At 31.9% G+C, this 82,317-nt stretch carries 74 protein-coding genes, 1 tRNA gene and 1 rRNA gene; 32 read left to right on the plus strand and 44 right to left on the minus strand.

Annotated features, from left to right (window positions below):
* Positions 1-175 precede the first annotated feature (175 nt).
* Genes ACYEKI_RS17615 through ACYEKI_RS17640 form a run of 6 tightly spaced genes read right to left on the minus strand, consistent with a single transcriptional unit; the run spans position 176 to position 6,420 of the window.
* The gene (locus tag ACYEKI_RS17615; RefSeq protein WP_459212527.1) at positions 176-694 is read right to left on the minus strand and encodes a hypothetical protein; all 519 of its coding nucleotides are present in this window, start codon (positions 692-694) and stop codon (positions 176-178) included.
* Complete coding sequence (locus ACYEKI_RS17620; RefSeq protein WP_459212528.1) at positions 678-1,859, minus strand: hypothetical protein; 1,182 nt, start codon at positions 1,857-1,859, stop codon at positions 678-680. The genes ACYEKI_RS17615 and ACYEKI_RS17620 overlap by 17 nt, the downstream gene beginning before the upstream one ends.
* Positions 1,860-1,876: 17 nt before the next feature.
* A complete protein-coding gene (locus ACYEKI_RS17625; RefSeq protein ID WP_459212529.1) occupies positions 1,877-4,084 on the minus strand; it encodes a type II secretion system protein GspD in 2,208 nt (735 codons plus the stop codon).
* A gap of 21 nt (positions 4,085-4,105) precedes the next feature.
* On the minus strand, positions 4,106-5,521 hold the full coding sequence (locus ACYEKI_RS17630) for a GspE/PulE family protein (RefSeq protein WP_459212530.1): 1,416 nt from the start codon (positions 5,519-5,521) through the stop codon (positions 4,106-4,108).
* Positions 5,522-6,013 (minus strand): hypothetical protein, encoded by a 492-nt coding sequence (locus ACYEKI_RS17635; RefSeq protein WP_459212531.1) that lies wholly within the window; start codon positions 6,011-6,013, stop codon positions 5,522-5,524. It lies immediately after the preceding gene.
* Positions 6,013-6,420: a prepilin-type N-terminal cleavage/methylation domain-containing protein gene (locus ACYEKI_RS17640; protein ID WP_459212532.1), complete on the minus strand. Its 408-nt coding sequence runs from the start codon at positions 6,418-6,420 to the stop codon at positions 6,013-6,015. The genes ACYEKI_RS17635 and ACYEKI_RS17640 overlap by 1 nt, the downstream gene beginning before the upstream one ends.
* A gap of 199 nt (positions 6,421-6,619) precedes the next feature.
* Here ACYEKI_RS17640 and ACYEKI_RS17645 point away from each other — a divergent pair, with 199 nt between their 5' ends.
* A complete protein-coding gene (locus ACYEKI_RS17645; RefSeq protein WP_459212533.1) occupies positions 6,620-7,459 on the plus strand; it encodes a phosphatase PAP2 family protein in 840 nt (279 codons plus the stop codon).
* Positions 7,460-7,527: 68 nt separating this feature from the next.
* Here the strand turns inward: ACYEKI_RS17645 and ACYEKI_RS17650 are convergent, their stop codons facing one another.
* Complete coding sequence (locus ACYEKI_RS17650) at positions 7,528-8,544, minus strand: LacI family DNA-binding transcriptional regulator (RefSeq protein WP_459212534.1); 1,017 nt, start codon at positions 8,542-8,544, stop codon at positions 7,528-7,530.
* 264 nt (positions 8,545-8,808) lie between these two features.
* On the opposite strand from ACYEKI_RS17650, the gene ACYEKI_RS17655 reads away from it, so the two are divergent.
* The 11 genes from ACYEKI_RS17655 to ACYEKI_RS17705 all read left to right on the plus strand — a co-directional run bounded on the left by ACYEKI_RS17655 (position 8,809) and on the right by ACYEKI_RS17705 (position 17,432).
* Positions 8,809-9,144 carry an arsenosugar biosynthesis-associated peroxidase-like protein gene (locus tag ACYEKI_RS17655; protein ID WP_459212535.1) on the plus strand — a complete coding sequence of 112 codons (336 nt, stop codon included), beginning with the start codon at positions 8,809-8,811 and terminating at the stop codon, positions 9,142-9,144.
* 20 nt (positions 9,145-9,164) lie between these two features.
* The gene (arsS, locus tag ACYEKI_RS17660) at positions 9,165-10,220 is read left to right on the plus strand and encodes an arsenosugar biosynthesis radical SAM (seleno)protein ArsS (RefSeq protein ID WP_459212536.1); all 1,056 of its coding nucleotides are present in this window, start codon (positions 9,165-9,167) and stop codon (positions 10,218-10,220) included.
* 69 nt (positions 10,221-10,289) lie between these two features.
* A complete protein-coding gene (locus ACYEKI_RS17665; protein WP_459212537.1) occupies positions 10,290-10,967 on the plus strand; it encodes a TIGR04282 family arsenosugar biosynthesis glycosyltransferase in 678 nt (225 codons plus the stop codon).
* A 73-nt stretch (positions 10,968-11,040) separates the two neighbouring features.
* On the plus strand, positions 11,041-11,532 hold the full coding sequence (locus tag ACYEKI_RS17670) for a rhodanese-like domain-containing protein (RefSeq protein ID WP_459212538.1): 492 nt from the start codon (positions 11,041-11,043) through the stop codon (positions 11,530-11,532).
* 8 nt (positions 11,533-11,540) lie between these two features.
* Positions 11,541-12,164, plus strand: a complete 624-nt coding sequence (locus tag ACYEKI_RS17675; RefSeq protein WP_459212539.1) for a TIGR04282 family arsenosugar biosynthesis glycosyltransferase — start codon at positions 11,541-11,543, stop codon at positions 12,162-12,164.
* Between the two features lie 10 nt (positions 12,165-12,174).
* A complete protein-coding gene (locus ACYEKI_RS17680) occupies positions 12,175-12,987 on the plus strand; it encodes a purine-nucleoside phosphorylase (RefSeq protein WP_459212540.1) in 813 nt (270 codons plus the stop codon).
* A 46-nt stretch (positions 12,988-13,033) separates the two neighbouring features.
* Positions 13,034-14,002, plus strand: a complete 969-nt coding sequence (gene arsM, locus ACYEKI_RS17685; protein WP_459212541.1) for an arsenosugar biosynthesis arsenite methyltransferase ArsM — start codon at positions 13,034-13,036, stop codon at positions 14,000-14,002.
* 86 nt (positions 14,003-14,088) lie between these two features.
* The gene (locus ACYEKI_RS17690; protein ID WP_459212542.1) at positions 14,089-15,093 is read left to right on the plus strand and encodes an inorganic phosphate transporter; all 1,005 of its coding nucleotides are present in this window, start codon (positions 14,089-14,091) and stop codon (positions 15,091-15,093) included.
* 12 nt (positions 15,094-15,105) lie between these two features.
* A complete protein-coding gene (locus tag ACYEKI_RS17695) occupies positions 15,106-15,987 on the plus strand; it encodes a sterol desaturase family protein (RefSeq protein ID WP_459212543.1) in 882 nt (293 codons plus the stop codon).
* Positions 15,984-16,694, plus strand: coding sequence for a DUF547 domain-containing protein (locus ACYEKI_RS17700; protein WP_459212544.1), 711 nt, complete (start codon positions 15,984-15,986; stop codon positions 16,692-16,694). The genes ACYEKI_RS17695 and ACYEKI_RS17700 overlap by 4 nt, the downstream gene beginning before the upstream one ends.
* 45 nt (positions 16,695-16,739) lie before the next feature.
* Positions 16,740-17,432, plus strand: a complete 693-nt coding sequence (locus ACYEKI_RS17705) for a TIGR04283 family arsenosugar biosynthesis glycosyltransferase (protein WP_459212545.1) — start codon at positions 16,740-16,742, stop codon at positions 17,430-17,432.
* 10 nt (positions 17,433-17,442) lie between these two features.
* Here ACYEKI_RS17705 and ACYEKI_RS17710 read toward each other — a convergent pair whose 3' ends face one another.
* From ACYEKI_RS17710 to ACYEKI_RS17725, 4 genes are all read right to left on the minus strand, one after another.
* Positions 17,443-18,702, minus strand: coding sequence for a POTRA domain-containing protein (locus ACYEKI_RS17710; RefSeq protein ID WP_459212546.1), 1,260 nt, complete (start codon positions 18,700-18,702; stop codon positions 17,443-17,445).
* A 266-nt stretch (positions 18,703-18,968) separates the two neighbouring features.
* Complete coding sequence (locus ACYEKI_RS17715) at positions 18,969-19,973, minus strand: glycoside hydrolase family 113 (protein ID WP_459212547.1); 1,005 nt, start codon at positions 19,971-19,973, stop codon at positions 18,969-18,971.
* A gap of 102 nt (positions 19,974-20,075) precedes the next feature.
* Positions 20,076-20,990: a hypothetical protein gene (locus ACYEKI_RS17720; RefSeq protein ID WP_459212548.1), complete on the minus strand. Its 915-nt coding sequence runs from the start codon at positions 20,988-20,990 to the stop codon at positions 20,076-20,078.
* A 33-nt stretch (positions 20,991-21,023) separates the two neighbouring features.
* The gene (locus ACYEKI_RS17725; protein ID WP_459212549.1) at positions 21,024-21,734 is read right to left on the minus strand and encodes a DUF547 domain-containing protein; all 711 of its coding nucleotides are present in this window, start codon (positions 21,732-21,734) and stop codon (positions 21,024-21,026) included.
* A 940-nt stretch (positions 21,735-22,674) separates the two neighbouring features.
* Between ACYEKI_RS17725 and ACYEKI_RS17730 the strand changes: the two genes are divergently transcribed.
* The 7 genes from ACYEKI_RS17730 (at position 22,675) to ACYEKI_RS17760 (ending at position 30,633) form a co-directional block, all read left to right on the plus strand.
* The gene (locus tag ACYEKI_RS17730; protein WP_459212550.1) at positions 22,675-24,018 is read left to right on the plus strand and encodes an NAD(P)/FAD-dependent oxidoreductase; all 1,344 of its coding nucleotides are present in this window, start codon (positions 22,675-22,677) and stop codon (positions 24,016-24,018) included.
* Between the two features lie 71 nt (positions 24,019-24,089).
* Complete coding sequence (locus tag ACYEKI_RS17735) at positions 24,090-25,670, plus strand: 4Fe-4S binding protein (RefSeq protein WP_459212551.1); 1,581 nt, start codon at positions 24,090-24,092, stop codon at positions 25,668-25,670.
* Positions 25,671-25,793: 123 nt separating this feature from the next.
* Positions 25,794-26,282: a toxin-antitoxin system YwqK family antitoxin gene (locus ACYEKI_RS17740; RefSeq protein WP_459212552.1), complete on the plus strand. Its 489-nt coding sequence runs from the start codon at positions 25,794-25,796 to the stop codon at positions 26,280-26,282.
* Positions 26,282-26,971: a glycosyltransferase family 2 protein gene (locus ACYEKI_RS17745; protein ID WP_459212553.1), complete on the plus strand. Its 690-nt coding sequence runs from the start codon at positions 26,282-26,284 to the stop codon at positions 26,969-26,971. The genes ACYEKI_RS17740 and ACYEKI_RS17745 overlap by 1 nt, the downstream gene beginning before the upstream one ends.
* Positions 26,971-28,443: a cellulose synthase family protein gene (locus ACYEKI_RS17750; protein ID WP_459212554.1), complete on the plus strand. Its 1,473-nt coding sequence runs from the start codon at positions 26,971-26,973 to the stop codon at positions 28,441-28,443. Before ACYEKI_RS17745 ends, ACYEKI_RS17750 begins: the two co-directional genes overlap by 1 nt.
* Positions 28,440-29,828, plus strand: a complete 1,389-nt coding sequence (locus ACYEKI_RS17755) for a mannosyltransferase (protein WP_459212555.1) — start codon at positions 28,440-28,442, stop codon at positions 29,826-29,828. Before ACYEKI_RS17750 ends, ACYEKI_RS17755 begins: the two co-directional genes overlap by 4 nt.
* On the plus strand, positions 29,812-30,633 hold the full coding sequence (locus ACYEKI_RS17760) for an alpha/beta hydrolase (RefSeq protein ID WP_459212556.1): 822 nt from the start codon (positions 29,812-29,814) through the stop codon (positions 30,631-30,633). Before ACYEKI_RS17755 ends, ACYEKI_RS17760 begins: the two co-directional genes overlap by 17 nt.
* A gap of 51 nt (positions 30,634-30,684) precedes the next feature.
* Here ACYEKI_RS17760 and ACYEKI_RS17765 read toward each other — a convergent pair whose 3' ends face one another.
* The 4 genes from ACYEKI_RS17765 to ACYEKI_RS17780 all read right to left on the minus strand — a co-directional run bounded on the left by ACYEKI_RS17765 (position 30,685) and on the right by ACYEKI_RS17780 (position 35,206).
* Positions 30,685-32,049: a vanadium-dependent haloperoxidase gene (locus tag ACYEKI_RS17765; RefSeq protein ID WP_459212557.1), complete on the minus strand. Its 1,365-nt coding sequence runs from the start codon at positions 32,047-32,049 to the stop codon at positions 30,685-30,687.
* Positions 32,050-32,430: 381 nt separating this feature from the next.
* Positions 32,431-33,255 (minus strand): pseudouridine synthase, encoded by an 825-nt coding sequence (locus ACYEKI_RS17770; protein WP_459212558.1) that lies wholly within the window; start codon positions 33,253-33,255, stop codon positions 32,431-32,433.
* A gap of 69 nt (positions 33,256-33,324) precedes the next feature.
* Positions 33,325-34,251, minus strand: coding sequence for a threonine ammonia-lyase (locus tag ACYEKI_RS17775; RefSeq protein WP_459212559.1), 927 nt, complete (start codon positions 34,249-34,251; stop codon positions 33,325-33,327).
* A gap of 7 nt (positions 34,252-34,258) precedes the next feature.
* Entirely contained in the window at positions 34,259-35,206 is a 948-nt protein-coding gene (locus ACYEKI_RS17780) for a carbon-nitrogen hydrolase family protein (protein WP_459212560.1), read from the minus strand.
* A 360-nt stretch (positions 35,207-35,566) separates the two neighbouring features.
* Here ACYEKI_RS17780 and ACYEKI_RS17785 point away from each other — a divergent pair, with 360 nt between their 5' ends.
* The gene (locus ACYEKI_RS17785) at positions 35,567-35,905 is read left to right on the plus strand and encodes a hypothetical protein (protein ID WP_459212561.1); all 339 of its coding nucleotides are present in this window, start codon (positions 35,567-35,569) and stop codon (positions 35,903-35,905) included.
* A 118-nt stretch (positions 35,906-36,023) separates the two neighbouring features.
* On the opposite strand, the gene ACYEKI_RS17790 is transcribed toward ACYEKI_RS17785, so the two are convergent.
* From ACYEKI_RS17790 to ACYEKI_RS17800, 3 genes are read right to left on the minus strand one after another with little or no spacing between them, the layout of a single operon-like run.
* Positions 36,024-36,938, minus strand: a complete 915-nt coding sequence (locus ACYEKI_RS17790) for a geranylgeranylglycerol-phosphate geranylgeranyltransferase (protein WP_459212562.1) — start codon at positions 36,936-36,938, stop codon at positions 36,024-36,026.
* 18 nt (positions 36,939-36,956) lie between these two features.
* The gene (locus tag ACYEKI_RS17795; protein ID WP_459212563.1) at positions 36,957-37,892 is read right to left on the minus strand and encodes a mevalonate kinase family protein; all 936 of its coding nucleotides are present in this window, start codon (positions 37,890-37,892) and stop codon (positions 36,957-36,959) included.
* A gap of 30 nt (positions 37,893-37,922) precedes the next feature.
* The gene (locus ACYEKI_RS17800; RefSeq protein WP_459212564.1) at positions 37,923-39,008 is read right to left on the minus strand and encodes a diphosphomevalonate decarboxylase; all 1,086 of its coding nucleotides are present in this window, start codon (positions 39,006-39,008) and stop codon (positions 37,923-37,925) included.
* A gap of 92 nt (positions 39,009-39,100) precedes the next feature.
* Between ACYEKI_RS17800 and ACYEKI_RS17805 the strand changes: the two genes are divergently transcribed.
* Together ACYEKI_RS17805 and ACYEKI_RS17810 are read left to right on the plus strand one after the other, a co-directional pair.
* Positions 39,101-39,574, plus strand: a complete 474-nt coding sequence (locus tag ACYEKI_RS17805; RefSeq protein ID WP_459212565.1) for a TspO/MBR family protein — start codon at positions 39,101-39,103, stop codon at positions 39,572-39,574.
* Positions 39,575-39,623: 49 nt separating this feature from the next.
* Positions 39,624-40,178 (plus strand): TetR/AcrR family transcriptional regulator, encoded by a 555-nt coding sequence (locus ACYEKI_RS17810; protein ID WP_459212566.1) that lies wholly within the window; start codon positions 39,624-39,626, stop codon positions 40,176-40,178.
* Positions 40,179-40,246: 68 nt separating this feature from the next.
* Here ACYEKI_RS17810 and ACYEKI_RS17815 read toward each other — a convergent pair whose 3' ends face one another.
* From ACYEKI_RS17815 to ACYEKI_RS17845, 7 genes are all read right to left on the minus strand, one after another.
* The gene (locus tag ACYEKI_RS17815; RefSeq protein ID WP_459212567.1) at positions 40,247-41,029 is read right to left on the minus strand and encodes a hypothetical protein; all 783 of its coding nucleotides are present in this window, start codon (positions 41,027-41,029) and stop codon (positions 40,247-40,249) included.
* 96 nt (positions 41,030-41,125) lie between these two features.
* Positions 41,126-41,665 (minus strand): DUF1697 domain-containing protein, encoded by a 540-nt coding sequence (locus ACYEKI_RS17820; protein ID WP_459212568.1) that lies wholly within the window; start codon positions 41,663-41,665, stop codon positions 41,126-41,128.
* A gap of 9 nt (positions 41,666-41,674) precedes the next feature.
* Entirely contained in the window at positions 41,675-42,883 is a 1,209-nt protein-coding gene (locus tag ACYEKI_RS17825; RefSeq protein WP_459212569.1) for a BaiN/RdsA family NAD(P)/FAD-dependent oxidoreductase, read from the minus strand.
* A 128-nt stretch (positions 42,884-43,011) separates the two neighbouring features.
* Positions 43,012-44,190 carry an acyl-CoA dehydrogenase family protein gene (locus ACYEKI_RS17830; protein WP_459212570.1) on the minus strand — a complete coding sequence of 393 codons (1,179 nt, stop codon included), beginning with the start codon at positions 44,188-44,190 and terminating at the stop codon, positions 43,012-43,014.
* Positions 44,191-44,403: 213 nt separating this feature from the next.
* On the minus strand, positions 44,404-45,129 hold the full coding sequence (locus ACYEKI_RS17835; protein WP_459212571.1) for a tRNA1(Val) (adenine(37)-N6)-methyltransferase: 726 nt from the start codon (positions 45,127-45,129) through the stop codon (positions 44,404-44,406).
* Positions 45,130-45,139: 10 nt separating this feature from the next.
* Positions 45,140-45,667 carry a ribosome maturation factor RimM gene (rimM, locus tag ACYEKI_RS17840; protein WP_459212572.1) on the minus strand — a complete coding sequence of 176 codons (528 nt, stop codon included), beginning with the start codon at positions 45,665-45,667 and terminating at the stop codon, positions 45,140-45,142.
* Between the two features lie 21 nt (positions 45,668-45,688).
* Positions 45,689-46,210 (minus strand): 30S ribosomal protein S16, encoded by a 522-nt coding sequence (locus ACYEKI_RS17845; protein WP_459212573.1) that lies wholly within the window; start codon positions 46,208-46,210, stop codon positions 45,689-45,691.
* A gap of 362 nt (positions 46,211-46,572) precedes the next feature.
* On the opposite strand from ACYEKI_RS17845, the gene ACYEKI_RS17850 reads away from it, so the two are divergent.
* Both ACYEKI_RS17850 and dnaE read left to right on the plus strand, forming a co-directional pair.
* Positions 46,573-47,352 carry a DUF6252 domain-containing protein gene (locus ACYEKI_RS17850; protein ID WP_459212574.1) on the plus strand — a complete coding sequence of 260 codons (780 nt, stop codon included), beginning with the start codon at positions 46,573-46,575 and terminating at the stop codon, positions 47,350-47,352.
* A 180-nt stretch (positions 47,353-47,532) separates the two neighbouring features.
* A complete protein-coding gene (dnaE, locus tag ACYEKI_RS17855; RefSeq protein ID WP_459212575.1) occupies positions 47,533-51,960 on the plus strand; it encodes a DNA polymerase III subunit alpha in 4,428 nt (1,475 codons plus the stop codon).
* A gap of 29 nt (positions 51,961-51,989) precedes the next feature.
* On the opposite strand, the gene ACYEKI_RS17860 is transcribed toward dnaE, so the two are convergent.
* Positions 51,990-52,349, minus strand: coding sequence for a hypothetical protein (locus ACYEKI_RS17860; protein WP_459212576.1), 360 nt, complete (start codon positions 52,347-52,349; stop codon positions 51,990-51,992).
* Between the two features lie 185 nt (positions 52,350-52,534).
* Between ACYEKI_RS17860 and trxA the strand changes: the two genes are divergently transcribed.
* From trxA to ACYEKI_RS17875, 3 genes are all read left to right on the plus strand, one after another.
* Complete coding sequence (trxA, locus tag ACYEKI_RS17865; protein WP_459212577.1) at positions 52,535-52,852, plus strand: thioredoxin; 318 nt, start codon at positions 52,535-52,537, stop codon at positions 52,850-52,852.
* Between the two features lie 83 nt (positions 52,853-52,935).
* Positions 52,936-53,865: a DUF58 domain-containing protein gene (locus tag ACYEKI_RS17870; protein ID WP_459212578.1), complete on the plus strand. Its 930-nt coding sequence runs from the start codon at positions 52,936-52,938 to the stop codon at positions 53,863-53,865.
* A gap of 75 nt (positions 53,866-53,940) precedes the next feature.
* Positions 53,941-54,014, plus strand: a tRNA-Asp gene (locus ACYEKI_RS17875).
* A gap of 492 nt (positions 54,015-54,506) precedes the next feature.
* Here ACYEKI_RS17875 and ACYEKI_RS17880 read toward each other — a convergent pair.
* From ACYEKI_RS17880 to ACYEKI_RS17900, 5 genes are all read right to left on the minus strand, one after another.
* A complete protein-coding gene (locus ACYEKI_RS17880) occupies positions 54,507-55,751 on the minus strand; it encodes an NAD(P)/FAD-dependent oxidoreductase (RefSeq protein ID WP_459212579.1) in 1,245 nt (414 codons plus the stop codon).
* A gap of 44 nt (positions 55,752-55,795) precedes the next feature.
* A complete protein-coding gene (locus tag ACYEKI_RS17885) occupies positions 55,796-56,806 on the minus strand; it encodes a 4-hydroxyproline epimerase (protein ID WP_459212580.1) in 1,011 nt (336 codons plus the stop codon).
* Positions 56,799-58,541 (minus strand): DUF885 domain-containing protein, encoded by a 1,743-nt coding sequence (locus ACYEKI_RS17890; protein ID WP_459212581.1) that lies wholly within the window; start codon positions 58,539-58,541, stop codon positions 56,799-56,801. The genes ACYEKI_RS17885 and ACYEKI_RS17890 overlap by 8 nt, the downstream gene beginning before the upstream one ends.
* Positions 58,542-58,608: 67 nt before the next feature.
* The gene (locus tag ACYEKI_RS17895; protein ID WP_459212582.1) at positions 58,609-60,216 is read right to left on the minus strand and encodes an aldehyde dehydrogenase (NADP(+)); all 1,608 of its coding nucleotides are present in this window, start codon (positions 60,214-60,216) and stop codon (positions 58,609-58,611) included.
* Positions 60,217-60,324: 108 nt separating this feature from the next.
* Positions 60,325-61,254 carry a dihydrodipicolinate synthase family protein gene (locus tag ACYEKI_RS17900; RefSeq protein ID WP_459212583.1) on the minus strand — a complete coding sequence of 310 codons (930 nt, stop codon included), beginning with the start codon at positions 61,252-61,254 and terminating at the stop codon, positions 60,325-60,327.
* 246 nt (positions 61,255-61,500) lie between these two features.
* Here ACYEKI_RS17900 and ACYEKI_RS17905 point away from each other — a divergent pair, with 246 nt between their 5' ends.
* Positions 61,501-62,349, plus strand: a complete 849-nt coding sequence (locus tag ACYEKI_RS17905; protein WP_459212584.1) for an AraC family transcriptional regulator — start codon at positions 61,501-61,503, stop codon at positions 62,347-62,349.
* On the opposite strand, the gene ACYEKI_RS17910 is transcribed toward ACYEKI_RS17905, so the two are convergent.
* The 9 genes from ACYEKI_RS17910 to ACYEKI_RS17950 all read right to left on the minus strand — a co-directional run bounded on the left by ACYEKI_RS17910 (position 62,342) and on the right by ACYEKI_RS17950 (position 70,023).
* Complete coding sequence (locus ACYEKI_RS17910) at positions 62,342-64,111, minus strand: MutS-related protein (protein WP_459212585.1); 1,770 nt, start codon at positions 64,109-64,111, stop codon at positions 62,342-62,344. The two genes, ACYEKI_RS17905 and ACYEKI_RS17910, sit on opposite strands and share 8 nt — an antisense overlap.
* A gap of 26 nt (positions 64,112-64,137) precedes the next feature.
* Entirely contained in the window at positions 64,138-64,494 is a 357-nt protein-coding gene (locus ACYEKI_RS17915; RefSeq protein WP_459212586.1) for an MmcQ/YjbR family DNA-binding protein, read from the minus strand.
* Between the two features lie 4 nt (positions 64,495-64,498).
* Positions 64,499-65,113, minus strand: a complete 615-nt coding sequence (locus ACYEKI_RS17920; RefSeq protein ID WP_459212587.1) for a DUF4230 domain-containing protein — start codon at positions 65,111-65,113, stop codon at positions 64,499-64,501.
* A 17-nt stretch (positions 65,114-65,130) separates the two neighbouring features.
* Positions 65,131-65,877 carry a cyclase family protein gene (locus ACYEKI_RS17925; protein WP_459212588.1) on the minus strand — a complete coding sequence of 249 codons (747 nt, stop codon included), beginning with the start codon at positions 65,875-65,877 and terminating at the stop codon, positions 65,131-65,133.
* A gap of 10 nt (positions 65,878-65,887) precedes the next feature.
* Positions 65,888-67,015, minus strand: a complete 1,128-nt coding sequence (gene hemW / locus ACYEKI_RS17930; protein WP_459212589.1) for a radical SAM family heme chaperone HemW — start codon at positions 67,013-67,015, stop codon at positions 65,888-65,890.
* Positions 67,016-67,023: 8 nt separating this feature from the next.
* Positions 67,024-67,581, minus strand: a complete 558-nt coding sequence (gene ruvC / locus ACYEKI_RS17935; protein ID WP_459212590.1) for a crossover junction endodeoxyribonuclease RuvC — start codon at positions 67,579-67,581, stop codon at positions 67,024-67,026.
* Positions 67,582-67,637: 56 nt separating this feature from the next.
* Complete coding sequence (locus ACYEKI_RS17940; RefSeq protein WP_459212591.1) at positions 67,638-68,105, minus strand: hypothetical protein; 468 nt, start codon at positions 68,103-68,105, stop codon at positions 67,638-67,640.
* Positions 68,106-68,380: 275 nt separating this feature from the next.
* Entirely contained in the window at positions 68,381-69,655 is a 1,275-nt protein-coding gene (locus tag ACYEKI_RS17945) for a M56 family metallopeptidase (RefSeq protein WP_459212592.1), read from the minus strand.
* A gap of 2 nt (positions 69,656-69,657) precedes the next feature.
* Entirely contained in the window at positions 69,658-70,023 is a 366-nt protein-coding gene (locus ACYEKI_RS17950) for a BlaI/MecI/CopY family transcriptional regulator (RefSeq protein ID WP_459212593.1), read from the minus strand.
* 123 nt (positions 70,024-70,146) lie between these two features.
* Here ACYEKI_RS17950 and ACYEKI_RS17955 point away from each other — a divergent pair, with 123 nt between their 5' ends.
* Complete coding sequence (locus tag ACYEKI_RS17955; RefSeq protein ID WP_459212594.1) at positions 70,147-70,644, plus strand: DUF456 domain-containing protein; 498 nt, start codon at positions 70,147-70,149, stop codon at positions 70,642-70,644.
* 56 nt (positions 70,645-70,700) lie between these two features.
* Here ACYEKI_RS17955 and ACYEKI_RS17960 read toward each other — a convergent pair whose 3' ends face one another.
* The gene (locus ACYEKI_RS17960) at positions 70,701-75,029 is read right to left on the minus strand and encodes a M43 family zinc metalloprotease (protein ID WP_459212595.1); all 4,329 of its coding nucleotides are present in this window, start codon (positions 75,027-75,029) and stop codon (positions 70,701-70,703) included.
* A 361-nt stretch (positions 75,030-75,390) separates the two neighbouring features.
* Complete coding sequence (locus tag ACYEKI_RS17965) at positions 75,391-77,466, minus strand: zinc-dependent metalloprotease (RefSeq protein ID WP_459212596.1); 2,076 nt, start codon at positions 77,464-77,466, stop codon at positions 75,391-75,393.
* Between the two features lie 158 nt (positions 77,467-77,624).
* Between ACYEKI_RS17965 and ACYEKI_RS17970 the strand changes: the two genes are divergently transcribed.
* The 3 genes from ACYEKI_RS17970 to ACYEKI_RS17980 all read left to right on the plus strand — a co-directional run bounded on the left by ACYEKI_RS17970 (position 77,625) and on the right by ACYEKI_RS17980 (position 81,239).
* Positions 77,625-78,917 (plus strand): aminopeptidase P N-terminal domain-containing protein, encoded by a 1,293-nt coding sequence (locus ACYEKI_RS17970; protein WP_459212597.1) that lies wholly within the window; start codon positions 77,625-77,627, stop codon positions 78,915-78,917.
* Between the two features lie 15 nt (positions 78,918-78,932).
* On the plus strand, positions 78,933-80,165 hold the full coding sequence (locus tag ACYEKI_RS17975) for a M24 family metallopeptidase (RefSeq protein WP_459212598.1): 1,233 nt from the start codon (positions 78,933-78,935) through the stop codon (positions 80,163-80,165).
* A 72-nt stretch (positions 80,166-80,237) separates the two neighbouring features.
* Complete coding sequence (locus ACYEKI_RS17980) at positions 80,238-81,239, plus strand: metal-dependent hydrolase (protein ID WP_459212599.1); 1,002 nt, start codon at positions 80,238-80,240, stop codon at positions 81,237-81,239.
* A 49-nt stretch (positions 81,240-81,288) separates the two neighbouring features.
* Here the strand turns inward: ACYEKI_RS17980 and ACYEKI_RS17985 are convergent, their stop codons facing one another.
* The gene (locus ACYEKI_RS17985; RefSeq protein WP_459212600.1) at positions 81,289-81,975 is read right to left on the minus strand and encodes a hypothetical protein; all 687 of its coding nucleotides are present in this window, start codon (positions 81,973-81,975) and stop codon (positions 81,289-81,291) included.
* 267 nt (positions 81,976-82,242) lie between these two features.
* Positions 82,243-82,317 (minus strand): 5S ribosomal RNA (gene rrf / locus ACYEKI_RS17990); the annotation flags it as partial.

Genomic DNA, 82,317 nt, shown 5'->3' on the forward strand with positions numbered 1-82,317 from the left:
TAATACGACCATTAATGCTTGACTATTTATTTTTTCTCTAGATATTGCTTGTTTTGTGTCGTTAGGATTTACAACACTTTTTTGAAGTATCATTTCTTTCATTGTTCGTTAATTGATTTTGATTGATGTTTTTATTTTTTGAATCTGCGAATATAAGTATTTTTATGGGAATACCTTAATTAACTCGTTGTAATAAAATAGTACATTGTAAATATTTTTTATTTGTTCTATAATTCTTTTTTCGATTAAAATCTATATTTACAACATTTCCAAAACTATATTGCTGTTCTAAAGCATATAACGTTTCTATTATTCCTTTATATCCTCCTTCTATAGTAAAATCATAAGTTGTAGTTATCTTATTAGTCGCTTCTTCTGTATATTGATGTGGTTCTTTAAATTCAATAATTTTATAATTATGAATTTCTGATAAGGTATTTAACACCTTAAGAATATTGTTTTGTAAGGAGTTTCCTCTGACATTATTTTTTGTTAAAATCTCATCAAATTGCTTCTCTTGTTGCTTTAACTTAGCCAATTGTTTTGGTGCTGATCGATAGCTTTTTCCTTGAGCTTCTAACTTACTTATTTCACTTTGTAAATTAAATGTTTTTGAAAAGCTAAACTGATATGCTATTATAAACAATAATACCAGCCCTACAACTAACATTATATTTTTACGACGCTGTGTCATGCTCTTTAATTTTTATTAGAACCTCAAAATCATCTCCTTTTTGATTATTTCCATAATTCAAAATAGTAATATCCACTATAAACTTAAGTTCTTCTAGTTGTCTTAACCAATCATTAAAGTCTACTTTACTTAATGTTTCTCCTTTAATTTTTATTTGATCACTATGCAATTGGATTGCTTTATCTTTTCTTACAGATCTCTTTAATGGTTGATATGTATAATTCTCAAGAGTAATGGTTGTAGGCATTTTTTTTACAATCTCACTTAAATACCATGAACTCTTAGAAAATCCCGTATTTAAAATACTCATCACAATTGCTTCTTTTTGAGCTACCTCTTCTTTTTTTTGTAAAATCTGTTCTCGTTGAGAGCTATACAATTGAACTTCTTCTTCTAATAATTGCCACTTTTTATATGCATTATTAAAAACTAAAAAGTTTATAATCAATAAGAATAATAATCCTCCTATGCCATAAGTCAATGTTTTTTTAAAAAACACTGTTTCTTTATATTGCTTTTTTAAGAAAACCTCTTCTTTATCATAGGTAGTACTTAATACTGTAGAACCTATTATCTCATTACATATTGCTGCTAGCGGAATCAAATAGTCTTGTGATACTTTTGCATCTCCAATACTATATTCTTTATTCTCTGTTTCAGTTGTAGGCTCAAATGTTATTATCTTATCCGCTTCACATATTACCAACTCATTTCTAGTCTCAAAAGATTCTTTTATAAAAGAAGTTACGCTAGAAAGTATCAATTTCCCTATTGAAAAACTTATTACCCAAACGTTTTCTTTCTTAAATGTTTCTATAATTCCTTCTATATATGATTTTCTGCAAATTGATACAAAAGCTTGATGATCTACTTTTAAAATTTGAACAAAGAAATCGTCTATATTTAAATTAGGAAAAGCCTGCGATATAAGTTCGTTATCGGTTTCAGCATCATATGCTAGTTGTTTTCGTATTACATTTTTCCCCGTTACAATAAGATGAATAGCATTTCCTTTTCCTATTTTATCGATTATTGCTTCTTGGGTATTCTCTTGAAATTTATCAATAATCTCAAATTCATCTTTGCTTTTTTCTACAGTAACTCCCCAAAAAGACAACTTTTCTTCATCTGTATATTCTAAAGCGTGTATTTTATGTTTAAACATTGTGTGTTACTTTTTATTTAATAAAATACTGTAGGCTTAATAATTACATTAAGTTTTCTTTTACTGTCTTGACGAGTTCGTTTACTAAACAACCATTTAAGCACTGGGATTCTTGATAATATAGGGACACCTGACCCTGAATCATTTTTTACTTTTTCTTCTATACCTCCCAAAATCGCAACATCATTTGATTGCATACGAAGAATAGACGAGAATCTTCTACTATTGATATCTGGTGGGGCATTTTCTGCTATACGTACTCCACTAAAACTTGATTGAATTACTTGAATATCTAATGTTATCTGCCCATCACCTGCTACATACGGTTTAAACTCTAATGCTAATTCGGCATCAATAGGTTGGAAATTTGTAATTTCTGATGTTTGTGGATTTTGAGATCCTATAATGTTCTGACTTGTTACCGCATAATATGTTGTTTGTCCACTTGACAAATATGCTTTGTGCCCATTAAGCGTACTTAATTTAGGTGTCGATAAAATTTTCACATTACCATTGGATTCCATCGCTTTAATATTCAAATAGAAATTAGGCAATACATTTCCTAAATTCAAAGATCCAAATCCATCAAATCCACCTATGATTCTATTAATAGTTTCTGCTCCTAACGTAATATTAGCATTAGGAAAAGTCGTTCCTGTAGTTACACGTTCTTCTTCTCCTAATCCAAATTCTACTCCTGTTTCTACCGTAGCATTTCTACTCACTTCTAGAATCATCACTTCTATTAAGACTAAAGGAACCGGTCTATCTATATATCGAACAAATTGTTTAAACTTTTCTACTTTGGTACTAGGGCCACTTACCACAAAACTGTTGAGTTCTACATCAATTTTTATTTCTAAATCTTGAGTAATAGTTTCTGGAAATAGCTCTATAATTGATCCTGCATCTGTAGTTGAATTTCTCGAAAAAGAATTAGCACTTGAAAATGACGATTGATTATTTCTATTAGTCGAAGAATTAAATCCTCCTCTTTGTTGAGTATTTGATCCATTTTGTTGGTTTCCTACATAATTTGTTCCTCCAGTCACAAAATTATTCCCACCATAATTTCCTCCTCCAAAACTAGCATCTCCTAACATAGCTATAGATCTGTGCATCATTTGTACACTTTCTATTCGTTTTAACGTAAGCTGAGTTCCTGTTCCAAAATAATAAACATTAGCCTCTCTTTTAAATGTAAAATGTTGTCCTTGTCCAGTAGCTAAACTTGAAGTATTCTGTCCGTTTCTATTGCTTCTAGAACTCGATGTATTATTTGAAGAATTATTATTAGAGCTAGTACTAGTTGTATTACTTTCAAAGATTTTGGTTAATAAATCATCAAATTGTATTCTATCCGCTTTTACAGTTACAGTTCCTGCACTTTCTAGAGGACTAGCTGTAAAGATATTTAGGTTTAAATCTTCTCCTACTTCATTTATAAACTTTGAGATAGGTGTATTTTTTAAATTCACCTCTAATATTCCATTTACAGTATCCAATACACTATATCCTAACCTTGAGGTTCTTCTACTTTTACCGGATAAACGTCTACTAGATTGATTAGGGTTCTCTTGTTGCTGAAAAGTATAAAATCCATCTGACGTTACTTCTAATTCTAAACCATTAGCTTCGGCTAACTTTTGAAGAGCAATGTCAATAGGAACTCTTGTAACATATAACGACAATGCTTTATCTTTTAATGTTGGAGCATAAACTATATTTCTACCTGTAACATCTATTACTTTTCTAAAAACCTTATGCAATGCATCATTATTAAGATCCATTGTAATCGCCTTTGTAGGTACATCATATAATACAGAAATCTCTTTTTCTTTTGGTAATTCTTGAGGCTTATTATACTTATGTATAGATATGATATTACCTGTTATTTCTATATCTAATAGATATTCTTTACTCAAAAAAATGATTAAATCTTTTATAGATACATCATTAAATCCATTCACAATAGAAATACCATTTAATTCATTAGTTACATTAATATTAACTTTATGAATTCTCGATATTGCTCTAAAAAAATTAGGCAAGGTTGTATTCGTTATATTGATATTTACTTTCTCTAAGAGATTAGGAATAGTAGTCTCTGCTAATGCTAATTTCCGCTCTATTTTTTGTATTCGTTCTTCTTCTGCATTCTGAAATTGTTGTGCATTTACAATGCTTATAACACACAACATTATAATCATAACATATTTTTTCACTCGTTCTTGATTTTAATTAAATTATTGATTTCCTAGTAATGAATATACCTCTTCTACAGAAGTGATTCTCTCTCTTACTAATCTCAAAGCATTTGTTTGCAATGTTTGTATATCATGCTTTTCAATATATTCATCTATTTGTAATTCATTTCTCTTTATCGCATATTCCAATTCTTTCGTTATTGGTAATAGCTCATATACTGCTTTTCTTCCTAAATATCCTGTATGATAACATTCGTTACATCCTACTGCTTCTGCATATGTTTCTAAATCCTCTGGAATATTAAATCCTATAGGAAAATCTTGAGAAGATGCCTTCTTTTCTTTTTTACAGTGTGGACACAATTTTCTTACCAATCGCTGTGCTATACTCATTGTTAAAGTACTTGCTAATAAAAAAGAAGGTACATTCATATCGATCAACCTAGAAATAGTAGCCCATGCAGAGTTTGTATGTATTGTCGATAATACCAGATGCCCTGTAAGTGCTGCTTTTATAGCCATTGCTGCAGTTTTATCGTCTCTAATTTCTCCTACCATGATAATATCTGGATCTTGACGTAAAAAAGCTCTTAATGCTGCGGGAAAATCAAACTCTATATCTTCTCTTAATTGAACTTGATTAATTCCTTCGAGAGTATATTCTATAGGATCTTCTATTGTTAATATATTAGACGCTTCTTTATTTAATTCTTTTAAGGTGGCATAAAGTGTTGTTGTTTTTCCTGACCCTGTTGGTCCTGAAATCAATATAATCCCCTGTGGTTTTTTGGTCGCCTCTCTATAAAGCGTTAATTCTTGTTGAGTAAAACCTAATTCTTTTAAAAAAATATCTTGCGTATTTCTACTTAGTAATCTTAAAACAATCTTTTCTCCATGAAGTGTAGGCATAGTAGATACCCTTATATCAAATTCTTCTTTATTCACTTTAAAAGTGATTCTACCATCCTGGGCTAATCGCTTCTGCGAAATATCTAACCCAGATTGTATTTTTATCTGATTGACTAATTGTGGATATTCTTTTATATTTATTGTGTATTGTTCTTTTAACTTTCCATCTAATCGAAACCTCACTCTACATGTTTTTTCATACGGTTCCATATGAATATCACTACTTCCAAAACTCTTTGCTGTACTAATTAGTTTTTGTAAAAAATTATCAGCATATTTTAACTTTTCTTGAGCACCAACATTAGTTTTTCTATAATTATAGGACAAATAGTTTTGTATTGTTTCTTCATCTTCAAATAACAACTTAATCTCCTGATTAAGTATTATTTTCAATTCTTGTTCAAGTGTTTTAAGTTCTTTATTATCTGTTTTAAACATTAGCATACCATTCTCCTCTGCTACAGGAATAATCCTGTAGTGAAAAGCTTGATCTGATGTAATTTTTTGTTTTAAAACTACTGGTATTTCAAAAGAATTATTCTTCATTTAAATCAAATACAAATTTACAGGTTTATAACATTTATCAACGATAAATATAACAGCAAAGAAAAGAGACATATACCCAGCTAATGGTACTGTCATATTTTGTTTTTTCAGCCTCAAGATAACCGAAATAATTAATGCAAAAATCAATGCACAAACAAAGCTTATTACAAATGTCATCATTGGAAAACCTACTCCTAATGCAAAAAACAAAAACATATCTCCTATACCAAAAGCTTCTTCAAGAAAACTCTTTTTCATTTTCCATTTAGCATATATATACAATACTGAAAGAATCGTAAGAATAAGTACTATATTCATAGAGATAGAAAAGATAAAATAATTAAACTGTGTGTGAATATAATGCTCATATCCTAAAAGTATTCCTAAAACAGGAAACCAAAACCAATACACAGCTCTTTCTTTTATATCTTCATAACATATTCTTAAAAGAATTACAACACATAATATTGGTATAATACTTTGCCACCACATTAATCCTTTACAGTTTGTATTGGTGCTCCTTTTTCATCTATCTCCCATACATTGAATACACCATCCCCATCAAAATCTACAACTGCTGTAGCTCTTACTTTGAAATTAGTAGTTGTAGCTTCGATAATCTCATAACTATAATTAGCTAATCCACCTTTTTCAATACTTAATGGGGCTTCATAGTCTAATTCATTAAAATCTAAAGAGTATTTAGAATATAGATGACGATATTGAGTTTGCATATTGCTAATATGCTTCAATTGAAGTTTTGCTTCTTGTGATTTGGCTTGAACAATTAAGGGAAGAACATTAGGCAAAGCTATTAATAGTAGTATTCCTATTAAAGCTAATACCAATAACATCTCTTGTAAATTAAATGCCTTTAATTTATGATATTTCAGCTTCATTTATTCCTTTTTTGATTATGAATGTATTCCTTACTTTATTTTATTTTCGCTCTTTTCAGAAGAAAAATATTTACAAAAATATATTTTTTAAAATTATTCTTTCTTATATATTTTTTAAAAAACATCAATTTGTTTTATCAAAACTAAATAACACTCCCCCAAAAAACATTATTTTTGACCAGACCAATTCTTTTAAATTATGAAAGCAAACTACTTTTTACCGGTACTATTTTCCGTCTTTTTTATTGCATTGCAAACAAATGCACAACACCTTGACGAAAATGCTAGTACATGGGATATGTTAAAACATGATGGTGTATCTGTTTTTGGTGGTGTAAAACATGCTTATACTCGACCATTTCACTGGAAAAAGAAAGATTTCATTGCTTTGGGTGGTGTCGTTGCTGGTACAGCATTACTATATACATTAGATGAGCGTGCTGATCCTATTTTTCAAAAACAAGGTGATGGAGTTCCTCATATTATTAAAGAATTTGGGTTTCGTTTCGGTAAACCTTTATTTAATTATGGTTTAACTACAGGTATTTATTCTTTTGGATTATTGACAAAAAATGAAAAAGTACGTAGAACAGGTGTTTTATTAATTGCATCTGCTACAGCTGGTGGTATTTTACAAACTGCAGTCAAAACTTTAGCAGGACGTGCTAGACCTATTGCCGGATTAGGTAATGATACTTATGATCCTTTTAACAGCGAAGCTAATTATCATTCTTTTCCATCTGGACATGCTATACTTGCTATGACTACAGCTCACGCTATTGCTAAACAATTCGATAATATTTATATTAAAAGTGGTATTTATGCTATTGGATTGGTTACTCCTATTTCTCGATTATGGGCTGGAGCGCATTGGCTTACAGATGTAGCGCTTGGTGTTGCTATTGGTATTGTAGTTGTAGAAAGCATTGATCGTTATCTTACAGTAAGTGAACGTTATGCATATACCCCTAAGAAAAATAAAATCAAATGGGATCTTAAACTCGGCGCTGGTCAATTAGGTATTGTCGGTCGATTTTAAAAAAGGAAAAGCTGTAAGATGATTAGTCATTTTACAGCTTTTCCTTTTTTATACTACTATAAGTTTTACTATTTAGTAGACTCTCTGTGTATTAATGTTGTTTTTACAATTTCTGTTTTCGGAATATATTTTTTGGTAACATCATTATGTTCCAAACGTTCTATTAAACTCTCTACAGCTATTCTTCCTAAACTTTCGGCATGTTGAGACACACTACTTAACTTAGGAAATGAATGCTTGGACAACAACCCATCTGCAAAACCTATTACTGATAATTCTTGCGGAATATTATATCCTAACTTTTTTGCCATATTAATGGTTATTGAAGCTGCTGTTTCATCCAAACTTATTACTCCATCAATTTCATTCTCTTTCAGGAAGTTTTCAATAGCATATTCTGCAGTCTCTGGATCTTGAATTAACAACTCTTTTAATGTTACTCCGTTTTGATTTAGCATCGCATCCTGTACTCCTTCTAATCTTAATTTACCCACACTCAAAGCTGGTATTGTAGATATCACAGCTAATTGCTTACATTCTGTATCTATAAGGTGTTGCAAAGCTGTCTGCGCTGCTTTTTTATCATCCACAATAACTTTATCACAAGACACCTCTTCACTCACACGATCAAACATCACTACAGGAATATTATCCTTTACCAAGTCTTTAAAGTGATCTACTTTATCTAGAACCTGTGTTTCTTGACTCAATGCAACAATAAACCCATCAACACTATTAAAAGATAACATTTCTACATATTCTAACTCTTTTTTATAAGATTCATTAGTAATACATGTCACTATCTTATATCCTTTTTTTGTAGCCTCTTGTTCTATTCCGAAAAGTGTTTTAGCAAAAAAGTGATTTAAAATATCTGGCAATAAAACTCCTATAGTATGCGTTTTACTACTCTTTAAACTCACTGCTAAAGGGTTGGGTTTATAATTATAAAAATTAGCCAATTCATGTACTCTATCAATTGTTTTTTGGCTTATTTCGGGATCGTTCTTTAACGATTTGGATACCGTAGATATTGACAAATTTAGCTCTTTTGCCAATTGTTTGAGGGTTACTTTTTTCTTCATAAAACTATCAATCAATCAATTAACCACAATTAAATTTGTAGCAAAATCAAAAATACAAATCATTTTTACAATAACAACCTCATCTTTTCTTTTAACATTCTTCTTTATTTCGTTACTATTTTATCATTTTTTAACACTTTTCTTGTAATAAAGTTCTTTTTCTTACGACTGAATTCTAATTCTTAATGACTCTATATAATTTGTTTTTCATTTTCGTCTAACGAATAACTATTATATTTAGCAAAACAGAAAAAACAACATATTATGTCAAAAACATATTACGATCCAGCCGATTTAAGAAAATTTGGAAAAATCACTGAATGGAGTGAAGAATTAGGAACTAAATTCTTTGAGTATTACGGAAAAGTATTTGAAGAAGGTGCTCTTTCTGCTAGAGAAAAATCTTTAATCGCATTAGCTGTTTCTCATGTAGTCAAATGTCCTTATTGTATTGATGCTTACACCAAAGATGGCTTACAAAAAGGAATCACAAAAGAAGAAATGATGGAAGCTGTACATGCTGGTGCTGCTATCGAAAGTGGTGCAACTCTAGTTCACGGTGTTCAAATGATGAATAAATACAATAAATTGAGCATGTAATAGCGTTCAAATTTTAAGCTATGGCTACAAAATCCCTTTTAAAAAGAAATAACGAGTTAGCAAATGCTCAAAAACAATTGAGTTTTCTCAATGGTGGAATTTTTGCAGATGGTGAATTACCTACATTTGCCGATAAAATCAAGGAAATCAATCAATTTCCTTTACGCCCTAAAAAACTTGAAATCCTACAAATAAATGTAGGATATATGTGTAATCAAGTTTGTGAGCATTGTCATGTTGATGCTGGTCCTGATAGAAAAGAAATCATGACAGTTGAAACCATGAAACAATGTCTCGAAGTTATTAAAAATACAGGTGCTCATACATTAGACTTAACTGGTGGTGCGCCAGAAATGAATCCTAATTTTAGGTGGTTTGTAGAAGAAGCTAGTAAAGCTGGGATTAAGGATTTTATTGTACGTTCTAATCTTACCATTATTAGAGCCAATAAAAAGTATCATGACTTACCTGAATTCTTTAAAAAATACAATGTACACGTAGTTTCATCTATGCCTCATTACACTAGAGGAAAAACTGATAAGCAACGTGGTAATGGTGTTTTTGATAAGTCTATCCAAGCACTCAAGGATTTAAATGCTGTAGGTTATGGTATGCCAGACAGTAATCTTAAACTTGATCTTGTTTATAATCCATCTGGTGCTTTCTTACCTGGAGATCAAATGGCTTTGGAAAAAGATTTTAAAAAAGCATTGCTTGAAGATTTCAATATTTCATTTCACAATCTTTTTGCTATAACTAATTTACCTATAAGTCGTTTCTTAGATTATCTAATCGCATCAGAAAATTATGAAGATTATATGTATGCTTTAGTAGAGGCTTATAATCCTTCTGCAGTAGCTAATGTTATGTGTACAAATACTATTTCGGTAAGTTGGGATGGTTGGCTATACGATTGTGATTTTAATCAAATGCTAGGTTTAAAAGTTGATAGCAAGATTAAACATATTAGTGACTATAATGAAGACATCTTAAATGATCGAAATATCCTTATTTCACAGCATTGTTTTGGATGTACTGCTGGTGCAGGGAGTAGTTGTCAAGGTACAGTTGCATAAACTCAAAAAAGGTTTTAATTTTAAATACATTAAAAAATAAATATCTATAAAATGGCTTAAGCATATGATATGAAACAACAACAAACTGCCATATTAATTTTTGCTAATTCTTCTCAAGAAGAAATAAAGCGTAAAGCTATTGAAAAAGGTCAATCCTTATTTCAGCAGCTTAATCAACAGATCATACGTACTGTTGAAAAAACTACGCTACCTTATTTCCTCTTTACAGAAGATCGTCAAAAAGGTCTATCTTTTGGTGAGCGCTTTGTAAATGCTCTTCAAAATGTCTTTGATATGGGGTTTGACAATGTGATCATGATCGGTAATGATTCACCTCAATTATCTACTCAATTATTACATAAAAGCGAACAACTATTAAAGCAAAACAAAGTAGTATTGGGACCTAATCACGATGGAGGTTTTTATCTTATCGGACTTCATAAATCACAATTTCATAAGGCTTATTTCCTGAATTTACCTTGGCAAACGCATCGAATATCTCAATGTATTACTTCTCATTTTAAAGCTACTAATACTGTAGTTTTATTACCTACATTAATTGATATAGATACTGTTGCTGATTTAAAAAAGCTACACAATTATTATAAAAGTATTTCGGTAATCTTATTACATTATATTACTCAAATACTTTCTACTACATACCGTGTTTGGAATCACGTACAAAAACATTCTCAAAATTTATTTTTACACAATTCATACAACAAAGGGTCCCCTCTACTACACTAAACATTTATCCTGTTTGTTTTTTAATCTATAATCTTAAAACTCAATTTATCATTGAGCTTTGATGTATTAGTGTATGAATAAAATATTTTATGTATTTCTTTTGGTTTCTTTTTCATTATGGAGCCAATCACCTTTAGAACAGCTATTAGCAAAATATAATGACGAAACTGTACCTTATCTTTCTATTAAAGAATTGCGTGCTGAAAACTTTGAAGATATAGTGTTATTAGATGCTCGAGAGCCTAAAGAATATAATGTTAGTCATATCAAGAATGCTCATCATATCGGTTATAATAAATTTGATATCAAAGCATTCCGAAAACTAAACATTCCAAAAAACAAAAAGATTATAGTGTATTGCAGTTTAGGTATTAGATCCGAAGATATTGCATCAAAAATTCAAGCTATAGGATATACTAATGTTTACAATTTATTTGGAGGCATTTTTGAATGGAAAAATAATAATTTACCTGTGGTAGATACTCAAAATCAACTTACGGATAATGTACATACTTTTTCTAAGTCATGGGAAAAATGGCTTACTAAAGGAATTAAAATACACTAATAAAAATAATGTCGTTGGAATCTAAAAACCTGTTATTAATTTTTACCCGCAATCCCGAATTAGGAAAATGTAAAACGCGTTTGGCAGCAACTGTTGGCGATCAAACGGCTCTGGATATTTATACTTTTTTATTAGAACATACTGTAAACATTACTCAAAATCTTGCAGTTGATAAACAAGTACATTATTCGGTTAAAGTACGTTCAAATGATTTATGGAGTGAAGATGCCTATCACAAACTTCGTCAAGAAGGGGATGATTTAGGAATCAGAATGGAAAATGCTTTTAAGAATGGATTTGCTCAAGGGTATGAAAATATCATCATCATAGGTAGTGATATGTATGATTTAAGTCAAAAGGATCTTGAACAAGCTTTTGAAGCTTTATATGCTCATGATTATGTTGTAGGTCCAGCGCTAGATGGTGGATATTATTTATTAGGAATGAAAAAACTACATACTAATATTTTCAAAAATAAAGTATGGGGTACTTCAACTGTATTAGAAGATACACTAAAAGATTTACACGGTTTTTCTGTAAAGAAATTAGAAGAGCGTAACGATATTGATTTTTATGAAGATCTTAAAGATATTCCTGCTTTTCGTCAATTTTTAACACCAATCAATTTATAAACTCAAAGAAATGAAACAACAAATTGAAGAAACAACTTCTTTTTTAAAAAATAAAGGATTCAACACTCCAGAAATTGGTATTATTCTAGGTACTGGACTAGGGCAATTGATTAATGAAATCGAAATTATTGAAGAAGTTAATTATAATGAAATCCCCAACTTCCCCACAGCTACTGTAGAATTCCATAAAGGGAAATTAATTTATGGAAAACTTGAAGGTAAGAATGTTGTTGTTATGCAAGGGAGATTTCATTTATACGAAGGATATTCTCTTCAAGAGATTACTTACCCTGTTCGCATTATGCATCAATTAGGAATTAAGACTTTGTTAGTTTCTAATGCTTCTGGTGCTATCAATTTAAAATTTAAAAAAGGCGAATTAATGCTTATCGATGATCATATCAATCTACAAGGAGGCTCTCCTCTAGCTTTTAAAGGTGTAGAAGAACTAGGGTCTCGATTTACAGATATGAGTGCACCATATAATCCTGCAATTAATACTAAACTTGAGACTATTGCTCAAGATCAAGGAATTCAACTTCATAAAGGAGTTTATGCTTCTGTAGTGGGACCTCAATTAGAAACTAGAGCAGAATATCGTTATTTAAGTATTATCGGCGCAGATGCTGTAGGAATGAGTACTGTTCCAGAAGTAATTGTTGCGAATCATTTAGAGCTACCTGTTGCAGCTGTATCTGTTTTAACAGATGAATGTGATCCAGATAATTTGGCTCCTGTAAATATTCAAGAAATCATCGCCATGGCTGCCAAAGCAGAACCAAACATGATTAAACTTTTTAAAGAATTAATAAAAACACTATAACCCCAGAATCGTGATTTCTTATCACGACTTTAAAAACATAAGAAAGATGAGTTATTTAGAGACAACGCACGATGTTTATAAAGAAGCAGCATTGACACCAGATGTAGGATTATGCTGTACAACTAACCCTATATGGGAACTTCCTGGTTTAAAAATCCCTAAAATAATGCAGGAAATGAATTACGGTTGCGGAAGCACTGTAAACGCTAGAGATTTAACAAACAATCCTAAAATCCTTTATGTAGGTGTTGGTGGAGGTATGGAATTATTACAATTCTCATATTTTTCTCGTCAAAAAGGTGGTGTTGTAGGTGTAGATGTTGTTCAAGAAATGCTTGATGCTTCAAAAAATAATTTCAAAATAGCCGAAGAACAAAACGATTGGTTCAAAAGTGAGTTTGTAGATCTTAAATATGGAGATGCTTTAAACCTTCCTGTAGCAGATAATAGTATTGATGTAGCTGCTCAAAACTGCTTATTCAATATTTTTAAAGCCGAGGATCTAAAAAAAGCTATTGAAGAAATGTATCGTGTACTTAAACCTCACGGACGTTTAGTAATGAGTGATCCTACTTGTGAGCAACCTATGAATGATGCTTTACGTAATGATGAACGCTTAAGAGCATTATGTTTAAGTGGTAGTTTACCAATTGCCGAGTATGTTAAAGCTTTGACAGATGTAGGATTTGGTACAATTGAAATCCGTGCACGTAAACCGTATCGTATTCTTGATCCTAAAAATTATGATACAGAAGAATTAATCTATATCGAGTCTATAGAAGTTGCTGCAATTAAAGATCCTATGCCAGAAGATGGGCCGTGTATCTTTACTGGTAAAGCTGCAATTTACTTTGGTGACAATGATTATTTTGATGATAAAAAAGGGCACGTTCTATTAAAGAATCAGCCTCTTGCTATCTGTGATAAAACTGCAAACGCCATAGCGGCTTTAGAAAGAGATGATATTTATATTAGTGAGTCTACATTCCATTATGATGGAGGAGGATGTTGCTAATATTAATACTTATCAATTCAACGAGTTTGCACTTTTAAACGAATATGAGTAAGCTCGTTGAATTTTACTAATTACCCCCATTATTTATGATTTTAATCCTACTTTTTATTGCTGCTTGTTTTTTAGCGTATAGCAATGGTGCAAATGACAACTTTAAAGGTGTAGCAACTCTTTTTGGGAGTGGTATCACCACCTATAAAAACGCTATTAATTGGGCTACTATTACCACATTTGCTGGAGCTATCGCAGCTATTTTTCTTGCAGAAGAACTCGTTAAAAACTTCTCTGGAAAAGGTTTAGTCCCTAACGAATTAATCCTTTCTCCTACATTTGCAATCTCAATCGCATTAGGTGCAGCAATCACCGTATTTCTTGCTACCAAAATCGGAATGCCTATTTCTACAACACATGGATTAGTAGGTGCACTCTTTGGTGCTGGAGTCATGGCTGTAGGAAGTGAATTTAATTTTGCTAAACTTGGTAAAACTTTTCTTATGCCTTTAATTGTAAGCCCGCTTATGGCTGCTACATTAAGTTTAGTTGCTTATGTAATTTTACGTTTTCTACGAAAAAAAATTGGTAAATCTCGTTCTTATGAAGAGACTTATGCTTTAAAAATAGGAGGCTTATCATTACAACGCATTATCAATGGCTTACATTATTTAAGTTCTGGAATTGTTAGTTTTGCTAGAGGACTTAACGATACTCCTAAAATTGTAGGTTTACTATTAATTATCAATGCTCTTGATATCAAATGGGGTATGATTGCTATAGCAATCACTATGGCCTTAGGTGGCTTAATTAATGCTAAAAAAGTAGGTGTTACTATGAGTAAAAAAATAACTCCTATGAATTCTGGTCAAGGCTTTACTGCCAATACTATTACTGGTATTTTGGTTACAACAGCTAGTATTCACGGATTACCTGTTTCTACAACTCATGTTTCTGTAGGATCTATTTTTGGAATTGGTACAGCCACAAAAAAAGCTGACCTTAAAATGATTTCAAAAATAGTTTTATCATGGGTACTTACTTTACCTATTGCAGCTATAATTAGTGCTTTACTTTTTAAATTATTACAATTACTTTAAATCTTATTGATTTTGGAAAAATATAGTAACATTATTAAAGATTCGTATTTAGGGTATTGGAATTACCTTAAAAACGAAATTATCTATCCTAATCATTGGGATAACTTTTTCTATGGGTTAATCCTTATCTCTATTCTAGTTTTTATACTTGAATTACTTTTCCCTTGGCGAAAAAATCAACCGCTATTTAGAAAAGATTTTTGGTTAGATACCTTTTATATGTTCTTTAATTTTTTCTTTTTAAATCTCATTATTCTCATTGCCTTATCAAATACTACTGCTTCTATATTTGATGATATCTTGAGTTTTATAGAGCTATCGATTAGCGATTTTCAAATTTTTGATGTAGATCAATTACCTAAGTTTTTAGGTTTACTTATCTTCTTTTTGGTAAGTGATTTTGTTCAATGGAATACTCATCGATTACTACATCGTATTGATTTTTTATGGAACTTTCACAAATTACATCACTCTGTAAAACAAATGGGATTCTCTGCTCATCTTAGATATCATTGGATGGAGCCCATAGTATATAAATCTTTGCTTTATATCCCTATGGCTATTATAGGAGGATTCGATGCTCAAGATGTTGCTATAGTGCACTTTTTTGCTCTAGTTGTAGGCCATTTAAATCATGCTAATCTAGGTTGGGATTACGGTATTTTTAAATACATTTTTAACAACCCAAAAATGCATATCTGGCATCATTCTAAGGAGCTCCCTGTAAAGTTTGGTGTAAATTTTGGACTAACGCTTAGTATCTGGGATTACCTTTTTAAAACAAATTATATCCCTAAAAGTGGTCGTGATATAGAATTAGGTTTTGAAGGCGATGAAACATTCCCCAATTCGTTTATTAAACAAGAACTTTATCCTTTAAAATTAAAACAATGAAAAAACTTTTTTTACTACTATTTATAACTGCCTTTACTTTCTCTGGTAAAGCACAACAACAGCTTATGAATCATCAAGTTTGGGATGGTTTATTACAAAAACATGTTAGCGCTGACGGAAAAGTAAACTACATGGGGTTTATGAAAGATAGTGCTCTTTTATATGAGTATTTTTTACAACTTTCTGAAAACATGCCTCAAGAAAATTGGAGTAAAAATGATAAGCTTGCATACTGGATCAATACCTATAATGCTTATACCATCAAACTTATTATAGATAATTATCCTATTAAAAGTATCAAGGATATAAAAGATCCATGGGACAAACAATTTTTTAAAATTGGTGATGAGTGGTATAGTCTTAATCAGGTAGAACATAAAATTCTACGTAAATTCGGAGACCCTAGAATCCATTTTGCCATTAACTGTGCTTCTTTTTCATGCCCATTATTACTTAATAAAGCCTACACAGGTAGCATGATTCAAGAAACATTAGAAAAACAAGCTTACGATTTTATTAACGATCCTATTAGAAATACAATTACAGCAGACGAGGTGAGTGTTTCTAAAATATTTTCTTGGTTCAAAAAAGATTTTAAAGTTGATGGTGGTGATGTAAAAGATTATATCAATCGCTTTGCTAAAATTAAAATCAAAGATCAACCTAAAAAAGGATACAAAAAATATGATTGGAGTTTAAATGAATAGTTCTATTTTGCAATCCTAAATTTTAGTATTTAAAAATTTACAGTATTGAAGATATCTATCATCATTCCTATATTAAATGAAGCAGCTACTATACGTAAGCTGCTTCAACATTTGCAAGACTCTTATACTCAAGAGTACATTGCAGAAGTTATGGTAATAGATGGTGGTAGTACAGATGGCTCTCAAGAAATTATTAATCAGTTTGATCACGTCACATTGATCCCTTCATGTAAAGGTCGTGCCAAACAAATGAATTTAGGGAGTAGACATGCTACTGGTGATATTTTATATTTCTTACATGCAGATAGCTTCCCCCCTAAAAACTTTGATACTTATATCATTAATGAAGTACAAAAACATAATTATGCAGGTTGTTTTTGTATGAAATTCGATAGTACTCACTGGTGGTTACGCCTTGCTGGATGGCTTACCAAGTTTAAAAGTAGAGCTTGTCGCGGCGGAGATCAAAGTCAATTTATTACTAAAGAGCTTTTTGAAGAACTTCAAGGCTATGACGAATCCTATATTATTTATGAAGATAATATTCTTATTAGTCAGTTATATGAACGTAAAGAGTTTGTCGTCATTCAACAATGGCTTACAACTTCGGCTCGTCGTTATGAAATAAACGGTATCTGGCGACTACAATATCACTTTTGGGCAATACATTTAAGGAAATTAATGGGTGCTTCGGCAGATGAGTTATACCAATATTATAAAAAGCATATTATTTCGTAAACGCTCTTTATTAAAAATACTGTCCAATCCCAAAGACAATACCATTAGTAGCATCCTTAGTTACTCCATATCCATAATCTATTCTAAATACTGCATTAAAAATACGCTTATGCATAAATCTTAATCCTACTCCTGGATAAACTCTAAAGTTCTGACTGTTTCCAAAATCTCCAAAATCACCTCCTGGATTTCTCCATGTACCTCCATCTACAAAAGCATTCCCTTGTAAAATAAACCAGTTCTTTTCATATAAAGTATGTCTATATTCTGTATTCAATACAATTACTCCTGTACCTCTATCAATTGTATTTCCTACTCCTCTTATATTTAAATTATTATCTACTGCAAAAGGAGCAAAAGGAGAATCGTCATTTGTAGCCAAGCCTAAACGTAAACGACTTGCCCAGTTTCCTTTCTTTCCTATTCTTTTAAAATAAGAAAAATCTGCCCATCCAATAAGGAAATCAGGTAATACTTCTTCCGTACTAATGACATATTGAAAATTAGAGTTTACTCTTAATCCAGATACATATTGGAAATGATAGTTTAAATTATTGTATTCATAAATTAACTTAAACAGTAGTTTGTTTACATCAAAATCTCTAGGTACATTTTCATTAGTAACACCCTGCTTATATTCATAATCCTCATTAAAATAATTAACCCCTAGCTCTACTCTGTTTCTAAAATTGATTTCGTATAGTCCTAATACTTCATATGATGTATTGGTATATTTATAATCTGCCGTTCCTTCTTCTAAAAAAACAGGTTCTTGAGTAGTCAAACTTTGATGATTAAACGCAAAACCAAACTTATTACTAAACGCATATGGTGCTCTTATACTTGCTCCATATGAATTGTATATATCTCTTTGAAAAAAACCACCTACTGCTACATTTTGTCCAAAAAGGTTAAATTCTGTGGCAGCGACTCTAAAAGCAAATTCATCATCGTTTGTAGTATATATATTTAAGGAAGGTATAATTGTAAAATTTTCTTCTATAGTGTAAAATACATTATATGCATTTTCATCAGATTTAAATACTTGAAAATATGCATGAGCTATAGAAGGTAATCGTTTTAATCGTTTTATGTCTTCTTCTAAAACTATAGAGTCTAATATTGCTCCTTTTTTAGCTTTAGCTATTTTTTTAATAAAACTTGTTTTAGTTCTTTTATTTCCTTGAACTTTTATATCTGCTATTAAAGCATCTTGAGCAATACCACCAAAATGGAATAGCAAAACTAATACAATAATGATTCTTTTCATGTTAGCAATTTTTATACTATAAATACTTCTGCTATTAAGGTTATGCTTCTGTATTTACTTGCTTTTTTCTAGCACAATTTTATCGTTTTGATGTTCATCAAAAAATAGATTTCACTGACATTCAATACTCATCAGGATCTCTTTTTATTGCTTAGTCGTATAACTATGGGTAATCACAACATTTTATTTCAAAAAAATCATTGCTTATCTATTGATATTTATATTATTAGGTGATGAGTAGCTATTCTCTAATCTAAAATTCAACTTTAATACTTCTCAAAATATGATCTAATCACCTTTTCTACTGGTTTATTTTGAGGCGTAAACCTAGTGTTTTCTGTCCCACCTGAATTTTCATAATCGAGAAACCATTTCCAAACAAAACCACCAGCAAACCATTCTTCTTTCCAGAATTCTTCAAATAAAGCTTCAGTAGCTTGTGTTTGTGCAGCAAGATTTACTTGCGTCATACTGTAATCAGATTTCCACGGTTCTTTTGCTGTATAATCTACACTACGATATCCAAACTCTGTAAACAGGACTTGTTTTTGGTGTCGTTCTGCTACTTGCTTTATTTCTGGTTTCCATTTTTGCCATCCTTCTCGGCATTCTTCAATCGTAGGTGTCTTTGTTGTAGCTACTGGATAGTATCCATCAATTCCTATATAATCTAGAGCTCCCCAAAATGGAGTTCTTTTATATTCATCCCAATTAGCAGCATACGTTAATTTACCTTTATAAATTTGCTTTATCTCTTTTATAAGGTTTTTCCAATATTGTGGTCGATGCGCTACAAATTGCTCTAATTCTGTTCCTATACATAAAATCTCTGCATCTACCTCTGCTGCAACTTCGGCATATAATAAAATAAATCTTCTGTAATCACTTTCTAATTGCTGCCATTGCGCTTCACTTTCCATCTTCAAAAACCCAGTATAAACGCCTTTGGCAATCCATATTTGAGGCTTCATCATGATCTTTATATTATTCTTTTGAAGCATCTGCATATATTGCTTTACGCCTTCTTTTCTCTCACCAAACCATTGCCGTTTTTCGTTAAAAAATAATTTAGGGTCTGAGATGCTTCTTATAAAACCAAAAGGCATTACTGCAGCATAATTTGCTTTTAATTCTATTAATGGATCTACATTTTTCTGTGTAACTGCTTTTCCTGAAGATACAAAACTCACTCCGTTAATTTTTTGAGACTGTCCTGTACAGGAATACATTATTAATATTAAGGCACCTAAAACGTATTTTACACTTTTCATTACTTTTTTTGCTTACTAAGCTATCGATTATTAAATCAAAAACCTACTAACAAAATGTTATTAGTAGGTTCTTGATTTATTTTACTATTGTAATTTCTGATCTTAAAAGAGCGCTCTTAATCCTAAACTAAAGGTATGCCCTAAACCTTGAAAGTTATTTCCTCTTACTATCTTTCCATACGAAGCTTCTAGGTTTAATACATTTGTTAATTGATATTTCCCTCCAAATCCTAATTGGGTATAATTTTGAGCAAAATCATTCCCTAAATCTAATAAGAAAGCTTGTTGTCCATTAACAAATATAGTTGACTTACTACTTGGGAAATAGCTTAAAAATGCGCTTAATGGTAGAAATAAACTGTTATTAGCAAAGCGTTCTCCTACATTTGATGTAGTAGGATCTGCATCTGAGCTTTTCTCTCCAAAGTTAAATCCAAAATCTGCCTCTGTAAAAATTTGCCAATCTCCACCACCAAAGGTCTTATCATAAAAGAATTTAGTTTCCCAAAAAATACTACGCTTATCTAAATAAGGTCCTGGCTTGTCTTCAAAAACTGGAAAATATACAGAACTGGTAAATGAGAAATTACTTATATTTTTAAATGGCTGTACTCTAATCGACGGTGCAATTGTAGTTACACCACTTCTTGCGTCAACACCATTATCTTCAAATTGAAATACATCTAAAGCACCTTGCCCTTCTAAAGTATTAGATCGTACTTGCACGATTAAACCTACATTCACTCTTGAAGAATTACTTACTCCAGTATAAATTTCTGTAGTATTAGTAAAGAAAGTTTGACGATCTATATCTACAGACGAACTTCTCGCATCTGTTTGTTCTGTTTGAGTATATAAACTATTAAAAAACTTAATATCCCATTGCCCTTTTTTCAAGAGTTTTGAAGGTGTATATTCTTGAACATTAGACAAAGTTGATTCGTCTTCTTGTGCAATACCTGAATATGCACTTAATAAAGCCACAAATAGCGCAGTAGCAATTCTATTCTTTTTCATAATTGTTTTCCTTTTTCTTTTTCTAGCAATTTTTTATTTCAATATATTCAATCTCCAATCGTATGGATAGTATGATACTTTAGCTTTTGTAGAGATAGGTTCTTTTCTAAATTTATTGATATAATCAATCTCTGATCCTTTCTTTGTAAAATCTCCTTTATACCATTCAAAAATTTGTGATATCTGAACTTTCTTTCCTTTTACTTTTATAAAATTGGGATTGTTTAACGATTTTTTAGTCTGTCTATCTAATTGAGCATTCAATGTGCTAGGCAAATATGCTTCAGCTATTATAGGAGGACACCCTAATCCTGCACATACTAATACAAAATGAAAACGTGCTTCTGATGGGAATTTTGCTCTAAGTAATTTGTTTTCCAAATCGTTTAATGTTGTCTTTTTTCCTCCTAACACATATGTTTTTTTATCAAAAAATCCTTTTACATCTAATGGAGATTTCAACGGGAAATTCTGAACGATTCCTTTGATTACTGCTAGATTGTATGCATTTATATAAAATGCTTGGTATGTTTTAGGTTTACTCGTACTTACTGAAGTTTTGGCTGCAAGACTTAATAATTCGTCTAAAGCTTGTGGCGTTTTTTTTATAGTTTTATAGTCTACTCTACCATTTTTTACATGCGTTTTAAAAAAAGTGTTTGCCTTTGTAAAAAATTGATCTACTTGAGCATATCCAGATGTTACACTCAGTACTATAATTGCTAATGCTAATATCTTTTTCATTCTTTTTTTTTAATTTATAATAAGATTTGTGTGTATCTTAATCATTGCAAATAATTATTGCTTAAGTCGATCTCAATAGATTGTACTTACAGTAAGTTTTGATTTCTATTGATATTATCCTAATATACAACAGAATACTCTAGTATTATATTATTTGTAGGTTATGCTATTTTAAAGATTAGCACTAGTTTAAATCTATGATTTTGGATTAATCCATTACATTTTTGCAGCTACTAAACCACATACATTATATAAAACCATAACACTTCGTCAATCATGAAATCTTATTTACAATCTATTAAGCAACACTTTTTATTATTATGTATTAAAATAATACTACTAAGTATATTCATATATTGCATAGTTAGAGGGATTAATAATTTCTTGTTTTATTCAGAAATAAACATATCATACTCATTATAGGATAGTTTTTTTTCATCTTTTTTATTTTTACCGGCAACGTCTCTTCTTATACCTATCATTGGTGTTTTTATCAATAAGAAAATAGGTTGGGTCTTTATACTATCCTATTTTTACCTTCTCCTTATAAATTTAACTTTTCCTACTCCTTACTATAGCTTCTCCGAAAATTCAATTTTACAAGTACTAATATTTTTGATTGTAATTATATTTATACTTACCATTATCCTTATGATGAACACTTCAAAAATCAGTTATAGCACTTATGGCATTTTAAAACGAAACTTATTCTATTACAACATAATTGCTTTTACTCTGGGCATGTTAATTTCTATCTTCCAACTCTTAGCAAAAAACGAACTCTTATAATCAACCCTGTGTTTCCTTAGGTTTAAAAACAACCGTACCCTACCCCTTTTGTTTTTAGATTCATTCTAAATTATTCCTGCTTCTTAAGTTCTTACCTTTATATACGACAGAAGGGGAAACATTCTGTATTAATAACACCCAAATTGATGCTATGGAACATATCGTAATAATAGGTAATGGGATTTCTGGAGTTACAGCTGCTAGACATATCAGAAAATTATCTGACAAAAAAATCACTATTATCTCTGGTGAAACTGACTATTTTTTTTCGCGTACAGCTTTAATGTATGTCTATATGGGACATATGAAGTTTGAACACACACAACCATATGAAAGTTGGTTTTGGAAAAAAAATAGAATTGAATTAAAAAAAGGTTTTGTTTCTAAGGTTAATCACGAACAAAATGAATTAGTTTTTCAAAACGGTGAAACCTTGTCTTATGATAAGTTAATCCTTGCTGTAGGGTCAAAACCTAATAAATTTGGATGGCCTGGTCAAGATTTGGATGGTGTTATGGGAATGTATCATAAACAAGACCTTCAAAACTTAGAAAAATACGCTCCAGATAACACTGCTTGTAAACGAGCTGTAATTGTAGGTGGTGGTTTAATTGGTATAGAATTGGCAGAAATGCTTCACTCTAGACATATACCAGTTACGTTTCTAGTACGTGAATCAAGTTTCTGGAACGGTGTATTACCTGCCGGAGAATCGGCAATGATCAATCGTGAAATTCTTGATAATCATATCGATCTTCGTTTAGGTGTTAATCTTAAAGAAATTGTAGCAGACGAAAACGGAAAGGCAAAAGGAATTGTCATTGCAGAAACAGACGAATTTATTGAATGTGATGTAGTAGGCTTGACTGCTGGTGTTTCTCCTAACGTTGACTTTTTAAGAGAATCTGGTATTGAACTAGGTCGTGGTATAAAAGTTAATCGCTATTTAGAAACTAACATTCCCAATATCTATGCTATAGGTGATTGTGCAGAACAACACGAAGCTATTGGTAGTCGTCGTCCTATTGAAGCAGTATGGTATACAGGAAGAATGATGGGTGAAACTGTAGCACAAACAATTTGTGGAAATCGTATCCAATACAAACCTGGACACTGGTTTAACAGTGCTAAATTTATTGATATAGAATACCAAACTTATGGTTGGGTATGGGCTAAACCCAAAGAAGGCACTTCACAATTCTATTGGGAGCATCCTAACGGAAAAAAATGTATCCATTTAAACTATGAAACGGATAGTAGAAAGTTTATAGGTATCAATACTTTCGGAATCCGCATGCGACACGAAATTTTTGATCGCTGGCTTAACGAAGAGCAAACTGTCGAACATATATTAGAGCATTTAAAAGATGCCAATTTTGATCCTGAGTTTTATAAACAATATGAAAGTGAAATTGTTTCTAAGTTTAATCAAGAAAATAACACTTCTATAAAAGTAAAAGCAAAAAGCTGGAAACGCATTTTCAGTAGAGTATAACATTTTTTTTCAATTAAATTATCTATTAATATCATACATCTTTAATTAGATGTTCTATATAAAATAACATTATGAAAGCAATAAAATATACAGGATTGGTATTGTTTCTAGCTGGTCTAGCTATTTTTACCTCCTTGCTTTTTTTAGGAAAATATGAAGTTACTACTGAAGCCTTTGATGCTTTTACAACTTCTAAAGGAATCAAAAGTGAACTTTTTATTAACTCGTTTAAACAACGTATTACAGATAAAGAATACACTAGTCAGTTTACACTGTCTTCAGACATTCTTGAAATATTAGATTCTTCAAACGAAATACATAAAAAAAATCAAGAATGGGATAAAGTAATATGGGATAAGCCTCATAATTTTGCCTATGATCTCATAAAACCTGCAGGTAAGGGTAGTATCGTTGAGCATAAAGGAATGTATTGGTGGCTTACTTTTGGTCTGGGTATCATAGGTTCGTTAATGTTCATCTTACCTAATATCATTTTACTTGGTGCTCCAGGAATCAAAAACAATGGTATTTTTCTTAATGCTGCGACAAATAGAGGATGGATAGGTATCGGTGCTTTTGTCTACCTAGTAGCATTTTATATACTACTATATTTCCGTCCAGAATATATTGTAAATTGGACTTATGTCTTAGATCCAATTAGTTCTGGTCTTAGTGGTAATTTGGCTAGTCAATGGTTCTTATATGGATTCTTATATTGTGTTGTTATGATTGTAATGGGTATACGTATGTATATCAAATATCGTCACAATATGTATCAAATTATACGTACTACGGCTGTATTATTTTTTCAAATAGCTTTTGCCTTTTTAATTCCAGAAATCTTAGTTCGTTTTAACAAACCTTATTTTGATTTCAAAAACGCCTTCCCTCTTGATTATGATTTCTTCTTTGATTGGAATATCAATAACTTAATCAATAGCGGTAACTTAGGTTTATTCATGCTTGTATGGGGAATCGCTCTTACTGTTATTATTGTTCCTGTAATGGTATACTTTTTTGGTAAAAGATGGTATTGTTCATGGGTTTGTGGATGTGGAGGTCTTGCCGAAACTTTAGGTGACCCATATCGTCAATTATCAAGTAAAAGACTAGTCGCATGGAAAGTTGAAAGATGGTTAATTCATGGTGTATTAATATTTTCTTTGGTTATGACTGCTTTCACCTTATATAGCTACTTTACTACAGAAGCTACTGTTTTAGGTATCAAAACTCAAGATATTCAATTTTACTATGGATTCTTAATTGGATCTTGGTTCTCTGGAGTTATTGGTACTGGTTTCTATCCTATTATGGGTAATCGTACTTGGTGCCGTTTTGGTTGTCCTCTTGCTGCATACATGGGATTAGTACAACGTTTTAAATCAAGATTCAGAATTACTACTAATGGTGGTCAATGTATCTCTTGTGGTAACTGTTCTACATATTGTGAGCAAGGAATTGATGTTCGTGCTTATGCTCAAAAAGGAGAAAACATTGTACGTGCAAGTTGTGTAGGTTGTGGTGTTTGTTCTGCAGTATGTCCTAGAGGTGTATTAAAATTAGAAAATGGTCCAGAAGCTGGTCGTATTAACCCTACAGATGTATTACTAGGTAATGATATTGATCTTATGAATTTTGTAAACAAAAAATAATCTTAGTTCACTATATTAAATACTAAACAATCAATCCAAAGGAGCTCTTTTTATAATTCCTTTGGATTTTTTGTTAGCTTAAAGCATTAATTACGTCTAACCCTTAAGTTTTTTATATCCATTATGTTATACAGAATTATATTTACATTAATTTTCACATTGATCGTTGGTTCTGGACAGTATACAATGTATGCTAAAGAATATCATAAAGAATATTATCCTAATGGAGAAATAAAAGCTGAAGGTTGGATTATGGATGGTATTAAAATGGATTTTTGGATTTATTATCACCCTAATGGTGTCATTGCTCAAAAAGGGCATTTTAAGAATAATCGTAAAAACGGATATTGGTTTTTCTATTCTTCAAAAAATACTTTACTCAAAGAAGGACATTATATTAATGATAAAGCAGAAAAATGGTGGGTTATTTATGACTCATTTAAATCCATCATTAAAAAATGTCAATATAAAAATGATAGAAAAAATGGTTTTTGTTTACTTTACAAGAAAAATAAACTTTTTAAAGCAGAGCGTTTTATGGATGATTTAAAAATTGGTGAATGGACTGATGTATTGAGCTTTAAAAAAGATAACCCAAACGCTTTTCTATAATGCCTCCTAGTATAAAAGTTATTATTCCTGCCTACAACGAAGAGGAATCTATAAAGCATGTTATTGCAGAAATTCCTGATATCGTTTCAGAGATTATTGTAGTCAACAATAATTCGTCTGATAATACCGTAGCTGTTGCTCAAAATGCTGGTGCTACAGTATTAACCGAAAATCGTAGAGGCTATGGATATGCATGTTTAAAAGGTCTTGAATATATTGCACAACATCCATCACCAGACATTGTAGTCTTTTTGGATGGTGATTATAGTGATTACCCTCAAGAACTTATCAAAATAGTAGCACCTATTCTTAATCAAGATATAGATTTTGTTATTGGTGCTCGTGACAAAGCCCTTAGAGAGGATGGTTCTATGACATTTCCTCAAATCTTTGGCAATTGGTTAGCAACAACACTTATGAAACTATTTTTCAATGCTACGTTTACCGATTTAGGTCCTTTTAGGGCTATCAAATACGATAAGCTTCTAGCATTAAACATGGAAGATAAAACCTATGGATGGACCGTAGAAATGCAGTTGAAAGCCCTGAAAAAGAAGTATTCATACACAGAAATCCCTGTTTCTTATAAAAGAAGAATAGGTGTCTCAAAAGTTTCAGGAACCATAAAAGGTGCTATCTTTGCAGGCGTTAAGATATTAAGTTGGATTTTTAAATATAGTTTTAAATAATGGACATTGCCATTATCAGCATTTACACTCTCGCGTTATTAATTATTTTCTTTTATAGTTTAGCGCAATTGAATCTATTGTTCAATTACCTTAAATCAAGAAAACAACCCGATAATAGTCCAACTTTTGACTTTTCTAAAGAAGAAGAGATTCCATTAGTTACTATACAACTGCCTGTTTATAACGAGCTTTATGTTATGGGACGTCTTCTTGATAATATTGCTCTATTAGAGTATCCCAAAGATAAATTAGAGATTCAAGTACTTGACGATTCTACAGACGAATCTGTTTCTACTACAGCTGCTCATATTGAGCGTTTACAGAAAACTGGTTTGGATATTAAGCATATCAGACGTACCGATCGCTCTGGTTTTAAAGCGGGTGCTTTAAAAGAAGGGCTCAAGATTGCCAAAGGAGAATTTGTTGCCATCTTTGATGCCGATTTCTTACCTGGCAAAAAATGGTTACTCCAGACTATTCCTTATTTTAAAGATGAAAATATTGGTGTGGTTCAAACACGTTGGGGGCATATCAATAGAAACTATTCTATGTTGACCAAAATTCAAGCATTTGCTCTTGATTTTCATTTTACAATGGAACAAGTTGGTCGTAATTATAGAGATCATTTTATCAATTTTAACGGTACTGCTGGAGTATGGCGTAAAACCTGTATTGAAGATGCCGGAAATTGGGAAGGTGATACCCTAACAGAAGATTTAGATTTAAGCTATAGAGCACAATTAAAAAAATGGAAGTTTAAATATCTTGAAGGTGTTGAAACTCCCGCAGAATTACCTGTTGTTATTAGTGCTGCTCGCTCGCAACAATTTAGATGGAATAAAGGTGCTGCTGAAAACTTCCAGAAATTGTTTTGGAAATTATTAAAAGATAAAACGGTTCCTTTAAAAACTAAATTTCATAGTTTTTTCCATTTATTGAATAGTAGCATGTTCTTACTTGTTTTACTAGTTGCCATTTTAAGTGTTCCTGTAATGTACATTAAAAATAGTAACCCTATGTTTAGTTGGTATTTTAATGTAATTGCATTTTTTGCTTCAAGTACACTTATTTTCTTTATTTGCTATTGGTATACTTTTAAACGAATTCATGGTGGCGGATTCTGGAATTTCTTAGAATACGTTAAACTATTCTTTACTTTCTTCTCTGTAGCTATGGGATTCTCTGTACATAATTCTATGGCTGTACTTGAAGGACATCTTGGAAAGAAAAGTGAATTTGTACGTACTCCAAAATTCAATATTAACTCATTGAAAGATTCTTGGAAAGGAAATAAATACATTAACAAAAATATTTCTGGAAATACATTTATCGAAGCATTATTAGTAGGTTATTTTGGCTTTGCTTTATACAGTGCTTTTACCCTACAAGATTTTGGTTTATTTGTATTTCATGTCATGCTTTTCTTAGGTTTTTCATTTGTTTTTATTAAATCAATTACCTCAAAATTGTGATTCAAGAGTTATGGAAATATAACCGCATTACTATACTCCTTGCACTTACTACAGTAGCATTTTATATTAGCTTTGCCTTCACATCTCGTACAGATGTTATAAAAATTATAGGATTATGGAGTGCTTTATTTTATCTTTCATATAAACTCATTAAAATAAATGCAAGCCAAACTAGCTTACTAGCTGGTTTGGCTTTACTTTTTAGAATTCTATTTCTTGTAGCTATACCCAATCTCTCACAAGATTTTTATCGATTTATATGGGATGGTCGTATGCTTATTAGCGGTTTTAACCCCTATTTGTACCTTCCTAAAGATCTTATTGCTCAAAATACTGCGCCTATAGCAGAGGCTCTTGAACTGTATGACGGCATGGGACAACTCAATGCCAGCCATTACACCAATTATCCTCCTATTAGTCAATTATGCTATAGTATCGCTGGTTTAATATCAAACACAAATATTTTAGGCGCCGTAGTGACACTAAGAATTTTAATCATTCTTGCAGATATTGGTACATTTATATATGGTCATAAATTATTAAAAGATTTAGGCTTACCAGAACATCGTATTTTCTGGTACATACTTAATCCTTTTATCATACTAGAGTTAACTGCCAACCTACATTTTGAAGGTGTTATGGTATTTTTTATCATTTGGTCTCTTTATTTATTACATAAAGGATATTGGTATTGGGCAGCAATAGCGTTAGGGTTATCTGTATCTGTAAAGCTTATTCCCTTATTATTTCTTCCTTTATTTTTTAAAAAGTTTATTATTCAGAATCAAAAAATTTCTCCTTTTAAAGGAGGGTTAAAGCTTGTAGGCTTTTATAGTCTTGTATTATTAACTGTGGTAGTTTCTTTTGCTCCTTTTTTATCTGAGGCTTTTCTTCAGAATTTTACTAAAACTATAAGTTTATGGTTTCAAAATTTCGAATTTAATGCTAGTATTTATTATATCGTTAGATGGGTAGGTTATCAAGTTGTAGGTTGGAATATTATTGGTACTGCAGGTAAGATTTTACCATTAATTGTTATCGGAATCCTTTTAGGACTTACATTCTTTAGAAAAAACACTACTACACCACAATTAATCACTGTACTTGTATTAGGTATTTGTAGTTATTATTTTTTATCTACAACTGTACATCCATGGTATATAGCTGTACCGCTTTCACTATGCATTTTTACACGCTATCGTTTTCCTTTAATCTGGTCAGCGGTTATCATATTGAGTTATACTGCGTACATTCATCCTGAGTTTAGAGAAAATTTATGGATGGTTGCATTAGAATATTCCATTGTCTTTTCTATTTTTATTTTCGAAATTATAAAAAGCTTTTCTCAACCACATAAACCAACAATTTTTGAGCATAAATTTTAAAAAAATTGGACGCAGATTATTACGAATTATTATTAGTCTATTCGTTTTATTTCTACTCTTTTTAACCTTTTTATATTTTAGACAAGAACGTTTTTATTTCAATCCAAAAGTTCTGGATAAATCATATATCTATTCTTTTGAACAATCATTTGAAGAAATTGATATTCCTGTAGCCAAAGACGTCTCTCTAAATGCTTTATTATTTAAAACGGATTCCATACGTAAAGGTGTTATCTTATATTTCCATGGTAATGCTGGAGCAATTCACGACTGGGGAAAACGTGCTCCTTTATATACAGAAAATGGGTATGATATCTTATTTGTAGACTATAGAGGTTATGGTAAAAGCGATAGTTTTTATAACGAAGAATCTCAACTTTATAACGATGCTCAAAAAGTCTATGATTATCTCAAAACACGCTATCAAGAACATGAGATTACAGTTTTAGGTTTTTCATTAGGCTCTGGATTAGCTGCTTATACCGCTTCTAAAAACAATCCTAAACTGTTAATATTAGAAGCTCCATACTATGCTTGGAACGAGCTAATTCACAGCATTTCGTCTGTTCCTATGTTTATGATTAATTATGAAATCCCATCTTATAAATTTTTGGCAGACGTAAAGTGTAAGATTAACATTCTACATGGTACTCGTGACTTTTTAATCAAACCAGAAGAAAACTCATTACGTTTAAAAGCATTATATCCTAATAAAATAGAGTATACAGCTATTGAAGGCGCTGGACACAATGGTATCTATATTACCAAACAATATTATGATCAATTAAAAATCATTTTACAATAAAAAAACCCGAAGTTTACAGCTTCGGGTTTTTCTTATTTATTTTTAATCTTATTATTTGTCAAGGTTTAGTGCATTGATATTTTTTCCTATTTTATATCCTTGCTCTAATCCTAGATCTATAGCTTCTCTAAAATGTATTCCTCCATACAATCTAGAAATAGCTGCTTCTTCTGCCATCTCATAAAAGCTAGCAAATCTACGCGGAATTCCATTTATATCTTTTCTGTGTTCATGTGTTCTATCAACAAACGGTTTATTTTTTCCAAATAAATCAGTCATGATTTCTGCCAATGCTCCTGATTGTACCGAATGTCCAGATGTATATTCTGGAAATGGAGGTGTCGCTAATACTGGCTTCCATTTTTCATCAATATATGCGTTGATATATGTAATAGGTCTAGGATATACAGTCCTGTATTTAGTACTCCAGCATGAAATAAATGCATCAGAGATTCCTATTCCTAATTTTGCAAAAGCTTCGGCTGCTTTATCAAGTTTTACATTATCTCTATTTATTACTTGATTTAAAATCGAAATCGAGTGTCCTGGTGGTGTAGCTGAAGATGTAGGATCGTCTGACCAAAATTCTGCAATTACTACTTCTTCTGGTTTGATGTATTTTACAGTTTTATATACTTCTTCTGCAGCTTTGTAAAATGGTGAGTCCATTTGTATAGAGAACGGAGTAGGATCTTTAGGCTGTGTTTCTGTTACATTTGCTGTAATAAAAGGTCTATTCGTTCCCCAATATGGCTGAAGTGCTGGTTGATACTTAGGTGCTGTAGGCTCCCAATATTGATCTCCTTTTGGAGAAGTGTATTCTCGTGGAAAATTATGTAATGATCCATCTCTACCTCCGTCATTACCTGACCACTGAATAATTTGTTCTGCTGTTCGCTTAGCTAAGTCATGCGAATCTGCATAGATTTCTTCTGAAGTCAATGCAATAAAGCGATCTTCATATTTTTGTTCTAGTGCTTCTATTGCTCTTAATCTTTTTCCACTCGTATGCTTATAAAAATAACGTGTCATTTCTGCTAGCACACAATTGGCTACGGCTGGCCAATAATAAATCTTGTCTTTATCTAATGTCGTTTCAACTTTTAAGTCATTTAGCAACCCAGACATCGATCTTTTATTAGGCATCCCTTCTACCAAAGATTCGTATAATGCTACTCCAGTATAGCCAAAAGCTCTTGCTGCTACTGGTGGTGTATACCCTTTGGTTTTTGTAGTTAATGTCTTAATTAAGTTATACCATTCGACTACTACTCCAGACGAATGTGCATTAACTGTTGTTTGTCGTAAAACTTTTTTGTCAGTATTTTTCTTCTCTGTAAACGAAGAAAATAACAAGATTACACAAAATGCTTTTACAGCATACCTCATTGTTAGTTTAGTACTTTTTCTATTCATATTTACCCTTTTTAATGCATTCCTAAAGATAGCACCCACATACTATCTCTTAAGTGACCTTAGTCACACATATAAGGGTAACTTACATTCTCATTTTTATTTTTTTTTACATTTTCTTGCTACCTCAACTCTTAAAACCCTACTAATCCACTATACTTCAAAAGTTTATACTTTAAATTCACCTCCCCAAAAAAACTTCAAAAAAATTAACATTTGTTCTAAAGCTTTAACATTTTTTAAGATTATTTAAGTTTTTCACGCTTTTAATTAACATTTATTTTATTGTCAATTTTTCCTTGTCATATTTATTAATTAACTGCATAAAAAAACAGGTCAAATTTGACCTGTTTATTACTTTCTTATCTTATTAAAACTTATCTCTTAAGAGTTCTTAAGATTAATAATTTCTTGATTTGTCAAGCTTCTCCACCTTCCTCTAGGTAAATCCTTTTTTGTTAATCCACCAAAAATAACTCTATCTTGACGAATCACATTATAATTTAAATGCTCCATCACTTTACGAATGATTTCGTTTTTTGAAGATTTAATTTGAATACCTATCTCTCTTTTACTTGCTCCTTCTACATAAGAAACCTCATCTGGTTGAATAAATCCTTCTTTTAATAAAACTCCGCTTTCAAGTTTCTTTAAATCTTCTAATTTGAAGTTTTTATCCAATTCTACATGATAGATCTTACGTACACCATGTTTATGATGGGTAAGTTTTTTTGTTAAATCATCATCATTTGTAAACAGCAATAATCCTGTTGTATTACGTTCTAATCTCCCTACAGGTCTCAATTGTACTCGTGATGCATTGGCTATCAATTGCATTACTGTTTTATTTTTCTCTGGACTTGTAGTTGTAACGTAACCTTTAGGCTTATTTAATAAAATATATTCTTTCTTTTCTGGCGTGATTAGCCTACCATCAAAACGTACTTCGTCTGTAAGTTTTACTTTATATCCCATTTCTGTAACAGGTTTACCATTAACCCATACACTTCCTGTTTGGATATATAAATCAGCATCTCTTCTAGAACATACTCCTGAATTTGCTACAAACTTATTCAGTCTAATTTCATCTGGATTTGATGCTTTTTGGGGAGTCGCTTTCTTTCTTACTTCTTCCTTCCCTTTGGGATAAAACTTCTTATTTTTAGTATTTCCGCTTTTTTTCCCTCTTGAATTTCCTCCTCGATTCATGTATTATTTTTTTGCAAAGATAGTTGTTTCCAATTGATATTAATACAATCTGCTTTTTTGTTTATTCTTTTAAAACGGTAATCTGCTTAAATCTACATTTCCTCCAGAAAAAATAACTCCTACTTTTTTATTTTTAAATCGCGTTTTATCTTTTAAAACCGCAGCAAAAGCTACTGCACTAGATGGTTCTATAACTATTTTAAGTCGCTCCCATATTAATTTCATAGCAGCTACTATTTCATCTTCTTCTACTCTAATAATAGTTTTTATATGTTTTTTTATAATCGGAAAATTAATTTCTCCTAATTGCGTTTTTAAACCATCTGCAATAGTACGTATTGTAGTATTGGTTTCTATCTTACCACTTAATAATGATCTATATGCATCATCTACAGCAAAAGGTTCTCCTCCTATTACTTCACATTTTTCACTAAACGCATTTGCTGCCAGTACTGTTCCTGCTATTAATCCACCACCACCTACTGGTGTTACTATAGTATCCAAATCGGTATATTCTTGTAATAATTCTACAGCTGCTGTACCTTGACCTATAATTACATCTAGATTATCTGATGGATGCAAAAATGTAGCTCCTTTTTCTTGTGCTATTTTTGAAGCAGTTCTTTCTCTAGCTTGTAAAGTAGGTTCGCACTCAATTAATTCTCCTCCGTATCCTATTACAGCTTCTTTTTTTACCTGAGGTGCACTAGTAGGCATAACAATATATGCTTTAACTCCTAAACTCTTTGCTGCTAAGGATACTGCTTGAGCAAAATTACCCGAAGAATGTGTCACAACTCCTTTTGCTCTTTGCTCCTCTGATAAATTTAAAATTGCATATGTAGCACCTCGCATTTTAAAAGCTCCCATTTTCTGGAAATTTTCGCATTTAAAATACAGTTCACATCCAGCTATCTCGTTTAACAAAGTAGACGTAAGTACAGGTGTTTGGTGTATATATGGTTTAATTTTTTCTATATCATTAAAGTATGACATCTATATATTAATTAAATTTTACTGTAGTTTGTCGCTCTCTATTCACAGTCAATTGCGTCACATCTGGACGAGAATAATGTCCTACTGGATCAAAATTTTGTCGTTCTTGTAATACTCTATTATAATCAATAGTATGAATAATCAATCCTTCTTTATATAATACAGGTTCTATTTCCCATTCTCCATCTGGCCCAGCAATACATGATCCTCCATTACCTAAAACAGCTGGTGCTTTTGCTAATATTTTATCTAAATGCGGTGTATTTTCTGGGAAATCTTCTACTCTCATTAAACTAGAGACTGAAATTACATACGATCTTGATTCTCTAGCAATAAATCGCGTGATGTCTTTTGTATTAAAATCATTTCCAGGCCATACAGCTATGTGCAAATTTTCGCCTTGAGCATACAACGCTGTTCGAGGTAATGGCATCCAATTTTCCCAACAATTAAGTCCTCCTACAGTAAAAGATTTAAGTGCATGCGTTTGCAATCCGTTTCCATCTCCTGGAGACCAAGTTAGACGTTCTTCGTAGGTAGGTTGAAGTTTGCGATGTACCGATTGTATCTCTCCTTCTTCATTTATATATACTAATGATGCATATAAACTATGTCCACCTCTATCTGTAGGTCTTTCTATGATACCTAAATAAATAGCAATATGATGTTCTTTTGCCAGTTTACAGATTTCGTCTAAGTCACCTTGCTCAATTATCACAGCATTTTGTGCATAATGTGCATGTATTTCTTTTTGAACATCACTATTGAATTTTGCTCCATTAGTAAGTTCTACCCAAAAAGGATATCCTGGCAATAATGATTCTCCAAAAACGATAAGCTCAACCTCTTCTTTGGCTGCTTCCTTTATATTCTTTTTGATTTTCTCTAATGTTTCCTTTTTATTTAACCAAACTGGAGCAATTTGGGCTAGCGCAATTTTTAATTTCGAATTCATTTTTCTTTAAAAAGCAATATATTAACACACTGTTTTTCAATACATAAACATCATCTCTTAATCTTATAGTAACACTATCAATAGCTTTAAATTTGATAAACTATATTTTTTAATGCCTATTATTAAAAGATTCGCAATTCTTGTTTTTATGGTATTGAATTATTCGTAAATATACATGGTATATCAAAAAGAATATCTTAAAGTTTAGTCAAAGTTATCTATGCTATAAATTAATCTAAGCATAACTATAGTAACTCATTATCATAACTTTATAAATGACACTCAACGTTATCCCTATAGTATCTTTACAGCGTAAAACAAAACAAACAATTTATCTAAAAAAGATCAAAATTTTAAAAAATGAAAACGTTAAAAGTATTTATTCTTGCATTTGTAATCGGTACAGCTATGTACGGTAACAACAATCCTGTTGAAACACCTGTTCAAAAATTAAGAAATGAAATTTCTACTTTACTTAAGAATCCTAGAATAGAAATAGACAACGAAGCTATCAATGCAACGGTTGAATTTACTTTAAATAATAAAGGAGAAATTGTTGTATTAACAGTAGACTCTGATAGCACATCTGTTGAATCATTTGTAAAATCAAAATTAAACTATCAAAAAGTTGATTCTCGTATTAATAAGAATGGTAAAGTTTTTAAGCTAAGACTTAAAATATTAAATCCATTCTCTTAATCATTATTACAATAAGTCTACTAATTACAATTATAGATTACTTATAACAAATTAACTATATATCTAAAGCGTTGAGAATTCATTTATAAAGCAGCTGTTTTTCAGTTGCTTTATTTTTTTAAATAGCATCTAGTATTTTTAAAATAATACGTTCTATATCAATAAGTATAATACTAAACACACCTGCTACTATGATTAACTTAAGTATGTTATGTAACCATAGGTAATGAATATGCTTTCTTGTTTGATAAATGATAATTGCAAATACAGTAAGAAATAATGGCATTATATAAAAATAGAACTTCATATAACCTATTTCATAGCGATATAGTAATAGATATAGCGGAACAATAGTTATTAAAATTAACGCAATCAAAAGACGTTTTGACATTTGCTCTCCATATACCACTGGTATAGTTTTATAATTATTTGCCATATCACCTTTTATATTTTCTAAATCTTTGACCATTTCTCTCATGGTCAATATCAAGAATAAAAAAATTGCATGAACAAAAATGACTTTTTCAAAGTTTTTGTAGTACACAAAAATGGCAAAAAATGGAGCAATTGCTAACGATGCTGCAGTTACATTGGCTATAAATGGTATTTTTTTAAGCTTATGAGAATAAAACCATATAGCAAATATGTATAATGAAAAAAAGACTACTGCTTTAAACGATACATAGCTTGCAAATATTACTGCTATAAAATTAAGTACAAAATACCCTGTAAGTTTTGTTTGCTGACTAACTAAGCGATCCAACATGGTTTTTTGCGGACGATTAATCAAGTCTTTTTCACTATCATAAAAACTATTAATAATATATCCTGCTGCAATAACAATCGAAGAGGCAAAAATGATAACAAATAAGTCTATATCAAAGATTACTTCTCTTATACTAAGCTTTGGTGCTAATATAAATATAGAAGTTAGATATTGTGCAAAAACAATAATCCAGATATTATATCCTCTAACTACAGAAAACAAGCTCAATAACTTGATAAAAAAAAGCTTGTTCTTTCTGCTAAGCATATGGTTATACTGTTTTCCTTAGAAATTATATACAACCTCTAATGGGTAATCTTTTAAGGCTTTTTTTGCTTTTTCAAAATCTTGTGTAAATCCTAAAATGTATCCACCACCACCAGATCCACAAAGTTTTAAATAGTACTCATTTGTTTCGATTCCTTTTTTCCAAAGTGTATGAAATTGCTGAGGAATCATTGGCTTGAAGTTATCTAATACCACATGAGATAATTGCTTAATATTTGAGAATAATGATTTAATATCCCCTTTTAAGAAATCTTCTACACAGGCATCTGTATGCTTGACAAATTGATTTTTAAGCATATTACGGAATCCCTCTTGCTTCATTTTCTCCATAAATATACTTACCATAGGTGCAGTTTCACCTATAATTCCACTATCTAATAAAAATACAGCTCCTTTATTTTTTTCTGTACTTTGAGAAGGTATTCCTGTAGGCTCTATATTATCTTTTGAATTAATTAATATTGGTAAACTAAGATAACTGTTTAATGGGTCTAAACCAGAACTATTTCCATGGAAAAAAGATTCCATAAGACCAAAAATCTCTTTTAATCTCAATAGTTTCTCTCTAGTAAGGTTCTCTAATACTGTTATTTTATCTTCTGCATATTTATCATAGATAGCGGCAACTAATGCACCACTACTTCCTACGCCATACCCTTGTGGTATACTACTATCAAAGTACATTCCTGCTGCTATATCTGCCTGCATTGCTTCAAGATCAAACTTAACAACATTTTTATCTTCTATTTCAGTAAGGTATGTAGCAAAAGCTTTTAAACTTTTATTAGAGGCCAAGGCTTCCTCATTAGGTTCTTCAGATACCTTTAATGCTCCTTTAAAAAAGTTATAAGGTATTGATAGTCCTTTTGAATCTTTAATGATTCCGTATTCTCCAAATAATAATATTTTAGAATAGAAAAGAGGTCCTTTCATAATAGTTGTTTTTGTTTCCCAATAAGCACATTACACCAACTGTGCTCCTAATCCTACTTTATCACAAATATACTGTCCTTTCTGACAATATCCAACTAACTCGCTTTTAATGAATTCTATTACTTGTTCTTTTTCCGTTTCAGGATATAATACATGTACGTTTGCTCCTGCATCAAGTGTAAAACAGATTTTTGAATCCGTTTCTTTTCTATATTCCCAAATTTTCTGAATAATCGAAAGCGTATTAGGTTTCATTAATATAAAATATGGTAATGAAGTCATCATCATTGCATGCAATGTTAACGCTTCACTTTCTACTACCTCGATAAAGGCATTTAAATCACCTGACTTAAAAATAGTTATTAAACGGCTTATATTTTCTGATGCTTGTTCAAATCTACGTTGTGCAAAAGGATGTCCATGCATTAAGTCATGTCCTACCGTACTACTCACTTGCTTTTCTCCTTTATCAACCAATAAAATGGTATCACAATAATTTTTAAAATTATCATGTACTTCAAAGGGATAAGAAACTGCATAATCGTCTGAACTTATCTCAATAGCTTCATGTTTACCCCATACTGTTATTGGGCCTTCAAGACTTCTACAAGCACTTCCTGATCCTAATCTTGCTAAGAATGAAGCCTTCTTAAGCATATCTTCTTTCGTCAGTTCTGGGTTAATTTCCTTTTCTAATTTCATTACTACATATGCCAGTGCACTCATTCCACTTGCAGATGAGGCGATACCACTACTATGAGGAAAGGTATTTCTAGAATCTATTACAAAATCATAATATCGTATAAACGGTACATATTTTTCTATACGTTCAAAGAATTTTTGAATCTTTGGTCGAAAGCTTTCTTTACGTTCTCCTTCAAAATAAAACTCAAAACTAAATTCGGTTGCTTTTGTTTCTCGCTTTTGATATGTTAAACTCGTTATCGTATGACATTCATCTAATGTAAAACTTATCGATGGATTCTCTGGAAGTTGTACAGGTCTCTTTCCCCAATACTTTACTAATGCTATATTACTTGGGGATTTGCACGTAATATTTCCCGATGTTGGTAAGTTACTTTCCAATTTTGAGACAAATGATTCAGAAAGATTCATAATATAATATTAATTTGGGTAAAGATACATCGAATTAGATTGTTTAACTAATTAAATAAATTGCTATTTTAGTATGTGACTAACAAGCTTAAATGAAGACAAAAATCCAACGTATTAGTATTGCGGTGGTATGCTCTATTTTCATAGGTTTTTTGAGCGTTATAGCTTCTCAAAATTCTGCCGAGATATGGTATACCTCTATCAATACTCCAGTATATTCTCCATCATATAATATCTTAATGATGTTATGGGTTTTAATGCATGGAATTACTGGTATTGCGGCAGGTATTGTGTGGAGTCATGGTTTTTATCATAAATGGGTAAAAGTGGCTTTATATCATTTTGGATTTCAATTGATACTTCAAACAGCTTGGTCTATATTTTTATTTGGTTTACACACTCCTTTAATTGCATTATTAAATATTGTAGCTCTGCTTTTTTTATTGTTCTTTACCTTCAAATGGTTTAAAATAGTAAATAACACCGCTGCTTTTTTACTTACCCCACATATTATATTTATAACCTTTGCTACAATTTTAAGTTACCAAATATGGTTACTTAATTAAAAACTAATAGGGAAAACAACTAAATTAAGAACTTACGACATATTCATTTATGAGTAAAAAATCTATTGTATTACAAACTACACTTGAGTTAGTTACAGCTCAAGGGGTAGCTGCCACATCACTATCACAAATCATCAAAGAATCCGGGGTGGCAAATGGAACCGTCTATCATCATTTTAAAAATAAAGATGAGATTATCGCTGAACTTTATCTTATGTTGGCTCAAGATTTTGGAACTGTTATTATGAAAAACACTCCGCAGGCTAATATCAAGAAACAGTTTCCTATCATGTGGAAAAATATGTTTTATTATTTTATTAATAATCCTTTGGCTTTTGTTTTTTATGAGCAAATCGCTAAATCTTGTGATATTCCTCAAGATTTAAAAGATGAAGCAAAAAAATATATTCTTGACATTGATAACTTTTTTAGAGAAGCTATTAAAGAAAAAATCTTTAAACCTTATACTGTTTCTTTAATGGAAGAACTTTTTTTTGGTAGTGTTGTAACTATGGTCAAACTGTATAATGCAAACAATTCAAAAGTATTAGAAAGGCATATTAATCAAGCTGTTGAAATCTCCTGGAAAGGTTTCTTAAAATAATTACTATAAAAAAAAGCTTCTCATTTTAATAAAATGAGGAGCTTTTTCTGTATTAAAATCTTTAACGCTTAGTTAAATAAGATTTCTAAACATGATTCTTTATATAAATCTTTTAAAGCCATTTCTACAGCTTCTCTAGAATCTTGTGTTGTTCCTACAATAATACCTTTGTACTTTAATTCTCCAGAGTCTTTATCCCAATCAAATTCATTATTATCAGATTTGATAATTCTTTTACCATCTCTAGTTGTTACTCTGAAAGCTTCAAATTCTTGTCCGTATTCTACTCCAGCAGGGAAATATACTTCTGTAACGTATTTTGTAGCTCCTTTTGCATATACATAACATACACATCTTCCTACATCTTTAGCTTCAGAAACTCTTACTGTATTGTTCTGGATAATTTGCCATCTTCCATCAATCATAGATCCTACAAGGTTCATTAAAATTGTTCCTTTTTCTGCTACTTTTCCTTCTATAGAAGATTCAAAGTTTACTAACGCAGAAATTGTTCCTGCTCTTTCTTTTAAGCTATTATAAAGAACTTCTTTTAATGTTAATTTAAATTTATAGTTATTAGCACCTAGAATATCATCTAATTGCACTGATAAATCACTTTTCTTTGAAGTAGTTCTACTAATATGTCCAGATAATTTCACATATGCTGTATGACCTACATAACGATCATTAAACAATTGAAGTACTTCTTCTTTTTGAGAAGAATCTCCCATAGTGTTCATCGCACTAATATAATCTGTTAGTAATTTCTTTATAGGATCTCCTTGGGCAAACCCCTGTCCTAATGAAAATACTAAAAATAAGATGGTTAAAGTTAGTTTAGTTTTTTTCATAATAAAATTTGGGATAAAATTTAATTTTTAACATTCGCTAAGATAGTAAACTTTGCAGAATTCTTTTGATGATTTTTATTTCTCAATTTTAATTTTTCATTGTATTAAGCTTAATAATTTTTGCATCGTTTTAAGATTACGAGTAGTTATTGCTTGCTTTAATTTTCTTTCTAAACTATTAGTATGTATTTTACTTTTATGGTAATTATTAGGACAATAAATATAGATCACTTTGTGTCCTATTTTATAGTCTTCTTCTCCGCTAGCTAATTGCTCTAATAACACTATTTGCTCTTGAGTTACCTCTTTACTCAAAAGCGAGAAATAAACTTTTGATAATATAATACCCTCATCCTCTTTATTAAAAGGACAATTTTTCAAGATGGCTTCAAATTCATTTTTAGGAATTACAATTGTAGGAACTTCAAACTCATATGTATCTAAAATAGCTTGCTCAATCGCTGCGCTTAAAGCTCTTGCTTCTTTATTCGATTGAAAAATAATATTACCACTTTGTATATATGTTTGTACATTATGATACCCTAAATCTTCAAGCATTATTCTTAAAGATTCCATTTTTATTTTCCGTTTACCACCTACATTAATACCTCTTAATAATGCTACATACGTTTTCATAAACACATTTTATGTTGTCATTGCTTGTGATGCTATATATGCTCCAGTCCATGCATTTTGAAAGTTAAATCCCCCTGTAATAGCGTCTATATTCAAAACTTCTCCTGCTAGATAAAGATTGGTTTGTTTTTTACTTTCAAAAGTTTTAAAGTTAACTTCTTTTAAGTTTACTCCTCCTGCAGTAACAAACTCTTCTTTAAACGTACTTTTACCATCAATCTTAAAAACACTCTGCGTTAATTCTACAGCTAATTGCTGTATTTTCTTTTTAGGTAAATCTGCCCATCTAGCGTCAAGCGAAATCTCAGCTGCTTCTACTAAACTACGCCATAATCTCTTAGGCAAATTAAATTGTGCATACTTACCTATTTGTTGTTTTTTATGTGTGTACTTTAGCTCATCTATTAAATCCACAGCCTCATCTGTTGCATAATCCTTAAGCCAGTTTACTTTGATTTCAAATTTATATTGTCTTGCCTCTAGTGCTCTTGCACCCCAAGCTGAAAGTTTTAATATCGCTGGACCACTCATTCCCCAATGGGTAATCAATAATGGACCTTCACTTTTTAATTTATCACTTTGAATCTTGACAGCTGCATTAGCTACAACCCCTGGTAGCTCTTTTATACGTTTGTCATCACAATTAAAAGTAAATAAAGAAGGAACTGGATCAACAATAGTATGTCCTAAATCTTCAAGTAATTTCCATATTTTAGGATTACTTCCTGTAGCTACCATGATCTTTTCGGCTTCAAAAACATCTTGATTTGTAGCAATCTCCCAGTCATTACTTTCTTTCTTAATAGATTTTACACTATGATTGGTAAGAATTTCGATTCCTAACTTATTTGCTTCATTTAAAAAACAATTAATAATTGAAGAAGAAGAATCAGATTCTGGAAATACTCTACCATCTTCTTCTATTTTTAAAGCGACCCCTCTTTGTTCAAACCACTCCATCGTATCTCCTGTCATAAAAGTATGAAAAGGCCCTTTAAGTTCTCGTTCTCCTCTAGGGTAGTTTTTGGCTAATTCGTTAGGGATAAACTCACCATGCGTCACATTACACCTTCCTCCTCCTGAGATTCTTACTTTAGACAACACTTCTTTTCCTCTTTCTAAAATTGCTATTCTCAGATCCGTATTCTTAGTAGCTGCGTTTATTGCTGTAAAAAAACCTGCAGCTCCTCCTCCTATTATTATAATATCATATCGCATACCGCAAAACTAATAGTTATTTCCTAAAAAATATAGTTTACATAATATCAATAATACGCATTGTAATACACAAAAAAAGCATCTTGGTTTTTCAAGATGCTTCTATATTTTATTTCAGAATATATTTCTTATTTAAATGCAGAAATTCCGGTTATATCATATCCTGTAATCAATAAATGAATATCATGTGTTCCTTCATAAGTAATCACACTCTCTAAGTTCATCATATGACGCATAATACTATATTCTCCAGAAATACCCATACCACCTAATACTTGTCTTGCTTCTCTAGCTATATTAATTGCCATTTCTACATTGTTACGCTTTGCCATAGATATTTGAGCAGAAGTTGCTCTACCTTCATTACGCAAAACTCCCAATCTCCAAGTCAATAATTGAGCTTTGGTGATTTCGGTAATCATTTCTGCTAATTTCTTTTGTTGCAATTGTGTTCCTGCTATAGGCTTATCAAACTGTATACGTTCTTGTGCATAGCGTAAAGCAGTATCATAACAGTCCATTGCTGCTCCTATTGCTCCCCATGCTATTCCATATCTAGCAGAATCTAAACATCCTAGTGGTGCTCCTAATCCATTCTTTCCTGGTAATAAGTTTTCTTTAGGTACTTTTACATTATCAAAAATCAATTCTCCAGTAGCAGATGCTCTTAAAGACCACTTATTATGTGTTTCTGGTGTTGTGAACCCCTCCATTCCACGCTCCACAATTAAACCATGAATACGCCCTTCTTCATTCTTAGCCCATACGACTGCTACATCTGCAAAAGGAGCATTAGAAATCCACATTTTAGCACCATTTAACAGGTAATGATCTCCTTTGTCTTTAAAATTAGTCACCATACCTCCTGGATTTGATCCATGATCTGGCTCTGTAAGTCCAAAACATCCTAAATATTCTCCAGAAGCTAATTTTGGTAAATATTTATTACGTTGCTCTTCAGAACCATATTTCCAGATAGGATACATCACTAACGAAGATTGTACAGAAGCTGTAGATCGCACTCCCGAATCACCCCTTTCTATTTCTTGCATGATCAACCCATAACTTATCTGATCTAAACCTGCACCTCCATATTGCTCTGGAATGTATGGTCCAAATGCACCTATTCCTGCTAATCCATCTATGATTTGTTTAGGGAACTCTGCACGTTGTGCATATTCTTCAATAATAGGAGATACATCTCTCTTTACCCACTCACGTGCTGCATCTCTTACCATTTTATGTTCATCACTAAGTAAATCATCTAATTGATAGTAATCTGGTGCCTGAAATAAGTCTGGTTTCATGTTGTATTGTATTTATTAAAATTCTTAAAAACTGAAAAGGTATTCCATCGCATCCTTGAAGAAGTACATATTACTTAAATCGATAAGAATACCCTATTAGGTATTTACCTTCTCACAAATGTACTTAATGCAAAACGAGTAGCCAATTTTTTAAGTTGATAATTCTAATCTTAAAAATTGGATTATAATTCAACACTTCTACTATTAATAGTATTACATTTTAAGATAAAAGTCCTGCGTTAATGCTGTGTATTCTGGAGTATATTGATGTCTATCAATTTCTATAATTAATACTTCCTTTTTGATCTCGGTTTCATTAAAACTAAACTCGATAAGACTTCTCTTTTCTTCTGTTTGAGGTGTTCCTTTTACTCTTGTAATTCTATTAGGATATAAACCTACTTGTTTTCCTATAGCAATTAAATGCTCTTCTTCTGTTTTAGGGATGATTACAGCAAACTTTCCTTCTTCAGAAAGCAATTGCCCTACTCCATACATCAAATGTTCAAAAGGTAACGCATCAGAAAATCTAGCCTTTTGCCTAGACTCAGGCATTTGCTCTTCACTTACCTGAGCTGGTTGAAAAAAGGGTGGATTACTAATAATTAAATCGTATTGATCATCAATCTCTTGAAAAAACTCTTGAAAAGAAGCATGATAACAAAATAATCGATCTCCCCAAGGAGATGCTTCAAAGTTTTCTACAGCCTGTTCATAAGCATCTGTATCAATCTCTAAAGCATCGATAACTTCTGCAGCACTTCTTTGAGCCATCATTAATGCAATAACTCCTGTTCCAGCTCCTACGTCCAATATAGAGAATGTTTGTTCTGGAATAGTTATCCAACTACCCAATAAAACACTATCTGTTCCTATTTTCATAGCACATCTATCTTGTGCTACTTCAAATTGCTTAAATTTAAACGGCTTATTAGACATTCTTTTAATATTATTCTAGATATAATTCTATTAACCCTTCTGGAGCTTCAACTATAAATTGTTGTTCTTCTCTTTTAAGTTCAAGAATAATATCATCGTTCATCGGAATTAAAATTTCGACTCCTTCTCTATCAATCTCAAATAGTGTTTGCGAAGAACTATCATTAATTGCTTTAATAACTCCTACTTCTCCAAACTTAATATCGATTACTTTAAAACCGATAACTTCGTGATAATAAAATTTATTTCCTTCTAACTTAGGTAATAATGTAAGTGGTAAATATAGTTCACTTTTCATGATATCATCTGCATCCTCTTCTGTATCGATGTCTTCAAATTTGACACGCAATAGATCACTTTTATGCAGAGAACATCTCTCTATAAAAAAAGGAACCAGTTGTTTGTTCAATTGAACAAAAACTGATTCCAAATTTTGATAACTTTGAGGTTCATCGGTATCCAATTTAATCAATACCTCACCTTTGAAACTAAATTTACTTACGATTTTGCCTAGATAGAAACAATCTTTCTTTTGCATATCGCAGTATTTTAAAATTAATTAAGCTTCTGCCTCGTCAGTTGTTTCTTCTGTAGCTGCTTCTCCAGCTGCCTCAGCTTCAGCTGCTGCTTTAGCGTCTGCCGCTGCTGCTGCACGCTTTTCGTTAACTTCTTTTTCAGCGGCTAACGTAGCTGCTTTTTGATCTGCTTTAGCTTGAGCTAAACCATCTTTCTTAGCAGTAATCTTTCCTTCTTTTTCTTCTAACCAAGCTTGGAATTTTGCTTCCGCTTGCTCTTCAGTTAAAGCTCCTTTTCTTACTCCACCAGCTAAGTGGTTTTTAAGCATAACACCTTTGTAAGATAAAATGTTTCTAGCAGTGTCAGTAGGTTGCGCTCCATTTTGTAACCACTTCACAGATGCATCAACGTTTAAGTCGATTGTCGCTGGATTAGTGTTTGGATTGTACGTTCCTAACTTTTCAAGAAATTTACCATCTCTTTTTGCTCTAGCATCAGCTGCTACTACCCAGTAAAAAGGCTTTCCTTTTTTACCGTGTCTCTGTAATCTAATTTTAACAGGCATAAAAATTAATGTTTAAGGGTTCGCGACCCTAGATTATAATTAAGGGTGCAAAGATACGCTATTTTTCTATATATCAAGGATAATCACTATCTATTTTTAAAACATCTTAAACCTTGGTTTTTTACATGTTTTAAAACCTCACATCACACTACTAAAAATCATCAAAAAACATCAAAAAAACGTATTTCAACCTGCCAAAAACGCCTTTCATCGATGTTTTTTTTACATTTTTACCGTAAAAAATTTGTGGTTACTATAGTTTTTTTTACTTTTACTTCCGTTTTCATAACCCCCTGAATTTAAGAACAAAACCCCAAATCTTAATGTTATCAATTAACCGACTATTTTTTGTATTTCTCTTAATGCTCACATTTACCTCATGTGTGACAGATACAGAAATTAACACTCCGGCACTGCAAGCAGCAAAAAATGATGCTTTATTTAAAACAGACTTACATAAAGCAATACTTAATACTGATGGATCTTTAACAATTACAGGATCCTCTCTTTCTGAAGCTATTAATATCACTATTGAATCTAATGCATCAGGAAGTTATAACCTAGGTTCATCTGTAACCAACATTGCTACTTTTTTAGATAATTCACAAAACTTCTATACTACAGGTACTAATGGTGAAGGAGTTATTGAAGTAACAGATATTAGTGATAATACTATTTCTGGAAACTTTAGATTTCGTGCTTTAAAAAATGGTAGTGAAGATCCTATAAACTTTCAAAAAGGATGGTTTTATAGACTACCAATAGAAAATGCTTCTGAGCCTGATAATAATAGACCTTGCGAACTAAGTTCTATTACAGCAATGATTGATTCTCACAGTTTAACTACAGATACCAATATTGCTCAAAATTTAGGTAACTTTTTATTAGTTAAAGGTACTACACCCGAAGAAGAGATTACAATTTTTTTCCCTATCAACATAGAAACTGGAGATTATCCACTTTCTACTAGCGGGAACTATAGTGCAACTTATGAAGTTAATAATGATAGAGCCTCTGCTGTATCTGGAACTTTAAGTATCACTTATCACGATAAAGAGAATCGATGTATTACAGGCGATTTTAATTACGTTACAACAACTAGTGTTAATGTTAAAAATGGACACTTTGAAATAGGATATTAGTCACTTTTCCCCAATATTTTCTATACCCCATAAGGCACTCATATATTTTATAATGAGTGCTTTATTTTTTATCACCATTATTCACCTTAATCTTTTCTCTTGATAGCTCTGTTATTCTTCATATCTTTAGAGGCTATTTAGAGCTAAAGGAAAAATTACACTGCTAAAGTATCGAGAACTATGTATTTAATATTTGATACCGAAACTACGGGATTACCGCGAGATTTCAACGCTCCCATTACGGATACAGACAACTGGCCAAGATGTATACAAATTGCTTGGCAATTACACGATGAAATGGGTAACTGTATTGAGCATCAAGATTATCTCGTTCAACCCGATGGCTTTAATATTCCTTATGATGCAGAAAAAATTCACGGTATTTCTACTGAACTTGCCGCACAAGACGGAATTACGCTCGAAAGCACTTTAGAAAAGTTTAATATTGCACTTTCTAAAGCTAAATTTATAGTAGGTCAAAATGTTGGTTTTGACGTAAAAGTTATGGGTTGTGAGTTTCATCGTTTAGGTGTTTCTAACGATTTACAAGAACTTCCAGTACTTGACACCTGTACAGAAATTACTGCTCAATTATGTCAAATTCCTGGAGGACGTGGAGGAAAATTTAAATTACCAACACTTACTGAGTTACATCAGCATTTATTTGGTACTGGATTTGGCGAAGCCCATAATGCAACTGCCGATGTTGAAGCAACTACACGTTGTTTTTTAGAATTAGTTCGTAAACAACAATATACCATAGAGCAACTTGATGTTGCTCCAGATTATTTTGAGCGCTTTAATGAAGCTAATCCTATGCCTATTCAGGTTATTGGATTAAAACATATTAACCTCAAACAAGCTTCTGATGAGATTAGAAAACGTCTTTCTAAAGATGAAGGCGAAACCACTACCATCTCTGAAGAAGTTCTTGAACAACTTAAAACAGCAGAGTTTGCTCATTTACACAATCATTCACAGTTCTCAGTATTACAATCTACGATAAGCATAAAAGACCTTGTTAAAGCTGCCATAAAGCACAACATGCCTGCTGTAGCACTAACCGATCACGCTAACATGATGGGAGCATTCCATTTTGTTAACGAAATATCTGGACATAATAAAGGTGTAAAAAGTAGAAACGAAGAACTCCTTGATCGATATAATCGAACTCAAGAAGGCACATTACAAGAAGGTGAAGAGCCTATAGAAGCATATCCTTCTTTAGAAAAAGAAATTAAGCCTATTATTGGTTGTGAATTCTTTGTTTGTGATGATCATAAAGATAAATCCAGAAAAAATAATGGTTATCAGGTTGTTCTAATTGCCAAAAACAAAAACGGATATCACAACTTAGCAAAAATGTCATCTATTGGTTTTGTTAATGGTTTCTATTATGTACCTCGTATTGATAAAGAGGTAATCAAACAATATAAAGAAGATATTCTTGTACTTACAGGAAATTTATATGGTGAAGTACCTAGTAAAGTATTAAATATTGGTGAAAAACAAGCCGAAGAAGCTTTACTGTGGTGGAAAGAAGAATTTGGCGATGACTTGTATATCGAACTTATGCGTCATGGTCAAGAAGATGAAGATCGCGTTAATCAAGTTTTAATCAGTTTTGCTCAAAAACACAATGTAAAACTTATTGCCTCTAATAATACTTATTATTGTGATCAAAAAGATGCCAATGCGCACGACATTCTTTTATGTGTAAAGGATGGAGAAAAACAAGCTACGCCTATTGGTCGTGGTCGTGGTTATCGTTTTGGACTTCCTAATCAAGAATATTATTTTAAGTCTGGAGACGAAATGAAGGAGATTTTCAAAAATCTTCCTGAAGCTATCATAAATATTCAAGAAATTATAGATAAGATAGAACCTTTTATCTTAGCTAGAGATGTATTACTTCCCGCATTCGATATTCCAGAAGAATTCCAAGATGAACGAGATAAAGATGATGGTGGTAAACGAGGAGAGAATAACTTCTTAAGACACCTAACTTATGAGGGAGCAAAAATTCGTTATGACGAAATTACCCCTGAAATTGATGAGCGTCTTGATTTCGAACTTAAAGTAATCGAAAAAACAGGATATCCAGGATACTTCCTTATTGTAGAGGATTTTATAAGAGCTGCTAGAGATATGGGAGTTTCTGTAGGTCCTGGTCGTGGTTCTGCAGCAGGGTCTGCCGTTGCATATTGCTTGTGGATTACCAACCTTGATCCTATTAAATACGATTTACTTTTTGAGCGTTTTCTTAATCCTGATCGTGTAAGTATGCCCGATATTGATATCGACTTTGATGATGAAGGTCGTGGTCGTGTAATGGATTATGTAATCGATAAATATGGTGCAAATCAGGTAGCTCAAATTATTACCTATGGTACTATGGCTGCAAAATCTTCTATTAGAGATACAGCCCGTGTACTGGATTTACCATTAGGTGATGCCGATAGAATCGCTAAGCTGATTCCTAATATGTCTAAGCTTGGAAAGATTTTTGGTGTTGATGAAGCTACGCTTAGAAAAAAGTTTAGAAGTGAAGAAATCGAAAAGATTAATGAACTTTTAGCTATAGCAGAAGGTACTGATCTCGAAGCTGAAACACTAAACCAAGCTCGAATTCTTGAAGGATCTGTACGTAACACTGGAATTCATGCCTGTGGAGTTATTATTACTCCAGATGATATCACCAAGTTCGTTCCTGTTGCCTTAGCCAAGGATTCTGATATGTACTGTACACAATTTGATAACTCTGTTGTGGAAAGTGCTGGATTACTAAAAATGGATTTCTTGGGGTTAAAAACATTAACCTTAATTAAGGACACCGTTAAAATCGTTAAAGCTGTTCATGGAGTTGAATTAGATCCAGAAAATTTCCCACTTGATGATGTTAAGACATACGAACTTTTCCAACGTGGTGAAACGGTAGGAGTTTTCCAATATGAATCTCCTGGGATGCAGAAATACATGAAGGAATTAAAGCCTACTGTGTTTGCCGATCTTATTGCAATGAACGCATTATATCGTCCTGGGCCACTAGAATATATACCTAGTTTTATTGATCGTAAACACGGAAACGAAGAAATCATATACGATCTTGAAGCCTGTGAAGAATACTTACAAGAAACTTATGGTATTACGGTATATCAAGAGCAAGTAATGCTTTTATCTCAAAAGTTAGCCGATTTTACAAAAGGTGAGGCCGATGTACTTCGTAAAGCAATGGGTAAAAAGCAAAAGGCCGTACTTGATAAAATGAAGCCTAAGTTTATTTCTCAAGCTTCTGCCAAAGGACATGCCGAAGATCGTCTTGAAAAAATATGGAAAGACTGGGAAGCATTTGCAGCCTATGCCTTCAATAAATCACACTCTACTTGTTATGCTTGGGTAGCCTATCAAACAGCTTATTTAAAAGCGCATTATCCAGCAGAATACATGGCTTCGGTATTATCAAACAACATGAATGATATCAAGCAAATTACATTCTTTATGGAAGAATGTAAACGTATGAAGCTTGAAGTATTAGGTCCTGATGTTAATGAATCTTTCCGTAAATTCTCTGTAAACAAAGATGGGGCGATTCGTTTTGGTATGGGAGCTATTAAAGGTGTAGGTACAGGTGCCGTAGCGACTATTGTTGAAAACAGAAAAGATGGTCATTATAAATCCATCTTTGATTTAGCAAAGCGTATCGATTTAAGAGCTGCCAATAAAAAAGCCTTTGAAAGTTTAGCCTTGGCTGGTGGATTTGATTCTTTTAGTGATACACATCGTGGACAATATTTTCACTCAGATAACGATAGCGTAACTTTTCTTGAAAAAGCAGTAAAATACGGAGCCAAATTTCAAGAAAACGAAAACTCTTCTCAAGTAAGTCTATTTGGAGAAAGTAGCGATGTTCAAATCCCTGAACCTATAATTCCTCCTTGCGAAGAATGGGGTACTATGGAAAAATTAGCTCGTGAAAAAGAAGTTGTAGGAATCTATTTATCTGGACATCCTCTTGATGATTTTAAATATGAATTAAAGTATTTCTGTAATGCTACTTTGGCTCATTTTGCAGACATGCATAACAATGTAAATCGCGAACTCGCTTTTGGTGGTGTGATTTCTAATGTAGAGCATCGTACCTCAAAAAATGGTAAAGGATGGGCTACTTTTATTATAGAAGATTACAATACCGCTCATGAATTTAGAATTTTTGGTGAAGAATATTTAAAACATCGTCCGTTCTTAGTAAACAACACTTTTGTTTATGCAAAAGCATACATTAAAGAAGGTTGGACCAATAAAGATACTGGTAAAAAAGGTGATCCTAGAATACAGTTTAACAGTTTCCAGTTACTTCATGATGTTTTAGAAACTTATGCAAAAAAACTAACCATACAATTAGATATTAACGAGTTAAACGATCCTAGAATTGAGTTTTTAAAACAAACATTATCTACGCACGACGGAAGTCATATTCTCAATTTTGTAGTATATGAAATGAAAGAAAAACTTAAGTTACATATGCCTAGTAGAACACAAAAAATCGGTATCTCGGCAGATTTACTAAAAGCATTAGAAGAAGAATCTATCTATTATAAACTTAATTAATGTATGATTAAGAGGTTGAATATTGGTTATTAATCAAAAAAAGTTAATGCCCAATCTTCGGCCTCTGCTACATTTGTAAAAAACGCAAAAGAATTATTCCATAAAGATTGTTCTTGCATTGCTCGCTCAATTTCTTTTGCTTCACTAGAAACTACAGCTATCCCTTTCATATTCTTCATGGTTTTATTCTTATAAATCGAAAGGTCAATTTTATGATTATTTCTACGATCTGTAATCAGGATAAAGTCTCTATCCTTATAATAATCATACAGATGTTTCCTTATTTCCATAACCACGTCCATAGATATTCTTGTCCCACTATGCATCATTAAGATCGCATGTGTTTTCTTTAAAGTCAATTCACAAAACTTTAAATGAAGCGTGGTCATCTAGTTGGCTTAATAAGGTTTAATTGTCAAATATAGGCATTTCTATTTGCATCTATAATACTTATTAATCCCTTTATAATCAAAACTAATCGATCTTTTGTAAGCTTTAGAAGAAATATTGACTAATTTTGTACATTATAGAACTTTAAAAACAGAATTCATTAAAAATAAAACTTGAATATAATATGGCACTAGAAATAACAGATGCGACTTTTGAAGAAACAGTACTTAAAAGTGATAAGCCTGTATTAGTAGATTTTTGGGCTGCATGGTGTGGTCCTTGTAGAATGGTAGGTCCTATCATTGAGCAAATAAGCGATGAGTATGATGGTAAAGCTATCGTAGGAAAAGTTGATGTTGATGCTAATCAAGAATTTGCTGCAAAGTATGGAGTACGTAATATCCCTACTGTTTTAGTTTTCCAAAACGGAGAAGTAGTAGGTCGCCAAGTAGGTGTTGCACCTAAAAACGTTTATACTGAAGCTATTGATTCTCTTTTATAATCAATTTGCATAATTTTATATATTAAAGGTTTGGCTATACGTCAAACCTTTTTTATTTTTCAAGTTCAACTAATCTTTTTATTATGAATTTTCAGAAAGAAATACAACACACAAACGGTTTTACTAATATAGAATTACTAGCTAATCAAGTTGTTGAAGGTTTCATTTCTGGAATGCACAAGAGTCCATTTCATGGGTTTTCTGCTGAGTTTGCAGAACATAAGGTATATAATAATGGAGAAAGTACTAAACACATAGATTGGAAGCTGTATGCCAAAACAGATAAGCTATATACCAAACGCTATGAAGAAGAAACTAATTTGAGATGTCATATCGTTATCGACAATTCTTCTTCTATGCATTATCCTATACGCAAAGAGCATCATATAAACTCTTTAAACAAGATTAGTTTTTCTGCGCTAGCCACAGCATGTATCATGAATATCCTTAAAAAACAACGTGATGCCGTAGGTCTTAGTATTTATAGTGATCATTATGAGTTTTATGCCCCAGAAAAAGGTAGCGAACGTCATCATCAAATGCTATTGCATAAACTTAATGATGTGATAACAACTCCTTCTTCTCAAAAACAAACAGATACCTATACATTTTTACATCAAATCGCCGAAAATATCCATCGCAGATCGCTTATTTTTGTTTTTACAGATATGTTTCAAGCTAGTACTCACCAAGAACAATTATTTGAAGCATTGCAACACCTCAAATACAACAAACATCAAGTTGTTTTATTTCATACCTATCAAGAAGATACAGAAGTAGCTTTTGACTTTGAAAATCAGCCTACACAATTTACAGATATAGAGACTGGAGATTCTATCAATGTATATGCTGATAATATTAAAGAAAATTATCAAAAAGCAGTAAAACAATATTTTTATGATTTAAAAATGAAATGCTCTCAATATAAAATAAAATACGTTCCTTCCGATATCACTCAGGATTTCAACACTATACTAACGACTTTTATGATTGAAAGTCAAAAGATGAAATAATTTTTATAAAAAAAATCAAAAAAACTCTTGCATAAACAAAAAAGGGTTGTATATTTGCCCTCGCAATAAAGCAATGGTCTGGTAGTTCAGCTGGTTAGAATACATGCCTGTCACGCATGGGGTCGCGGGTTCGAGTCCCGTCCAGACCGCAAAATCCAAAAAAGCTTCAATTTTCTTGAAGTTTTTTTTTGCGAATTAAAGAAGTTGTGTTGTCTCATAACAGAAGTGTTATGAGTGGTTTAGTAGTAAACCAATGAGAAGCTTTTCCATATCTGGAGAGGCTTTTTGCTTTTATAAACTTTTCTAATTGTTTTTTATAAGTGAAGAGTGATTAGTAACAAGGAATAAGTTGGATTGAATTAAAAATGCAAAACGCTAAATCTAAAATTTAAAAGGATTCTTTACATAAATTATATAACCGTAGCCTGTAGAAGGCTATTTTTCAAACTATTTAAGGTTTTTATATTTAATATCCGACATTCTTTTATCGGTTTATCGAAAGTATAGCATAAAATTAATTAGTCTTGTAGTAAATCAATAATTGTTAATTTACATTCACTATTCATAAATATAATTCATTCACAATAGTTGTGATTGCCCCATAAAGACCGAAGTTATCTTCAGTCTTTATTTATTTTATTTTAAAATCTTCTATCTGGATGGTATGCAGATATATCTAGTGTTGTCTTTCTTCCAGAAATAACCTCAGCAATTAATTTACCTGTTGCAGGTCCTAAACTCCATCCCATCATAGCATGCCCTGAAGCAATGCATAGATTTCTATACTTTGACGTTCTTCCTATATAGGGTAATCCATCTGGCGAAACTGGTCTCAAACCACAAGCAGCTCCCGATTTTTCAGATTCTTTAACCTCTAAACCTTTGTAATATGCAGATGCTGCATTAGCTATAGCTTCTACACGTACAGGATTGATCTCATGATTAATTCCTCCGATCTCCATAGTTCCTGCAAATCGCGTAAATCCATTCATAGGTGTTACCGCTACTTTTGCTTCTAATAAAATTGCTGGAATTGAAATTCCTGTTGGTCGTTCAACATTGATACGATATCCTTTCCCTGCTTGTGTAGGTATTTTAATTCCCAAACTCTTAGTTAATGTTGGACTCCACGAACCTGCTGCCACTATAAATTCGTCTGCGGTTAATCTGCGTTTATCTGTTTTTACCGTTGCAATCTTCTCATCTTGACTCCAGATATCCAACACTTTTTCATTTGTATAAAAAGTTACTCCTTGTTCCTTTAAAAAAGAATATAGTGCCTTCATATATTGTCCCGGTGTCATATGTGCATCGGTATCATAAAAAACAGCTCCTTTAATATCCAAATTAGCCTCTGGTTCTAATAGATCAACTTCTTCTTTGGTAAGATTAGCTACTCCCAACCCTAAAGCTTTACCTCTTTGTCCTACTTCCCACTCTTCTTCTCCCGCTTCATCGGTTTTATAGCACATCAACAATCCTTTTCTTTCAAACTGAAACTCAAAGTCTCCAGAGTTTTTAATTTCTTGATATAATTCCCTACTTAGAATATTAATGTCTTTAATCAAAGGTATTGATCGTTCTACTTTTTGACGTGTCGAGCTTTTTTTAAAGGCCCAAGACCATTGTAAAAAGTCTGAATCTAATCTAGGTTTCACATAAAACGGACTAGAGGCATCAAACATCCATTTGATTCCTTTAGAAATCATTCCTGGTGCAGCTAATGGTATTATATGACTAGGTGTAATATATCCTGCATTTACAAAAGATGCTCCTGACGTTATATCCGACTGATCGATTACTGTCACTTGATGACCTTCTTTTATCAAATAATACGCTGTAGATAATCCTATAATACCTCCACCTATGATGACACAACTTTTCATGTCTTTAGCTTTTTATTTTCTTAATTTTTATTCTTTTCTTATTTCTAGATTACCTGAAATCCATGTGCATATGGATCATCTTGATCATCTATAATAATATTGTTATATCCATAAACTTTTGCCCATCCTTGTATACTAGGTACTATTGCTTTTTTACCGTCTAATGTAGTTTCTTCTTCTATACGTCCTGTAAACTTAGATCCGATAAAACTTTCATGGATATATTCGTCTCCCGGTTTTAATGTGCCTTTTGCATATAATTGTGCCATACGCGCAGAAGTACCAGTACCACATGGTGAACGATCAATTGCTTTATCGCCATAGAATACAGCATTTCTACCAGAAGATGTTGGATCTAATGGATCTCCAGTCCATAACATATGACTTACATCTCTTATAGTGTCATTTTCTGGATGGATAAACATATTTGGATACTTTTCGTTGATACGTTCTCTCACTACTTGCGAGTATTGTATAAGTTTACTTGCCGTAAAATTATGCATCCCACTAAAATTTTCTTGAGGATCAACAATAGCATAATAGTTTCCGCCATAAGCTACGTCAAAAGTTATCTCTCCCAGTTCTGGACATTCTACAGTTAATCCTTCTGCTGCCAAATAAGATTTTACATTAGTAAGCTTTACCCATTCTACTTTTTTTCCATCCTGCTTATATGATATATCTACTAAGCCTGCTGGTGCTTCCATTCTTATTTTACCAGGTGTTTTAGGTGTTATCAACCCTTCTTCTATAGCTATTGTTATAGTTCCTATAGTACCATGACCACACATAGGTAAACATCCTGATGTTTCTATAAACAAAATCCCAAAGTCATTAGCCTCATCATGAGGAGGATATAAGATGCTTCCGCTCATCATATCATGCCCTCTAGGTTCAAACATCAATCCTTTGCGAATCCAATCATATTCTTTAAGAAAATGTTGTCGCTTTTCACTCATATTTTCTCCTTCTAAGTTTGGACCTCCTCCTGCTACAACTCTAACAGGATTTCCACATGTATGCGCATCTACACAAAAAAAAGTCTTTCTACTCATGCTTATTTTTTTCGATATATTCTTTTATTCTTTCTTCAAGTATTGGTAAGGTTACTGTTCCTTGTTCTAAGATTACTTCATGAAAAGCTCTGATATCAAACTTTTCTTTCAATTCTTTTTCGGCTTCTTTTCTTAGCTCTCTTATTTTTATTTCTCCTATTTTATAGGATAATGCTTGTCCTGGCCATGAGATGTATCGATCTACTTCTGTATTGATATTATGAAGTGATAATGCCGAGTTAGATGCCATAAAAGAAACTGCTTGTTCTCTTGTCCATCCTTGTGTATGTATTCCTGTATCTACTACTAATCTACAAGCTCTCCACATCTCGTATGTCAATTTACCAAATCGCTCATATGGTGTACTGTAAATTCCCATCTCATCTGCTAAAAACTCACAATACAATCCCCATCCTTCTCCATATGCAGAGAGGTATGTATTTTTTCTAAAATTAGGTATACTATCTCCTAACTCTTTATTTAAACTCCCTTGCAAGTGATGCCCTGGAACAGCTTCATGAACTGTAAGTGCTGGTAAAACATATAATGGTCTACTTTTAAGATTATAAGTATTCACCCAGTAATATCCTGGATCTGTACTGTTTTTATCTGTTCCTATATAGCGTCCTGTAGTATATTTTGGTGCTATAGCATCAGGTACAGGTGCTACTCCATATGGTTTACGCGATAATGTGATAAAATATCTAGGTAATTGTTCGTCTACTTTTTTGGCTATATTTCTTGCTTCTTTCAGCAAATCTTCTGCTGTTTCTGCATAAAACTGATCATCTGTACGTAAAAAAGTTAAAAATTCTTCAAAGGTTCCTTTAAACTCAACTTCTTCTATAATTTGCTTCATTTCTTTACGAATACGAGCTACTTCTTCTTGACCTATTTGATAAATGGTCTTTGCATCTAAATCTAAAGTGGTATAATACTTTATACGACTTTTATAATACGCATCTCCATTAGGTGTTTGCGATACCCCTATAACTTTTCTTGTATTAGGTAAATACTCTGTTTCAAAGAACTGTTTGATTTTTTTAAATTCAGGAATTACATTTTTTTGAATTGCGTTTTTTGCTGCTTCAATTACCGAGTCTTTTTGAACTGTAGTTAGTGTTTCTGGTAGTTTTTTGAATGGCGAATAGTAGTAATTTTCTTCTACAGTTGCTGTGATATGTGTATCATATGTTGATTCATATCCTTTAAATATGATTTGCGGTTGGGTAATTCCTTCTTCTAATCCTTTTCTTAATAATACTAAATGCTGTGATACGTATGCTGGAATTGCATTAAGTGTATTTAAATACTTCTTAACCTGTGCATAATTGGTTAATGGTCTTACTTGATATGTTAAGCTATTATGGAATCCCGAATCTGATAATAACGGATTTAAATACGCTTTAAATTCATGGTGTTTTATTACTTCTTCTAGTCTAAAGGCTAGTAAAGTTGCTGAAATATATTCTGTCTCGGATAAGTTTTCTTTTGAAATCTCTTTTAATTCTTTTAATAGCTCTTTGGCGAAAGCTGTTTCACTAGCATAGTATTCTTCTGTAAAAAGTCCTAAAGGATATTTCTCTTTATCATATCCTTCATGTTTCTCATATTTTTCTATAATTCGCTGAAGAACAAGAGAAGATGAATTTTCCGTTTTTTTATCATTGTTATCTTTACAATTTACAAATACGGTAATAAAAATTAGTATTAATAGTGGTTTTATAAAATTCATCTTCTCTTTATTTATAAGTTTATTGCTTATAAATATACTTTTATATTATTATACTAGGAATAGTTTATTAGCTTAAGCTAGTAACTGCTTCCTGAATTTCTTGTTGTGTATATTGATTATCTACTAATCTTAAAATACCCAATGGATTTTCATTCTTTAATTCGTCTGGCAATAGGTTATTAGGCCAGTTTTGAAAACTAAATGGTCTTGCAAAACGTTTAATAGAATTTACTCCTACTGCAGTAAACCTACTATCTGTAGATGCTGGATATGGTCCTCCATGTTGCATAGAAGGACATACTTCTACTCCTGTAGGCACACCATTAAAGATGATACGTCCTACTCTATTTTGTAATGCACTTACTATTTGCGGGTGTTGCTCGATCTCTTTATCCTCTGCTATTATAGTTCCTGTTAATTGCCCTTCTATCTTAGCTACTATTTGCTCTAATTGTCCAGTATTTTCACATTGTACAATCATAGAATATGGACCAAATACTTCGTGATGAAGCGTAGGATTACTTAAAAAAGTATCTCCAGATACAGTGGTTACTGTTTGTCTACCATAATTTGAAGCTACCTCTTGTTGATAATCTGCCTTAACCTCTACACCTTCTTGAGCAAGCATGCGTTCTTTATTCTCCTGGAAATTGCGTGCTATATTAGGATGTAACATACAATTAGGATCTATTTTTACAATTTCTTCAGATAATTGATTTGTGAAATTATCCAATGCTTCTCCTTTAACTCCTAAAATCAATCCAGGATTAGTACAGAATTGTCCTGCTCCTAATGTTATTGATCCTGCATATGTTTTTGCTAAAGATTCACTTCTTTCTGCTGCTGCTTTAGGTAAAATAACAACTGGATTAATACTTCCCATTTCTGCAAAAACAGGTATAGGTTCTTCTCTTTGTGCTGCTAAATCATATAAGGCTCTTCCTCCTTTTATACTTCCTGTAAATCCAACTGCTTTTACATTTTGATCTTTAACCAAAGCTGCTCCTACTTCTATTCCGCTACTATTAAGGTTAGAGAATACTCCATTAGGCATTCCTGTACGTTCTGCAGCACGTATTACTGCTCCAGCCACAAGTTCTCCTGTACCCGCATGCATTGGGTGTGATTTTACTATTACAGGACATCCTGATGCTAGTGCTGCTGCAGTATCTCCTCCTGCTGTAGAGAATGCTAATGGGAAATTACTTGCTCCAAAAACCACTACTGGCCCTAACGGAACTAGCATTTTACGTAAATCTACTTTAGGTAATGGAGTACGTTCTGGTTGTGCGGTATCTATCGTTGCTTCTACCCAGGTACCATTAGCTATATGATCTGCAAATGCTCTTAATTGCCCTACAGTACGCCCTCTTTCTCCTTGTGCTCTTCCTTCTGGCAGTCCAGATTCAGATGTGTATACATCTATTAATGTTTGGTCTAGCGCTAAAATCTCATCTGCTATAGCGTTTAAAAACTCAGCTTTTTTAGCTCCAGAAATTTGCTTATATGTTTGATATGCTTCTGTAGCTAATTGAGTAGCCTGCTGTATTTCTTCTTGAGAAGCTTCAACAAATTGTTGTGCGTTCTCTTTATTTTCTTTTGGATTAAACGTAGTAAACGTTTTGTCTCCTTTGGCTGATAGGGTATTTCCTATTTGGTTTTTTCCTGTAATCATTTTATATTTTTTTTAATCTTACGATGATTTTCAGTTATCAAAAAAGCAGAACCACATCAAATGTATAATACATTTGACATGGTCTTAATTCGCCCCCTTCAATATAGTTTAAGCAATAGCTTCTAATGCTTTATATTCTGGTAATTTTGGTCTTGTTTTTAAACCTCTTTCTATGATTTCCAAAACCTGCTTACGTTCTTCTCCTTTAAGTGGTAAACGTGGTGCTCTTACATTTTCTGTTCCTATTCCAGTAGCGACTTCGGCCAATTTGATATTTTGTACTAAATGTGCATTAATATCTAATTCTAATAACGGTAGGAACCATCTGTAAATTGCTATAGCTTCGTCTATTCTTCCTGCTTTTGCTAATGTATAAATAGCTACTGTTTCTTCTGGAAAAGCATCTACTAATCCTGCTACCCATCCATCTGCTCCCATCAATAAGCTCTCTAATGCCAGTGTATCTACTCCTGAAAGTATTGCTAAACGATCTCCAAATCTATTTTTGATACGTGTTACATTAGAAATATCTCTTGTTGATTCTTTTACAGCTTGGATATTAGGGCATTCATTTAACAATTCTTCAAACATATCTAGCGTTACTTCGATACCATAATCTACAGGATTATTATATACCATAATTGGCAATTCTGTACTGTTAGCTACAGCTTTATAATACGCTACTGTTTCTTCGTCATTAGCTTTATATCGCATAGGTGGTAGCATCATTAATCCCGAAGCTCCATCTTCTTTGGCTTGTTGGGCTGCTTTTATGGCTCCTCTTGTCGTTTGCTCTGCGATATTAATAATTACAGGCACTTTTCCTTCTACTAGTTTAACCGTTTCCCTTACTAGAGTTCTCTTCTCTTCATCAGACAGTGTACTGGCTTCTCCTAATGTTCCTCCTAGGATAATACCATGAACACCAGCTTCTAATTGAGCTTTAATGTTTACAGCAAATGTTTCTAAGTCTAATTGATCATCATCTGTAAATTTTGTCGTGACTGCTGGCATTACACCTTTCCATTGTATTTTCATAAAAATAGCTTTCTTCGTTTTAAACATTCCAAAATTAATTCAAATGCAACCTACCCAATGGTGACTTATTATCCTTTAGCTATAAAATATTATCCAAAATACATAAATGTTAAGGTTTTATGAATAGTATTTGCGTATATTTAATACCAGATTGCTTTAATTAATAGTTGTTTATCTCTCTATATAAAGTATCTATTATTAAAATAATTAACTAAAATCACACAAATTCAGCGCATCTTAACCACTATGAAAGTACTTCCTTTTAAAATTCCGAAACCTAAGGGTGATGCCTTAGTTTTTCAAGAAGATTATGAAACTGTTCTTTATGACAAATTACATCAACACGAAGAAATTCAAATTAGTATTGTGCTCCATGGAGAAGGTACTTTGATTGTAGGAGGGACTATCAACCACTATAAATCTGGAGATATTTTAGTAATAGGAAGTAATATTCCTCATGTTTTTAAAAGTAATCCCCCCGAGGATATGTCTAAATCTCATATGCTTTCTGTCTTCTTTACTACATCTTCTTTTGGAGAAGATTTTTTTAACCTACATGAACTCTCTACTTTAAGTTCTTTTTTCAAAAGATCTGAAGCAGGTTTTAAAGTCACTTCTTCTAAAAGTAAAATCAAAGATTTATTTCTAAAAATTAAATCTTCAACAAAAATTGACCGCTTTTTATATTTCTTTAAACTGCTTAAAAAATTATCAAAAACAGAGTATACTTCTCTTTCTTCTTTTATATATGAAAAGAAATATACTGATGTTGAAGGTAAACGTATGAGTAATGTTTTTGAATATACTATAGAAAACTTTAATCAACGTATCACTCTTGATACCATTGCTATGGTAGCTACAATGAGTCAAAATGCATTTTGTAAATACTTTAAAAAGCGTACTAATAAGACTTATTTTCAGTTTTTAAGCGAAGTTAGAATCGAACATGCTTGTAAACTTCTAGAAGAAAACAAAGATTTGTCGATTACTGAAATTGCAGAAAAATCTGGATTCAATAATATTTCAAATTTTAATCGAAAGTTTAAGAAAATTAAAGAGCGTACTCCTAAGGAGTATCGTAATTTCTTTAGATAATTTCCATTTTGGTTAATAAAAATGATGCATTCATATTTTGACAAATCCCATCTTTAAAAGTATAATCAAAGTATAATTCGTCATTAATTATTTGAGCATCAAAATATCGATTTTTAACCGATGGAATTTCTTCTGCAATTTCGCATAAACTTAGATCATGGGTTGCAATAATCCCTGTTGCTGTAGCTTTTACAAGCTTTTCAACAAATTTACGTGACCCTTCTGCTTTATCTTTACTATTCGTTCCTTTTAAAATTTCGTCTAATATAATAAAGTATTCTTCTGTTTTTAATGCATCTACAATACGTTTTAATTGTGTTAATTCTGAAAAGAAATATGAAGAATCATCACTTAACGAATCTGTAGTTCGCATACTTGTATAGAGTTTTATCGGTCTATACTTACACATTTCTGCACAAACTGGAAGTCCGCTATTCGCCATAATAATTTGCAATGAAATTGTACGTAAAAAAGTACTTTTCCCTGCCATATTTGCTCCTGTTATAATAAAAAATTGTTCTTTATCAATTTTTACATCATTGTCTACCCGTTTCTCTGGATTAAGCATAGGATGTCCTAATGCTTTTGCTTCTATCACGGTTTTTCCTTCTGTAATTTCTGGATAACAATATGATGGACGATTAAATGCATAATTTGCCAAAGAATTATACGCATCAAAAAATGCTATTACATCAAACCAAGCTTCAACATCTTCGTCATATTTTTCTATCCATCTTTCTATACGATAACATTGGTATACATCCCATAATAAAAATCCATTCCCCAAAAAACCAAATAACATATTATTACGTTGATCTAGTGCATTGAGTATAGAAGCTAATTCCTTTACTATCTTTGAGGCTTTTTGTTGCTCATTATATATTATCGCTCGTTTTTCTTTTAACAAACTTGATGTAAATGTTGTTTCTTCTATATTCTCTATAAGTCTGTGATATTGATCAAAGGTATCTTTACTTTTTCCTATATAATTATATAATACATTGATTTTTTTCAAGTACGTTCCTGTAATCGTCAATCCTACAAATAACCATATAACTAACAGGCTCATAGGTGCTAGTTCTGTAAAAACTAAAAAGAGTAATGTTACAGATATTATCGTGACTATTATTGGTATATATTTCGTTTTTGCTGTTGTAAATGATTTATAATTTTGCAACCAATCTTTGATAACTTGTATAGAAGTAGTAGTTTTTACTAATGCTGCTATAGCACTAAATTCTTGACGCCATACTGCTCGATCTTTTAAATCTTGTATTGCTTCTTGCTTTTCCTTTATTCTAGTGGTATCATTTGCTCCTAAGAGCTGAGCCAGCTTTTGTTTACCCGATGCAATTGCTGTTCTGTTAATATGCTGAAAAAAAGAACGTTCTCCATATAAATCTACATCTTGTGCAAAGGGATGTAGTGGATCAATAAATTCTTCCCCAGAGGCTAATGTTACTTCTTTACCATCAAGAATATCTAGCTCTAATTGATTAATTGCTATTAGTTTTTGATATTTATCTCTATGATAACTAAGTTTACTATGTCTTGTTATTAAAAATAAGAATAGTGCTATTCCTATTAGAATACTTCCTATAATAATTTGAGTACTTTCATACCCAAAATATATCCCTGCAATAATTGCTATAAATACTGCTAACCTCATCATACTTGAGGTAACTAGTTTTTGTCTAAGCTTTTTTAATTGAGTTGTATGTAAATTTATTTGCGAAGTATAAAAATCCCTAGGCTGGGTCATAGTCTATGTTTTATTATAAAATAATCTTATAAAGCGTCTAATGCTACTCTTACTTTTTTAGGCAATCCTTTAACTACTAAATCATAAGAGTGGTCTATTAAAGCTGTCATTAGATTTGTCGGTAAACCTCCAGAAAAGTTAACAGTATTCCAGTGTTTTTTGTTCATATGATATCCTGGTGCTACTTCTGGGTATTGTTCTCTTAATTCTAATGCATATTCTGGATCACATTTTAAGTTTACACTAAAAGGAATTTTATCCAATCCAGTTAACGCAAATACTTTTCCCATTACTTTAAATACAAGTGTAGATTCGTCAAAAGGAAATTCTTCTGTCACTCCTTTTTTAGCCAAACAATACGTTCTAAATTCTTCAATATGCATATCTCTAAGTAAGTTTTTTGGTTGATGTTTGTGTTCCAGTTTCTAATGCTGTATAATCTAGTGTCCATCCTATAGATTCTGCCAAAGCTTCCATTAAAGCAATAGCATTTAATGCTTCTTTTTGCGCTTCTTGTATCAATCCGCTTTCTGGTATTTTATCTACAATAAATTGCTTTGCTTCTCTGTTAATTTCTGTAAGATCTTTGGTAGTAAAAGGGTTTAACCAACCTTCTTTTTTATCATAATATTTATAATCTGTCTCTATAGTTAATAATTCTGGTTGCGGAAAATGAGACAGTATGATTTTTTTATTCTTAGTATCACTTTCTAATTTAACTCTAGATAAATCATATCCTACATGTGCTTTTGCATCAATAAGAATCAAAGCTTTCTTACGTCCTGTTATGAGATTAAAAAACTTTTCTTTTACACTTTCATAATGATAGATTTCTGCAAAATCTCCTTCAACTGTAACGAGCTTACAGACGTTACGAATCTTCTCGATAAGTATTGTGGATTGTAATTGAATATTTGCCTGTTTTTTGACGGCATTAAATCTTGAAAAAATAAAATATGAGATTATGGCTCCTATGATAAGCCCTACAAAGAGTAATTCCATACACTAAAGATACTTATTTAATATAGTTGATACAAAATAGGTTTACTAGGTGATGCGTCATTTTCAAATGATGCAATTTGTAAATTAAGTAGATAACTACCATCACTGATATGATCTGCTACATATATCATTTCTGTAATCGTCGCTTCAAAACGAATAGCATTAGGGTAATTCCAAAAGGCTTTATGTGCTACTAATTTCCCTTCATCTTTTTCTTTATCTACAGATGGTAAATCTATTAATAGATGTTTGATACCTATAGATCGCAAAAAGAGTGCCGCATCTGCAGTTATATATGGCCAATTGGTATGTGAATATTGTTTTTCTTTTTTGGTTTCTGGATTAGGCATTGTACGAATAACAATAGCTTCTGGGGTTTTATTTTTTAATTTTTCCTGTATCATTTCTCGAGTAATCACCTCATCTACTCCTTCTTTTTCTGGAGTTACAGTGATTAATTCTGCCTCAAAGAAATATTGTTTTAAGGTATCTTGTATACTATAAAACTCAGGGGTAATATGTCCTACACACTCTGTATGCGTCCCGTGTGCATGTGGATTAAATACAATGGTATTAAAATTCGTCGATGCTCCTTCTGATACTTTACCTACCCAATCTCCATCTGTAACAGGATAAATTTCTGGTGCTCCTATATACCATGCATTTACATTATGTTGAGAAGCTTTAAGTGGTATCGAAATATCCATCCCTTTGGATAAATCCACAGTATATTCTTTATGTTGAATCGTTATTAACGCTTTCATTATTTCATTTTTAATCTACAAAAAACAGGTCTGCTGCTATTCCATCACTTAAAAACTTTCCTTTTTTGGTAATCGTTAAAATGTTTTTATCTAAGTTTAGTACTTTTTCTTTTAAATGGTGTTGCATTTGAACACTAATATATTCTTGGTATTTTATTCCAAATTCATCTTTTATTCTGGTCAAAGAAACACCCCATTTTGTTCTCAACCCTGTCATGACATATTCGTTATAACGATCCTCCGTAGTTAGTTCTTCTATCTCACTAGGCAATTCGTTTTCTGTTATAGCCTTGATATATTTTATATTATTATTGATATTCCAGCTTCGATCTTTTCCATTATATGAATGTGCAGATGGCCCTATTCCTATATATTTTTTACCTAACCAATATGCTGTATTGTTTTTACTGTAATACTCAGATTGTCCAAAATTTGAAAACTCATAATGCTCAAATCCTTCTTTTTCTAATGCTTCTATAAGATACTCAAAATGCGCCAAGGCCAATGAATCTTTTACAGGGGCTACACGTCCTTTTTCTATGAGTTTTTCTAATGCTGTTTGTGGTTCTACCGTTAGCGCATAGCATGATATATGTGGGATTTTATGAGCTAATGCATATTCAATATTTTGCTGCCATCGTTCCATGCTCATCCCTGGAATTCCGTAAATCAAATCTATCGTAATATTATCAAAATACTGTTTTGCTATTGTTAAGCATAGTTGTGCTTCTTTTGCATTATGAGCACGGTTCATCATTTCTAAATCTTCTTCAAAAAACGACTGTATTCCTATACTTAATCGATTTACAGGTGATTTTGATAATGCGATAATCTTTTCTTCTGTTAGATCATCTGGATTAGCTTCCAACGTAATTTCTGGCGTAGCTATAACTTTATATTCTTGATATACTACTGCTATTATTTTTTGTAGTTCTTCTAAGCTTAAAAGACTAGGTGTTCCGCCTCCAAAATAAATTGTTTCAACTGTTACTCCGCTAAATTCATCTTTACGTAAAACCAATTCTTTACATAAAACTTCTACCATAGCTTCTTTGTATTTTAAAGAAGTAGAAAAATGAAAATCACAATAATGACATGCTTTTTTACAGAATGGAATATGGATATAAATTCCGGCCATGACCTCTATTATTTTTTTATACGTCCTTCATTCTGTTTTACAAAAGCTCCCCATCCAGAATAGCTTTTACCTACAATCTCTGCCCTTCCCATATTATAAAAATGACATACTGCTGCTGCTAATCCATCTGTAGAATCTAGATTTTTTGGTAATGTTTTTATACCCAAAAGATTTTGTAACATTTTAGCCACTTGCTCCTTACTTGCGTTTCCATTACCTGTAATAGCCATTTTTATTTTCTTTGGAGAATATTCTGTAATAGGTACTTCTCTACTAAGTCCTGCCGCAATAGCTACTCCTTGTGCTCTACCTAACTTTAGCATTGACTGTACATTTTTACCAAAAAAAGGTGCTTCTATAGCAATCTCATCTGGGTGATAGGTATCTATTAACTCTATAGTACGATCAAAAATATGTTTTAGCTTAATATATGGATCATTATATTTACCTAATTGTAACTCATTAAGTTGCAAAAAAGACATCTTTTTATTGACCACTTTTATCAATCCAAACCCCATAATAATGGTTCCTGGATCTATTCCTAAAATAATTTTTTCTTTACTCAAAAGGTTTTTGTATTTATACAAAATTACATAAATACTACTTGCCTTTCTCTCTAGAATTAATTTATCTTGAGTATTACTGGTAGTTTATATCTTGTCGAAGTAGGTTGATTACGTACATATGGAGGTTGTACTTCTGGTAAACTTATAATGCTTTCTTCTAACCAAGTTTTAATTTTTGGGATGCTACGTTGCACACTATCTGATACCGAAATACTTTCTATAGATACCTTACCTATATTGTTAATCAAAACTTGCATCCAGATGGTATCGTGTAGTTTTTCTGTTACTACTGCCGTTTTATTCTCCAAATAGGTATTAATATGATTAGAAAATGTAGCTTCAAAACACTCTCTCAACTCTTCTTCGCTTAGTGTTTCGCATTTCTTAAACAATGGTGGTCTTACCTCATTAAGTTGTATAGGGGAATTATCAACCTCTACAGGTTGTTGTGTTTTAAATCCCAAATAATCGCAAGAATACAATGCCAATACGACAAGCCCTATACCCCAATGTTTACCACTCATGATACAGTAAATTTAGGTTGCTAAACTACATATTTTTTTTCAGAGTATAGTGATATTGCGTCTTTGATTGGCATCTACAGATTATATGTTTTTATTTGATACTATATACTTATTATACAAGCTTTTTTAATACTACAACCGTTAAAATTAAAATCCTTATAATTAGTGAAGATATTAAACAACCAAAACCGAAGGCAAAACCCCGGCTTTATTGATTGAATATATACTAAAAAAACAGTATATATTTGATGATGAATATTTTTTAAATTTAATTCTTAGCTTTTCTTATCAGCATTTACCTGAAAAGCAATAGGTAATGAATACAATACATTTACTTTTTTTCCTTTTTGCTCTCCTGGGATTACTCTAGGAAAAGTAGATATTACTCTTTTTGCTTCATTTTCTAATTCTTTTGATGGTCCTCGTGATTCGATCTCTACAATATCTCCTGATTTATTTATTTTAAATCTCACATAAATACGATTAACTCCAGGTTTTGCATATTGCTCTACACCTTTGGTATTAAAGTTTTGATTTACAAATTTTTGTATTTCCTTAGAAAAACATTTTCTTATTACTTTACTATCTGTGCTTTCTTTACAAGCTTCTGTGCGTGGCGGTAGATCAATTTTTGCAAAAGGAATATCTTTTATATCAGTAATTTCCTCTATTTCTACTTTCTCTGTAGTCTGTGCCGAAATTTCGTTTAAACAAGAAGATATGATTAACATTCCTATCAACATAGGTAATGTAATTGCATACTTCCATTTTGCTTTTGTTTGTACTGTTTTTTGTAACATAAGGATTCTGTTTTTAGTTAACGATTCATTAAAAAAATAATTTACAAATTGAACGTCTTGTGTATTAAAAGTTGCATTCAATAAGTGTTGTATATACTGTCTTTTGTCTATACTATTAACTGTATGTTCATCTGCTATATATTCATGAATCAATACAATTCTTTTTTGATACGCATAAATCAATGGGTTAAACCAACAGATAATTTTAAGCATCTCTAATCCCATAATATCTAGAGAATGTCGTTCTTTTATATGTATCTCTTCATGAAGGATTATTTGTGTTCTTTCTTCTTCAGATATTTGATCTCCTATAAATATTGTTTTCCAGAAAGAAAATGCTTTTCTACTATTTTGTAGATCTACTATTTTATATGTCTTGTTTTTATTGGTCTTGTTTTTATTAGCCGAAAATAACTTCCTTAAAACAAGTGCCTTTCTTATAAATCTCAATAAGACCACTCCTGCAACAATTCCATATATGATCATCCATATATTATATCCAAAATCTTGATTTGCTATTACTTTATCATTTTGAGAATTAATTATCAATTCAGGAAGCGTTATACTTGACTCGGCTATAAGTGTTTCAAATTTTGGAATCGAAATAAGCGGTATAATAAATGAAATCATTAATGCACTCATTAAGTATATTCTATTCAAATGAAACGATTTCTCTTTCTTTAAGATCACTTCGTAAACCATTAAAAAAACGGCTTGAAATAATACTACTTGAATTAAATAATACCACATAATTATTCTTTTTCTTCGTTATCTATATTCTTTAGTATCTCTTGTAAATCATTCACACTCATATCATTTTTCTTCACAAAAAATGAAACCAGGTTGCTAAAGGATCCATTAAAATAACCATTCATCAATTTGTTTAATGATTGCCCACTGTACTCTTCTTTAGATATTATAGGAAAATAGATATATCCTTTCCCCTTTTTTCTATGTGATACAAAACCTTTATTTTCTAATATTCTAATAATTGTTGATACTGTATTGTATGCAGGTTTTGGCTCTTTCATTTCTTCTATCAAAGCATTAACATTTGCCTCACTTAACTGCCATAATAGTTGCATTATTTCTTCTTCAGCTTTTGTCAATTGTTTCATAAATCAACTAATTTTTTAGTTATTACACTTCAAATATAACTATATTTTTAGTTTAAACTAATTTTTTAGTTAAAAAATTGTAACAAAATACCTTTTCAAACGTCATATCATCAAAAATCATATATGGATATTACATTGACAATCATAGGTTTTCTCTGTTGTCTATTAGGAATTGTAGGTAGCTTTTTACCTGTATTGCCTGGACCTTTAACCTCATGGGTAGGCTTACTATTACTTCATTTTTGTAAAGTAATTCCTCAAAACTGGACGTTTTTAGGTATTACTTTAGCTATAGCTATACTAGTTTGGTTTTTGGATTATATAGTTCCTGCTATGGGTACCAAAAAGTTTGGAGGTACAAAATATGGGATGATTGGTAGTTCTGTAGGATTACTTATTGGTATTTTCTTCTTGGGACCTTTAGGAATCATTATTGGTCCATTTGTAGGTGCTTTTGTAGGTGAGCTTTTAAAAGATAATGATGCTACAAAGGCATTAAAAGCTGCCTTTGGTTCTTTTATAGGATTTTTGACAGGCACTTTAATTAAGTTTATTGTTTCTATAGTTTTTATTTTTCTCTATTGTTCAAAAGTTTGGGAATATAAATCTGTACTTTTTTGATATAAAAAAACCCGAAAGCATATACTTTCGGGTTTTATGGTTGGTTTAGTTATGGGTTATCGCTTGATAAAGCGAGTATTAATTTTTGATGATGATCCTATCAATTCAATAAGATACATACCTCCTTCTAGTTGAGATACATCAACTTGCTCAGTAAACTTTCCTTCTTTTACTGTTTGACCTATCATATTATAAATTCTGTATGAATTCATTGTAGCTCCTTTATAAGCTACATGAAGTATTCCTCGATCTTGAACTGGATTAGGATAAATCTTAAAGCTATCATCTTCAAGTGCTATAGTATTTTCTCCATCTGGTCCTGCAACACTATTTCCTATAGTAATACTATAATCTTCAGTTTCTCCTGTATATGCTATCTCACATGGTTCTGGTTCTGCAAAATAATACGATACTCTTACTCTCATTACAGTTGTGCCTGCTACTGCATTAAGCGGTACATTTATTGTCTGAGTTCCTCCTTCAGCCGTTGTATTAAATACTAGTTCCCCTGCATCTTCAAAATCTCCATCTTTATTCCAGTCGATAAAAGCATATACCTTATTCTGCTCCCAAGTAGTAGAAATAGTCACAGACATACTCTCACTTGTTCCTGGAGTTAAGGTTGTTGTCTGACTTGTGTAATCACTATATCCATTTGCATTTGCCAAAACTGAAGAATTATTTATAGCTCCTAAACTTACATTTTCGATATAATAATAATCTAGTGCATCTGTAGTATGAGTATCACAATAATCTGCTATAGTTTCTTCTAAAGTTGTTACTGTAATACTATTACTATTTCCAGAAGTGTTTCCAGCTGCATCTTTTGCTTTTACATAAAATGTATATGTAGTATTAGCTGTAAGTCCAGCTATCTCATGAGATGTTGTTGTTACAGTTGTTACTAGAGTATCATCTTGATAAATTTCATATCCTTCTACTCCTATATTATCTACAGAAGCATCCCATGACAAGCTTGTTGTCGTCGTTGTTGTACCAGATGCCACTAAATTTTGTGGTGTTGTAGGAGCTTCTGTATCTGTGTTTCCACCAAAACTTACAGGATAATCTTCTACTTCTCCAGAATCGAATACTCCACAACTACTAATTTGAGATCCATAATTGATTGCAATACGCATTCTAGTATTTCCTGAAGCATCAGATGGTACTGTTATCGTTCCTGTAACTGCTCTTGAGTCACTTCTACTGAAAACTAACTCTCCTGCATCTTCAAAATCTCCATCGCTATTATAATCTATCCATACATTCCAATTCTCTGTATAATGCTCATTTTGTCTAAAGCCTGGAGTTAATATAAAGTCCTCATTTCCTCCTGGAGTTAATGTAACTACTTGATCGCTATAAAAAGTATATGGAGCACCTTCACTTACATTATTAACACCTCCTATATTTACTCCTGCTATCCATTCGTATGTTTGATAGTTCCCTGATAAGGTACAGTACTCTTGTTCACTCATTGTAGTAATTGTAACGGTATTACTAGCCTCAGAAATATTACCTGCTTCATCTTTTGCTTTTACATAAAAAGAGTATTGTGTTTCTGCTGTTAAACCTGTTACTTCTGTTTGTGTAGTACTAACTGTTTGTATAATAGTATTTCCTTGATACACATCATAAGCTACTACTCCTACATTATCTGTTGCTGCATCCCATGATAAGTTTGTTGTCGTTGTTGTCGTACCAGATGCTACCAAATTTTGCGGTGCTGTAGGAGCTTCTGTATCTCCATTATCTATGATCTCTGTTTGTCCTGCTAAAATTGTTCCATATGGTTCAGTTGTATAAGCATAATCTAGTAACGTATAAGAACTTCCTGAGTTACTTACCTGAAAACGTAACCATCCATAAAACTCTTTGTTATTTTTCTTAAACCTAAATCCAGCATATGCTATTTGTCCATTCCATGCGCTATAACTATTGGTACTAATATCATGTAAATCTGGATATGCTCCTCCATCTACCCAATTACTTGCTGTATTAATTGGAGTGTTTAACGGTAATACTGCTACATTAAGAGAACTTCCTCCTGTAGTTACCATAGCTTCTGTATAGGTCTCAAATTGTAATGCTGGTTGACCACTTGGATGTCCTGACGCATGGTAAAATAATCCTCCATAATTTGTTCCTCCTCCTAACGATGGGATATTCTCATCGGTAAAAGGTTCCCATGCATTTGATGAATTTACTGTTAAGTCTGTATTATTCACATAAATTATTTGGTATGGATCTATAAACTCATAAGTAATCGATACTGTAGGATCATCAACTGTTACCGCTTGACCTGTAAATGTTATCGTTCCAGTTACGCTATCACTTGCCGTATGAGAAGCTGCATTACCTGAATATGTTACTGTAGCTATTGTTCCATCTCCATTTACTTCGATACTCACTCCTATACCAGATGGAACATTCGTAGTATAATGTGTACCTTCTGTCAATACCCCCGTTACATTAAAAGTTGTATTATATGCTTCTATTACAGAATTACCCTCAAGTGCCCCATTATTTGAAGCCGCTTCTGTTACCGTTGGAGATTGTACTGATAATTGCGGATCTGTAGTTTGTCTTTGTCCTGCTAATATTTCTCCAAAAGGTTCTGTATTATATGCATAATCTAATAAAGTATATTCACTACCATCAGCATTTACCTGAAAATGTAACCATCCATAAAATTCTCTATCTCCTTTTTTAAATCTAAATCCTGCATAAGACGTTTGTCCATTCCATGTCGTATAATTAACCGTACTGATATCGTGTAAATCTGGATATGCTCCTCCATCTACCCAATTACTTGCTGTATTAATTGGTGTATTTAATGGTAATACTGCTACATTAAGAGAACTATTTCCTGTCGTTACCATTGCAGCTGTATATGTTTCAAATTGTAATGCTGGTTGACCACTTGGATGCCCTGATGCATGATAAAATAATCCTCCATAATTTGTTCCTCCTCCTAGTGATGGAATATTCTCATCTGTAAAAGGCTCCCATGCATTTGCAGCATCAACTGTCAAGTTTGGATTATTTACATATATAATTTGATATGGGTCTGAAAATTCAAAATTAAGTAATATCACATTAGAACTTGCTTCTATAGCTTCATTTGTGAACGTGATATTTCCTTCTGTACTGTCATTTGCAATATGTGAAGTCGCATTTCCTGTATAAGTAACCATAGCTGATTCACCATCTGCACTCACCACAATAGTAGCTCCTAATCCATTAGGAAAGTTTGTCGTGTAATGAACTCCTTCTGTTAATGTTCCTGTTACTTTAAATGTAGTATTAAAAGCAGATATTACAGATGTTCCTTCTATACTACCATCATTTGCGATATCTTCTATCAAATCTGATCCATCTATAGAAATAGCAGCAGCTCCATCATCTGTTCCTGTATCAATTAAATTACCTGGTTGCCATAATGGTTTTCTTGATGGATGTTCTAAAGCAGCCAAAACTCTATCTATTTGTCCCTGCGTAAACATTTTATAACATCCACTTGCTCCATTATATCCCATATAATTTTCATAATTGATCTCTTCGTTTAAACAATTACGAGATCTCACACATCCAGCTCCTCCTGCTGTATCTTCTTGTGGTGTATCACTTACAAAATCGGTTCCACCACATCCTCCATCATGTGTATGTACTAAATTTACCCAGTGCCCAAACTCATGTGTCAATACCGAAGCAAACTCTTGTGAAGTATTTCCCGTTAAATATTGTCCATTATAAACAATACGAGCCACATTAGCATTAGAATCTGTTACACTTGGATACCAAGCAACACCCGAGCTAGTCGTACTACCATCATTATATAAATCAGCTTGGATATAAACATTCATATATTTATAGTTATCCCATGCATCTTGAGCAATCAAAGCTCTTGTTCCACCATCATTATTCCCATATCCTCCTCTAAACGGATGAAAAACAACTCCATTTGTTGCATTACCATCTGGATCAATCTTTGCCAATTTAAATTCAATATTCAAAGAAGATTTTATACCATCAAACAGCGCATCTACAGTATTAAAATCTGCATTTAATCCTTGAAACTCTTCATTTACCTGATCTACAGAATTTTCTATTGTATTTACGCTAATTGAAGCTCCGTTTTGCACATTCCCATAAACATGAAAGACTACAGGGATTATATACTTATCAGCATTTTTTTCTCCTTGTAGTCTTCTCTGCTCTGCAAATCTTGTGCTAAACTCATTAAACTCAATAAATTCTTGATACGCTTCTGGGTGTTCTTCCCAGTATTCTTTCATGACCTGATCGGTCTTACAGCCCATTTCTTGTTGCCCCCTAATAAAGCCCGAAATAAGCACGACGATTAAAAATAAGTTGTACTTCATAATTCAGTTAAGATTTGTGTGTATTCAAATTTAACTGTTAAAAAGAATTAAAATCCTTAACATTTTATCCCATACACATACAATATTATCAATAAATTAGTTTTTATGTTAAAAAATAATCATTAACAAACAAAACATATAAACATAAAAAAACCAGAAGTTTAGCTTCTGGTTTAAAAAATAATTTTTTTAATAAAAACAAATCAACTTAACTTAATCTTCTAATATTAGTTGAGTACGTTTTTACTGAAAGGGTACACCTAAATATATCATCATTAGAGTTTTATATTATGGAGCCTAAAACTTTATTTAAAAGCTATTTTCCCTTTAAACTTCAGTAAACTCAATACAAAATCTAATATTATTTCTTTATAATTTTTTTGATACCTATTTCTTTATTTTGGTCGAGAACTTTCATAAAATATACTCCAGAAGTTCTTAAGGCATTTGTTATCTTTATTTGTTGTTCAGTTATATTCTCTTCTACATAGACTTTTGCTCCTAAAATATTATATATCTCTATAGTGATTTTTCCATTTTCTGACTGTGGAAGGTTCACTGTAATTTCTTCTTCAAAAGGATTAGGATAAACTCCAATTTTAGCAGCTGGATTTGTTTCAAAATCACGATTTGATAATACTTGTTGTCCTGTCATAATTTCTCCAAAAGGCTCAGTACTATATGCATAATCTAATAAAGTATATGCATTACCTTGAGCATTTACCTGAAACTGGAACCATCCATAATATTCTCTAGTTCCTTTTGTAAATCTAAATCCTGCATAAGCTGTTTGCCCATTCCATGCACTATAACTATTTGTACTAATATCATGTAAATCTGGATAAGGTCCACCATCTACCCAATTACTTGAACTGTTAATTGCTGTGTTTTCTGGTAATACGGCCACATTTCTAGAGTTTCCACCAGTAGTTACCATCGCCTCTGTATAGGTTTCAAATTGTAATACAGGTTGCCCACTAGGATGTCCTGATGCATTATAGAATAACCCTCCATAGTTCGTTCCTCCACCTAATGATGGTATATCTGCATCTGTAAAAGGCTCCCATACATTTGATGATGTTACCTGTAAATCATTGTTGTCTACATAAATAATTTGATACGGGTCAGAAAACTCAAAATTAATCCCTACAGTTAAAGAGTTAGAACTTACTACACTTGAATCAAATGTAATTGATCCTTGTGTACTATTACTTTCTCCGTGATTTGTTGCATTACCTGTATAATTTATTGTAGCACTAGATCCATCTCCACTTACTACAATTTGAACGCCTAATCCATTAGGAAGACTTGTTGTATAATGAGTTCCTTCTGTTAATGTCCCTGTTACATTAAAAGTTGTGTTTAATGTAACTATAGAAGACGATCCTTCTATACTTCCGTCATTTGCTATAGCTTCTAATACATTAGGTGACTCGATTGCTATAGAAGCACCTCCATCTGTTCCTGTATCTTCTAAGTTACTTGTTTGCCATAATGGTTTTCTTGAAGGGTGTTGTAATGCCGCTAAAACTCTATCTATTTGACCTTGAGTAAACATCTTATAACATCCAGATGCCCCATTATATCCCATATAGTTTTCATGGTTAATATATTGGTTAAAACAGTTACGAGAACGTGCACATCCAGGACCTCCAGCAGTATTTTCTTGAGGTGTATCGCTTACTTGATCTGTTCCGTTACATCCACCATCATGTGTGTGAATCAAGTTAACCCAGTGTCCAAATTCATGCGTTAAAACTGATGCAAATTCTTCTGATGTATTTCCTGTTAAATATTGTCCATTATATACAATACGTGCTACATCTGCATTTGAATCTGTAGTATTAGGATACCACGCTACTCCAGAGTTTGTTGTTGTTCCATCATTATATAAATCTGCCTGGATATAAACATTCATATACTTATAGTTATCCCAAGCATCTTGAGCGATTAGAGATCTTGTACCTCCGTCATTGTTTCCATACCCTCCTCTTGGTTGGTGAAATACAACTCCATTAGTAGCATTTCCATCTGGATCAATTGTCGCCAATTTAAACTCGATATCCAATGATGCTTTAATTGGATCAAAAAGTGCATCAACTGTATTAAAATCTGCATTTAATCCTTGAAACTCTTCGTTTACTTGATTAAGTGAGTTAACGATAGTATTGTAATCTACCGTTGTTCCATTTTGCGAAGTTCCATAGACATGGAATACGATCGGAATTGTGTACGTAGCATTTCTAGATTGCCTAAGATTTGCTTCATCTTTAATAAATTCCTCTGTGAATTTGTTGAATTCTAAATACTCTTCATAAGCCTCTGGAGATTGTTCCCAATGAGTTTTCATTGCCTCTGTTGTTTTACATGGGTTTTGCCCATACAATACGGTACTGCCTAATAGCAATAGCGTTGCTAGATGTTGGGGTAATTTCATTTTAATAATTTTTACGATTTGTGTGTGTTTCAAAATTATGCACCCTTTACGGCTTTTCTTGCCAACATCTTATCCATTATCTATATTTTATTATCATTATTACAGTTAGTTAACATTTTTTTTTACTTTTCTTCATCAAATTTCACGAAATTCAACATATGAGATACGATACAATACCCAATAATTTATTCATAAAAAACCGAATTAACTTTAGTAACTTAATGATTTCTAACACCATTGCTGTTTTATCATCAAATGATATTAAACATACCAATGCAGATGATGTTATGGGATTCGCACAAAACAATGATCTATTTTACCTTTCAGGAATTGATCAAGAAGACACCTTATTATTAGTATATCCTGATGCTTATAAAACTGAAAATCGCGAAATTCTCTTTATTAAAGAAACCAATGAGCATATTAAAATATGGGAAGGTGATAAATTAACCAAAGAACAAGCTTCTGCCATTTCAGGTATCCAAAGAGTCGAATGGATTCATGATTTTGAAAAGATTGTACAACTTATGGCTTTTGAAGCTGATGGTTTTTATTTGGGACATAACGAGCATATTAAACGTGTTACATATAACCAGCAAACACAACAAGATCGCTACATACAATGGTTTAAAGAAAAATATCCACTTCATCAATACCATAGAGTTGCAAAAATCACTCGTCAATTACGCCCTATCAAATCCGAAGAAGAAGTTAAACTCCTTCAAAAAGCAGCAGATATAAGTATAAAAGGATTTCATAGATTACTAAAAAATGTACGTCCTGATTGTATGGAATATGAACTTGAATCCGAATTAACTTATGAGTTGATAAAAAATGGAGGTACTCGACATGCTTTTAAACCTATCATAGCTTCTGGTGCCAATGCATGTGCTTTACACTATAATACCAATCATAATAGCTGTAAAGATGGAGATATGATTCTAATAGATTTTGGAGTATGTTATGCTAATTATAATAGTGATACAACACGTTGCATTCCTGTAAACGGAAAATTTTCTACTCGCCAAAAAGAAGTCTATACAGCTGTTTTACATTGCTTAAAAGAAGGTTCGAAATTATTAAAACCAGGAACTATTCATGCCGAATATGAAAAACAAATGGCTTCTTTGGTTGAAGAACAATTAATTCAATTGGGATTATTAGATGCTCATGCCATTGCTAATCAAGATCCCAACAAGCCTTTATATAAAAAATACTTTATGCATGGTACTGCACATCATTTAGGCTTAGATGTTCATGATGTAGGACTGTATTCTAGAACAATAGAAGAAGGAATGGTCTTTACCTGTGAACCTGGAATTTATATTCCAGAAGAAGGTATCGGTTGTCGTCTAGAAAATGATTACCTTATCACTGCTACTGGAAACATTAATCTTACCGCTCAAATGCCTATTGAGATTGATGAAATAGAACAATTAATGCATTCTTAAAATAATATTCTCACCATGAAAACATATGGAATTGGAGGTTCAACTATTCAACAAGAGTTAGATGCTATACAACCTCTTGCTCATCTCGCTCAACCTATACAAAAAGATGAATTTAAATCTCGTATAGCCAAAGCCGCTACTTTATTAAACAAACACAGTTTTCAAGCACTTTATGTTAATGCTGGTACTAATCTTTTTTATTTTACTGGTCTAAAATGGAATGCCAGTGAACGTTTAGTTGGTGCACTTATTTTGCCTAATGGCGAAATTCACTATATCGCACCTCAATTTGAGAAGGGTACTATTTATGATTTTATGTTACTTGAAGGAACTGTACATTGTTGGGAAGAACATGAAAGTCCTTATGCATTAGTCATTGAGATTCTCAAGAAAAATAATATAACGCAAGGTACTATTGCAATCGATGAAGCTACACCATTCTTTATCTCTGATGGTATTCAACAAGTAACCTCTTCTTATACGTTAATAAACGCAAAACCTATTACTGCTGGATGCAGAATGATTAAGTCTAAAAATGAAATAGCAATCATTCAAGCAGCTATGAATATCACATTAGAAGTGCAAAAAGCTGCTGCACGAATTTTATATCCAGGTATTAGTGCCAAAGAGGTAGTTGATTTTATACACAAAGCTCATATTAAATATGGTATCCCTACAGGTTCCTATTTTTGTATTGTTCTTTTTGGTGTAGACTCCTCTTTTCCTCATGGTGTAAAATCACCAAAAAATTTAGCCGAAAATGATATTGTCTTAATAGACACTGGTTGTGTCCTACATGATTACATATCAGATATCACACGTACCTATGTTTATGGTGAAGCAAACGAGAAACAACGTACTATATGGAATCTTGAGAAAGAAACACAATTAGCAGCGTTCAATGCGGCAAAATTAGGTCAAGCTTGCGCTGTAATCGATAATGCTTCTAGAGTCACACTAGAAGCTAGTGGTTTAGGACCAGACTATACCTTACCTGGTTTACCACATCGTACTGGTCACGGTATAGGTTTGGATATTCATGAATGGCCTTATATTGTAAGAAATGAACAAACCTTATTAGCTTCAGGGATGTGTTTTAGTAATGAACCTATGATTTGTGTTCCTGATCAATTTGGTATACGTCTCGAAGATCATATCTATATGACAGAAAACGGTCCTCAATGGTTCACACAACCTGCACACAGCATAGAAGATCCTTTTGGGGTTTCTTTAGCAGTTACTGCTTAAACCCTTTCGCTCCAATGTAGTTTTACATTGGAGCTTTTTTATGTAACATTGTATTCTATTATATAATGTTTTATGGATTCGTTAACTCAAATTGTATTAGGAGCAGCTGTAGGTGAAGCAGTGTTAGGAAAAAAAGTAGGTAATAAAGCTATGCTCTATGGCGCTATTGCTGGTACCATCCCTGACTTTGATACTTTTGCTAGTCATTTTACAGATACTGTTACAGCCATAGAATTACACAGAGGCTTTACTCATTCCTTGATTTTTAGTATTTGTTTCGCTTCCATTTTTGGTTGGCTTATACATAAAATTGAACATAAGAATGTAGCTTCGATAAAAGATTGGTCTTGGCTTATGTTTTGGGGATTTGTTACTCATCCCCTATTAGATGCACATACCACATGGGGAACTCAATTATTCTGGCCTTTTGATCTTAGAATTGCATATAAAAATATTTTTGTCATAGATCCTTTATACACTCTACCTTTTCTAATTTTTCTTCTTTTAGCTTTTTTTAGTAAAAAAGGTACTCAAAAGAGAACAAACTACAATCATTTAGGATTAATTATAAGTAGCATTTATATGCTTATCACTATTGGTTTGAAAGGATATACTTATTTTAAATTTAAAGAAGCTCTAAATACACAAAAAATCGATTATTCAGCAATCGAAACTAAACCAACTCCTTTCAATAGTTTTCTTTGGACCGCAAATATCGATACAAAAAATGCATATCTTATAGGTGACTATTCTATTTTTGATACACAACCTATTCTATTCAAAAGTTATCCTAAAAATCATCATTTATTAGGAGAATTAGCTTATAACGATAAAATCAAACGATTAAAAAACATCAGTAATAATTGGTTTACTATATCAAAAAACAACGATACTTTAACCTTTAATGATCTTCGATTCGGGATACTTCCTTCAAACACGAATACAACTACTTTTGCTTTTAGCTATAGCCTAATCCAAAGTAATGACGATATCATAGTAACTGAAATCCCAAAAAACAGAAAACAAGCAAAGCAATTAGTTACTATTCTATGGGATCGTATTTGGGGTAATTAGAATGTGTTTAATTTTATAACAATGCTTTTAACGATTCTAAACTAAGTCTTTACTGTAATTTGAATTCTTTCGCTATGCTATCATATTCAAAGATCAATTGGATAGATGCCATCTTTTTAGAAAACGTATTAATCGTATGACCTGTAAAAACTGCTTCTATCATTCCATCCTCATCAGTATCTTCAAAAGTTAAAGGCAATACATTAGGTTCATAATCATGATGTGCATCTTTTCTTCCTATAGTCTGAATTGACCATCCTTTAGTATCCAAATAATCTTTAAGATTTCCTTTTTCTAAACCATAAAAATGATGAATTCCATTATTTTTAACTGTTATTTCAGTTACTACCAAAAAAGGTTTTTGATTTGAGAATATAGTTTCTAAAGAATATTCATTACCCAAAACTTCAAGAATAACTTTATCAGATTTGTCTAAAGCAAAATATTTTTTTCCAGCATAGTCAATCAATGAGTTGGATGTAAAATTTGTTTCTATAAATACAATCGGTTCATCACTTCCATAAAGATTCATTTCTAACGAAGATTTTATTTTTAAATCTTCTAAAGTCTCAAAATCATCAACATGTAGTTTCTTTAATAACGCCAACGAATCTTGAACTATACCCCTATCAATAAGGATATCTTCTTTTTTCTCAATAACAGGCATCTTTTCTTCATGTTTTTTACATCCTACAATTATTAAACATAATAAAAAACCTAATGCTATCTTTTTCATATACTCTTGTTTCTTTTTTAATATTATTCCAAAATGTCTTAGCATAAACTATGCCTTAAATCAATGAATATTCTAACTATTAAAAAGTATCTTATTTAACCTTTTATAAATAAGCTGAGGCAGAAGTATGCTTGAGTGTAGTTATTGGCTTAAATAAGCTTATTTTATTCTTCTTGTTTGAGATTCTTTCTATGAAGTATTATCTTATTCCAAACCCAAATATTTATAAAACAAAAAAACCCTTCACAAATGTTGTGAAGGGTTCAAAAAAGGCGGCGACCTACTCTCCCACGATCGCAGTACCATCGGCGCTATCGGGCTTAACTTCTCTGTTCGGAATGG

Source organism: Aquimarina rhabdastrellae (assembly GCA_947387485.1).
Classification (GTDB): Bacteria; Bacteroidota; Bacteroidia; order Flavobacteriales; family Flavobacteriaceae; genus Aquimarina.

What these genes read in the sequence shown, in the direction of transcription:
- ACYEKI_RS17615 (WP_459212527.1), bottom strand. Translation starts at nt 694, where the DNA reads ATGACACAGCGTCGTAAAAATATAATGTTAGTTGTAGGGCTGGTATTA.
- ACYEKI_RS17620 (WP_459212528.1), bottom strand. Translation starts at nt 1,859, where the DNA reads ATGTTTAAACATAAAATACACGCTTTAGAATATACAGATGAAGAAAAG.
- ACYEKI_RS17630 (WP_459212530.1), bottom strand. Translation starts at nt 5,521, where the DNA reads ATGAAGAATAATTCTTTTGAAATACCAGTAGTTTTAAAACAAAAAATT.
- ACYEKI_RS17635 (WP_459212531.1), bottom strand. Translation starts at nt 6,013, where the DNA reads ATGTGGTGGCAAAGTATTATACCAATATTATGTGTTGTAATTCTTTTA.
- ACYEKI_RS17640 (WP_459212532.1), bottom strand. Translation starts at nt 6,420, where the DNA reads ATGAAGCTGAAATATCATAAATTAAAGGCATTTAATTTACAAGAGATG.
- ACYEKI_RS17645 (WP_459212533.1), top strand. Translation starts at nt 6,620, where the DNA reads ATGAAAGCAAACTACTTTTTACCGGTACTATTTTCCGTCTTTTTTATT.
- ACYEKI_RS17650 (WP_459212534.1), bottom strand. Translation starts at nt 8,544, where the DNA reads ATGAAGAAAAAAGTAACCCTCAAACAATTGGCAAAAGAGCTAAATTTG.
- ACYEKI_RS17655 (WP_459212535.1), top strand. Translation starts at nt 8,809, where the DNA reads ATGTCAAAAACATATTACGATCCAGCCGATTTAAGAAAATTTGGAAAA.
- arsS (WP_459212536.1), top strand. Translation starts at nt 9,165, where the DNA reads ATGGCTACAAAATCCCTTTTAAAAAGAAATAACGAGTTAGCAAATGCT.
- ACYEKI_RS17665 (WP_459212537.1), top strand. Translation starts at nt 10,290, where the DNA reads ATGAAACAACAACAAACTGCCATATTAATTTTTGCTAATTCTTCTCAA.
- ACYEKI_RS17670 (WP_459212538.1), top strand. Translation starts at nt 11,041, where the DNA reads ATGAATAAAATATTTTATGTATTTCTTTTGGTTTCTTTTTCATTATGG.
- ACYEKI_RS17675 (WP_459212539.1), top strand. Translation starts at nt 11,541, where the DNA reads ATGTCGTTGGAATCTAAAAACCTGTTATTAATTTTTACCCGCAATCCC.
- ACYEKI_RS17680 (WP_459212540.1), top strand. Translation starts at nt 12,175, where the DNA reads ATGAAACAACAAATTGAAGAAACAACTTCTTTTTTAAAAAATAAAGGA.
- arsM (WP_459212541.1), top strand. Translation starts at nt 13,034, where the DNA reads ATGAGTTATTTAGAGACAACGCACGATGTTTATAAAGAAGCAGCATTG.
- ACYEKI_RS17690 (WP_459212542.1), top strand. Translation starts at nt 14,089, where the DNA reads ATGATTTTAATCCTACTTTTTATTGCTGCTTGTTTTTTAGCGTATAGC.
- ACYEKI_RS17700 (WP_459212544.1), top strand. Translation starts at nt 15,984, where the DNA reads ATGAAAAAACTTTTTTTACTACTATTTATAACTGCCTTTACTTTCTCT.
- ACYEKI_RS17710 (WP_459212546.1), bottom strand. Translation starts at nt 18,702, where the DNA reads ATGAAAAGAATCATTATTGTATTAGTTTTGCTATTCCATTTTGGTGGT.
- ACYEKI_RS17715 (WP_459212547.1), bottom strand. Translation starts at nt 19,973, where the DNA reads ATGAAAAGTGTAAAATACGTTTTAGGTGCCTTAATATTAATAATGTAT.
- ACYEKI_RS17720 (WP_459212548.1), bottom strand. Translation starts at nt 20,990, where the DNA reads ATGAAAAAGAATAGAATTGCTACTGCGCTATTTGTGGCTTTATTAAGT.
- ACYEKI_RS17725 (WP_459212549.1), bottom strand. Translation starts at nt 21,734, where the DNA reads ATGAAAAAGATATTAGCATTAGCAATTATAGTACTGAGTGTAACATCT.
- ACYEKI_RS17730 (WP_459212550.1), top strand. Translation starts at nt 22,675, where the DNA reads ATGGAACATATCGTAATAATAGGTAATGGGATTTCTGGAGTTACAGCT.
- ACYEKI_RS17735 (WP_459212551.1), top strand. Translation starts at nt 24,090, where the DNA reads ATGAAAGCAATAAAATATACAGGATTGGTATTGTTTCTAGCTGGTCTA.
- ACYEKI_RS17740 (WP_459212552.1), top strand. Translation starts at nt 25,794, where the DNA reads ATGTTATACAGAATTATATTTACATTAATTTTCACATTGATCGTTGGT.
- ACYEKI_RS17745 (WP_459212553.1), top strand. Translation starts at nt 26,282, where the DNA reads ATGCCTCCTAGTATAAAAGTTATTATTCCTGCCTACAACGAAGAGGAA.
- ACYEKI_RS17750 (WP_459212554.1), top strand. Translation starts at nt 26,971, where the DNA reads ATGGACATTGCCATTATCAGCATTTACACTCTCGCGTTATTAATTATT.
- ACYEKI_RS17765 (WP_459212557.1), bottom strand. Translation starts at nt 32,049, where the DNA reads ATGAATAGAAAAAGTACTAAACTAACAATGAGGTATGCTGTAAAAGCA.
- ACYEKI_RS17770 (WP_459212558.1), bottom strand. Translation starts at nt 33,255, where the DNA reads ATGAATCGAGGAGGAAATTCAAGAGGGAAAAAAAGCGGAAATACTAAA.
- ACYEKI_RS17775 (WP_459212559.1), bottom strand. Translation starts at nt 34,251, where the DNA reads ATGTCATACTTTAATGATATAGAAAAAATTAAACCATATATACACCAA.
- ACYEKI_RS17780 (WP_459212560.1), bottom strand. Translation starts at nt 35,206, where the DNA reads ATGAATTCGAAATTAAAAATTGCGCTAGCCCAAATTGCTCCAGTTTGG.
- ACYEKI_RS17785 (WP_459212561.1), top strand. Translation starts at nt 35,567, where the DNA reads ATGAAAACGTTAAAAGTATTTATTCTTGCATTTGTAATCGGTACAGCT.
- ACYEKI_RS17790 (WP_459212562.1), bottom strand. Translation starts at nt 36,938, where the DNA reads ATGCTTAGCAGAAAGAACAAGCTTTTTTTTATCAAGTTATTGAGCTTG.
- ACYEKI_RS17795 (WP_459212563.1), bottom strand. Translation starts at nt 37,892, where the DNA reads ATGAAAGGACCTCTTTTCTATTCTAAAATATTATTATTTGGAGAATAC.
- ACYEKI_RS17800 (WP_459212564.1), bottom strand. Translation starts at nt 39,008, where the DNA reads ATGAATCTTTCTGAATCATTTGTCTCAAAATTGGAAAGTAACTTACCA.
- ACYEKI_RS17805 (WP_459212565.1), top strand. Translation starts at nt 39,101, where the DNA reads ATGAAGACAAAAATCCAACGTATTAGTATTGCGGTGGTATGCTCTATT.
- ACYEKI_RS17810 (WP_459212566.1), top strand. Translation starts at nt 39,624, where the DNA reads ATGAGTAAAAAATCTATTGTATTACAAACTACACTTGAGTTAGTTACA.
- ACYEKI_RS17815 (WP_459212567.1), bottom strand. Translation starts at nt 41,029, where the DNA reads ATGAAAAAAACTAAACTAACTTTAACCATCTTATTTTTAGTATTTTCA.
- ACYEKI_RS17820 (WP_459212568.1), bottom strand. Translation starts at nt 41,665, where the DNA reads ATGAAAACGTATGTAGCATTATTAAGAGGTATTAATGTAGGTGGTAAA.
- ACYEKI_RS17825 (WP_459212569.1), bottom strand. Translation starts at nt 42,883, where the DNA reads ATGCGATATGATATTATAATAATAGGAGGAGGAGCTGCAGGTTTTTTT.
- ACYEKI_RS17830 (WP_459212570.1), bottom strand. Translation starts at nt 44,190, where the DNA reads ATGAAACCAGACTTATTTCAGGCACCAGATTACTATCAATTAGATGAT.
- ACYEKI_RS17835 (WP_459212571.1), bottom strand. Translation starts at nt 45,129, where the DNA reads ATGTCTAATAAGCCGTTTAAATTTAAGCAATTTGAAGTAGCACAAGAT.
- rimM (WP_459212572.1), bottom strand. Translation starts at nt 45,667, where the DNA reads ATGCAAAAGAAAGATTGTTTCTATCTAGGCAAAATCGTAAGTAAATTT.
- ACYEKI_RS17845 (WP_459212573.1), bottom strand. Translation starts at nt 46,210, where the DNA reads ATGCCTGTTAAAATTAGATTACAGAGACACGGTAAAAAAGGAAAGCCT.
- ACYEKI_RS17850 (WP_459212574.1), top strand. Translation starts at nt 46,573, where the DNA reads ATGCTCACATTTACCTCATGTGTGACAGATACAGAAATTAACACTCCG.
- dnaE (WP_459212575.1), top strand. Translation starts at nt 47,533, where the DNA reads ATGTATTTAATATTTGATACCGAAACTACGGGATTACCGCGAGATTTC.
- ACYEKI_RS17860 (WP_459212576.1), bottom strand. Translation starts at nt 52,349, where the DNA reads ATGACCACGCTTCATTTAAAGTTTTGTGAATTGACTTTAAAGAAAACA.
- trxA (WP_459212577.1), top strand. Translation starts at nt 52,535, where the DNA reads ATGGCACTAGAAATAACAGATGCGACTTTTGAAGAAACAGTACTTAAA.
- ACYEKI_RS17870 (WP_459212578.1), top strand. Translation starts at nt 52,936, where the DNA reads ATGAATTTTCAGAAAGAAATACAACACACAAACGGTTTTACTAATATA.
- ACYEKI_RS17880 (WP_459212579.1), bottom strand. Translation starts at nt 55,751, where the DNA reads ATGAAAAGTTGTGTCATCATAGGTGGAGGTATTATAGGATTATCTACA.
- ACYEKI_RS17885 (WP_459212580.1), bottom strand. Translation starts at nt 56,806, where the DNA reads ATGAGTAGAAAGACTTTTTTTTGTGTAGATGCGCATACATGTGGAAAT.
- ACYEKI_RS17890 (WP_459212581.1), bottom strand. Translation starts at nt 58,541, where the DNA reads ATGAATTTTATAAAACCACTATTAATACTAATTTTTATTACCGTATTT.
- ACYEKI_RS17895 (WP_459212582.1), bottom strand. Translation starts at nt 60,216, where the DNA reads ATGATTACAGGAAAAAACCAAATAGGAAATACCCTATCAGCCAAAGGA.
- ACYEKI_RS17900 (WP_459212583.1), bottom strand. Translation starts at nt 61,254, where the DNA reads ATGAAAATACAATGGAAAGGTGTAATGCCAGCAGTCACGACAAAATTT.
- ACYEKI_RS17905 (WP_459212584.1), top strand. Translation starts at nt 61,501, where the DNA reads ATGAAAGTACTTCCTTTTAAAATTCCGAAACCTAAGGGTGATGCCTTA.
- ACYEKI_RS17910 (WP_459212585.1), bottom strand. Translation starts at nt 64,111, where the DNA reads ATGACCCAGCCTAGGGATTTTTATACTTCGCAAATAAATTTACATACA.
- ACYEKI_RS17915 (WP_459212586.1), bottom strand. Translation starts at nt 64,494, where the DNA reads ATGCATATTGAAGAATTTAGAACGTATTGTTTGGCTAAAAAAGGAGTG.
- ACYEKI_RS17920 (WP_459212587.1), bottom strand. Translation starts at nt 65,113, where the DNA reads ATGGAATTACTCTTTGTAGGGCTTATCATAGGAGCCATAATCTCATAT.
- ACYEKI_RS17925 (WP_459212588.1), bottom strand. Translation starts at nt 65,877, where the DNA reads ATGAAAGCGTTAATAACGATTCAACATAAAGAATATACTGTGGATTTA.
- hemW (WP_459212589.1), bottom strand. Translation starts at nt 67,015, where the DNA reads ATGGCCGGAATTTATATCCATATTCCATTCTGTAAAAAAGCATGTCAT.
- ACYEKI_RS17940 (WP_459212591.1), bottom strand. Translation starts at nt 68,105, where the DNA reads ATGAGTGGTAAACATTGGGGTATAGGGCTTGTCGTATTGGCATTGTAT.
- ACYEKI_RS17945 (WP_459212592.1), bottom strand. Translation starts at nt 69,655, where the DNA reads ATGTGGTATTATTTAATTCAAGTAGTATTATTTCAAGCCGTTTTTTTA.
- ACYEKI_RS17950 (WP_459212593.1), bottom strand. Translation starts at nt 70,023, where the DNA reads ATGAAACAATTGACAAAAGCTGAAGAAGAAATAATGCAACTATTATGG.
- ACYEKI_RS17955 (WP_459212594.1), top strand. Translation starts at nt 70,147, where the DNA reads ATGGATATTACATTGACAATCATAGGTTTTCTCTGTTGTCTATTAGGA.
- ACYEKI_RS17960 (WP_459212595.1), bottom strand. Translation starts at nt 75,029, where the DNA reads ATGAAGTACAACTTATTTTTAATCGTCGTGCTTATTTCGGGCTTTATT.
- ACYEKI_RS17965 (WP_459212596.1), bottom strand. Translation starts at nt 77,466, where the DNA reads ATGAAATTACCCCAACATCTAGCAACGCTATTGCTATTAGGCAGTACC.
- ACYEKI_RS17970 (WP_459212597.1), top strand. Translation starts at nt 77,625, where the DNA reads ATGAGATACGATACAATACCCAATAATTTATTCATAAAAAACCGAATT.
- ACYEKI_RS17975 (WP_459212598.1), top strand. Translation starts at nt 78,933, where the DNA reads ATGAAAACATATGGAATTGGAGGTTCAACTATTCAACAAGAGTTAGAT.
- ACYEKI_RS17980 (WP_459212599.1), top strand. Translation starts at nt 80,238, where the DNA reads ATGGATTCGTTAACTCAAATTGTATTAGGAGCAGCTGTAGGTGAAGCA.
- ACYEKI_RS17985 (WP_459212600.1), bottom strand. Translation starts at nt 81,975, where the DNA reads ATGAAAAAGATAGCATTAGGTTTTTTATTATGTTTAATAATTGTAGGA.